Consider the following 110105-nt stretch of genomic DNA (forward strand, 5'->3'; position numbering starts at 1 on the left):
GCGATCGCCTGGGCGCGGCGCTTGACCGGCTCCTCCAGGATCGGGGCGACGCGGTAGTGCATCGCCACGCCATGGCTCTTTTCCTCGATGATCATCTCCGGATGGCCGGCACCATAGGAATGGACGTCGGCGATCGCCCCGTCGAGGCCTTCGGGACGGGGCGGTTCAATCAGGCGGCCGTCGCGGCGCACCTCGGCGCCATGGCTGCCCGCGAGAGCGATCTCGGCGGCGACCGGCCCGACCATCTGGTCGAGCTGGGCGATCGAACGTCCGCTGACCAGCGCGATCCGGCCGGCGAAGCGCCGGTGGAGCGCGGTCAGCAACTCGACCAGTTCGGCATCGGCACGCACCAGCTCGGGGTGATCGACGAGCGGCACCAGCGTCCCGTCGAAATCGACGAAGAGACTATGGCTCGCGAAGTCGATCGCCGGCGGGGGCGCGAGCACCGGCTGTTGGGACCGGGACAGCATTTCATTTCCTCGCCGCAATAATAGCCGTGGAATCAACCGGCCTTGGACAGACCGGTCCGCGACCGGGGTGAACTGCGGGGATGACGCGCGGCGGCGGGGTCAGGTTCCGTTCCGGCTGCGAATTAATGCTGCGAGTGCGTCCGCACGGCCGCGCGATGCGCGCCGCAACGGAAAGCACCCCCGGGCAAGGGAACCCGAGGGTGCGTCCCACGCGGTGGAAATTGCCAGTCCGGCCGCGTGTTGGGGGCCTCCCGGGGCGTTGGCTTGGGGGGATCCCCGGGAGGCTGGCGGGGCCGGGCTGCTGCCGGCCCGGCCAGATCAGTGGGCGGCGACCGTGACCCGGCCGTTCTCGGCCAGTTCGGTGCCCGCCTTGGCAAGCGCCAGCTCGACCTGCGGCATCGCCTTGGCGGCGGCCACCTTGGCGCAGGCCTTGGCCTGGATCGCGCCGTCGAGCGAACGATCGCCGTGGAAGGTGCAGACCTCTCGGGCCGCACGGGCCACGCGCTTCTTCAGCGAGGCCGCGCCCTGGGCGCTGGCGAGGTTGAGGTCGGCATAGCGGACCGAGGAAGTCTTGCCCGTCTCGGCCGCATAGGCGGGGAAGGCGACGGTGCCGGTGGTGGCGACGGCGGCGGCGAGCGCGGCGAGGATCTTGATCGAACGGGTCATGGCTAATCTCCTGTTGTGCGACCGGACGAGGGTGGCGACCTTCGTCCGGTGAAATCCCTGTTCCGGCTTCCCTGGGATGTTGGTGGGCCGCCGTTGAGGACCTATCTATGCCCGGCCCGGTCCGGCTGCATCGACGCTTCGACCGACCGCGCCGCCGACTCCACAAAGGTCGAGTTGCCCCGACGAACGTCCGGTGGCAGTCGACGAACGACAGGAGGGACATTCGTCGATAGTCAGGGAGCGAATCGCCGACAGCGCATTGCAACCAAATTGTCACATTTGTAGGGAGCCTCGGTAAGCCCGGGGGATTCGAACCATTCGCCAGATTGCCGTCCTGCCCTACCGCACCAGTGAGACAGGCCAGACCGAGGTCTTGCTGATCACCTCGCGCGAGACCAAGCGCTGGGTGCTGCCCAAGGGCAATCGGATCAAGGGGCTGAAAAGCCACGAGGCGGCAAGCCACGAAGCCTATGAGGAAGCGGGCCTCGTCGGCATCGCCTGCCCCTATGCGATCGGCACCTATCAATATCGCAAGCAGCGCCGCGACGGCACGTCGCGCCCGGCGACGGTCGACATCTTTCCCTTCTCGGTCACGGCCCAGCTCGACAGCTGGCCCGAGAAGGACGAGCGCGAGCTGCGCTGGTTCGCCCCCGTCGACGCGGCCGCCGCCGTCGACGAACCCGAGCTTCGGGACATTCTCGTCGCCTTCACTCCACCCGTCTGGAATCCCGGCATCGCCGAACGGGTCGTCACGGCCGCCCGCCGCCACACTGCAGAAAGGTTCACCATCGTGCGCTGGTTCCAGGCATTGCTGCCCAAGCAGGGCCGTTTCTTCGAACAGTTTGAGGCGCATGCGGCGCTCAACGTCGCCGCGGCCGACGCGCTCGGCCGGCTGCTGCAGGGCGGCCCCGACATGCCGCTCCACAGCCAGGAAATCTTCGATCGCGAGAATGACGCGGACGACATCATCCGCGACGTCCTCGTCGATGTCCGCAAGACGCTGATCACCCCGTTCGACCGCACCGCGATCACCAGCCTGATCGGATCGATGGACGACGCGATCGACCAGATGAACCAGACCGCCAAGGCGATCACCCTCTACGAGCTCAAGGAATTCGAGCCGCAGATGCGCGACATGGCCGGCATCATCGTCGAAGCCGCGCGGATCACCGCCGACGCGATGCCGCTGCTGCGCGACCTCGGCCGCAACGCCACCCGGCTGCACAGCCTGACCGAACGCATCGTCAAGCTCGAGGGCCATGCCGACGAGATCCACGACCAGGGCCTCAAGGCCCTGTTCAAGGCCCGCGGCGACAAGGCGCCCATGGCCTTCATCATCGGCCGCGAGATCTACAGCCATCTCGAGAAGATCACCGACCGGTTCGAGGATGTCGCCAACGAGATCCAGGGCCTGGTTCTCGATCACGCCTGACGATGGAGCATGCCCTCGCCCTTCCGCTGCTGGTCGGCCTGATCGGGATCGCGCTCGCGTTCGATTTCCTGAACGGACTGCACGACGCCGCCAATTCGATCGCGACCGTGGTGTCGACGCGCGTGCTCAAGCCGCATCACGCCGTCGCCATGGCCGCCTTCTTCAACTTCATTGCCTTCCTGTTCTTCGGGCTGCACGTCGCCGAGACGGTGGGCAAGGGCATCGTCCATGCCGATATCGTCAATGCCCAGGTGATCTTCGGCGCGCTGATGGGCGCGATCAGCTGGAATCTCATCACCTGGATACTCGGCATTCCCTCCTCGTCGAGCCATGCGCTGATCGGCGGCCTGCTCGGCGCGGGCGTCGCCAGGGCGGGCTTGGGCGGGATCGTCTGGTCGGGCGTGCTCAAGACCAGCGTCGCGATCGTGCTCTCGCCGACGATCGGCCTGGTGCTCGCGCTGGTGCTGGTGCTGATCACCAGCTGGGTGTTCGTGCGGACCCTGCCCTCGGTCGCCGATCGGCGCTTCCGGCGGCTGCAGCTCATCTCCGCCTCGCTCTACTCGCTCGGCCATGGCGGCAACGACGCGCAGAAGACGATGGGGATCATCGCGGTGCTGCTCTACTCGCAGGGCCTGCTCGAAGGCGGTTTCCACGTCCCCTTCTGGGTGGTGATCAGCTGCCAGGCGGCGATGGGTCTCGGCACGCTGCTCGGCGGCTGGAAGATCGTCCACACCATGGGATCGAAGATCACCCGCCTGACGCCGGCGCAGGGCTTCTGCGCCGAGACCGGCGGCGCGATCACCCTGTTCGCGGCGACCTGGCTGGGCGTGCCGGTGTCGACCACCCACACGATCACCGGCGCGATCGTCGGGGTCGGTTCGTCGCGGCGGCTGTCGGCGGTACGCTGGAACGTCGCCAGCAGCATCGTCGTCGCCTGGGTCGTCACCCTTCCCGCGGCCGCCGCGATCGGCGCGGGCTTCTACCTGCTGGCGGGTTTGTTCGGCTAGAGGGCGCTACCTCGGCGCCAGGCCCGCCGTCAGCATATCCACCATCCGGCGCGCCAGCTCTTCGGCGCTCAGCGCCCCACCCGGCACGTGCCAGCGCGCGGGCCAGTTGAGCGCCCCCGCCAGGGTGAAGGCCAGCAGCTTGGGATCGGTGGGGGCGATCGATCCGTCGGCCAGGCCTTCCTCGATGAAGGCGCGCATCGCCGCGTCGATCCGGCGCTTGCGCTCGCGCAGGGTCCGCGCCCCTTCCGCCGACAGCGGTTCCGGACCGGTGCGGATCACGCAGCGACCGAAATCCGCCATATTGGCCTGCGCATAGCCGCGCAGGAAATGGCGCAGCCGGTCGAGACCGTTGCCGGGGAGCGCCTTCGCCTCCTCGATCGCCCGGTGATACTCCTCGATGCCGAGCGCGATGCATTCGAGCAGCACCTGCTCCTTGTTGCCGAGATAATGGTAGATGGTCGGCTTCGAGACGCCGAGGCTGGCCGCGACATCCTCGAGCAACGTCGCGTGAAAACCGCGCTCGTTGAACATCCGCACCGCCGCGATCAACAGCGCATGGCGCTTGGCCGAGCGTTCCTCGGCCTTCTGCTCGCGCGTCCGGAACGGCGATGCTGGGGTCTCGATCGGCATCCCCGATCCTTGACAGAAAACCGATCGGCAATCAATATACTGACCAGTAGATAATTCAGAGGCTCCATGATTCTCACCGAGACCCAGTCCGCAATCCAGGACGCCGTGCGCGCCTTCGCGCAGGAACGGATCCGCCCGCGCAGCCAGGCGTTCGAGGCGGCCGGAGGCTATCCCGACGGGCTGTTCGAGGAACTGGCGGGCCTGGGGCTGCTCGGCATGGTCGCCCCCGAGGCGGTGGGCGGCGCCGGCGCCGATTACATATCCTATGCGCTGTCGCTGATAGAGATCGCCGCGGCCGACGGTGCGCTCTCGACGATCGTCTCGATCCAGAACAGCCTGCTGGTCGGCGGCCTGCTGAAGGAAGGCAGCGCGGCGCAGAAGGCGCGCTTCCTGCCGGGCCTGATCGGCGGCCGCACGATCGGCGCGTTCGCGCTGACCGAGGCCGATGCCGGTTCCGACGCCGCCGCGCTGCGCACGCGCGCGACCCGGACCGAGGGTGGCTGGGTCCTCGACGGCGCCAAGCAGTTCATCACCTCGGGCAAGATCGCCGGGGTGGCGATGGTGTTCGCGGTCACCGATCCGGCGGCGGGCAAGAAGGGCATCTCCGCCTTCCTCGTCCCTACCGACAAGCCCGGCTACCGCGTCGACAAGGTCGAGCACAAACTGGGCCAGGCGGCTTCCGACACCTGCGCGATCCGCTTCGACGAGCTGTTCGTCGAGGACGATCTGCTGTTCGGTGCCGAGGGCCGCGGCTACACGATCGCGCTCGCCAATCTCGAGCAGGGCCGCATCGGCATCGCCGCCCAGTGCGTCGGCATGGCGCAGGCCGCGCTTGAGATCGCGACGGGCTATGCCAGGGACCGCCGGAGCTTCGGCAAGCCGATCATCGAGCATCAGGCGGTGGGCTTCCGCCTCGCCGATCTCGCCACCCGGCTGGAGGCGGCCCGCCAGCTCGTCCTCCACGCGGCGAGCGTCAAGGATGCCGGGCTGCCCTGCCTGAAGGAGGCGTCGATGGCCAAGCTGTTCGCCTCCGAGGCCGCCGAAGCGATCGTGTCGGGTGCGATCCAGACGCTGGGCGGCTATGGGTATCTCGAAGAGTTCGGACTCGCGAAGATCTACCGCGATGTCCGCGTCTGCCAGATCTACGAGGGCACCTCCGACATCCAGCGGATGGTCATCGCCCGCGCCCTTTGAATTCGAGTTTGAGGAACAGAGCATGAGCACCGATCCCGTCGTCATCGCCTCCTATGCCCGCACCCCGATGGGCGGCTTCCAGGGCGCGCTTTCGGGCGCCTCCGCGACCGAGCTGGGCGCGACCGCGGTGAAGGCCGCCGTCGAGCGCGCCGGGATCGACGCCGACAAGGTCGAGCAGATCTACATGGGCTGCGTGCTGCCCGCCGGCCTCGGCCAGGCACCGGCGCGCCAGGCGGCGATCGGCGCCGGCCTGCCCACGTCGGTCGAGGCGACCACCGTCAACAAGATGTGCGGGTCGGGCATGCAGGCCGCGATCATGGCGCATGACGCGCTGGCCGCGGGCAGCGCCGACGTCATCGTCGCGGGCGGCATGGAGAGCATGTCCAACGCGCCCTATCTGCTCGCCAAGCACCGTTCGGGCGCCCGGATCGGCCACGACGTCGTCAAGGACTCGATGTATCTCGACGGGCTCGAGGACGCCTATGCGCCGGGCAAGCTGATGGGCGCCTTCGCCGAGGAATCCGCGCGCGACTATCAGCTCACCCGCGAGGCGCAGGACGCCTATGCGATCCGATCGCTGAGCCGCGCCAATGCCGCGATCGAGAGCGGCGCCTTCGACCGCGAGATCACCCCGGTCACGCTGGAAACGCGCGGCGGCACCACGGTGGTCGAGCGTGACGAGCAGCCCGGCAAGGCGCGGCCCGACAAGATCCCGACGCTCAAGCCCGCCTTCGCCAAGGACGGCACGATCACCGCCGCCAACGCATCGTCGATCTCCGACGGCGCCGCCGCGCTGGTGATGACCCGCCAGAGCGTCGCCGAAAAGCTGGGCCTACCGGTCGTCGCCAGGGTGGTGAGCCATGCCGCCCACGCGCATGAGCCCGGCCTGTTCACCACCGCGCCGGTGCCGGCGATCCGCAAGGCGCTCGCGAAGGCGGGCTGGACGGTCGACGACGTCGACCTGTTCGAGGTCAACGAGGCGTTCGCCGTCGTCGCGATGATCGCCGCCCAGGACCTGAACATTCCGGCCGAGAAGCTGAACGTCAACGGCGGCGCCTGCGCGCTCGGCCACCCGATCGGCGCCAGCGGTGCCCGCGTGATCGCGACCCTGCTCGCCGCGCTGCAGAATCGCGGCCTCAAGCGCGGTGTCGCCACGCTGTGCATCGGCGGCGGCGAGGCGACGGCGATGGCGGTGGAACTGGCATGATCGCGAGGGCTCCGGCGACCGCCGGAGCTGCTATCAAGGTCACGACATGGGCCCGGCAAGGCGGTATCGGCCGCCGACCGGGCAAGAACGAAGCGAGGGAGCTGGAATGGATCTGAAGGATATGGCCGCCATCGTCACCGGCGGCGCATCGGGGCTGGGCGGCGCAACCGCCCGGATGCTCGCGGCGAACGGCGCCAGGGTCACGATCTTCGATCTCAACGCCGATGACGGCGTCGAGACCGCCGCCGCGATCGGCGGCCACTTCGTGTCGGTCGACGTCGCCGACGACGCCAGCGTCGCCGCCGGCATCGCCGAGGCCGAGGCGAAGCACGGCGTCGCCCGCATCCTCGTCAACTGCGCCGGCATCGCCCCGCCCGCACGCATCGTCGCCAAGGACGGCAGCCCTCATGCGCTCGATCTCTACCGCAAGGTGATCGAGATCAACCTGATCGGCACCTTCAATACCCTCTCGAAGTTCGCCGCCCGGCTGATCACCGCCGATCCGGTCGGCGAGGAGCGCGGCGTGATCGTCAACACCGCCTCGGTCGCGGCGTTCGACGGCCAGGTCGGCCAGGCCGCCTATGCCTCGTCCAAGGCGGGCGTCGCGGGCCTCACCCTGTGCGCCGCACGCGATCTCTCGCAGCACAAGATCCGGGTGATGACGATCGCCCCGGGCATCTTCATGACCCCGATGATGAAGGGCCTGCCCCAGGCGGCACAGGATTCGCTGGGCCAGCAGGTGCCGCATCCCAGCCGCCTCGGCGATCCGGGCGAATATGCGATGCTGGTCGAGAGCATCCTCAGGAACCCGATGCTCAACGGCGAGACGATCCGTCTCGACGGCGCGATCCGGATGGCGCCGCGATGAGCGCCCCGAACCTGCTCGTCGAGCGTGACGGCGCCATCGCCAGGCTCACGCTCAACCGTCCCGACGCGGCCAATGCGCTCGATATCGACCTCGCCCGCGCCCTGCTCGCCGCAGCGCTGGACTGCGAGAACGACGCGGCGATCCGCTGCGTGACGCTGACCGGCAACGGCCGCCTGTTCTGCGCGGGCGGCGACGTCGCCTATATGGCCGGCGCCGGCGACAAGACGGCCGCCGCCACGTCCGAACTCGCCAGCACCCTGCATCTGGCGATGTCCCACTTCGCCCGCATGAACAAACCGCTCGTGACCATCGTCAACGGCCCGGCCGCTGGTGCCGGCTACGGGATGGCGCTGAGCGGCGACGTGGTGCTGATGGCGCGCTCGGCCAGCTTCACCCCCGCTTATGGCATGCTCGGCGTCTCGCCCGACGGCGGCCTGACCTGGCTGCTGCCGCGCCTCGTCGGCCTGCGCCGCGCGCAGGAGATCATCATCGCCAACCGCAAGGTCGGTGCCGAGGAGGCCGAGGCGATGGGCATGATCACCCGGGCGGTTGACGACGATGCGCTCACGGCCGAAGGCACGGCGATCGCCCGCAAGCTGGCGGCATCGGCGACCGGCGCGATCGGAACGGTCCGGTCGCTCCTGCTCGCCAGCTACGCGAATAGCTGGGAAACCCATCTCGAACTCGAATCGCGCGGTATCGCCGCCGCGATCGCCGGCCCCGAGGGCCGCGAGGGCGTCGCCGCCTTCCTCGCCAAGCGCAAACCCGATTTCGGAGGTGCCGAATGACCCTTCATACCCGTTTCACCGAAATGTTCGGCATCGAGCATCCGATCGTCCAGGGCGGGATGATGTGGGTCGGCTATGCCGAGCTGGCGGCGGCGGTCTCCAACGCGGGCGGCCTCGGCATCCTGACCGCGCTGACCCAGCCGACCCCCGACGACCTTCGCCGCGAGATCGATCGCTGCCGGACGATGACCGACAAGCCCTTCGCGGTGAACCTCACCCTGCTGCCGTCGGTCATCCCCGCACCCTATGCCGAATATCGCAAGGCGATCATCGACAGCGGCATCAAGATCGTCGAGACGGCGGGCCATAAGCCCGACGAGCATATCGATCACTTCAAGGCGCACGGCATCAAGGTCATTCACAAATGCACCGCCGTCCGCCACGCGCTGACGGCGGAGCGGATGGGCGTCGACGCCATCTCGATCGACGGCTTCGAATGCGCGGGCCATCCGGGCGAGGACGACATCCCCGGCCTGATCCTGATCCCGGCGGCGGCCGACAAGGTGAAGATCCCGATGATCGCCAGCGGCGGCTTCGGCGACGGTCGCGGGCTCGTCGCGGCGCTGGCGCTGGGCGCCGAGGGGATCAACATGGGCACGCGCTTCTGTGCCACGGTCGAGGCGCCGATCCACGACAACATCAAGCAGTTCATCGTCGGCAACGACGAGCGCGCGACCAACCTGATCTTCCGCAAGTTCCACAATACCGGCCGCGTCGCGAAGAGCGGCGTGTCGGACAAGGTGGTCGAGATCTCGGCGCGCCCGGATGCCGTGTTCGAGGATATCCGCCCGTATGTCTCGGGCATCAAGGGCCGCGAGGCGCTGCAGACCGGCAATCTCGACGCGGGGCTGGTCTGGGCCGGCCAGGTCCAGGGCCTGATCCACGACGTGCCCACCTGCAAGCAGCTGATCGACCGGATCATGGGCGAGGCCGAGACGATCATCGCCGGACGCCTCGCCGGATTCCTGTCGCGCGACGCCACGTCGCGAGCCTCCTGAACGAGGCGGTCAGGCCGGGGTTTTCTCCCCCGCGATCGAGCGCAGCGCCTGTTCGAAGACCTCGGACGGCTGGCCGCCCGAGATCAGGTAGCGGTCGTCGACGATGATCGCCGGCACCGAATGGACGCCGCGCTGCTGCCACGCATGCTCGGCGTCGCGCACCTCGGCGGCATAGCGGTCCGAAGCGAGCACGGCCGCAGCCTCGTCGCGGTCCAGCCCCGCCTCCTCCGCCGCCGCGACCAGCACGGCGCGGTCCGAAGGATCGCGCTGCTCGGTGAAATAGGCCTCGAACAGCGCATGTTTCAGCGCCCGTTGCCGCTCCCCGCCGAGCGTGCCCGCCCAGTGGAGCAGGCGATGCGCGTCGAACGTGTTGTAGATGCGGCTGTCGGGCCCATAGTTGATCGCGAATCCGACCTGCGCGGCGCGGTCGCGGATCATCTCCCGCGTCGCGGCCGACTGCTCGGGGGTCGAGCCATATTTGCGGGCGATGTGCTCGCCGATATTCTCGCCCTCGCTGGCGATCGCCGGATTCAGCTCGAAGGGCTGGAAGTGGATTTCCGCGGCGATGTCCGCGCCGGTGCGCTCCAGCGCCTGTTCGAGGCCGCGCAGCCCGATGACGCACCAGGGGCAGGATATGTCGGAGACGAAATCGATCTTGATCGGCGTAGCCATGGCCGGCTCCTCTCTTGTCCCCATGATATAGTCACTCGAACGCCAGCGCCAATTGCTCGGGCGTGACCGCCAGCTCGTCATCGCCCTCGCCCAGCCCGGATAGGGTCACGCCGAGCAGCCGGACGCCGAGCGCGACCGGTTCGAGCGGAGCCAGCAACGCCAGCGCCACCGCCTGGATGCGCGCCGCATCGGCGATCGGCACGGGCAGCGTGCGCGCGCGGGTGAGCGTGCGGAAGTCCGAATAGCGCAGCTTGATCGACACGGTTCGACCCGCCTTGCCGGTCCGTTCGGCGTGGCGGGCGACCGCCTCGCTCGAGTCCAGCAGCGCCGCGGCCAGGTCCTCGTGCGTGTAGAGGTCCTGGAAGAAGGTGTTCTCCGACCCGATCGATTTGCGCACGCGGTCGGGCCGCACCGCGCGGTGATCGATAGCGCGGGCGGCGAGGTAGAAATAATCGCCCGACTTGCCGAACTGCTGGCCAAGGAACTCGCGGCTGCAGCGGCGCAGGTCGGCGCCGGTGTGGATGCCCAGCTTCTCCATCCGCGCCGCCGTCACCGGCCCGATGCCGTGGAACCGTCCGACCGAAAGCTTGGCGATGAAGGCCAGGCCCTGGTCCGGCCGAACGACGCACAGCCCGTCGGGCTTGTTGTGGTCCGAGGCGAGCTTGGCGATGAACTTGTTGTAGGATACGCCCGCCGAGGCGGTCAGGCCGGTCTCCTCGCGGATGCGGGCGCGGATCTGCCGGGCGACCTCGGTCGCGGTGGCGATGCCCTGGTGGTTGTTGGTCACGTCGAGATAGGCCTCGTCGAGCGACAGGGGCTCGATCAGGTCGGTATATTCGGCGAAGATGCCGTGAATCTGGCGCGAGACCTCCCGATAGACGTCGAACCGCGGCCGGACGAAGACGAGGTCCGGGCACATGCGCCGCGCGAGCGCCGACGCCATCGCCGACCGCACGCCATAGCGGCGCGCCTCGTAGCTCGCCGCCGCGACGACGCCGCGCTCGCGCGTGCCGCCAACCGCCACGGGCTTGCCCTTCAGCGCCGGATCGTCGCGCTGCTCTACCGATGCGTAAAAGGCATCCATGTCGATATGGATGATCTTGCGGCCGCCTTCGGCGGCGCCGTCCCCGTCGCTGGGCTGATCGGGCCGATCCATGGAACAAAGCGGATACAGCAACCCGCCGGTCGGCGCCAGCGGCGGATTCGTCGCACCGGGGGCGGTCGACCGGGAACCCGCCCGGCGGCACGGCGTTTGTCCACGGCGTTTGTCCCACGAATTCAACGGAGAGAGACCATGGCCACGAAAAGCACGACCACCCGCTCGCGGTCGGCCGGCACGCGTTCGACGTCGCGCCGCCGGACCGGCGGCACGAAGGCCGCCGGCACCGCCGCCGCCACACGTACGCCCCGCGCCCAGGCGCTCGCCGACGACGCGAAGACCGCGATCCGTTCGGTCCGCACCCGCGCGACCCGCGCGGCCAAGAAGGTACCGACCGATAGCACCAGCCTGTCGATCGCGGCCGGGGTCGTTGCAGGCCTCGTCGCCGCCGGCGTCGCGATCTTCATGAATCGCGACCGCCTGCGGGCCGCCGCCAGCACGAGCGGCGAACGCCTGCGCAAGGCCGCCGACGACCTGTCGACGATGGCGCACGAGCGCATCGACCAGGCCCGCGACAACATCACGCGCATCCGGGCGCGCAACGAGGGCGGTTCGGCCACCGAGCCGCACAGCGACACCGTCGCGGTGAACGGATAAGGACTTGCCGTCCGTCCCTTCGCGGGACGGGACGGACGGGAGCGGATGGCGGCGTGGCTTCTCAGCCGCGCCGCCATCCTTCATTCTGGAGGGACGATGCGATTCGATCCCACGAGCGAACGGTGGCGCTACGACCTGCGCCTCTTCATCCTCGCCTATGTGCTGGGGATCATCGCCTTCAGCGCGCTGCTGCCCTGACCGATCGGGTTCGACACATCGGGCGTTCCGCCCTCAGTCGCACGCCTTGTGGAGCTTCCAGGCCAGGTAGCACGCGCCCAGGCTCGCCGCCGCGACGATGAGCAGGGTTTCGGCGACCGACACGCCCATATGCACCATCGAGGCGAGGATCAGCGTCGCGCCGACCATCGCCCCCGAATTGACGATGTTGTTGGCGGCCACGGTCCGCGCGGTCTGCGCCTTGGCGACGGTGGTCGTGAGGAAGGCGTAGAGCGGCACGACGAACATGCCCCCCGCGATGGCGATGCCGAGCAGGTCGATCATCACCCGTTCGGCGCCGGGCATCGCCATGAACGCCTTGAGGTGGAGCAGCGTGGCGCCCGGCGCGGGCCAGTTGTGCGCCATCCACCACATGTCGCAGACGAAGGCGCCCATCACCAGTGCCGCGACCGGCGAGCAGCGGGCCGAGACGGTACCGCCGAGGATGCGGTTGATCGCGACCGAGCCGATCGCCACACCGACCGAGAAGATCGCGAGGAACAGCGTCGCGACGTCCTGCTTGGCGCCGAGCACGTTCTTGACGAGCGGCGGGAACTGCGCCGCGAGGATCGTGCCCTGCGCCCAGAAGAAACTGATCGCGAGGATGGCGAGGAACAGCCGGCGGACATGCATCGTGTCCGACACCAGCTTGATCGACGACCGGATGATGTGGAAGTCGACCCCGGCATCCTGCACCATCGGCGGTGCCGGCGGCACCTGCCGCCCGGTCAGCCAGCCGATCCCGGCGACCAGCAACACGCCGGCGGCGGCATATTCGGCGGGAACGATCCCGCCGACGATCGTGCCCGCCAGGATCGCGATATAGGTCCCCGCCTCGACCAGGCCGGTGCCGGGCAGGACCTGGTCGTCCTCCAGATGCTGGGGAAGGATCGCATATTTGATCGGGCCGAAGAAGGTCGAGTGCGCACCCATCGAGAGAAGCGCCAGCAGCATCAGCGGAATGTTCTGGAGCAGCAGCCCGGATGCACCCGCGATCATGATCAGGATCTCCGCGGTTTTCACCATGCGGATGATCCTGGCCTTGTCGTGACAGTCGGCCAGCTGGCCGGACAGCGCCGAGAAGAGGAAGAAGGGCAGAATGAACAGGCCGCCCGCCACCGCCGAAAAGGCCGCTTCCTGCGCGGGATCGTTGTAGATCCGGTAGATCACCAGCATGATCATCGCGGTGCGGAACAGATTGTCGTTGAAGGCGCCCAGGAACTGGGTGGCGAACAACGGCAGGAACCGGCGTTTGGCGAGAAGCCGGAAAGATGGAGTCATGTGGGGATTCTGCGCCTTATCGGATGGTTCTAGGCATCGCTTGGGCTCCCCATAGCCGATAGCCGTTGCGAGGTCCAAGTCGATAACGTCGCGGCATGTCGGTTCCGTGACGCGGCATATTCCACGGAATGCATCGGGGGGCTTATCTCTTCCGGCCTTCCGCGCTAGAGCAGGGCCAGAATGCTGACCTTGCCGAACATTCTCACCCTCTCGCGCATCCTGGCGGTGCCGATCCTCGTCTTCCTGCTGTGGCCCCAGCCCGGCAGGATCGACTATGCCTTTGCCTTCGGCCTCTATGCGCTGATGGCGATCACCGACTATTTCGACGGCTATCTCGCCCGCGCGCAGGGGACGGTCTCCAAGCTCGGCGTTTTCCTCGACCCGATCGCCGACAAGATCATGGTCGCGGCGGTGATCCTGATGCTGGTGCTCACCAACGACGTGGCGGGTTTCGCGACGATCGCCGCGCTGATCATCCTGCTGCGCGAGATCGCGGTGTCCGGACTGCGCGAGTTCCTGGCGGGCGCGCAGGTATCGGTGCCTGTCAGCCAGCTCGCCAAGTGGAAGACGACTTTCCAGCTCGTCTCGCTCGGCGCGATCATCCTGGGCGGCGCGTTGCCCGAATGGTGGTGGATCGCGCAGGTCGGGCTGTTCAGCCTGTGGGCCGCGGCGGGGCTGACCCTGATCACCGGCTGGGACTATCTGCGCGTCGGCATCAAGCACATGGATTGAGGGAGCCGGGACGGACCCTGACGATGGCCATCGAACTGCTCTATTTCGCCCGGATCCGCGAGACGATCGGCCGCAGCGCCGAAACGGTGTCGCCGCCCGCCGAAGTCGCGACCATCGCGGCGCTGATCGACTGGCTGGCGGCACGCGACGGCGGCTATGCCGAGGCCTTCGCCGACCGCGCCCGGGTGCGCGCCGCGATTGGCGACGACTTCGTCACGCCCGACAGCCCGATCGCCGGTGCGCGCGAGATCGCGCTGTTCCCGCCGGTGACGGGCGGATGAGCGCGGCGATTCTCGTCCGCGTCCAGGCCGCGGATATCGATGTCGCCGCCGAACTGGCGCGGCTCGAGGCGCTGGGCGGCGGCGGGATCGCAAGCTTCACCGGCGTGGTGCGCGGCGGAGGCGGGCTGCAAGCGCTCGAACTGGAGCATCATCCCGGCATCACCGGGGCGATGATGCACCGGATCGCCGCGCAAGCCGCCGCGCGCTGGCCGCTGCTGGGCGTCACCGCCATCCACCGCCATGGCCTGCTGCCGCCCGGCGAGCGCATCGTGCTGGTGGCGGCGGCCTCCCCGCACCGCGCCGCCGCACTGGAGGCGACCGGCTTCCTGATCGACTGGCTGAAGACGCGTGCGCCCTTCTGGAAGAAGGAGCATTTCGCCGACGGCACGAGCCGCTGGGTCGAGGCCCGCGCGGAGGACGATGCCGCCGCGGCGCGCTGGGAGACCGTGCAGGTTACGACGGGGGAGACGGTCGAATGACGAGCGCCGAGGAACTGCCCGACCTGCTGCTGGCGGTGGCCGACGGCGACCGCGCCGCTTTCGCCCGCTTCTATGGGCGGACCTCGGCAAAACTTTTCGGCGTGGTCCTGCGTATCTTGCCAGAGAGATCGATGGCGGAAGACGCGATGCAGGAAGCCTATGCCAAGATCTGGCGCAATGCCGCAGGGTTCGATGCCCGGCGCGGCAGCCCGATCACATGGGCGGCGACGATCGCCCGCAACGTCGCGATCGACCTGCGCCGGCGCGAGCACCCCGCCGGCCGCACCCGTGACGACGCTTTCGATTTCGACGCGCTGAGCGATCCTCACGGCGCCTCGGCCGAGCAGCTCGCGGCGCTGCGCATCTGCCTGGACCGGCTCGACGCCGACCAACGCGCCCTGATCCTCGCCGCCTATCTGAACGGCGAGAGCCGGGAGGAGCTCGCCGCGCGGCTGGGCCATCCGACCGGAACGATCAAGAGCTGGCTGCACCGTGGCCTCGCCCGGCTGAAGGGCTGCCTCGATGGCTGACGACATCGACATGCTCGCCGGCGAATATGTGCTCGGCACGCTCGACGGGGTCGAACGCCGCGCCTTTCAACGCCGGCTGCTGACCGATCCGGCTGCCGTCGCTGCGGTGGCGACCTGGCAGGAAAGGCTGTCGCCGCTGCTGCTGACCGTGCCCGAGGCGGCGGCGCCGCCCGGACTGTGGGCGCGGATCGAGAGGGGCGGCGCCCCGGCCAACGACAATCGACGCCTGCGCCGCTGGCAGCTCGCGACGGCCGCGGCGGCGATGGCCGCACTGGTCAGCACCGGCGTGGCGCTGCGACCGGGCTCCACGCCCGCGCCGCCGCCGCCTCAGCTCGCGCAACGCGCCCCCTCGCCGCTGTTCCGGTCGGTCGCCGCGCTCAGCGAACAGGGCGGCTCCCCGGCGCTGCTCGTCACCTATGATCCGGACAGCAGGATGATGCGGGTGATGCCGGTGAACGTCGCGCCGCGACCGGGCCACAGCCTCGAACTCTGGGTGATCGCGGGCAAGGCGGCGCCCAGGTCGATCGGCCTGATGCCCGAGGACGGCGCGACCGCGCTCGACCGCATGGCGCTCGACCTGCAGCAGCAGATGACGATCGCGGTGTCGGTGGAACCCAAGGGGGGATCGCCGACCGGCCTGCCGACCGGACCGGTGATCTATTCGGGACAGATGGTCTCGCTCCCCAGCTCTTGAAAAGAGCCTGATACGCCAAGCAACTCACGCGGACCGCCTTCGGCCCGCCGCGATGAACCTGCGATGACGGCGGCGGGCTTTCCTCGGCGCATGCGCTTCGCGGGGAGCGGCGATGCTGGTAAGGCGGGCCGATGCGGATCGCGGCAATATCGGACATCCACGGCAACCTCGCCGCGCTCGACGCGGTGCTGGCCGATATCGGCCGGCGCGGCGTCGACCTGACGGTCAACCTCGGCGACATGCTATCGGGCCCGCTCGATCCCGTCGGCACCGCCGACCGTCTGATCGCGCTGGACCTGCCGACGATCCGTGGCAATCACGAGCGACAGCTGCTGACGCTGGAGCGGGTGGCGATGGGCGCTTCGGACGCCTGCACCGCCCCGCAGCTGTCCGATTGCCACCGGGCCTGGCTGGCATCGGTGCCCGTCGGCATGCGGATCGCGCCGGATATACTGCTCTGCCACGGTACGCCCCGCAGCGATCTCGAATATTATCTCGACCATGTCGGCCCGTCCGGCGCCCGCGCTGCGACCGCGAGCGAGATCGGCGAACGGACGGGGGCCGAGGCCGCCGCCCTGATCCTGTGCGGCCATACCCATGTGCCGCGCAGCCATCGCCGCCCGAACGGCCAGTTGATCGTCAATCCCGGCTCGGTCGGTCTGCCCGCCTATGACGACGATCACCCCTTCCCGCATGTGATGGAGAGCGGCACGCCGCAGGCGCGCTACGCGATCGCCGAGCGCGCCGGCGACGGCCGCTGGACCGCCGAGCCGATCGCGGTCGATTATGACTGGGACATGGCCGCCCGCACCGCCGAAGGACGCGGCCGGCCCGACTGGGCGATCGCGCTCAGGACGGGACGGATGCAATAAGCGACCCCCGTCATCCGGCGAAAGCCGGGGCGACGCTCGGCTCACTCGGCGTCGCGCAGCGCGTCGGCGAGCAGCTTGAACTCCTTCTCGCGCGGCGAGCCCCGACGCCAGGCGAGCGCGATGCGCCGCGCGGGATGGTCGGCGGTCAGCGGCCTGGCGACGACATGGGTGTTCTCGAGGATGCCGGCATCGATCGCCATTTTCGGCAGCAGGGTGACGCCCAGGCCGTTGTCGACCATCTGCACCAGCGTGTGGAGCGAGGTGCCGAGCATCGCCGCCTCGGCGCGCAGTTCCGGCCGGTTGCAGGCCGCCAGCGCATGATCCTTCAGGCAGTGGCCGTCCTCGAGCAGCAGCAGCCGGCTCTCGTCGATGTCGTCGGCGAGGATGCCCGCCGCCGGCCCTTCCATCTCGCCTTCGGGGAAGGCGACGAACAGCCGGTCGAGGAACAGGTCGACCGATTCGATGTCGCCGCAATGATAGGGCAGCGCCAGCAGGACGCAGTCGAGATGGCCGCGATGGAGCGAGTCGCAGGCCGCCCCGGTCGTCTCCTCGCGCAGGTAGAGCTTGAGATCGGGCCAGGCGGCGCGGAGCTTCGGCAGGATGCGCGGCAGCAGGAAGGGTGCGATCGTCGGGATCACGCCCATGCGCAGGTCGCCCGACAGCGGCTTGCCCGCCGCGCGCGCCAGGTCGCCCAGCTCCTCGGCCTCGCGCAGCACCCGCTGCGCCTTTTCGGCGATGCGCAGGCCGAGCGGGGTGAAGCGCACGACGCGGCGGGTCCGCTCCACCAGGGTGATGCCGATCAGCGATTCGAGCTCGCGCAGCCCCGCCGACAAGGTCGACTGGGTGACGAAGCACGCATCGGCGGCGCGACCGAAATGACCGTGATCCTTCAGCGCGACGAGATATTGCAATTGCTTCAGAGTCGGCAGGTAGGTGGCCATTCATCGCCTCATTCGATCATTGGTGGCGAAATAATCAATTTGAACACTCAGGTCCAGCCTGCGAAGAGGGAGGCTCCGGATCATTGATAACCCAAAAAAGGAGATCTCCTGTGGCACTTACCGTTGGTGACAAATTCCCGTCCTTCGTCCTGCCCGTCCAGCAGGGCGTTGCCGCGCTTCCCGCCGGCGAGACCATCGACACCGGCGATACCGGTGGCAAGTGGAAGGTCGTCTTCTTCTGGCCGAAGGACTTCACCTTCATCTGCCCGACCGAGATCATCGGCTATGGCGAGCTGCAGAAGGACTTCGCCGATCGCGACGCCGAGCTGATCGGCGCGTCGACCGACACCGATTTCGTCCACTTCGCCTGGCGCAAGTCGGACGAGCGCCTCGCGAACTGCGACTTCCCCTGGATCGCGGACAACCAGAAGAAGCTGGCCGATGCGCTGGGCATCGTCGACCGGGATGCGGGCGTCGCCTATCGCGCGACCTACATCGTCGATCCGCACAACGTGATCCAGCACGTCACGGTCAACGGCCTCAACCAGGGCCGCAACCCGCAGGAAGCGATTCGGGTTCTCGACGCGCTTCAGACCGACGAACTCTGCCCGTGCAACTGGAAGGCCGGCGACGAGGTTCTCAAGCCCGCTGCCTGATCCCTTTTTCAGCTAGCCCGCCGCGCAGCGTCCCCCCACGTTGCGCGGCAAATGGGGCGCGGAGGACGATGACCGGCCTCCGCGCCCTTTTTTTCCGGCTTCCGCCCCTATCCGTTGATTTCGAGAGGAAGATTCGATGTCGCTCAAGGAATTCGCCGACGCGCTGCCCGATTATGCCAAGGATATCCGGCTCAACGTCGGCTCGCTGCTCAGCGACCAGACGCTGACCGAACAGCGCAAATATGGCCTGTTGCTCGCCTGCGCCCATGGATCGGGCTACAAGCCGATCGTCGACGCGGCCGAGGCCGAGGTCGCCGGCAAGCTGAGCCCCGAGGCGGTCAATGCGGCCCGCGCGGCGGCGGCGGTGATGGCGATGAACAACGTCTATTACCGCTTCGTCCACCTCGCCTCGAACAAGGAATATGGGCAGATGCCGGCCAGGCTGCGGATGAACGTGATCGGTTCGCCGGGCATCGAGAAGGACGATTTCGAGCTGTTCAGCCTCGCCGTCTCGGCGATGAACGGCTGCGGCCTGTGCATAGACAGCCATGAGAAGGTGCTGCGCCAGCACGGCGTCGCCACCGACGTGATCCAGACCGCCGCCCGGGTCGGCGCGGTCATCAAGGCCGCCGCCACCGTCCACGCGACCGCGGTCTGAAACGGGATTTCCTCCCCCTTCCGGGGAGGAAATCGTCCGCCTGACAAGTTCAGCTTATCACGTACCGTTCAGGAACATCTTTGCAGGGAGGAACGGCCGGACTATATTGGCCGTTCCCGATGGAGTGGGCCCTGAAGGATTTCGGATGTTCGACGGACTGATTTCCTACCTCGACTCGATCAAGGCGCGCGATCCCGCCCCGCGATCCCGATGGGAGGTTCTGCTCTATCCGGGCGTGCTCGCCCTGGGGCTCCACCGGGTCGCGCACTGGCTGTTCCAGGCCGAACTCTATTTCCTCGCGCGCTTCGTGAACCACTTCTCGCGGATGATCACCGCGATCGATATCCATCCCGGCGCGCAGATCGGTCGCAACTTCTTCATCGACCATGGCTTCGTCGTGATCGGCGAAACGGCGGTGATCGGCAACGACGTGACGATCTATCAGGGCGCGACCCTGGGGGGCACCAACCCGACCAACGGCGAGGGCGGCAAGCGTCACCCGACGATCGGCGACGGCGCGATCGTCAGCCTGGGCGCGGCGATCCTGGGGCCGATCACGATCGGCGCCCGCGCGCGCGTCGGCGCCAACGCCGTGGTCACGCGCGACGTCGCCGAGGGCCAGGTGGTCGTCGGCATCCCGGCCAAGCCGATGCTGGTCGACGCCAGGGAATATCAGAAGGGCTTCGTGCCCTATGGCACGCCGTGCAGCGAGCGCTTCGATCCGCAGACCCAGCAGCTCGAGATACTGCGCTGCGAGCTCGAGGTGCTGCGCGGCCGCATCGCCAAGCTGATCGACGAACGCGACGCGGCCCGCGCCAAGATCGACGAGGACCGCGAACGCGCCTGATGGGGACGGTCGCTCCCTTCCCGGGCAAGCCGCTGCAGATCGGCTTCGACCGGATCGAACTCAGCCGCATCCTCGATCTCTACGGACGTATGGTCGCCGCCGGGCTCTGGCGCGACTATGCGATCGACCTGGGCCGCGACGCCGCCTGCTTCGCCGCCTTCCGCCGCGCCGCCGAGCGGCCCGAATACCGGATCGAGAAGCGCCCCGCGCTCCGCAACCGCCAGGGCATGTGGGCCCTGATCGGCGAGGGCGGCTCGGTCCTCAAGCGCGGCCAGGAGCTCGGGCCGGTGCTGGCCCCGGTCGAGCGCCGGCTGATGAAGCTGGTGGAGTGAGGCGGCGCCGATCGCGGCCCGATCTCCTCAGGCCGGCTGCAGCCGGTCGGTGACGGGGAGTTTCGCCGCCAGGTCGCCCGGCAGAAGCCCGACGATCCGCCGGCGCGCCGCCGTCCAGAAGGCCGAAAGCAGCAGCAGTGCCGATCCGATGATCAGCGCGGTCAGCCCGAAGGACAGGTCGACGACGCCGCTCTGCTTGATCAGGCTCGACAGCGCGAAGAGGACATAGGCCAGCGCCGACACCATCAGCGCGCGGCGATCTATCGCGAGCGCGATCAGCGCCAGCGCGACATAGGCGAGGATGACCAGTGCCGCCTGGGCGGCCGCCGCCTCGCCGTCCAGGATGCCGAGCCCCGCGAAGATCGGATGGACCAGCATCGGCGCCGCCAGCAGATGAAGCCAGAAGGCGACATCGGACCGGCGCGTGGTGCGGGTCCGGTCGCTCATGTCCCACCACATGGCGAGGGCGAAGACGCCGAGACCCGCGAGCAGGACCAGCTTGAGCATATGATCGGCGAGGCTCGGCACCGCGGCGACGGCCAGCGCCAGCATCAGGCCGGCCAGCGCCGCCGCGCCGGCCGCGACCGTGATCGGCACATGGAAGCGGCGCCAGTGCAGCCAGACCCCGCCCGCCGACAGGGCGGCGCCGGCGGCGATGACCAGCGCGAAGGCGCGTTCGTCGCCCGGCGCCGTCTCCGACAGCCCCAGCGCCATCAGCAGCAGCGTCGAGAAGCCGGCGAACAGCCCGCCGGCGAAGGCGAGCAGCAGGATGATGCTGGGCAGCGCCATGCGGCGTTCGCGCGTGAAATATTCGGCCAGCCCCCAGGCGGCGGCGGCGACCGCGAAACCGATGAAGGGCGAAGGCCCATGGTCTGGCGCGAACGGCCGGACGAGATTGCCGACCCAGCCCATCGCCACCAGCATCAGCACCGCCGCGATCGACACGAAGATGTCGTTGAAGCCGGTGAGCAGGCGGAAGCTCTCCTCGTCGACCGCCGGCACCGTCCGCTGGGCGGCGACATGGGCGCGAAGGGCCATGGCCGCGTCGGGGCTGAGCGCCCCGGCCTGCACGGCCGAATCGATGTCGCTCTCGCTATACATGGGTCTTTCTCCCGACCATCCGCCGGCAGATTAGCAGAACTGTATTATAAGAACAATACAGCCTCGATCGCAGCCGGTCAGGCGCAACCGGTCAGGCGATGCCTTCGCTGTCGAGCGCATAGCCGGCCGAGCGGACGGTGCGGATCAGGTCGGGCGAATCGTCGAGGTTGATCGCCTTGCGCAGGCGCCGGATATGGACGTCGACGGTGCGCGGCTCGATGTCGCTGTCACGACCCCAGACCGAGTCGAGCAGCCGCTCGCGCGAGAAGACGCGGCCGGGATGCTCCAGGAAATGCTTGAGCAGGCGGAACTCGGTCGGCCCCAGGCTGATCGGCGAACCGCCGCGGCGCACCCGGTGGCTCGCGGTGTCCATCTCGATATCGGCATAGGCCAGCCGCTCGCCGGCAAGCGCCGGGCGCACGCGGCGCAGCACCGCGCCGACGCGCGCGACCAGCTCGCGCGGGCTGAACGGCTTGGTGACATAGTCGTCGGCGCCGGTTTCGAGCCCGCGCACCCGATCCTCTTCCTCGCCGCGCGCGGTGAGCATGATGATCGGCACGTTGGCGGTGTCGGGCAGGCGGCGCAGGCGCCGGCAGACCTCGATCCCAGAAACGCCTTCGATCATCCAGTCGAGCAGCACCAGATCGGGCGGGGTTTCGCGCGCCAGCAGGATCGCCTCCTCGCCGTCGGCGGTACGCTCGACCTCGAAATCCTCACGCTCGAGATGCCAACTGACCAGTTCGGCGAGCGCCGCATCGTCCTCGACAAGCAGTACCCGGGCACGTGCCATCAAATATCTCCGCTGAGCGGGTCCTCGCCCTTGGCGCGCTCCGCCATCTGGTGGCCAGTCGCCGCGAAATAGACCATTTCCGCCACGTTGGTCGCATGATCGCCGATCCGCTCGATGTTCTTGGCGATGAACAGCAGGTGCGTCGACGCCGTGATATTGTGCGGATTTTCCATCATGTAGGTGAGCAGGGTGCGGAACAGGCTGTTGTAGAAATCGTCGACCGCCTTGTCCCGGGCCGCCACCGCCACGGCCGCCTCGGCATCGCGCAGCACGAAGGCGTCGAGCACGTTGCGCACCATTTCCGCCGCGATCTTGCCCATCGCGGGCAGCACCGCCATCGCCTCCATGCCGCGCGCTTCCTGGAGCAGCGCGATACGCTTGGCGATGTTCTTGGCATAGTCGCCCATACGCTCGACCACGCCGGCGATCTTGAGCGCGGCGAGCACTTCGCGAAGATCGTCGGCCATCGGCGCGCGCAACGCGATCAGGCGAACGACCTGGCGTTCGACCTCGGCCTCGAGCTCGTCGATCTTGCGGTCGCCCTCGACGATGCGCGCGGCGGACTCGAGGTCCCGATTGACCAGCGCTTCGAGCGCCCCGATGATGGCGGCCTCCGCGCGGCCGCCCATCTCCGAGATCAGCGCCCTGAGCTGGCCGAGGTCCTCGTCGAATGCCTTGACGGTATGTCCCGATGCCATCGCTTCACTTCCCTTCGGCTCCGGAGGCCGGTGCCGCCTTGGCGCGGCCTATGTGAGCTAGTTGTTGCACTATGATGACAATGTATCGGGCGACATGGCCGGAAATGTGACAGTCACCGTCGTGCCTTTTCCGACCCGCGAGGCGATATCGAGCACGGCGCGATGCCGTTCGGCGATGTGCTTGACGATCGCGAGGCCGAGGCCGGTGCCGCCGATCGAGCGGCTGCGGCCCGCATCGACCCGGTAGAAGCGCTCGGTCAGGCGCGGCAGATGCTCGGCCGGAATGCCCTCGCCCTCGTCGGCCACCCGCAGGCGAACCTTGCCCTGCTCCGAATCCAGCAGCACCCGGATCGGTGTCCCGGTCCTGCCATATTTGATCGAGTTGCCGATCAGGTTGTGGAGCAGCTGCGCGATCTGCACCCGATCCGCGCGAACGTCGGGGACGCGGGCGATGGTCAGCTCGATCCGGTCGCCGTCGTCCCGCAGGCCCGACCGGATCACCCCCACCACCTCCTCGACCACCGGCCCCAGCGACAGCGGGGTCTGCGGCGTCGAGAAGCGGTCGGCCTCGATCCGCGACAGCGAGATGAGGTCGTCGACGAGCTGCTGCATGCGCTTCGCCTCGCCCATCATGATGCCCAGGAAACGCTGACGGATGGCGGCATCCTCGGCCCCGCCGCCCTCGCCCAGCGTCTCGATGAAGCCGATGATGGTCGCCAGCGGGGTGCGCAGCTCATGGCTGGCATTGGCGACGAAATCGACGCGCATCCGCTCGGCGACCCAGCTGTCGGTGCGGTCGCGCAGGGTGACGAGCTTGGCGCCGCCGGCGATGTGGCGGACGCTCATCACCCAGCGCCGGTCGGCCTCGCCGATCCCGGCGATCTCGAGCGGCGTCTCGGTGTCGCGGTCGGAGGTGATGAGATCGGCGGCGGCGGGATGGCGCAGCGCCAGCCGGAAGTCGCCCTGGACGCGTTCCGCCCCGAACAGGCGCCGGGCGGCGTCGTTGGCGGTGACGATCCGCTGCCGTTCGATGATCAGCAGTGCATCGTCGACCGCGTCGATCACCTCCTGGGTACGATCGGGCAGGTCTACCACCGGGGCGGGCACCAGCGCGGGCTGCTCGCGCATCGGCGCCGACGAGACCCAGGTGAAGAAGCCGGCGATCACCCCGACCACGGCCGCCGCCACCGCCGGCGCGGACAGCAGCCAGGCCGTCGCCGCCACCAGGACGAACGCCAGCGCTGCGCGAACGGCCCTGCCGCGCTCGTTCACTGCACCGTCCTGGCCGATATCCGGCAGCGGTTCATGCTTCATCCATCCCCATTATAACCGAATTGTGAAATCTATCGGACATAAAAGCCAGCCCGTCATTCGGTCTCGCCTCGATACCCGATTGGCGGTAAGACGATCCGGTAGTGGGGGATGATTATGCGTACCGAGGATCAACAGCCCGACGCCGCTCCGGCCGAAGTCGACGCGCTGCAGATGCGCCGCGCGATGCTGCGGATCGGCGCGCTGGGCGCTGCCGCCGTGGTGACGGTTCGTCCCGGCATCGCCCAGGCGGCAACATCCGCGCTGACCTGCCAGATCCCGGTGCCGCAGACCAGCCAGTCGGGCAAGTGGATCAAGAACAACGGCAATGTGGTGAATGCCAACACGGCCAACAGCTACCCTCCCCCGACGCAGCCGCTGAAGGGCGAGGACGTCAAGAATTCGCTCAAATACGGCACCAGCTATCCGGGCTATAATTCCCAGAAGACCGATGCCTACAACAAGTACATCAAGAAGCTGACCATGGGGCAACAGGGCTATACCTGCTATGCGTCGCTGCAGAGCCCGGGCCGCCAATAGGTGGCCGGCCAAGGCTGACCGGTGACGACACCGACCTATAGCACCGACTTTCCCCAGAGCTGCCGGACGCATCCGATCGACGGGATGACCCTGGTGTTCCACCGGCCGTCGGGGACGACGCACTTCCTCGACAGCCCGGTTCCCGAGATGCTGGCGCTGCTCGCCGACCGGCCGATGGATGCCGCGCGGCTGACCGCCGCGCTCTGCGCCCGGCTCGCGCTGCGCGAGGACGAGGAGGCCCGGGCCGTGGTCGAGGCGCGGCTCGCCGAGCTCGTCGGCGTCGGTCTGGTGCAGGCGCGCTGATGCACGGCTTCCGCGTCAGGATCGGCCCCGTCTCCTATCGGATCGGATCGCCCTGGGCCGCGCCGGTCGCGACGCTGCGCGCGCTCTATGCCGGCTATCCCGAGCCGCCCGATGGCATCGCGACCGTGACCGCGCGGATCGGCCCGCCACGCCCCTGGCGGCGCTGGATCCGCCCGCAGGTCGCCATAGAGGGCGACCACAGCCTGCCCGATACCGTGCCGATGGCGTTCCACCACGCCCTGCTCGCGATCGAGATGGCGATGAACATGCAGGTCGCGCTCGGCGAGCGCCGCCACCTGCTGATCCATGCGTCGGCGGTAGAACGCGGCGGCAAGGCGCTGATCATGCCGGGCGAGTCGGGCTCCGGCAAATCGACCCTGGCCGCGCTGCTGGCCGAGCGGGGCTGGCGGCTGATGGCCGACGAGTTCGTCATGATCGATATGGCGACCGGCCTGGCGATGCCCTTTCCCCGTGCGATCAGCCTCAAGAACGGCGCGATCGCGGAAGCCGTGGCGCGGATCGCCGACCCCGCGCGCTTCGGCCCGCATCTCGGCGGAACGCCCAAGGGCGAGCTGCGTCACCTGCGCCCCAATGCCGAGGCGATCGCGCGGATGGACGAGCCCGCCCGCCCCGCGCTGATCCTCTTTCCCTCCTACGGGTTCGAGCCTGCCAGCGACGGCGTCAGCCGCTCCGAGCTGTTCATGCGGCTGACCGAGGGATCGACCAACTATATCGCGCTCGGCCAGCCGGCCTTCGAACGGGTGCTGGGGATGGTCGAGACGATCCCGGCCGCGCGCTTCGCCTATCCGGACACCGACAGCGGCATCGCCATCGTCGAGCAGTTCTGCGTCGAGGCCGGCCTGTGAGCGCGTCGCGATGAAGGACGCGCGCCCACTGGCGAACGCCCTCGCCGACCCGATCTCGGTCCTGGGCCTCGGTCCCGACGACTGGACCAGCCTGCTTGCCATCGCCCGCGCCGAGCGGCTCGACGGCAGCCTCGCCTATCGGCTCGCCGATCTGCCGCTGCCGGCGCCCGTCGCCGATGCGCTGGAGGACGCCCGCGCCCAGGCCGCGTTCGGACGCACCCAGGCGCTGTGGGAGGTCGAGATGGCGCGGCGCGCGCTCGCCCCGCTCGGCATCGCCCCGATCCTGCTGAAGGGCAGCGCCTTCGCCTTTGCCGGCCTGCCCGCCGGGGTCGGCCGGCTGGTCGGCGACCTCGACATCCTCGTCCCCCGCGACCGGCTCGACGCGGCCGAGGCGGCGATGCTCGCCGCGGGCTTCGAATGGGTCAAGGACGACGCGTACAGCCAGGCCTATTACCGCCGCTGGATGCACGAACTGCCGCCGCTGGTGCACGGCGAGCGCGGCAGCATGATCGACATCCACCATACCATCCTGCCGCCGACGGCGCGGCGCACGCCCGACGCGGCCGCGCTGATCGAGGACAGCATCGAGATCGCGCCGGGCCTCCGCATCCTCAGCCCCGCCGACATGATCGTCCACGCCGCGACCCATTTGCTCGCCGACGGCGATCTCGCCGGGGGGCTGCGCAACCTGTGGGATATCGACCGGCTGTTGCGCCTGTTCGCCGCGTCGCCCGATTTCTGGACGCAGCTCGGCGCCCGCGCCCGTCGGCACCAGATGCTCGGGCCGGTGGCGCTGGCGCTGCGCCTGGCCGACCGGATCTTCGCGACGCCGGTCGAGCCGCGCCTCGCCGGGCACGACCGGATCCGCGACTCGCTGTTCATCCGCCGGATGCTGGCACGCGACGGCTGGGGCCGTCCCACCCGCCCGGTCAGCCGGCTCGGCTTCTATGTCAGGTCGCACTGGATGCGGATGCCGCCGCTGATGCTGGCCCGGCATTTGTGGATCAAGGCGCGCGCGGCATGAGCGCCCCGCTGCCCGCCGGCGAACTGGCGATCCGCGAACTGCCCTGGTCCGACCCGGCCGACTGGTTCGACCGGCTGGCCGACCGCCCGGGGATCGCCTTCCTCGACAGCGCCGCCGAGGGCGATCCGCGCTCGACCGCCTCCTATATCGCGGTCGACGCCGCCGAGGAGATCCGGCTGGCGGACGGGTCGACGGACGACGCCCTCGCCGCATTGCGCGAACTGCATCGTCCCGATGCGGCGCGCGGACCGCTGCCCTTCACCGGCGGACTGATCGGCCTGCTCGCCTATGATCTCGGTCTGGGCCCGCTGCACGTGGCCGGCCGCCACCGTCGCGATCCCGAACTGCCGGCGCTGGTCGTGCGCCGCTATGATCTCGTGCTCGGCTTCGACCATCGGGCACGGCGTTGCTGGGCCTTTGCACGCCCGCGCACGGGCGTGACCGCCGAGGCGCGAATCGACGCCCTGCTCGCCGCTGCGCCGTCCGGGGCCGAGGCCCTCTCCCCGCCCCTCCACTGGATCGAGGAGGGCGGTCCCGATCGCCATGCCGCGATGATCGCGAAGACGCTCGACTATATCGCGGCGGGCGACATCTATCAGGCGAACATCAGCATCCGTTTCGTCGCGGACCGACCGCCGGGCCTCGCCGCCGCCGGCGCCTATCTCGCCCTGCGCCGGCGCAGCCCGGCCCCCTTCGCCGCCTATCTCGACCTCGGCGGAGGCTGCGCGCTGCTCAGCGCGTCGCCCGAGCGCTTCGTGCAATGCACCGCTGACGGCGCGGTCGAGACCCGGCCGATCAAGGGCACCGCTCCGCGCGCCGCCGATCCCGAGCAGGACCGGTCGAACGGCGCGCGACTCGCCCGCTCGTCGAAGGACCGGGCCGAGAATCTGATGATCTGCGACCTGCTGCGCAACGACCTGTCGATCGTCGCGGAGGAGGGCAGCGTCACCGTCCCGCAGCTCGCCCGGCTCGAGGGCTTCGCCTCGGTCTGGCACCTGGTGTCGGCGGTGCGCGCACGGCTGCGGCCGGGCCGCGACGCGATCGACCTGATCGCGGCGACCTTCCCGGGCGGGTCGATCACCGGCGCGCCCAAGCGCCGCGCGATGGAGATCATCGACGAGATCGAGGATTCGGCGCGCGGCCCCTTCTTCGGCATGGTCTTCGCGCTCGGAACCGACGGGGCGATGGACAGCTCGATCGTCATCCGGTCGATCGCCGCCACGCCGACCCGCCTGGTCGCGCGCGCGGGCGGCGGCATCGTCGCCGACAGCGACCCGGCGGCCGAATATGCCGAACTCCGCGCCAAGGTCGATCCGGTAATCGCCCCGGATGGGGCGCAAGCTTGACGCGACGTGCCGGGTGCACCGATCCCCTGCTCCACCGTCATGCTGGCTCGCGAGGCGGGCGGCCACTTTCCGGCCCGACCGCCCGATCAACCCTATTGACACAGTATTGCAGGCATATTGAAACAAGCGTACCGAGCTGTTACATAGGTGACATTGACAAGGATCGGACTGCCAGTGCCTGCATCCAAGAAAGCCGCCTGTTGTGACGGCGACGCGACGGGTTTGAAGAAGACTGCGGCGACTCGCGTGTTCGAGGCGGCGCGCGATCTTTTCTATCATCGCGGGATTCGCGCCGTCGGCGTCGACGAGATCGTCTGCAAGGCGGGCGTGACCAAGCCGAGCCTCTACCGTGCGTTCGCCTCAAAGGACGACCTGATCGCCGCCTGCCTGGAAGAAAGCGGCCGCGAAAGCCGCGTCGCGCTCGAAGCAGTCCGCGACGAGGCGGGCGACTGTCCGCGCGAGCAGCTGCGCGCCATGGTGCGCCACTTCGCCCGCAAGATCGCCGCTCCCGATTTCCGCGGCTGCCCGATGAGCAACACCGCGGTGGAGATTCCCGAACCGGGCCATCCGGGTCGGACGGTCCTCGAAAACTGCAAGGCCGACATGCGCGCGATGATCGCGAACGTGACGCGGCAGCTCGACATCGAGGAACCCGAGGAACTGGCCGACAGCCTGATGCTCGTGATCGAAGGCGGCATGGCGACCCACCATATCTTCGGCAGCCAGGGCCCCTGCGCCACCATGGTCGCGGCGAGCGACGCGCTGATCGACTCCTATATGCGCAAGCGCAACGCCTGAGGCCCCGACCCGGACGAACCCGGGTCTTACGTAGAGATGCCGGCCGCTACGCCCGGTCCTGCCGAAAGGATCGGCCGTCCACGTCGCCGCGGCAAACCTTCGCAATCCCGATCCTTTCCTTTCATTTCGCTGACGACTCCGTTCCCGCCGGGTTCAGCCCCGTCGTGCGAATCAGGAACCTGTGCCGACGCCGAGCATTGACGCCGCCACGACCGAGTTTCGAGTGAAGTGAGAAGGAGTGATCCGATGCGTACACCGATCCTACTGGCGCTGATGGCAGCCGTTGCGGCCCCGTCGATCGCGCAGGCCCAGTCGCTGGGCGAAGCGCGCCAGAGCCAGCGCGAGGTCCGCGAGGAACGCCGCGACCTGCGCCAGGCCCAGCGCTATGGCGACCGCCGCGACATCCGCGACGCGCGCCACGATCTGCGCGATGCCCGCAAGGATGCGCGCGAGGACTGGCGCGATTATCGCCAGTCGCACCGCGAGGTCTATCGCCGTTCGGCCTATGTCGGCCCGCGCGGCTATGCCTATCGTCCGGTGGCCCCGGGCCATCGCTTCCAGCCGGCCTATTATGGCTCGCGCTACGTGATCAGCGATCCGTGGCGGTATCGCCTGCCCGCCGCCAGCGGCTACAACCGCTGGGTTCGCTACGGCAACGACGTGGTGCTCGTGAATCGCCGCACCGGTCGCGTCGTCGAGGTTCATCGCTCCTTCTTCTGGTAAGCGATGACGCAGGCCGGCCCCGGCATCCCAGCGATGCCGGGGCCGCTTGCATGTACTGTATTAGGGGAATAGCACGGGGCATGACCCTATCAGGATGCCTCTCCATGCCCCTCCGTCCGATCCTGCTCGCCGCCACGATGCTCGCGGCAATGAGCCCGATGATGACCGCCTCCGTCCATGCCGCCGAGGCCGCCGCCCCCGCCGCGTCGCCGGCCGATGCCGCGCTGGCCCGGCTGTTCCACGACAGCGACGAGGCCTCGCTGAAGCGCAACCCTATCAACGGAATGTTCCGCGGCGACATGCGCTACGCCGACCGTCTCGGCGACTATGTGACCGACGATTATTATGCCGCCGAGAAGGCGGCGGCCGAAGCCGACCTGGCGGCGCTGCACAGGATCGACCGGTCGAAGCTGACCCCGACCGACCGGATCGCCTATGACGTGTTCCAATGGCAGACCAAGGTCAGCCTGAAGGGTTTTGCGCCCGACCTGCTGGCGGTCACGGCGGTCCAGCCAGTCGACCATTTTTCCGGCTTCCACACCTTCTATCCTGGCTTCGCCTCGGGCGGCGGCGCGGCGCCGTTCCGCACCGTCCAGGACTATGAGAACAACCTGAAGCGCCACGCCGAATATGTGACGATGGTCGACCGGTGGATCGCGCGCTTCCGCCAGGGCATGAAGGCGGGGGTCGTCGAGCCCAAGCTGGTCGTCGCCAACATGATCGACCAGCTCGACATGCAGATCGCGCAAGGGGTCGAGGGCTCCACCTTCTACGGACCGGTCAAGGAGTTCCCGGCGGACATATCGCCCGCCGACCAGGCCCGGCTGCGCGCCGCGACCGCCGCCGCGATCCGCGACGGCATCCTTCCCGCCTATCGGCGCTTCCGCACCTTCCTGAAGGACGACTATCTGCCGGTCGCGCGCGACAGCGTCGGTCTGGTCGGCGTCAAGGGCGGCGACCGGCTCTACGCGCATCTGATCGAGGTCAACACCACCCTGCCGCTCAAGGCCGAGGAGGTCCACCAGCTCGGCCTCAGCGAGGTGGCACGGATCACCGCCGAGATGGAGAAGATCAGGACGCAGGTCGGCTACAAGGGCAGCCTCGCCGAGTTCTTCGTCTATCTGCGCGATGATCCCAAGTTCCAGCCGGCCAGCGCCGAATGGCTCCGCGACGAATATTTCCGCATCGGCAAGCGGGTCGACCAGCGCATCGGCGAGCAATTCTCGCTCGTCCCCAAGAGCCCGCTCGAGATCAGGGCGGTCGAGCCCTACCGCGAGAAGACCGAGGCCGGCGGCAGCTATCAGCAGGGCACGCCCGACGGCTCGCGCCCGGGCGTCTTCTACTACAACACCTACGACCTGAAGTCGCGCACCACCCCGGGCATGGAGACGCTCTACCTGCACGAAGCCGTGCCGGGCCATCATTTCCAGATCAGCCTCGCGCAGGAGAATGCGACCCTGCCCGCCTTCATGCGGTTCGGCGGCAACACCGCCTTCATCGAGGGTTGGGCGCTCTATGCCGAGACGCTGTGGAAGGATCTCGGCATGGAGACCGACCCCTATCAGCGCTTCGGCGGCCTGTCGGACGAGATGCTGCGCGCGGTGCGCCTCGTGGTCGACACCGGGATCCACGCCAAGGGTTGGACGCGCGACCAGGCGCTCGACTACATGCTCGGCCATTCGAACATCGGCAAGGCCGACGCCACCGCCGAGGTCGAACGCTACATCGCGATTCCGGGCCAGGCGCTCGCCTACAAGATCGGCGCGCTCACCATCCTCAAGCTCAAGGCCAAGGCGCAGAGGGAGCTTGGCGCGAAGTTCGATCCGCGCGCCTTCCACGCACAGGTGCTCGATACCGGCGCCCTGCCGATGTCGGTGCTGGAGGCGAAGATCGACGCCTGGATCAAGGCGTCGAAATAACCCTCAGCTACAATAACCGTCGGCTAGAGGACCTATCCGGAAGCATCGCCGGGCGGGGCTCGCAAGAGCCTCGCGCCTCGCCCCAGCGTGGCCGCGCCGCATGATACGCAACGGCGCGGCCGACAGGTGCGGTTGCGCACCGTGCCAGTCCGAAAGGGGAGTGGACCGGCACCGTAACGCCGGTTCGCGGCAAGGGTTTCCCCTGCCCGAAATAATTGGCCGTCAGGCGAGCGCTTCGGCGATCAGCCGGCGGCTGTTGGCAATGCCGTAAAGCGCGATGAAGCTGCCCATGCGCGGCCCCTGCTCGGCGCCGAGCAGGGTCTCGTACAGCGCCTTGAACCAGTCGCGCAGCGAGGCGAAGCCGAACGCCTCCTCCTTGCCGATCGCGTAGACCTCGTTCTGGATGTCCTCGGCCGAGGCGTCCGCCGGCATTTCCGCCAGCCTGGCGTCGAGCGCACGCAGCGCCGCCGCCTCGTTGTCGATCGGCTTGCGGCGCTTGAGGGTCGGCGCGACGAAATCGCGATGATAGGCCAGCGCATGGCCGATCAGCCGGTCGAGCTCCGGATATTTCGCCGGCGAGGCATCGGGCACATAGTTGGACAGATAGCCCCAGACCTGTTCCTTCGACGCGTCGCCCATCACCCCGACGAGGTTGAGCAGAAGCCCGAAGGTCACCGGCAGTTCGCCCTCCGGCAGGACGCCGCCATGGATGTGGTGGACCGGGTTGCCGAGCTTCTGCTCGATCGACTGGTTCGGGTAATTGCCGCGAAACTGCCAATATTCGTCGACCGCACGCGGGATCACGCCCATGTGGAGCTGCTTCGCCTTCTTCGGTTCGCGATAGGCGTAGAAGGCCAGGCTTTCGTCGGGCCCATAGGTCAGCCATTGCTCGAGGGTGAGGCCGTTGCCCTTCGACTTGGAGATCTTCTCGCCCTTCTCGTCGAGGAACATCTCGTAATTGAAGCCCTCGGGCGGGCGGGCGCCCAGTTCGCGGGCGATCTTCGACGACTGCACGACCGAGTCGATCAGGTCCTTGCCCGACATCTCGTAATCGACGCCGAGCGCGACCCAGCGCATCGCCCAGTCGACCTTCCACTGCAGCTTCGCCTTGCCGCCGAGGATCGACTGGGTGATCGTCTCCACCCCGGGAACACTGGTGTCGGCGAAGCGGATCAGGCCGGCCTCGGCGTCGACCACCTCGACCGGCACCTGCAGCACGATCCCGCTCGTCGGGCTGATCGGCAGCACCGGCGAGTAGGTCGCCTGCCGCTCCTTGCGGAGGGTCGGCAGCATGATCCCCATGATGCCGTCATAATGGCGCAGGATGTCCTTGAGCGCCTCGTCGAACTGGCCGCCCTCATAGGCTTCGGTCGACGACCGGAAGTCGTAGTCGAAGCCGAAGCGATCGAGGAATTCGCGCAGCATCGCGTTATTGTGATGCGCGAAGCTCTCGAACTTGCCGAACGGATCGGGGATCTTGGTCAGCGGCTTGCCGAGATGCTCGCGCAGCATGTCCTGGTTCGGGACGTTGTCGGGCACCTTGCGCAGCCCGTCCATGTCGTCGCTGAACGCGATCAGCCGGGTCGGGATGTCCGACAGCTCCTGATAGGCCTGGCGCACCATCGTCGTGCGCAGCACTTCGTTGAAGGTGCCGATATGCGGCAGGCCCGACGGGCCGTAGCCGGTCTCGAACAGGACATGCCCCTTGGCCGGCGCGCCCTTCTCGTAGCGCTTGAGCAGCTTGCGCGCCTCCTCATAGGGCCAGGCCTTGGAGACGAGCGCGGCTTCACGCAGCGCGGCGGATGGGGTGCTGTCGGTCATGGTCCGGCTCCTGTAGCGCGAGCGGCCGCCGAATCAATGATCGTCGGCCATTCCCGCCCCGATCGCGCGGATCGGGAGAACTATGCGACGGATGACTGTTCCCCGATCGTTCCCGAGCCCCTACATGTCGGAATCGAATGCCGCTCGACCTCCCCTATCCCGCGCTGCACGCGACCCATGGCGGCATATGGATCGCCTCGCCCGACGGCGAGGTGCGGGGCATCGGGCGCGGCGAGGCGGGCGCGCGGGCGGCCGAGACGCCGATGATCGTGCTGAACGCGGCGGTCGCCGCCAGCCGGCTCGGCATCGCCGACTTCTCCGGGCTCGACCTGCTGGAACTGTTCGCCTTCGTCCATCCGGCACGATTCGCGGTGCCGACCCCGGCGGGCCTCGCCCGAGCGCTCGGCCTGTCCCCGCCGGTCGACGATGCCCGCGCCCCCGCCTTCCTGATCGAGGCCGCACAGGCCCTGCTCGGCCGCATGGCCAAACCCGAGGACTGGGCGGAAGCCTATGGCGCGTGGAACAGCGCCCAGTCGCTCGCCCGGTTGCGCTGGCCCTGGACGCCGGCGATCCGGCAGGTGCTGCGCGAACCATCCACCAGCCAGCGCGGCCTGTTCGCGCGGCTGCCCGAATGGGACGAGGCCGGCGGCCGGCCGCAGCCGCGCAACGTCGAGCTGGACGAGGCCGAGACGCTCGATCGTCTCGCGCGGCTGGTCGGCGACGGCGCCGAGCGGCGCGAGGGGCAGCGGCGCTACGCGGCAGCCAATGCCCGCACCTTCGACCCGCGCGTCGCCGAGGGACGCCCGAACATCGTCCTTGCCGAGGCCGGGACCGGCATCGGCAAGACGCTCGGCTATCTCGCCCCCGCCTCGCTCTGGGCCGAGCGGGCGAACGGGGCGGTGTGGATATCGACCTATACCAAGGCGCTGCAGCGCCAGCTCGACAAGGAGACGCGACGGATCTTCCCCGATCCGTCCGAGCGGCGCGAGAAGGTGGTCGTCCGCAAGGGCCGCGAGAATTATCTCTGCCTGCTCAACCTGGAGGATGCGCTGCAAGGCGGCTTCCAGAACCGCGCCGCGATCCTGGCCCAGCTCGTCTCGCGCTGGGCCATGTACAGCCGCGACGGGGACATGGTGGGCGGCGACCTGCCCGGCTGGCTGCCGACGCTGTTCCGCCGGGCGGGGTCGACCGCGCTGACCGACCGGCGCGGCGAATGCGTCTATGCCGGCTGCCCGCATTACCGGAAATGCTTCATCGAGCGCGCCGCCCGTGCTTCGGAAGGCGCCGACATCGTCATCGCCAATCATGCGCTGGTGATGATCCTCGCCCAGCGCCGCGCCGACGAGGGCCATCCGCTCGGCCGGATCATCTTCGACGAGGGGCATCACCTGTTCGATGCCGCCGATTCGACCTTCGCCGCCGCGCTGACCGGACAGGAGGCGATCGAGCTGCGGCGCTGGATCATCGGCCCCGAGGCCAAGGCGCGCGGCCGGCGGCGCGGTCTGTCCGCGCGCCTCTCCGATGTCGCCAGCTATGACGAGGAAGGCGCGCTGGCGATCGAGGCGGCGTCGGCAGCGGCGACTCTGCTGCCCGCCGACGGCTGGCTCGGGCGGCTCGGGGAGAATCTGCCGCTCGGGCCGATCGAGCGGCTGCTCGCCGCGGCGCGTGCCACCGTCTATGCGCGGGCGAGCGCGCAGGATGCCGGCTATGGGCTGGAGACCGATGTCGGCGAACCCGATCCCGCGCTGATCGACGCCGCCCAGCCGGCGACCGAGGCGCTGGAGAGCCTGATGCGACCGATGGCGCGGCTGCGCCAGCGGCTGGCGGCGGTGATGGACGATGCGCCCGACTGGCTCGACGGACAGGCGCGCGCGCGGATCGAGGGCGCGATCGCCGGCCTCACCCAGCGCGGCCAGCTCGTCGCCGCCTGGATCGCGATGCTGGCGCGGCTCGGCGGGCCGCTCGATCCCGATTTCGTCGACTGGCTCGCGGTCGACCGGATCGAGGGGCGCGAGCTCGACATCGGGCTCCACCGCCACTGGCTCGATCCGTCCCGACCGCTCGCCGAAACCGTGCTCAAACCCGCGCATGGCGTGCTCGTCACCTCGGCCACCCTGCGCGACGGCGAGGACTGGACGATCGCCGAAGCGCGCAGCGGCGCCGCGCATCTCGACCAGATCCCCCGCCATATCGCGGTACCGAGCCCGTTCGACTATGCCGCCCATGCCAAGGTGCTGGTCGTCACCGACCTGAAGCGCGGCGACGTCGCGCAGCTCGGCCAGGCCTATCACCGGCTGATCGCGGCGGCGGGCGGCGGGACGCTCGGCCTGTTCACGGCGATCTCGCGGCTGCGCGCGGTCCATGCCCGGATCGCCGACCGGCTCGCGCGCGACGGGTTGCCGCTCTACGCCCAGCATGTCGATCCGATCGACACGGGCACGCTGGTCGACATCTTCCGCGACGAGCCGCACGCCTCGCTGCTCGGCACCGACGCGCTGCGCGACGGGGTCGACGTGCCCGGCGATTCGCTCCGGCTGGTGGTGATGGAGGGCGTGCCCTGGCCGCGCCCGACCGTGCTCCACGCCGCGCGCAAGGCGGCGGGCGGCGGCAGCGTCTATGACGACCGCATCGTCCGCGCCCGGATGCGGCAGGCGTTCGGCCGCCTGATCCGCAGCGCCGACGACCGGGGCCATTTCGTGCTGCTCGGCGCGGCGACGCCGTCGCGGCTGCTCGACGCCTTTCCCGGCGGGGTGCCGGTGCTGCGCGTCACGCTCGACGAGGCGGTGGCGCGGGTGGCGGCCGCCAGCGGTGCGCGCCACGACGCGGCGATGCCGTCGTCCCCGTCGCCGCCCCCGTCGTCAGGCGTCCTGCCGGGCCTGGGCGAATCCTAGCGTGACGAACCAGCCGGCGACCCCGCAGCCGCCGAGCCAGATCATGAAGGCCGCCGCGTCGCCGGTCAGCGCGCAATAGAGGCCGGGCAGGCAGGCGAGCGCGGCCAGCAGGCGGCGCGTCCGCACGCTCTGCCCTTCGCCGCGCAGGCGGGCGGTGCGGCGCCGCTTCGGATCTCCCCGGCCCAGCCACAGGATGACGGCCGACGAGAAGGCGATGGCGAGGAGGGCGACCGGCATGGCGCTCACTCCGCCGGCTGCAGCGCGGGGGCGGGGGCGGGGGGCGGGGCCACGGCCCGCCGCAGTCGCGTGCCGTGCAGCCGCCACAGCATCCAGCCGCCCGCCATCACGAAGGCGATGTCGAGCGCGACGATGATCGGCTGGCCGGCGCCGAGCGCGTGACCCCAGCCCGGCCCGCCCGTCGCGAGGCGGAGGATCGGGAGCAGGATCATCAGTCCTGCGGTCGCGCCTTGCAGCATGGCGTCGAGCATTGCGTTGTCGCGCAGGGCGCCGCCGCCGAGGATGGCGAGCAGCGCGGCGCCGACGAAGGCGGCGGGCGTCCAGAAGACGGCAGTGCCGAGCGGCATCGCGATCAGGAAGCCAGCCGCCGAGGCGACCAGCGCGAAGGGCAGGCCGAAACCGACCACCGTCACCGCCCGTTCGAGCCAGCCGAGCGAACGGGCACCCTCGCGCCGCCGCGCCAGCCAGAGCCGCAGCCCGGTCAGGGTGACGTAGCACATCGCGAAGCCCAGCCCGAACCAGATCGCCTTCGAGACGATCCCGCCGAAATTGCCGAAATGGATCGGCGCCATGATCGCGGCAAGGGTGCCGCCGGCCGAGGGCCGCGTACCGATCGACGGCTTGACCCGCTCGAACGCGCCGGTGGCACCGTCGTAGAGCAGGGTCTGCGGCTCGAGCCCGCGCTCTCGCGGCGGGTGGAAGCTTGTGATCTGCGCATCGGCCCGGCCGAAATTCTCGATCGCCACGAAGGTCGGCGCCTCGCCGGTCCTTCGGATCGCGTCCGCCGCGACCCGGTCGAGGTTGCCGATGCCCACGATGCGGGTGTCGGGCTTGGCCGGATTGCCGAACACCGCGTCGTTGAGCGCCTGCACGTCTCCGCCGAACGCGGCCATCGCGACGATCGGCACCCCGATCGTGCCGAAGAAGGAAAAGAAGCTGCCGGTGAAGGCGAGCAGGAAAGCGAAGGGCAGGCTCCAGCTGCCCGCGATGCTGTGCCGGTCGCGATCGACGAGCACGGGATTGGCCTTCCGCCGCAGGGTGAAGATGTCCTTGAACAAATGCCGGTGGATCAGCAGGCCGGAGACGGCGGCGACCAGCATGGCGAGACCGAGGATGCCGGTAAGCAGCAATCCCCAGGGATCGGGGACATGCAGACGGACATGGGTGTCGACCAGGAAGCTGCTCAGCGCATCGTCGTTGCGCGGACCGAACACCTCTTCGCCGGTCCCGCGCTGCTCGGCGACGCGCTTGCCGTCGCGATCGAGCCGATAATAGACGCCGCGCGAGACGAGCGCTCCGTCGGGCTCGGTTTCGTGCCGGTGGAAGAAGACGCCGAGGCCATGGTCGCCGGTCTCGAACATGTCGACGCCCTCATGATATCTGGCGGGCGTGCGCCGGGCGAGATCGCGGACGGCAGCGTCGATCGGGCGCTCGAAGGCCGAGCCGGTCCCGACATGGCCGGCCGACCAGATGCCGATCTCCTCCGCGAACACCGCCACCATGCCGGTGATGACCACAGCGTAGAGCAGCAGGCCGAGCAGGATGCCCGACCAGCCGTGGACGGCCACCATCAGCTTGGTGTCCTCCTTCTGCAGATGGATCATTTGCGCGCCTCCGCGGCCGGCTGGGGCCGATCGAGAAATTTATCGGCCACCAATCCCCCGTGAACCGCGAACAGCCCGAACGCGACCAGCGCCACCCGGCCCAGCCGGCGGTCGAGACAGGCATGGAAGAACAGCGCGGCCCAGATCAGCGGCACCAGCACCAACGGCAGGACGAGATTGTCGATCCCGGCCGCCCCGCCCGGCAGCCACAGCGCCATCCCGGCCATCACCACAAGGGCGACGATCGCCGCGCCCGGCCCCGCCAGGCCGATCCTTATCCATTTGCGCCGTCTGGGCGACATGACCGTCCTTGCTCCCTGATGAGCGGTTCGCCGCTATCTCCATAACATGCCGTTGCGAGTCGTTATTATTAATACCGACACCACGCAAGCTCCTTGCTATTGATTTTAATTCTCATTAGCTACACTTTTCCATGCCAAAAGGCAGCGCTCAATCGGGGAAGGCCATGTCATTGAAGAAACTGCTCCACCGCGACACCGGTGGGCAGCGCACGCCGACGCGAAGCCGCCGGCCGTTACCGCGACGCCGCCGTCCGCTTCTCGGCGAGAGCCGCATCCACCTTGCCCTGTGCTGATCTGGAAGCCGGGCCGGGACACCGCCCCACCCAAGCTCGCCCAGCGCACCATCCTCTCACCCGCAGCTTCTGATCCGGAGTCCGTAATGACCAGACACAGCCTCGCCCTGCGCCTCGCGCTGACCGCCGCAACCGCCCTGCTGCCGATCGCCGCGCATGCGGCCGACGCCGCCGACGCCGATGCCGACGCAGCGGAAGCGAACAGCCAGCAGATCATCGTCACCGGCCTGCTCGAACGCACCAGCAGCGCCACCAAGACCGACACGCCGCTGACCCAGACGCCGCAGGCGCTGACCGTCGTCACCGACGATGTCTATCTGGCCCAGGGCTCGCTCTCGATCTCCGACACGCTGCGCTATGTCGCGGGCGTCGTCGCCAATCCCTATGGCCCGGACAGCCGGGTCGACGGCAGCTTCATCCGCGGCATCAACGCGCTCCAGTTCCGCGACGGGATGCGCGACATCTTCAGCTATTATGCCAGCATCCGTGCCGACCCCTATAATTTCTCGCGCGTCGACGTGGTGCGCGGACCGGCGTCGGTGCTGTTCGGCCAGGGATCGATCGGCGGCCTGATCAACCTCGCGTCGAAGGTGCCCGAGTTCGAGACGGCGGGCGAGGTCTCGCTGCGCTACGGTTCGTTCGACCGCAAGGAAGCGCTGGCCGACCTCACCGGCCCGCTCGCCCACGGCCTGGCCGGCCGCATCGTCGCGCGCGTCCGCGACGCCGGCACCCAGGTCGACCACGTCCCCGACGACCGGGTCATGATCGCCCCCTCGCTGCGCTGGCAGCCGGGCGCCGATACCGACATCACCCTGCTCGGCCTCTACCAGGAGGACGACGGCGGCTCGACCTCGCAGTTCCTTCCGCTCGTCGGCACCATCTATCCGAATCCGAACGGCAAGCTGCCCAATAGCCTGTTCATCGGCAAGCCGGGCTGGGACCGCTACGACGGCCGCCTGCTGCAGGGTACCGGCATCGTCGAGCATCGCTTCAACGACGCGGTGAAGATCAGCCTGAAGGCCCGCTACATCGATAGCGACGTCACCTACCTGACCCATTATCCGGACAGCTACTCCAACGCGGCGAACCCCTATGTCGATCCGGCGCAGCGGATCATAGGCCTCTATGCCGAGGGCAGCCGGGCGCGGCTGAACATCTTCTCGACCGACAACAATATCCAGTTCCGCTTCGCCACCGGCGCCGGGATCGAGCATCTGGTGCTGGCGGGGATCGACTATAGCTGGAACCGCGTCCGCAAGAATGGCGGCTATGGCTATGAATTCATCGATATCTACGACATCGACTATGCCGCCCTGTCCGACTATGGCGGCGGCCTTCCGACCGGATCGCCCTTTGGCGAGGACGTCTCCCAGAAGCAGCTCGGCGTCTATGTCCAGGACCAGATCCGGCTGTGGGATCGCGTCTCGGTGGTGGTCGGCGGCCGCCGCGACCATGTCCGCACCAGGACGGCGGGCTCCGCGACGATAACCGACCATGCCACCACCCTGCGCGCCGGAATCATCGCGGAGATCGTCAAGGGTGTGTCGCCCTTTCTGAGCTATACCGAATCCTTCGAGCCGGTAGCGGCCCTCGACGCCGCCGGCGTCCCGTTCAAGCCGAAGACCGGCCGCCAATATGAAGCCGGCATCAAGCTCCATCCCGACGACAGGACGCTGGTCACCCTAAGCGCCTATCATATCCGCGAGCGCAACCGGGTCGTCGACGATCCGAGCACGGGGGTGTTCGACCAGCGGCAGATCGGCAAGCTCACGTCCAAGGGTTACGAGGTCGAGGCGAGCCGGATGCTGCCGGGCAATTTCGAGCTGATCGCGAGCTACAGCTACAACAAGATCGAAGAGGCCGGCACCGGCACCCAGCTCGACAACGTCCCCAAGCGCAGCGCCTCGCTGTGGGGCACCAGGAGCTTCGCGATCGCGCCCGACACCGGGCTGCGGCTGGGCGGCGGCGTCCGCCACGTCGCCGTCAACCATTCCGGACCGGTGCGGACCCCGGCCTACACGCTGTTCGACGCCCTGGTCGAAGTGAACTGGCAGGACTGGTCGTTCGCGGTCAACGCGACCAACCTGTTCGACAAGAAGCACTATGCCGCCTGCCTGTCGCGCGGCGACTGCTTCATCGGCGCGGAGCGCAACATCTTTGCCACCGTGACGAGGCGCTTCTGAGCGGGCCTGGCATCCCGCCGCGCCCGCGCCGCGGGATGCCAGAGCGGTCTTTCTTCCGTCGCATCTTTCGGGCATCACCCGATCATGCCGAAGGAGAGCGTGGGGATCGTGAAGAAGCTGACGCTGTTGCGCCATGCCAAGTCGGGCTGGGACGATCCGGTCGCTCGGGATTTCGATCGCCCGCTGAACGAACGCGGCCAGCGCGCCGCGCACCGTATCGGCCGATATCTGCGCGATCATGACATGCATTTCGACCATGTCGTCGCCTCGCCGGCCGTGCGCTGCGTCGAGACGATCGAGCATCTGGCCGAGGGCACCGGCGAGACGATCGCCCCCGCCTGGGACAAGCGCATCTACCTCGCGTCCGCCGTCTCGCTGCTCGACGTGGTGCAGGAAGCCGACGACCGGTACGAAAGCCTGTTGCTCGTCGGCCATAATCCCGGGCTCGAGGATCTGGTGCTGATGCTGGTGCCCGACAGCCCCGACGACGAGGCCCGCGATCAGGTCGAGGAGAAATTCCCGACCGCCAGCATCGCCGAAATCAGCTTTCCGGTCGAGCATTGGGACGACATCCGCGCCAATGGCGGCCTGCTGTCGCGGTTCGTGCGGCCGAGGGACCTGGATCCGGCGCTGGGCCCGGACAGGGAATGACCTTCTTCTCCTTCTCCCCGGTGGGGAGAAGCGTCGCCTAATCCATGTCCGCCGCGAGCGCCTGGACCAGCGATTCGCGAATCGCCTGGAGCTCGGTGCGGGCCGGCGACGGGATAGTGTCCTGGTTCACCACCAGCACCGGCTGCGGGGCGATCGGCGCGGACACCGGCGCTTCGGGCCGATCGCTTCCGGCCGAACCCTTTTGCGACAGCAGCTTCTGGACGCCGCGGATCGTATAGCCCTGCTCGTTGAGCAGACTGTGAATCCGTCGCACCAGCGCCGCGTCGGCGGGCCGGTAATAGCGGCGATTCCCGGCCCGTTGCAGCGGGCGAAGCTGGGGAAACCGTGTCTCCCAATAGCGCAGGATGTGCTGCTGGATGCCGAGTTCGGCCGATAGCTCCCCGATGGTACGGAACGCGTCCTCGGCCTTCTCTCCACCAGAAGTCATTGAAAATGCGCCTTAATTACCCGAAACGATCCGGTCGCGAAGCATCTGGCTGGCCCGGAAGGTCAACACGCGGCGCGGCGCGATCGGCACCTCGACCCCGGTCTTGGGGTTGCGGCCGACCCGCTGCCCCTTTTCCCGCAGGATGAAGCTCCCGAAACCCGAGATCTTCACATTCTCACCCTTCGCGAGCGCCTGGCATACATGCTCCAGCACCTGCTCGACGACCGCCGCGGAGTCTGCACGCGACAGGCCGATCTCGCGATGCACTTCCTCCGACAGATCCGCTCGCGTCAAAGTCCCCCGATCCAACGCCATACTGCCCCCCAATCACATTGAGTATCGGCCACCTTACGGCCACCGGAAGGCAAATCAAAGCCGATTCCAAAGGGTTCAATAGCGAATCGCCGCCGCCCCCCAGGTGAAGCCGCCGCCCATCGCTTCGAGCACCAGCAGATCGCCCGGTTTGATCCGCCCGTCGCGGACCGCCGTATCGAGCGCCAGGGGCACGGAGGCGGCCGAGGTGTTGGCGTGCTGGTCGACGGTGATGATGACGCGCTCGGCGGCAAGGCCCAGCTTGCGTGCCGTAGCGTCAAGGATGCGGCGATTGGCCTGATGCGGCACGACCCAGTCGATGTCGTCGACGGTCAGCCCGGCATCCTCCATCACTTCGCGCAGCACCTGGGCGAGGTTGGTGACGGCGTGGCGGAACACCTCCTGCCCCTTCATGCGGAGCTTGCCGACGGTCTGCGTCGTCGAAGGACCGCCATCGACATAGAGGAGCTGATTGTGGCGGCCATCGGCATGGAGGCGAGTCGACAGCACGCCGCGGACGCCTTCTTCCGCCTTCAGCACGACCGCGCCGGCCCCGTCGCCGAACAGCACGCAGGTCGTGCGATCCTCCCAGTCGAGGATGCGGCTGAAGGTTTCAGCGCCGATCACGAGCGCATGTTTGGTGGTGCCGCCGCGCAGCATGCTGTCGGCCACCGACAGCGCGTAGAGGAAACCCGAGCAGACCGCCTGCAGGTCGAAGGACACGCAATCGTCGATGCCGAGCGCGGTCTGGACGATCGTCGCCGACGCGGGAAAGGTCTGATCCGGGGTCGCGGTCGCGAGGATGATCAGCCCGATGTCGGACGGCGCGATCCCTGCCGCCTCGATCGCCTTGCGCGCGGCTTCGGTGGCCAGGGTGGCGGTGGTTTCGCCCTCGCCGGCGATGTAGCGGGCGCGGATGCCGGTCCGTTCGACGATCCACTCGTCGGAGGTGTCGACGGTCTTGGAGAGCTCGGCATTGGTGACCCGTCGGCGCGGAAGCGCCGATCCGGTGCCGATGATCACGGCCCGCCGCATCGCCTGTCCGCTCACGCTACCCCTTCCGTCTGCACCGCATGGCTGCGGAAATCCTCGAGATCGTCGGCGATCCGCCGGGTCAGGTCCTCGCGCGCGATCTTCGCCGCGACCGCGATCGCGTTGGCGATGCCCTTCTCGTCGGCACCGCCATGGCTCTTCACCACCAGGCCGTTGAGGCCGAGGAAGACGGCACCGTTGTGATTGTTCGGATCGAGATGGTGGCGCAGCAGCTGGAACGCCGGACGCGACAGGAGGAAGCCCGCCTTCGACCGCAGCGAGCTGGAGAAGGCCTTGCGCAGCAGATCGGTGATGAACCGCGCGGTCCCCTCGATCGACTTGAGCGCGATATTGCCCGAGAAGCCGTCGCTGACGATGACGTCGGCCTCGCCGCGGCCGATGCGATCGGCCTCGATGAAGCCGTCGAAGCTCCAGGAGCCGCCGGTCTGCTGTCGCAATACCGCCGCCGCTTCCTTGAGTTCGCCGGTGCCCTTCAGTTCCTCGGTACCGATGTTCAGCAAGCGGACGCGCGGCGCCTGGACGCCCAGCGCGAGCCGCGAATAGGCGGCGCCCATCACCGCGAATTCGACGAGGTTGCGGGCGTCGCAATCGGTGTTGGCGCCGAGGTCGAGCATGACCAGGTCATTGTCGCCCAGGGTCGGCAGCAGCGCGGCCAGCGCGGGGCGATCGATGCCATGCATCGTCCGCAGCGACAGCTTGGCGATCGCCATCAGCGCGCCGGTATTGCCGGCCGACAGCGCGGCGGCGGCCTCGCCGGCCTTCACCGCGAGGATGGCAGCCCCCATCGAGCTGGTCCTGGTGCGGCGGATCGCCTGGCTGGGCTTGTCGTCGCCGGTGATCACGTCCTCGCAATGGACGACGATCGATTCGGTAAGCTGCGGGAAACGCGCCATCTCGGCGCGAATGACCGCTTCGTCGCCGGTGAAGGTGAAGCGCAGGGACGAATCGCTGTCACGCGCCCGCGCAGCACCGGCGATCATCGTCGCCGGCCCGCCATCACCGCCCATCGCATCAACGGCGATTCGCGGTGCCTCGTCCATGCTCATACCCCCGTTCGGCCTGCCGATCAGGCCTCGACGGAGACGATTTCGCGACCGTTATAGTGGCCGCAGGCGTTGCACAGATTGTGCGGACGCTTCAGTTCGCCACAATTCGGGCATTCCTGGAATGCCTCGACCGTCAGCGCGTCGTGGCTGCGGCGCATGTTGCGCTTTGAGGGCGAAGTCTTTCTCTTGGGGACGGCCATGTCGGCACCTGTTCCTAGTAGCTAAACAAATAAAGCGACGAACGCCCATGACCCAAAAGGGCGGGCTCGCCGCGAGCGCGCGACCTATAGCGATTTCGCTCCGCGTTGCAAGTATCGCCGCGACCTGCCAATCCGACCCAAGACATTGCACAGGAGGGGGAACATGATCCTGCCCATCACGCTGACGATTGCCGGGGCCGCCGCGATCGTGAATCTCTGGCTGGCCATCCGTATCGTCGTGGTCCGCACCAGGCACAAGGTCCTGATCGGCGACGGCGGCAACATGCTGCTGTCGGCCCGGATGCGCGCCCAGCTCAACTTCATCGAATATACGCCGCTGGTGCTGATCCTGATGGGCCTGATCGAATTCGCCCGCGGCACCAACAACTGGCTGTGGGGCGCCGGCATCCTCTATATCATCGGCCGCGTCCTGCACCCGTTCGGGCTCGACCGGCAAACCCCCAACGCGCTGCGCGCCGTGGGCATCCTGACGACCTGGGCGGTGCTGCTGGGCCTCGCCATCTACGCGCTCACCATTCCCTACACGGCGCGGAACGGGGTGATCACCACGGTCACGAGCGACAGCCTCGGCACCGCGCACTGATAGGACAAGGCGTCCTGGAGGATGGGGTCTCCCCCTCCTCCGGGCGCCGACCTCAGGCGCCCACCACCCGGTCCCCGACGAACGGGTTGCTCGCGCGCTCATGGGCGAAGGTCGACATCGGGCCGTGCCCCGGCACGAACGCGGTGTCGCCGCCCAGCGGCCACAGCTTGCCCGTGATCGAGGCGATCAGGTCCGCATGGTTGCCGCGCGGGAAGTCGGTGCGGCCGATCGATCCCTGGAACAGCACGTCGCCGACCAGCGCCAGGTTCGACGGTGCGTGGTGGAAGACGACATGCCCGGGGGTATGGCCAGGACAGTGGAGCACGTCGAACACGAGGTCGCCCACCGTCACCTGGTCGCCGTCGTCGAGCCAGCGGTCGGGCTCGAACGGCCGCCCCTCGATCCCGTAGCTCCGTCCGTCGTCCCCCAGTCGCGCGATCCAGAAGCGGTCCTCGGGATGCGGGCCTTCGATCGGTACGCCGAGCTGTTCGGCCAGGATGCCGGTGCCGCCGCAATGATCGATATGGCCGTGGGTGACGAGCAGCTTCTCGATCGTCACGCCGTGCTGCGCCGCGGCGGCCTTGAGCTGATCCAGGTCGCCGCCGGCATCGACGAAGGCGCCCTTCATCGTCTTGGTGCACCAGAGCAGCGTACAGTTCTGCTGGAAGGCGGTGACGGGAATGATCGCGGCCTTGAGCGGCGGCATGTCGGGGCTGGTCATGCGGCCCGAGATGATCGCTGGAGCGCGGCATTGCAAGGCGCCTCCGGCACCAGCCCTGCCGGCCGTTAACCATCGCCGAAAATTTCCGAGGCGAATCGGTAACTTGCGATTAGACTGTCGGCGTTGCCGAATCGAACCAATCGAAACCATTGGTGCGGGTGCAACGTATCTGGGGCGTGGCATTGTAGGTAGGCAGGGGCGTGCGGTCGCGATGACGACGAGGTCGTTCGATCTGATCGAGACGATGCGGTTCGAAGCCCTTGACGGTTTCGTCGAGCTGGATCGTCATCTCGACCGGATGAAGGCGAGCGCCGACGCGCTGGGCTTCGTCTTCAACCGCCATGACTGCCGCAACGATCTCCAGGCTTCGACCTTCCGCCTGACCGCCGATGCCAGGATCCGGCTGATGCTGGCGTCGAGCGGCGCGCTGGCGATCGAGGTTCGCGCGCTTCCCGAAAGACCGGCGGAGCCTGTCGATGTCGCGATCGTCCCGCTCCCCGTTCCGGTCGGCGATCCGCGCCTGCGCCACAAGACCAGCGATCGCGCCTTCCTCGACGATGCCCGGCGCCGGGCCGGGACCTTCGAGGTGATCTTCGCGGCGCCGGACGGTCTCCTCACCGAGGGCAGCTTCACCAATATCTTCGTGCCGGATCCGGCGGGAGGCGGGCTGGTGACGCCGCGCTCGGGATCGCTGATGCCCGGGGTCCTGCGCCGGCGGCTGCTCGACGAAGGCGCGGCGATCGAGGGCGACTTGCGCGCCGCCGACCTTGCGGGCGGCTTCTTCATCGGCAATTCGCTGCGCGGCCTGATCGCGGCCCGGCTGGTTTCGGCGCACGACTGAAGGCCTGATCCGGCTTTTCCGCCCTTGAGGATCAAGGTCGTGGTTGAGGCTTCGGCCCCGCTCCCCTATAGCGCGCGCGTTTCCCAACCGTTCTCATCAGGAAAGCGCCGCGCCATGAGCCTCATCGCCCCTGCCCTCAACCGCATCTCGCCCTCGCCCACGCTCGCCATGTCGAGCCGGGTGCTCGAGCTGAAGGCGAAGGGGATCAACGTGATCGGCCTTTCGGCGGGCGAGCCCGACTTCGACACGCCCGACTTCGTAAAGGACGCCGCGATCGAGGCGATCCGCAAGGGCCAGACCAAGTACACCAATGTCGACGGCACCGCCGAGCTGAAGGCCGCGATCGCCGCCAAGTTCAAGCGCGACAACGGCCTGACCTACGAAGCGTCGCAGATCACCGTCAACGTCGGCGGCAAGCACACGCTGTTCAACGCGCTGGTCGCGACCGTTTCGGCCGGCGACGAGGTGATCATCCCTGCCCCCTACTGGGTCAGCTATCCCGACATCGTCCAGTTCGCGGGCGGCACCCCGGTCTTCATCAAGGCGGGCGCCGACCAGGCCTATAAGGTGACGCCCGGTCAGATCGAGGACGCGATCACCCCGCAGACCAAGTGGGTGCTGCTCAACTCGCCGTCCAACCCGAGCGGGGCGGCCTATTCGGCCGACGAGCTGAAGGCGATCGCCGAGGTGCTCCGCCGCCATCCGCATGTCTGGATCATGACCGACGACATGTATGAGCACATCCTCTACGACGGCTTCGAATTCGCGACGATCGCGCAGGTCGCCCCCGACCTGTACGAGCGCACGCTGACGATCAACGGCTGCTCCAAGGCCTATTCGATGACCGGCTGGCGCATCGGCTTCGCCGGCGGCCCGGTCCCGCTGATCAAGGCGATGGCCAAGCTGCAGTCGCAGTCGACCTCCAACCCCTGCTCGATCGCGCAGGCGGCGGCGACCGCGGCGCTGAACGGCGACCAGAGCTTCCTCAAGGAGCGCGCCATCGCCTTCCAGAAGCGGCGCGACCTCGTCGTCTCGATGCTCAACCAGGCGAAGGGCATCAACTGCCCGCGTCCCGAGGGCGCCTTCTACGTCTATCCCGACGTGTCGGGCCTGATGGGTCTGAAGACCCCGTCGGGCAAGGTCATCGCCAACGACGCCGACCTGATCGACTATTTCCTCGACGAGCACCAGGTCGCCGCGGTCCATGGCGCCGCCTTCGGGGTCGAACCGGCATTCCGGGTGAGCTATGCGACGTCGGAGGCGATCCTGACCGAGGCGTGCGAACGCATCCAGGCCGCCTGCGCGGCCTTGAAGTAGGAGCCCTGGGGCGCCGGCGGCGGGCTCCCGCCGGCGCTTGAGGCCCACCGGCATTTCCAGCGTCCGAGGGCGCAAATGTTGATAAATATTTGCCTAGCTCCATATGTGTGGCATTATGGTCACAGGATGGAAAAAAGGATGCCCTTTTGACGGACAGTCCTAACCGGCCGCTGATCGCCGGGATTTCCGCCGGTTTGCTGCTTCTCGTGGCTGCCGGCACGATGGCGACGCGCAGCCCGGCCGTCGCCCCGACCCCCCGGGTCGATCCCGGCCCCATCGTCCGCGTCCCCGCGCCTGCCGTCGATCCGGCCGAGCAGGGCAAGACCGCGACGGCGGTGCTCGCCGGCGGCTGCTTCTGGGGCGTGCAGGGCGTGTTCCAGCATGTCGAGGGCGTACGGTCGGCCGTGTCGGGCTATTCGGGCGGCGCGGCCCAGACCGCCGATTATGAATCGGTCGGCACCGGCAGCACCGGTCACGCCGAGGCGGTGAAGATCGTCTACGATCCCAGCCAGATCAGCTACGGCACGCTGCTGCGCATCTATTTCGCCGTGGTCGCCGATCCCACAACGCTCAACCGTCAAGGGCCCGACCGGGGCACCCAGTATCGCACCGCGATCTTCCCGACGACGCCGCAGCAGAAGGCGGTGGCGCAGGCCTATGTCGCGCAACTCGCCGCCGCGAAGCTCTGGAAGGCGCCGATCGTCACCAAGGTGGAACGCTATGCAGGCTTCTTCCCGGCGGAAAAATATCATCAGGACTTCCTGACCCGGAAGCCCGACTATCCCTATATCGTCTACAACGACCTGCCCAAGGTCGAGGCGCTGCGCATCGCCTTCCCCGCCCATTTCCGCAAACAGGCCCTGACGGTCTATCCGGTCGGCTGAGCCGCCGCCGGTCCCGACCTTCGGCGCTCACTCCGCGTCCGGGACGATGTCCTCCAGGACGATGTTCCGCCCGCTGCGCTTGCCCTGGTAGAGCGCCGCGTCGGCGCGCTTGAGGGCGGGCTCGAGCCCCGATTCGAGCGGGCGGACCTCGGCAAGGCCGACCGTCACCGTCGCGCGCATCTCGGCCAGTGCCCCGTCGAGCCGCAGGCCGGCGATCGCCGCGCGCAGTCGCTCGGCGATCCGGCGGGCCTCGTCCATGTCGGCGCCGGGAAGGGCCGCGACGAACTCCTCCCCGCCGAAGCGGCCGACGGCATCCCCTTCGCGAAACACCCGGAGGCAGATCGCGGCGACCTCGCGCAGCACCCGGTCGCCACAGGCATGGCCCCAGCGGTCGTTGATCGCCTTGAAATTGTCGAGGTCGATCATGCAGAGGCTGAACGGACGTTCTCCGCTCCGCTCCGTGTCGAACGCCGTCCGCGCCCGTTGCAGGAAGCTCCGCCGGTTGGCGAGCCCGGTCAGCTCGTCGGTGTCGGCCATGATCCGCAGCCGCTTCTCCAGCGCCTCGCGGCGCCCGACCTCTTCCAGCAGCCGCTGCTTGGAACGCCGCTCCTCGTTCAGCAGCTCGAACTGTTGCCGCTGCAGGCGGGCGAGCCGCCGCGCGACCACATAGCCCACGACGTTCGCCATGATCAGCAGCAGGCCGTAGGAGCGCAGGGTTTCCCACGGCAGGCCGCCCCAATGCCATGCGCCGAGAAGGAAGCCGATCCCCAGATAGAGGCTCGTACCGATCATGCCCCACAGCAGGATCGGGGAGAAAAGGTAGAAGGCCATGACGACCACCACCACGGCGATCAATTGCGTCGACAGGGTTTCCGGCCGGATCGCGATGAGGGCCAGCGAACCCGTGGCGATCAGAGCCGGCGCGACGCTGAGCAGCCAGGGGCGCGTCAGCAGCGCGTCCGACGAGCGCAGCACTATCGCGAGGGCCAGGCACGTCGCGATCAGCGTCGCCCTGATCCCGAGGAGCAGGTAGAATTCCCGCGCCAGGCCCAGGAAGCCATAATCGGAAATGCCGAACATCGCCATGCCGGCCGCGGCGACGATCAGCGTCAGCCAGCTATCCTCCTGCACCTTGCGGAGAATGGAGACGCGGAAGGCCTGTTCGGTTCCCGCATCACGAAACTGTGCGGTCACGGGGGTAAGCTGGTAACGCATCGATGGGCCGCAAATCCTACAGCTTCGAAGATAGGCAGTCGGGACCGTGGGCGGCAACCTCTATCTAGGCGGCGAGCGGAAACCCCAGCAGCTTCTCCTGCACGGCCAGCAGTGCGCGGGCGTCGCGGCCGACGGTGCGCAGGATCACCGGATCGGCGGCGTCCATGCCCCCGGTCAGCACCCCGAAGGAGGGCAGGATCAGCTTGGTACGCCCCACGACGAAACAGGGCCGCGACACGCGCCGCCCTCGCAGGGTGATCTTGAGCTTGGGATGATAATGGCCCGAAACCTCCGGCCGCGGATCGGCCGGGTCGGCTTCGTGGCGCAGCCACAGCCCCGCCAGCTCGGCCTCCGAAACGACATGGCCGCCGAGCGGATCGCTGAAGGCCGCGTCATGGTTGCCGACGATCCACGTCCAGCGCGTCCGCGCGGTGAGATAGCTGAGCAGCCCGCGCGCCTCGTCCCCCAGCCGGGCGATGCCGGCACGATCGTGGAAGCTGTCGCCCAGGCAATAGAGCGCCCGCGCGCCGGTCCGGTCGACCAGCGCCGCGACCCGGCGCAGCGTCTCGATCGAATCATAGGGCGGCAGCATCTGCCCCCGCGCCGCATAGCTGCTCGCCTTCTCGAGATGCAGGTCGGCCAGCAGCAGGCTGGCCGAGGGGGCGTGGAACAGCCCGCCCTCCGGCAATGCGCACATGTCGACCGAACAGAACGAAAAGGGAACCATGGCGTGGATATATCGCCTCTGCGCCACGCTGCAAGCCTTCTCCGCCCCAGCCGGCCCGGTCGGGGGCCGGGCTGACGAAATTAGCGATAATTCGACCCGCACCCTTCCCCCCGCCCACCAAAATGCTCTAGCCCATGACCATGGATCTTTACCTGCCCATTGCCGGCCTCTCGGTGAACATCCTCGTGATCATCGGCCTGGGCGGGCTGGTCGGCCTGCTGTCGGGGATGTTCGGCGTGGGTGGCGGCTTCCTGACGACGCCGCTGATGATCTTCTACGGCATTCCTCCCGCCGTCGCGGTCGCCTCCTCGGCGCCGCAGATCACCGGGGCCAGCGTCTCGGGCGTCCTCGCGCACGGCACCCGGGACGGGGTCGACTATCACATGGGCGCGGTGCTGGTCGTCGGAGGCGCGATCGGGTCGCTGATCGGCGGCTTCCTGTTCCGCCTGCTCCAGGATGCCGGCCAGATCGATACCGTCGTCAACGTCATGTATGTCGTGATGCTCGGCGGGATCGGCATCGTCATGGCGCGCGATGCGATCGGCGCGATCCTGGCCGAATGGCGCGGCCAGCGCCCGGCGGGCAGCGGCCGTCGCCATCATCCGCTGATCGCGATGCTGCCCTTCCGCTGGCGCTTCTACCGCTCCGGCCTCTACATCTCCCCGATCGCGCCGCTGATGCTTGGCTTCCTGACCGGCGTGATGACGGTGCTGATGGGCGTCGGCGGCGGCTTCATCCTGGTGCCGGCGATGATCTATATCCTCGGCATGTCGGCACGGGTCGTGGTCGGCACCTCGCTGTTCCAGATTCTGTTCGTCACCGCCGCGACGACGATGGTCCACGCGATGACGACCCGCGCGGTCGACCTCGTCCTGACGGGGCTGCTGCTGATCGGCAGCGTCACCGGAGCGCAGCTCGGCGCCCGGCTCGCGCTGAAGATAAAGCCCGAATATCTGCGGCTGGCGCTGGCCTTCATCGTGCTGGTGGTGGCGATCCGCATGCTGCTCGGCCTCACCTGGCGCCCGCCCGAGATCTTCACGGTGCAGGCGCTGTGAGAAAGCGCCTCCTCCTGCTCCTCGCGCCGCTGCTGGTCTCCGCCGAGAGTCCCCGGCTGGTCCCCGACGTATCGCAGCGCAAGATCGAGATCATCTACAGCTTCACCGGGGCCGAACTGCTGCTGTTCGGTGCGATCCTCTATCCCGGCGGCCGCACGCCCAGCGACGACGCGCAGATCGCCGTGGTGGTGAAGGGGCCGGCCGAACCGGTGCTGGTGCGCGAGAAGCGCAAGATCGCGGGCATGTGGATCAACGCCGACAGCGCCGATTTCCGATCGGTGCCGTCCTTCTACGCGCTCGCCTCGTCCAAGCCGATCGCCAGCATCGTCGATGGACGGACCTCGGTCATCTACGAACTCGGGATCGACAATCTCCAGCTCTCGCCCACCAGCGGCGGCGATCCTGCCGCCGACCGGCATTTCGAGGAGGGCCTGATCGAGCTCAAGCGGCGCGGCGGCTATTATTCGCAGACCGACACGGGCGTCGAGATCAGCGAGGGCGTGCTCTACCGCGCGCGCATCGCCATTCCCGCGCGCGTCCCCGTCGGCCGCTACACGGCCGAGACCTTCCTGATCGAGAAGGGCCGCGTCATCGCCGCCGCCACCCGCGACATCGAAATCCACAAATCGGGCATGGAGGCGTTCGTCGCCCGCGCCGCCGAGCGCCACAGCTTCGTCTACGGCCTCACCGCCGTGCTGCTCTCGCTGATCCTCGGTTGGGCCGCGAGCACCGCCTTCCGCCGCCTGCGCGAATAAGCCGCCGCCCCTCGCCGCCGGGGGCCTTTTGTTAACCCCGCGCCGCTAGGCGGTTTCCGTCGCGAACGGGAGCGGTGGACGGAATGAACGATAGGGTCGGCGGCGGCATTTTCCAGACGGCAACGGACCTCGGCGCGACGGCGGTCGGCCGGATCACCTCGGTGGCGGGCAGCGGCGCCGCCCTCCGGCTCGATCGCCGGCTGCTCGCATTGCTGGCGCACGACGACGACCCCTCGGTGGCGATGGCGGGGGAGATCGGCTCGATGCTCAGGATGGAGGTCGCGGGCCGCTGCGTGATCGGATCGGTCCACGATCTCGGCGACGGCGACGGCGACGGCGAGATCGGCGCGCGCATCTCCTTTCTCGGCGAAGGCGCGATCGACGATGCCGGGACGATCACCGGCTTTCGGCGCGGCGTGACCCGCTATCCATTGCCCGGCACCCCCGTCGCCGCGGTCACCGGCGCCGACATGGACGCGATCTTCAGTGCCGGCGACCTCGCCCATATCGAGATCGGCACGGTCCACCCGACCTGTTCGACCCGCGCCGCGCTGCTGGTCGACGCGATGCTCGGCAAGCATTTTGCGCTGCTCGGGTCGACCGGCACCGGCAAGTCGACCGCGACCGCGCTGATCCTCCACCGCATCTGCCGGATGGCGCCCGCGGGCCACATCGTCATGATCGACCCCCACGGCGAATATGAGGCCGCCTTCGCGGAGGTCGGCGCCTCCTACGGGGTGTCGAACCTCGCCATGCCCTATTGGCTGATGAACTTCGAGGAGCATTGCGAGGTGCTGCTGACCACCAGCGGCGCCGAGCGGCAGACCGATGCCGACATCCTCGCCAAATGCCTGCTCGCCGCGCGCCAGAAGAACCGCGCCGCCGAAACCGTCGCGCGCATCACCGTCGACAGCCCGATTCCCTATGTGCTGTCCGACCTGACCACGATCATCCAGACCGAGATGGGCAAGCTCGACAAGGCGTCGAACAGCGCGCCCTTTCTGCGCATCAAGCAGAAGATCGACGAGATACGGTCCGATCCGCGCTATCATTTCATGTTCTCGGGCATGCTGGTCGGCGACAGCATGAAGAGCTTCGTCAAGCGCATCTTCCGCCTGCCCGGCGACGGCAAGCCGATCTCGGTGATCGACGTGTCGGGCGTGCCGTCGGAGATCACCTCGGTCGTCGTCTCGGTGCTGGCGCGCTGCGTGTTCGACTATGCGATCTGGGCGCGCGGCCAGGCGCAGCACCCGGTCCTCCTCGTCTGCGAGGAGGCGCACCGCTACGTCCCTTCCGACCGCTCGGCCAACAACGGCCCGGTTCGCAGGATTCTCGAACGGATCGCCAAGGAGGGCCGCAAATACGGCGTCTCGCTGGGGCTGATCACCCAGCGCCCCTCGGACCTCGCCGAAGGGGTGCTGTCCCAGTGCGGCACGATCATCGCGATGCGCCTCAACAACGAGCGCGACCAGGCCTTCGTCAAGGCGGCCATGCCCGAAGGCGCGCGCGGCTTCCTCGACACGATCCCGGCGCTGCGCAACCGCGAGGCGATCATCTGCGGCGAGGGCGTGCCGATCCCGATCCGGGTCGCCTTCGACGATCTCGAGGCGGGGCTGCGCCCGGCCTCGAACGATCCCGTCTTCTCGGAGCTGTGGAGCCGCGTCGGCGACGAGGACGCGCTCGTCGAACATGTCATCGGCCGCTGGCGCAACCAGGGACGGTGACTACTCGGCCATGAGGATCTACTTGAACAGCCCGCCCAATATGCCGCGCACCAGTTGGCCGGCGATCCCGCCCGAACGCTTGCGGCTGCTCCCGCCGAACACCGCCCGACCGACTTCGTTGGCAACCTGACGGCCGACCGAGGAGGCCGCCGCCCGCGTGGCCGACTGGATGGCGCGGTCGAGGCCGGTGGGCCTCGCCGCCTCGCGCGCCGCGATCGCGTCGCGCCGCGCCTGCTCCTTGAGCGCCTGTTCCTGCGCCTTCGCCTCCACCTTGGCCTGCACCGCGGCGGCCTTGTCGGCCTCGGCCTGCGCCTTGGCGGCCTGCGCGGCGGCGGCCGACGCCTGGCCCCGCACGGCCAGTATCTCCTCGGCCGATTCGCGGTCGACCGCGTCGTCATATTTGCCCGCGACCGGCGAGATCGACTGGATGATCGCCCGTTCCTTCGCATCGACCGAGCCCAGCCGCGAACGCGGCGGCGCGATCAGCGTGCGCTGGACGATGCTCGGCGATCCGTCCTCCTGCAGCACCGAGACGAGCGCCTCGCCCACCTTCAGCTCGATGATCGCGCGGGCGACGTCGAGATCGGGGTTGATGCGGAAGGTGTCCGCCGCCGCCTCGATCGCCTTCTGGTCGCGCGGGGTGAAGGCGCGCAGCGCATGCTGGATCCGGTTGCCGAGCTGGGCTGCGACGTCCTCGGGCACGTCGATCGGGTTCTGGGTGACGAAATAGACGCCGACCCCCTTCGACCGGATCAGGCGGACGACCTGCTCGATCTTGTCGGTCAGCGCCTTGGGGGCATCGTCGAACAGCAGGTGCGCCTCGTCGAAGAAGAACACGAGCCTGGGCTTGTCGGGATCGCCGACCTCGGGAAGATTCTCGAACAGTTCGCTGAGCAGCCACAGCAGGAAGGTGGCGTAGAGCTTGGGGCTCTGCATCAGCTTGTCGGCGGCCAGCACGTTGACATAGCCCCGCCCCTGGTCGTCGAGCCCCAGGAAATCGTGGATGTCGAGCGCGGGCTCGCCGAAGAAATGGGCGCCGCCCTGGCTGTCGAGCTGGAGCAGCTGGCGCTGGATCGATCCGACGCTCGCCCTGGTGACGTTGCCGTAGCGGCTCGACAGATCGTCGGCATTCTCCGCGCAAAAGGCGAGCATCGCCTGGAGGTCGCCGAGATCGAGCAGCAGCAATCCCTCTTCGTCGGCATAGCGGAAGGCGATGTTGAGCACGCCTTCCTGCACCTCGTTGAGGTTCATCAGTCGCGCGAGCAGCAACGGTCCCACTTCGGAAACGGTCGTGCGGATCGGGTGGCCCTGCTCGCCGTAGAGATCCCAGAAGATCGTCGGATTGTCGCCCCAGACGAAGTTCTCGAGGCCGATCTCGGCGGCGCGGGCGACCAGCTTGTCGGCGTTCTTCGCCGTCGGCGATCCGGCCATCGCGATCCCCGACAGGTCGCCCTTCACGTCGGCGAGGAACACCGGCACCCCGGCGGCCGAGAAATTCTCGGCGATACCCTGCAGCGTCACCGTCTTGCCGGTGCCGGTCGCGCCCGCGATCAGGCCGTGGCGGTTGGCGCGGCGGAGATTGAGATGCTGCGCCAGCAAACCCGACGGGCTCGGGCTCGCGCCCAGAAAAATTCCCTGCTCGTCGATCATGCCGCTCTCCACCACGCCACCTGCCGCCGAAGATTAGCGCCGCGCGAAGGCGGGTGGAAGTAAACTATCGGTCGATGCGGTGGGGCGGGCCCGAAGGCGGGCATCGGCACTCGCCGTCATGCCAGCGCAGGCGGGACCTTTGCGTAAGAGCCCATCTCCATTCGCTTCATCGTCATCCCGGCGAAAGCCGGGATCTCTCTGCCTTTCTGCCGTTAGGGAAGAAAGACGAAGATGAAGGGAGATCCCGGCTTTCGCCGGGATGACGGCAAGGTGACAGCGTTTACGCAAAGGTCCCCCTACGCCGCCGTCCGAAATCCGGCGACGCCGCGCTCAGCCCTTCTTGGGCTTGCCCTTGTCTTTGGGCTCGGCCTCGGCGCTATTGTCCTGCGTCGCCGCGCCGCCGCCATTGGCGACCCGCACCGACAGGAGATTGTTGAGCTTCGCCTTGAAATTGGCGAGATCGCGGCCGGCGAGCTGCTGCACCGTCGTGAATTTCATCGACGTCGGATTGATCGCCTTGCCGTTGCGATACATCTCGTAATGAAGGTGCGGACCGGTCGACAGGCCGGTCGAGCCGACATAGCCGATCAGCTCGCCCTGGCGGATCCGCTGGCCGAACTTGGCGATGATCCGGCTCATATGGGCGTAGCCGGTGGCGATGCCGCCCGAATGGTTGATCCGGACGTAATTGCCATGACCGCCATGGCGCCCGGCGAAGCTGATGACGCCATCGCTCGCCGCGACGATCGGGGCGCCCATCGGCGCGCCGAAATCGACGCCCTGATGCATGCGCGAGAAGCCGAGGATCGGGTGGAAGCGCATGCCGAAGCTGGAGGTGAGGTGGCCGAGCACCGGCTGGCGCATCACGCCCTTGGTCTCGCCGACGCCGTTCGCCTCATACCATTGCTCGCGGCTGCCATTGGTCCATTTGAGCATCTGGACCTTCTTGCGGCCCTCGGTGATGCCGGCGAACAGCAGGCTGCCCATCTTGACCTCGCCGGTTTCGGCGCGGGCATGTTCGATGATCGCGTCGAACCGCGCGTCGGAGCCGATGCCCCGCATCGCCAGCTTCTGGGATATCGCCTTGATGAACGCCTCGATCGCACCGCTGGGGATGCCCGCGGCCCGCGCTGAGCGGTAGAGGCTGGAGCCGACCCGGCCCTGGATCCGCAGCGGCGTATTGTCGACCGCGATCGGAATCCGCTTGAGGCGAAGCTGGCCGTCGATCCGCTCGACCGCGAGCTTGAGATCGAAGCGCGCCCGGAAATCGAGCGTCTCGAGCGGACGCGGATCGCTCTTCACCGCGCGGCGGCCGAGAACCAGGTCCATCCGCGTGCCGGCGCGAAGATCGTCGAGCGGCACGGTATCGCCGACCATCGATGCGATCTTGCCCGCTTCCTCGCGCGAGACGCCGGCGCGTTCGAGCACGCGGGCGAAGCCGTCGCCCTGGCCGATCGTCGCCGCCAGCTCGACGCGGGGCCGTTCGGGCGTGTCGGTCAGCGGCTCGACCATCCCCGTCGCCGCGATGCGCTGTCCGGTGTCGCCGCCCAGGCCGAGCGGCGCGATGCCGAGCGCCCGCACCTGTTCGCGGTGCGCCGCGCTCATCGGCGGTTCGGCGGTGAAGTTGATCGGCTTGAGATCGGGGGCCATCATCCCCGCCGCGGTGCACAGGCCGAGGCAGGTGAACAGGCCGCGGAACCATTCGCGCGAACCGATCCGCGCGCCGAGGTCGACGACCAGGTCGGCACCGGCGAGACGGTCGACCGCATCGCCGATCGGACTGTCGATCAGCCGGCCGATCGCCGGGAAACGGTTCGCCCGGGCGACGACGAGCGCGCCCCGGCTACCGCCGCCGGCATAGCCCTCTGCTGGAAATCCCTGACCGTCGTTGCGGAACAACGTCCCCCGCCCCTTTTGAAAAATCGCCTATCTGCTTGCCCTGACGACATAATTTCGGGTCAGGCAAGATCAGTCTGCCCGACGATGGTTAATGTCAAACTAATCCCGGCGCCACGGGCGGGCGAATGCGACGAGCCGAGTCATTTCGTCCGTGAGCGGAGTCGGCCCGCTGTTTCGCGCTTGCGTTCGTCACAGGGACTGCCAATCTTGGGGGCATGGCCACTTTCAGTGCCCAGCCGGTGGTCGCCGTGCTGGGCCCGACCAACACCGGCAAGACGCATCTCGCGATTGAGCGGATGTGCGGTCATTCGAGCGGGATGATAGGCTTCCCGCTGCGGCTTCTGGCCCGCGAGGTCTATGACCGGGTCGTCGCGATCAAGGGCAAGGACCGCGTCGCGCTGATCACCGGCGAGGAGAAGCTGCTCCCGCCCAACGCGCAATATTATCTGACCACGGCGGAATCGATGCCGCTGGGCGGCGGCCCGTCGGCCGACGGCATCGAGAAGAACGCGCGCGACTTCGCCTTCGTCGCGCTCGACGAGGCCCAGCTCGGCAGCGACCCCGCGCGCGGCCATGTCTTCACCGACCGGCTGCTCCGCGCCCGCGGTCGCGAGGAGACGATGATCCTCGGGTCGGAAACGCTGCGGCCGATGATCCGCGCCCTGGTGCCCGACGCCGAGATCATCGGCCGCCCCCGCTTCTCGACCCTGACCTATGCGGGCGCCACGAAGCTGTCGCGCTTGCCCCCGCGCTCGGCGATCGTCGCCTTCTCGGCCGAGGAGGTCTATGCGGTCGCCGAGATGCTGCGCCGGCTGCGCGGCGGCGCGGCGGTGGTGATGGGCGCGCTGTCGCCCCGCACGCGCAACGCGCAGGTGGCGATGTTCCAGGCCGGCGAGGTCGACTATCTGGTGGCCACCGACGCGATCGGCATGGGCCTGAACATGGACGTCGCCCATGTCGCCTTCGCGTCGCTGCGGAAGTTCGACGGACGCCGCGCGCGCCGGCTGACCATCTCGGAAATGGCCCAGATCGCGGGACGCGCCGGCCGCCACCAGCGCGACGGTACCTTCGGCACGCTCGCGCTTGAAGGCACCAGCGGCGCACGCTTCGAGGACGAGGAGGTCGATGCGATCGAGGCGCATCATTTTCCGTCGATCGACCATCTCTACTGGCGCGAGGGCGCGCCGTCGCTCGACACGCTCGACATGCTGATCGCCGATCTCGAACGGCGGCCCGACCGGCAGGTGCTGCGCGCCGCGCCGCAGGCGATCGACCTGGCGGTGCTCAAGCGCCTCGCCGAGGAGGACTGGGTGCGCGAGCGGGCGCGCGGCAGGCGGATGATCGGCCGGCTATGGGCTGCCTGCGGCCTCCCCGACTTCCGCAAGACCGGCCCCGAACCGCATGGCCGCCTCGTCTCCCGCATCTTCCGCCACCTCAGCGAGGGCGACGGGCATCTGCCGGTCAGCTGGTTCGCCGACGAGCTGGCCCGGCTCGACAGCGTCCAGGGCGACGTCGAGACCCTCGCCGACCGCATCGCCGGGGTCCGCACCTGGGCCTATATCGCCCATCGCGCCGACTGGCTGGCCGACGCCGGGAGCTGGGCCGAACGGACCCGCATGCTCGAGGAAAAGCTGTCGGACGCGCTCCACCAGCGGCTGACCCAGCGTTTCGTCGACCGGCGGACCTCGGTGCTGATGCGCGACCTGGGCGCCAAGGGCGGCGACCTGCTGCTGCCGGTGAAGGTCGACGAGGACGGCATCGTCACCGTCGACGGCGAGGCGATCGGCCGGCTGATCGGCTTCCGCTTCAAGGCGGACCATCTCGCCCGCCATGGCGACATGAAGCGGCTGATGGCGGCGGCCGAGCGTCGGCTCGGCGTCGAGCTCGCCGCCCGCGCGCGGCAGCTCGCGGCCGACGAGGACGGGCATTTCTCGCTGGCGACCGATGCCGGCCGGCCGGTCGCGATCTTCTGGCGCGGCGACGTGGTGGCGCGGCTCGAGAAGGGCCGTACCCTGCTGACGCCGCGCATCAGCCTCCACCGCGCGCTCGATCCGCTGAGCCCGGCCGACCGGGCCGGGGTCGAGCAGCGGCTGGCAAGCTGGCTGGAAGGCCGCATCCAGCGGGAGCTGAAGCCCCTCGCCCGCTATTTCGAGGCGGCGCGCGATCCCGCCTGCTCCCCGTCGCTGCGCGCGCTGCTGTCGCCGCTGGCCGAGGCGGGCGGGATCATCGCCCGGCCCAGCGTCGGGTCGGCGATCGAGCATCTCGATCGCGAGGGCCGTTCGCGCGCCGAGCGGCTCGACGTCAAGCTCGGCACCATCGACGTCTATTCGCCGACGCTGCTGAAGCCCGAGCCGACCCGCTGGCGGATCGCGCTGTTCGCTGCGGCGGAGGGGCAGGCGATGCCCGAGCTGCCGGTGCCGGGCGCGGTATCGATGGCCACGCCGCCCGATGCGGCGGCCTGCGAGGCGATGGTGCGCGCCGGCTATCGCGCGCTCGGTGCCCAGATGCTGCGCGTCGACCTGGTCGAGCGGCTGGCGCGGATCGCCCATGATTCGCGCACCGGCCGGACGCCCTTCACCCCCGACCCCGGCCTCGCGACCTCGCTAGGCCTGCGCCACCCCAGCTTCGCGCAGTTGATGCTCGCGCTGGGCTTCCGCGCCGCTTCGCCGGGCGGGGCGGACGCCTGGATATGGAAGGGCAAGCGCGAACCGCGCAAGGAACGCCTGACCCGGCCCGGCAACGCCTTCGGTGCACTGGCCGATCTCTATCCGGGAACGCTTTCGCGCAATGCGGCTCGATAAATTCCTGTGGTTCGCGCGGCTTACCAAGACAAGGCCGCTCGCCCAGGACGTCGCCGAGGCGGGCCATATGCGGATCGACGGCAGGGTGATCGACCGCGCCCACATCCATGTCCGGGTCGGCAATGTGCTGAGCTTCCCCTTGCACGGACAGGTGCGCGTGATCCGGATCGAGGCGCTGCCCGAGCGGCGCGGCCCGGCACGCGAGGCCCAGGCCTGCTATACCGATCTGTCACCTCCCCCTGTTGACGAGGAGCGAGCCGCGACCTAACGGGGGCGCGTTCGCCGGACCTCGATCCCGTCAGACTGGCCTGACGGGCGATCGCGGTCGCATATTGGGCGGGCCCGATTTCCGTCACCGGGAAAGCGCGAGCGCTTCTTCCGTGGACGGTCGGGCTCGAGGGAGTTGCAATGACCTACGTCGTCACCGATGCCTGCATTCGCTGCAAGTATATGGATTGTGTCGAAGTGTGCCCGGTCGACTGCTTCTACGAGGGCGACAACATGCTCGTCATCAATCCGAGCGAGTGCATCGATTGCGGCGTGTGCGAACCCGAATGCCCCGCCGAGGCGATCCTGCCCGATACCGAGTCGGGACTCGAGCAGTGGCTGGAGCTGAACAACACGTTCGCGGCCCAATGGCCCAACATCACCCGCAAGCGCGACGCGCCCGCCGATGCCGACGAGTTCAAGAATGTCGACGGCAAGTACGACAAATATTTCTCGCCGGAGCCCGGCCAGGGCGACTGACCCCCCTTCGCACCCGCGAAAACCATCGCGAATCGGGACCAGCCCCGGCGAAAAGCCGGAGATGCTGGTTTTTCGCTTACCAATGTGTTACAAGATTCGGGTCCGGGCGCGATCTATAGCGCCTGCAACAAGGAATCTGTGACTCGCCGTATGGAATCGCCGTCGGCCGCTTGGGGGGGCGGATCAGACGGGACCTATGCGGCATCCCAAAGAAAGGTCTGCTAAATGGCTGCCAAGGCGCTGAGCTTCGTCGTCGGCGATTATGTCGTGTATCCCAAGCATGGTGTCGGCCGCGTGGTCGAACTGCAAAGCCAGGAAATCGCGGGAGCCAAACTCGAACTCTATGTTCTCCGCTTCGAGAAGGAGCGGATGACGCTGCGCGTTCCCACCAACAAGGCTGAAGCCGTCGGCATGCGCAAGCTGTCGTCGAGCGTGACGATGGGCGAAGCCCTCACCACGCTGAAGGGCAAGCCGAAGGTCAAGCGCACCATGTGGTCGCGCCGCGCCCAGGAATATGAAGCGAAGATCAACTCGGGCGACCTCGTCTCGATCTCGGAAGTCGTCCGCGACCTGTTCCGGGCCGACGACCAGCCCGAGCAGAGCTATTCGGAGCGCCAGATCTTCGAAGCGGCGACCAGCCGCCTCGCCCGCGAACTCGCGGCGATGGAAGCGGTCGACGAGCCGACGGCGCAGGAAAAGATCCTCGACATCCTCCGCAAGGCGGCTGCGATCCACAACAAATAAGCGTTCTTCCTCCGGAAGAGGCGGAAAGGGGCGGTCCTTCGGGGCCGCCCCTTTTTCTTTGCCGACCCATCCTGCCAGGCCGAGGCGGGTTGCGGCGCGCGGCGCAAAGCCGTATTATATTACTAATACAGATCATGGAGAGCCCGATGCGTCTATCGATCCCGGCCCTGCTCGGCCTTTCGCTCGTCGCGGCCGCCTTGCCGGCGCAGGCGGCGACCCGCTCCTTCCCGGTCCCCGGCTTCGTCAAGCTCAGGGTCGAAGGCCCCTATACGGTCCGGGTCCGCACCGGCGGCCGGGTCTCTGTCAACGCCAGCGGCCCGCAGAACGGGATCGACCGGCTGGTCGTCGAGCCGCGCGGGACAATGCTGGTCGTCACCGCCGAAAAGGGTTCGAACTGGAACCCGCTGCGCTGGACCGGCGGCAAGGTGATCGTCGACATCACCGTGCCGATGCTGGAGGCCGCCGAGCTGGCGGGCCCCGGCGACCTGACGATCGACCGCATCCGGACCACCGCCTTCACCGCGGCCCTTTCCGGTCCCGGAGACCTGACGGTGGGACGGCTCGACACCAGCCGGCTGACCGCCAGGCTGTCCGGGCCCGGCGACCTGACGATCGCCGGCAAGACCGGCCGCGCCGATGCCTCGCTCACCGGCCCGGGCGATATCCGCGCCGCCGGCCTGGCGGTCGACCTGCTCAGCGCCAATCTCATGGGTCCCGGCACGATCACCGTCGGCCCCACCCGCGTCGCACGGGCCAACCTGACCGGGCCCGGCGACATCCGCATCGCCGGCAAGCCGAGCTGCACCGTGCGGAAGACCGGCCCCGGCAGTATCAAATGCGGGGACTGATCGCGCGCCGCTGGAGCGATTCGACGCGGAAATCGCGGTGAGACGATAAGCTTGAGCGGCCGATCCGATGGCATCGGGTCGTGGACCGCTATGGCCGGAATGGACTTCGAGCGAATAGCCCCCTTCCTCTTCGCTCCGCAATGGCGCAAAGCCGCGGCGGGGGGACATGGGGGTCATGCGAGCAACGATATTGGCGGTGGCGCTGTGGGTGGCGCCCGCGGCCCATGGGGCGGCCCTGCCGCCACATGATCCGATCGCCGCCGCCCGGGCGATCGACATAGAAGCCGATCCCGCCGGTGCCGTGACGGCCTGGCAAGCCGCCCTGCCCGCCGCGCGCACCCGCTTTCGCACGAAGCCCGCGGAGCTGGGCCAGGTGCTCGTGCGCTATGGCTCGGCGCTGATCGGCGTCGGCCGCGACAAGGAAGCGCTCCCACTGCTGGAGGAGGCCGCCCCGCTCCTGACGGTACGGCCGCCGGACGATCCGGCGCGGCTCGCAGGCGCCATCGCGCTGGCGCTGGCCCGCGCCTCCGCCGGCCGGACCGCCGAGGCGGCTTCGATGCTGGAGCAAGTGGCGGCGGTCCAGCGCTTGGCGGTGCCGGGCGGAAGCGTGGCCCTGGCCGAGACATTGTTCAACATCGGATCGGTCGAACAGCAGGCGGGGCACCTCTCCACGGCGGCCAAATGGGTGGAGGAAGCCCTGGCGCTGCACCGCCGCCTGTCTCCGCCCGATGCGGAGGTCACGGTCGGCACGGCCACCAGCCTGGGCTCGATCTACACCCAGGCGGGCCTGCTCGCCAAGGCGGAGGACGTCGCGCGCGACGCGCTGGCGATGGCCGCGCGCGGCCTGCCGCAGGGCCATCCGCTGACGATGATCACCCTGTCCAACTATGCCGCCGTGCTCGACACTCAGGGTCGCTGGCGCGAATCCGAGCCGCTCTACCGACGACTGCTGCCGCTGCGCGTCGCCAAGCTCGGCAAGGAGGCGATCAGCGTCGCGATCACCGAGTCCAACTTCGGCCGGGCGCTGCGCCTGTCCGGGCGGCCCGAGGAAGCGCTACCCCTGCTCGAGGAATCGGTGCGCGTCGCCGAACGTAAGCTCGGCGCCAGCGATCCCCGCCTCAACCAGCTCCGCGAAAATCTCGCCGACGACTATCGCGACCTCGGGCGGCTGGCCGACGCCGTCGCGCTGCGCCGGATGGCGATCGCCGCGTTCAAGCTCGACTTCCCGCAGCATTTCCGCCTCGCGTCGCTGCACGAAGGCCTTGCCGCCGATCTCGCCGCGCTCGGCGACCTGACTGCAGCCCGCCCCGAACTCGAACGGGCGCAGGCGATCCGCCACGCGACGCTGGCACCCGACAGTCCCCCGCTGCTGGGCGGGGAGATCGCGGCGGGCCACCTGATGGCGCGTGCCGGCGATGTCCGCGGCGGCCTCGCCCGCGCGACGCCGGCCTATCGGCGGCTCACCGCGATCGCCAACGCCAACCAGACCGAGATCAGCCGCGACCTCGTCTTCCGGGACGGCTTCGAGACGATGGCGCGACTGGCCTGGCTGGCGCAGGACCGGGCATTGGCGCTCGACGTCGCCCAGCGGCTCGTGATCGGCGACAGCGGCCGCGCGATTACCGCCGCGCTCGCCCGTGGCCAGAGCGAACAGGCCCTGCGCATCCGTGCCCGCCAGGACGCCACCGCGCGCCGCGCGGCGCTGAGCCGTACCGCGCTCGATCGCTATGGCCGCGATCCCGCCGGATATCAGCAGGCGCTGGCCGAGATCGCGACGATCGATGCGGCCCTGACCGGCCAGGAAGTGGCGCTGCAGGAGAGGATCGTCGACCTCGACGCCCTGCAAGCCGGGCTCGCCCGCCGACAGGCGCAGCTCTATTTCGTGCAGCTCGACGACAGGCTGCTGGCGCTCGTCGTCGATCGCAGCCGGGTGGCGTTCGCCGACAGCGCGATCGATGCACCCGGCCTCCACGGCCTCGTCGCCCGGCTGCGCGGTTCGATCGACGCCGATCGCCGGTCGCGAGGCGCCATCGCCGATGGTGGCGCGCCGCAGGCCTATGACGCCGATGCCGCCGCCAGGCTCTATGCGCTGTTGCTGCACGGATCGGCGCGCCAGCTCGCCGAGAAAAGTCCGCGCTGGCGCATCGCCGCCACCGGATCGCTGCTCGCCATACCCTTCGCCGCGCTGGTCACCAGCCCGCCACGCGCCGGACGGCCGCCACGCTGGCTGATCGACGATCATGCGATCCTGCTGACCGCCGGCGGAAGCCCGCTGGATGGCGGCTCCGTCGCCCACGGCCGCTTCGTCGGCATCGGTGCGCCCCTGCTGGCCGGCACCGTCGCGAGCGGCTCTCGCAGCTACCGCGATGCCGGGGGCACGATCCAGGATATCACCGCTCTCGCCCCGCTTCCCGGCGCGGCGCGCGAACTGGCCGAGATGCGCGCCAAGATCGGCGGGCCGGACAGTATCGTCCTGCTCGGCGCCGACGCCACCGAAGCGGCGGTGCGGAATGCGCGCCTGACGGGCGTCGACGTCCTCGCCTTCGCCACGCATGGACTGGTTGCCGGCGGTGCCGCGGACCTGATGGAACCGGCGCTGGTGCTGACACCGGCGGCGACCGGCGATCCGGCCGATGACGGCCTGCTTACCACCTCGGAAATCGCAAGGCTCACCACCGACGCCGCTCTGGTCGTGCTCTCCGCCTGCGACACGGCCGCCGGGGACGCCAAGGATGCGCCCGCGCTGTCCGGCCTGGCGCGGGCGTTCTTCTACGCCGGGGCACGCTCCCTGCTCGTCAGCCATTGGCCGGTGCGGGACGATATCGCCGCGCGGATCACGGTCGAGGTCGCGCGCGACAGCCGCGTGCCGCCGGAGGAACGCCTGCGCCGCGCCATATTGCGCATTCGCCATGGGGGCCATGCGTCCGGCGCGGATCGGCCGGAAAGCTGGGCGCCCTTCACCCTTGTCAGCCGGTAACGGCCGTCAGATCAGCCCGATCGCCGCCAGTTCGGCGTGGAGCGCGACCGGAATCTTGTCGCCCTCCGCCCCGCCTTCGGGCAGGTCCTTCGGCGCGTCCTCGGCGCTCAGATAGCGCCAGCCCTGGTGCGCGCGGCGGGGGCGCGGCTCGACCTCGATCAGGGTCGGCGCCAACAGGATGCCGCAGCGACCGCCTTCGATCTCGCTGAAGCCGATCAGCGGCTGGCGCAGGCCGAAGCGGTGCTGCGATATCCAGTAGAGCGATCCGCCGACCATCTCGTCGGCGCGCTTGGGCATGTAGCGGGTGGTGAGGACGATCTGCTCGCCGCGGTCGATGCGCCCGGCCAGCCGCGCGCGCAGCTCGTCGAAGCCGTCGCAGCCGAAGGCGATCTTGGTCATGTTGAGCGCGCTCATGCCGTCCATATCAGCACGATCCGCCCCGCAATCAACCGTGCCCCGTCAACCGCGCGCCATCAACGGTGGAGCCCCCACAGCGCGGCGAGGCCCAGGAAGGAGAAGAACCCCATCACGTCGGTCGCGGTGGTGACGAACACCGCCGACGACACCGCCGGATCGGCCCCCGCCTTGTCTAGACAGACCGGGACGAGGATGCCGGCGAGCCCGGCGGTGATGTTGTTGATGATCATCGCCAGACAGATGACGATGCCGAGATCGGGGTTGCCGTAGATCAGGTAGACCGCCGTCCCGAGCAGCCCGCCGATGCACAGCCCGTTGATGATGGCGATGCGGAATTCGCGCATGATCATGCGCGCGGTGTTGGACGAGGTCAGCTGGTTGAGCGCGAGCGCGCGGACCGCCACCGCCATGGTCTGGGTACCGGCATTGCCGCCCATGCCCGACACGATCGGCATCAGCACCGCGAGAACCACCAGCCGGGCGATCGTGGTCTGGAACAGCCCGACCACCGAGGCGGCGATGACCGCCGTGCCGAGATTGACGACCAGCCAGGTCAGGCGGACCTTCACCGTCTCGAGGATCGGCTCGTTGATGTCGCCGTCGCCCGCGCCCGACAGCTTCAGGATATCCTCGCCGGCCTCCTCCTGGATGATGTGGACGATGTCGTCGACCGTGATCATGCCGACCAGCCGGCCCGCATGGTCGACGACCGCCGCCGAGATCAGCGCATATTTCTGGAAGCGGAGGGCAACCTCCTCCTGGTCCATGTCGACCGGGATCAGCGTCTGCTCGCGCTGCATCACGTCGCCGATCGCGATGCCGCGCGGGGTGCGCATCAGCCAGCTCAGCTTGCAGGTGCCGATCGGGTGATGGCCGGCGTCGACGACGAAGACCTCCCAGAAATCGGTGGTCAGGTCCTCGTTCTTGCGCAGATAGTCGAGCACGTCGCCGACCGTCCAATGCTCGGGCACCGCGATCAGGTCGCGCTGCATCAGGCGGCCGGCGGATTCCTCCGGGTAGGACAGCGCCTCCTCGATCGCCGCGCGATCGTCGGGCTCCATCGCGCGCAGCACGGCGCGCTGGTCCTCTTCCTCGAGTTCCTCGATGATCGCGACCGCGTCGTCGGTGTCGAGCTGGGTGGCGATCTCGGCCACCTCGTGCGGGGCGAGCGCCTCGATCAGCTCCTCGCGCACCCATTCGTTCATCTCGGCCAGCACGTCGCCGTCGAGCATCTCGGCGATCGCGGTGGCGATCGGACGGCGCATGTCCTGCGGCGCCAGCTCGAACAGGTCGGCGATGTCGGCGGGATGGAGCGGGTGGACGAGCGCGCGGGCGCCCTCGATGTCGCCATCCTCGACGCAGGCGATGACGGCGTCGACGAAGGTCGACTTCAGCCGGTCGTCTTCGTCATGCAGGCTCTGGGCGGGGGCCGGGGCGTCGACGGTATCGGGTTCGGTTTCGCTCATGCCGTCCTCCGCCTTGCGAGCCGCGAAGCGGCCCGTCTAGGCCGGACGGGCGGAAACGGCAATGCAATAGCGGCCGAAATCGTGGGCGAAATCGCCGCCGCGCAGCCGGCTAGTCGGCCATCGCCGCCAGGCCCTCGCCCCCCTTCGGCGCGCGCTTGGGCCGCAGCAGCAGCACCAGCGGCAGCAGCGCCACCACGGTCCACATCATCACCCAGAAATCGTTGATATAGGCGATCATCATCGCCTGCCGGTTGACCTCGGCCTCGGCCAGCGCGGCGATCGGCGCGTCGAGGCCGCCGCCGGCCCATAGCCTCGAAAGGTGCAGCGGCAGCCCCCCCGACGACAGTCGCGCGCCGAGCTCGGCATGGTTGATCTGGAGATCGCGCGCCAGCATTGCGGAGAAGATCGCGAGCATGATCGAAGCGCCGGTGTTGCGCGACAGCGCATAGAGCGCCGCGGCCTCGGTCCGGTGGGTGAGCGGCGCGCTCGACATCGCGGTGAAGTTGAGCACCGTCATCGCCATCCCGGTGCCGAAGCCCTGCAGCACGCCCGCCCAGATGATCAGGTGCTGGTCCATCTCCATGGAGAACCGGGTCTGGAGGTAGAGCGACCAGATGACGATGCAGACGCCGATCGCGACCTGCAGGCGGCCTTCCATCCAGCGGGTGAACTGTCCGCCCAGGAAGATGCCCAGCGTCATCGCGATGCCGCGCGGCAACATCATCTCCCCGGCGGTCGAGACCGGATAGCCGAGCAGCTGGACGAACAGCTGCGGCAGCAGGGCGTTGCTGGCGATGATCGTCGGCATCAGGACGAAGGCCAGGATCATCGCCCCGCTGAAGCTGCGGTTGGCGAACAGGCCGGGCGAGATGATCGGATGGGGCGAGCGGCGGAGATGGAAGATCAGCATCCAGAAGGCCGAGATGCTGATGCCGAACTCGATGATGATCTCGGGCGCGTCGAACCAGTCCTGCTGGGTGCCGCGGTCCAGCGCGAGCTGGAGCGAGCAGAGCGCGACGGCGATCATGATGAAGCCGACATGGTCGAAGGTGCGGCGGACCGACGGGAATTCGGGCAGGCCGAAATAGATGCCGGCCAGGGCGGCGATGCCGACCGGCACGTTGACGAAGAACACCCAGCGCCAGTCGAACGTATCGGTCAGGTAGCCGCCCAGCAACGGGCCGACGATGGGCCCGACCATCGCGCCGACCCCCCACATGGTGATCGCCCGGACCTGCAGCGAGGGCGGGTTCATGTCGTAGAGGAAGGCCTGCGACATCGGCATCAGGAAGGCGCCGAAAAGGCCCTGGGCCAGCCGGCACGCCACCATCATCGGCAGCGAGGTCGCGACGCCGCAGAGCATCGAGCTGACCGTGAAGCCGAACACGCAGACCAGGAACACCTGCCGTCGCCCGAACCGCCCGGTCAGCCAGGCGGTGAGCGGCGTCCCGACCGCGGTCGCCATGATGTAGGAGGTCAGCACCCAGGTGATCGTGTCGGGGGTCGCGCCCAGCGCCGCCTGCATGTGCGGCAGCGCGACGGTGGCGATCGTCTGGTCCAGCACGACGAGGATCGTCGACGCCATGATCGCGAGGGTTACGATCATCTTCGGGATCGGTGCGATCGGGACGGTCGCCCTGTCGTGGTGCTGGTTGGTTTCCGACTCCGTCACCGGCCTCGTTTATAGCCGGACGCCGCGTGGCGGAAGCCGGATCGATCGAGAAGGCAGATCCGCGCCGCCGCCGGGACGGCGACACGGCCCTCCGCCCTGCCGCCCGGTCCGCGGCTCGTCGGCGGAACCGCTCCGGCGACCGCCCGGCCGGCCAATCATCGCTCGCCTTGGCGCGAACTTCCCGATAGGGACGGCCGCAGATTCGCTTGCCGACAGGAGATGATATGGCCGCAGATCCCGAAAACACGCTGATCATGACGCTCGAAGGCGGCGATGTCGTCATCGCTCTGCGTCCCGATCTGGCGCCCGACCATGTCGAGCAGATCAAGAGCCTCGCCCGCGACGGCTTCTACGACGACGTCGTCTTCCACCGCGTGATCCCCGGCTTCATGGCGCAGGGCGGCGACCCGACCGGCACCGGCATGGGCGGCTCGCCCAAGCCGAACCTCAAGGCCGAGTTCAGCCGCGAGCCGCATGTCCGCGGCGTCTGCTCGATGGCGCGCAGCTCCAGCCCGAACAGCGCCAACAGCCAGTTCTTCATCTGCTTCGACGACGCGCGCTTCCTCGACGGCCAGTACACCGTCTGGGGCGTGGTCGAATCGGGCATGGAGCATGTCGACGCGCTGCCGAAGGGCGAGCCGCCCCGCACGCCGGGCAAGATCGTGAAGATGCGGGTCGCGGCGGACGCCTGACCCGCTTCCGCGAAGGCTACCGACAAGGCGGGGGCGCTGCTCCCGCCTTTTCTTTTGGCGCGGTCAGGACGCGCCGAACAGCCAGTCGTGGAACAGCCGCACCGCGCGGGTCGACAGCGCCGGCCGGCGACAGGCGAACCAATAGCCATAGGGGCTCTCGATGCTGTCGTCGAACAGGCTGGTCAGCCGGTCGTCATGCGCGTCGTCGAGATGGCTCTTGAGCATGAACGCCACCCCCAGCCCCTGCGCCGCGGCGTCGAGCATCAGCTGCCCCGAGTCGAACAGGTCGACCGCGGCCGGTTCGATATCGGGCCGGCCGAGCGCCTCGCGCCACATGTTGAACAGTTCGGCCATGTCGCGGTGGAGGAAGATGGTCAGCCGGGCGATGTCGTCGAGCTTGTTCACTGGATAGCGGCCGGTCAGCAGCGAGCGGTTGACGATCGCGACCGCCTTGTCGCGGTCGATCCGCCGCGAATAGAGGCTGGAGTCGATGTCGCGCGCCAGCACGATCGCCGCGTCGACCCCCTCGCCGAGCCGGGCGAGCGCATGGCTGGCGGTGTCGATGTCGATGTGCAGTTCGGGATGCCGCTCGCGCAGCTCGGGCAGCCGCCCCATCAGCCGCTGCGACGCGAACAACGGCATGACGCCCAGCCGCAGCCGGACCAGCTCGCTTTCGCCCGAGGTCGCGTCGATCGCGAGGGTGAGCTGGTCGAGCGCGGGTGCGATCCGCGACAGCAGCTTTTCGCCTTCGGTCGACAGGGTCATCGCCTGGTGGCGGCGCTCGAACAGGTTGCGGCCCATGAAACGTTCGAGCGCCTGCACGCGGCGGCTGAGCGCCGGCGACGACAGCGCCAGTTCCTCGGCGGCGGCCTTGACCGATCCGAGCCTGGCGACCTGTACGAAGGCCTCGATCGCGGTCAGCGGCGGCAATCTACGCATGCGTGCCTCCATAGCCGGCGGTTCACGTTGCACTGCAAAATATCGCAACGGCCTCCGAGAGCCGGTAAGCCTTAGCTTATAAACAGCGGTTTATTGGGATTTCAAGGTTGCAAATGTTGCAATCGCTCGATCGAACTCTGCATTTGCGAAAATTGATGCCGCAGCGCAAAAAGATCGGGCCTTTCAGGCATCCTCTCCTAAAACTTTCACGGCCGGTCCTTCGGGATCGGCCTTTTTTTTGCCCGCTACGCAACCGCGCGACGGTTCGGGCGGTTGGGATATCGTCCCGTCGTATCCGTAACGGCCGACGCTTGCGTTTAGCGGCGGCATTTGCGAACGGAGGGTTTAGAGGATCCCAAGCCCGTTCGGGCCAGCATTAGGTGAGTTTAATGGCCGATCAGGCGCTTGGCAGCAGCGTTGACGCCAGCAACAGGTCATCCGCCTCCATCAGCCCTTTCGCCCTGTTCTTCCGGGAATTCCTTCGCCATCCGGTGATGATCGGCTCGATCATTCCTTCGTCGCGGCGGACGATCGATGCGATGCTGGCGCCGGTCGACTGGGCGCGGACGAAGCTTTTCGTCGAATATGGCCCCGGGGTAGGCACCTTCTGCGCCACGATCCTCGAACGGCTCCCGGTCGACGCGACCCTGCTCGTGATCGACACCAATCCGGTCTTCGTCGACTATCTGCGCCGCAAGTTCACCGACAGCCGCTTCGTCGCGGTCCACGGGTCGGCGGCCGACGTCAACGACATCGTCGCCGCGCACGGCTTCGAGAAGGCCGACTATGTCCTGTCGGGGCTGCCCTTCTCCACCCTGCCGACCGGGGTGGGTCCGGCGATCGCCGAGGCGACCCATCGGGTGCTGGCGCCGGGCGGCTCCTTCCTGATCTACCAATATTCGGCCTATGTGCTGACCCTGATCGAGCCCCTGTTCGAATCGATCGATCGCGACCTCGAATGGTGGAACATCCCCCCCTGCGGCCTGTTCTGGGCCCACAAGGCGGCTGCGGAATAGGCGCTTTCCGGGCGCCGGCATCCATTTTCCTTTACATTCGGGGCCCGGCCTGATAGCCGCCCGTCTTTCCGATTTCCCCAGTTATAGCGGAGCGTTTCATGGCGCGCGTCACCGTCGAGGATTGCGTCGACAAGATTTCCAACCGGTTCGACCTCGTGCTGATGGCCGCCCAGCGCGCGCGCCAGATCTCGGGCGGCGCCGAACTGACCATCGATCGCGACCGCGACAAGAACCCGGTCGTCGCGCTGCGCGAGATCGCCGAGCAGACGGTCACGCCGGACGATCTGCATGAAGCGGTCGTGTCCAGCCTGCAGCGCGTCCGCGTCGACGATGACGATGCGCCGGACGAGAACGGCTCGCTGGCCGCCTCGGCCGAGGCGCTCCGCCTCACCGCCGCCGCTCCGCCGCGCAACCAGAATATCGGCGGCGATTACGAATAAGCTATCCCGGCTCCCCACGGCCGGAGTTTTCAGCGACCCGCCTGGTCCCCGACCGGCGGGTCGTTTCGCATCTGAAGCATTTGGGGCGCGCTTTGTGGCTGATCCGCCACAAATTTCCGCTTTTGCCAGTTGCAAGTGCGCAGGCCGAAACCCCATCATGATATCGTGCTGAGACAATATGAACTCGTCGATCGGGTATTGAGCTACGATCCGGACGCGGACGAAGCGTTGCTGAATCGCGCCTATGTCTTTTCGATGCAGGCGCATGGCAGCCAGAAGCGGGCCAGCGGCGATCCCTATTTCAGCCACCCGATCGAGGTGGCCGGCATCCTGACCGATCTGCGGCTCGACGACGAGACGATCGCCACCGCGATCCTCCACGACACGATCGAGGACACGGTCGCCACGCCCGAGCAGATCGAGAAGAGCTTCGGCCCCTCGGTCGCGCGGCTCGTCGACGGCGTCACCAAGCTGTCGAAGATCGAGGCGCAGACCGAGAATGAGCGCGCCGCCGAGAATCTGCGCAAATTCCTGCTCGCCATGTCGAGCGACATCCGCGTGCTGCTGGTCAAGCTGGCCGACCGTCTGCACAACATGCGGACCTTGCATCACATTCCGTCCGAGGCGAAGCGCCGCCGCATCGCCCGCGAGACGATGGACATCTATGCCCCGCTCGCCGAGCGGATCGGCATGTACGAGTTCATGCGCGAGATGCAGACGCTCGCCTTCCAGCAGCTCGAACCCGACGCCTATGATTCGATCACCAAGCGGCTCAAGCAGCTCAACGACGGCGGCGGCGACCTGATCTCGCGGATCAGCTCGGGGCTGCGCCTCCAGCTTGGTCGCGCCGGCGTCAAGGCCGATATCCAGGGGCGCGAGAAGCACCCCTATTCGATCTGGAAGAAGATGGCCGAACGGCACATCAGCTTCGAGCAGCTCTCCGACGTGATGGCCTTCCGCGTCGTCGTCGACGACATCGACGAATGCTACAAGGCGCTGGGCGTGCTCCATCGCCGCTGGCCGATGGTGCCGGGCCGGTTCAAGGACTATATCTCGACCCCGAAGCGCAACGGCTACCGGTCGCTCCACACCTCGATCATCCATTCGGAGAAGATGCGGATCGAAGTGCAGATCCGCACCGAGGAAATGCACGCCGAGGCCGAATATGGCCTGGCCGCACATTGGGCCTACAAGCAGGGCAAGCCCGCCGGCGAAGCGGGCAACCACAGCTGGATCCGCGACCTGGTCGACATCCTCGAGCATGCCGACAATCCGGAGGAGCTGCTCGAACATACCCGCATGGCGATGTACCAGGACCGGATCTTCGCGTTCAGCCCGACCGGGGAGCTGATCCAGCTTCCCAAGGGATCGACCGCGATCGACTTCGCCTATGCCGTCCATACCGATGTCGGCGACACCACGGTCGGCGCCAAGATCAACGGCCGGGTGGTGCCGCTGCGCACCCTGATCGAGAATGGCGACCAGGTGCAGATCCTGCGCTCCAAGGCACAGGAACCGCAGGTCGAATGGCTGACCTTCGCCTTCACCGGCAAGGCGCGCGCCGCGATCCGCCGCTTCGTCCGCCACAAGGAGCGCGAGGAAACGATCGCGCTCGGCCGCAAATTCTATGACGAGATCGTCCGCCGCATCCCCGCCGCGCTCGGCCCCGAGGCGCTACCCGAGGCGCTGAAGCGGCTCAAGCTTCCCGACGAGGAGGCGTTGATGGAGGCGGTCGCCCGCAAGCTGATCGACGACGCGACGGTGATGGACGCGCTGATGCCTGGCAGCGCCGAGAAGGCCGGCGTCAAGCGCCGCGAGAGCGGCCAGCGCGAGGCGATCTCGATGAAGGGGCTGACCCCCGGCGTCGCCTTCCAGCTCGCCGATTGCTGCAACCCGGTGCCGGGCGACCGCATCATCGGCGTGCGCCGGCCCGACAAGCCGGTCGAGGTCCACACGATCGACTGCAGCAAGCTCGCCGAGCAACAGGACTCGGAGTGGGTCGACCTGGCCTGGGGCGACGGATCGGACGGCGGCACCGCGCGGCTGGTCGTGATCGTCAAGAACGAGCCGGGCGCGCTGGGCATCATGTCGGGCATTCTGGGCGCGCACCATGCGAACATCGTCAACCTGTCGCTGTCCCATCGCGACGCGGCCTTCCACACCTACGACGTGACGATCGAGGTGCATGACGTCCAGCATCTGATGAAGATCATCGCCGCCCTGCGCGCGGCCGACGCGGTGTCGCAGGCGGAGCGCAGCCCCGCCGGGTGACCGACCGGCATTCCCCGGTCGCGCCGCACGGATGCCCTAGGCGGCGAGAGACGCCCAGGCCGCCGCGCTGAGCGCGAGGCAGCCGCCGGTCGCCGATGCCGCCATCAGGCCGTGGCCGATCAGGCTCAATACCGGCGTGTCGGGCCGCGCCTCGCGCCGGTTGCGCGAGAGGCTGGTCAGAATGAACGTCGTCAGGAAGCCATAAGCGAGCGCGAAGATCGGAAACGCCATCCAAACCCCCAATATGTGCTGCGATGCAGCAATCATGCGCGCCCGAGTCGGTCAACAGCCTCGTCGCCCTCGCCGGCTCAGCGCATGCGCGGTCGGCGACGGACCGTGTTCGAAGTCGGTTATTTCGCCGCCAGAAGGACCATGCTGACGCCTTGCGCCGACGGTTCCTGCTCGAGCTTCGCCCTCAGCGTCTGCGCCATCGCGCTGATCAGCTTGGTGCCGAGACCCGTCCCCTTGGTCGAGCCGAGCTCGATCCCGCAGCCGTCATCCTCGACCCTGAGCAGGAAGCGCCCGTCGCCCGCATCGGTCAGGCTCACGCGTACCTCTCCCGCGCAATCGGCGGCATAGGCATATTTGCAGGCGTTGGTGACAAGCTCGGTGACGATGATGCCGAGCGCGACCGCCTTGTCGGTGGCCAGCTTGAGCGGCTCGGCCGTCAGCCGGATCGCGCGCGGCGCCATCGGCGTCGACCAGGTCTCGCCCAGTTCGTCGACCAGCGAGCCCAGATAGTCGCCCATGTCGACCCTCTCGACCGAATCCGACGTGTAGAGCCGCTTGTGCACCTGCGCGATCGCGGCGATCCGGCGCTGGGTATCGTCCAGCGCGGCCTTGGCGACGCCTTCGGCATCGTCGAGCGCCCGCGACTGCATATGGACGAAGGCCGAGACGAGCTGGAGGCTGTTGGCGACGCGGTGGTTCACCTCCTGCAGCAGCATCTGCAACCGTTCGTTGCTTTCGCGCAGGCCGGTTTCGGCCGCCTCCTTCTCGCGCCGCAGCCGCACGGTCGCCAGCGCCTGTGCCACCGCCTGGCCGAGCAGGTCGAAATAGTCGGCGTTGACCGTCTTCACGACATAGTCGATCGCGCCGGATTTCAGCGCCGTCACCGCGAGCCGGCTGTCGTCCGAGCCGGTCACGAAGATCACCGGCGGCGGTTCGGGCAGGACCTGCAGGGCGGCCAGCGTCTGCAGCCCGTCCTGTCCCGGCATATGATGGTCGACCGCGACCAGGTCGAAGCGCTCGGCCGCCGCCTTGGCGACGCCCTGCACTCCGCTGCCGGCGGTTTCGACGCGATAGCCCGCCCGGCCCAGGGCGCGTGCCGTCAGCCGACACAGCCCCTCGTCGTCGTCGATGTAGAGGATCGCGGGCGACGTGTCGCTCATCAGCCCTCTTCGATGTCCGGCACCTGTATCACCGACAGGAACAGGCCGAGCTGGCGGATCGCCGCGGCGAAATTCTCATAGTTGACCGGCTTGGTGATGTAGACGTTGCAGCCCAGGTCGTAGCAGCGCTGGATCTCCATCTTGTCGTCGGTCGTGGTCAGCACCACGACCGGCGCGCGCTTGAGCTGGCTGCCCTCGCCCTTGATCCTGGCGAGGATGTCGGTGCCGCTCATGTCGGGCAGATTGAGGTCGAGCAGGATCAGCGCCGGACCGGCGTGGACCGGCCCATCGGGCGAATCGTAGAGGAATTTCATCGCCGAGGTGCCGTCGATGAAATGATGGATCGGGTTGGAGATTCCCGCCCTGCGGATATTCTTCTCGATCAGGCGGGCATGGCCCTCATCGTCCTCGATCATGACGATGTTCACGGCTTGCTCGGCATTCATGATGCGGTCCCCTTCAAGACAAGACTGCTTTCTCACCGGTGAAGACCGCCGGCAGGTTGACGGTGAAGGTCGCCCCCTGGCCCAGTTCGGACTCGACCGAGATTGTTCCGCCCAGGCGATAAGCCAGCGCCCGGACATGCGCGAGCCCTATTCCCTCGCCGGGCTGATCCTGTTCGCCCGATCGGCGGAACAGGTCGAAGATGCGCTCATGGTCGCGCCGTTCGACGCCGCGGCCGTTGTCGCGGACGGAGATCAGCACCCGCCCCGGCACCGTCGTAGCGCCGATCGCGACCTCGCCGGGCCGGCCGGGCTTGAGATATTTGATCGCGTTTTCGACCAGGTTGGACAGAATCTGCTCGACCGCCAGCCGATCGCTGACGATCGTCGGCAGGTCCCGCTCGACCGTAATGGCTATGCCCAGTTCGTCGATCCGGTGACGCAACCCGTCGACCACCCCGCCGACCACCGCATCGAGCGCGAGCCGCTCGGACGTGATCGTGCGCCGCCCTTCGCGCGACAGGCGCAGGATGGCGTTGATCAGCCGGTCCATCTTCTGGGTCGACGTGCGGATGAAGCCGACGGCCTCGGGCAGGTCCTCCTGCACCGCCAGCCGGACCTCCTCGCTGACCTGACCGGGATCATGCTCGCCGACGCTGTCGACGAAGGCCTTGAGCGGGTCGATCGCGGCCTCCAGCTCGGCGGTGAAGCCCATCACGTTGACGAGCGGCGAACGCAGGTCGTGGCTCACGATATAGGCGAAGCGCTGGATTTCGTCATTGGCGCGCTGGAGGTCGGTGGTCCGTTCGGCGACCGCATCCTCCAGATTCTCGTTGAGCTCGCGAAGCTCGTCGCGCGACCGCTGCAGGTCGGTGGTATAGCGGCGGATCACCCAGATCGATCCCCCACCGACGAGGGCCAGCAACAACGCGGTCGCGAACAGGACCGCGTAGAAAAGCCTGATCCCCTCGTCGCGCGTCTCCGAGCGGCGGCCGAGCAGCGCGCGCTCGGTCGCCAATATCCGCAGCGTCGAGGCCTCCACGCGCTGGGCGATCTCCTGCCGCTCGCGCTCGACGTCCGCCAGGCGCTGGAGTCTCGGCGCCATCGACTCGCGAAAGACGCTGTCGAGCCTCTCGGACAGCCGGCGGAGTTCCTCGACATGCCGCTGCTGCACCGGATTGTCGCCGGTGAGCCCGGCGACGTGATCGATGCCCGCGAAGAGACGCTTCGCGGCCTCGTCATAGGCGGCACCGCTGTCGAACTGCAGCCTCAGCGCATGGGCGCGCCGCGCGCTGCGCATCTCCTCCAGCGCCAGCCGGATCGCCGAAGCTTCGCGTTCGACCTGGAAGGTGTGATCGACCCAGCGGGTCTGTTCCTCGCCACGCACCAGCACCGCCACCGCGGTCAGGCCGGCCAGTGTCACCAGCCCGAAACCGAGGATGATCAGGAGGAGGACGATCCGGGCGAAGCGACGCTCCGCCTGCCGTTCCGGAATGTGAGCCGCCGCGATCATTGCGGCGTGCGTAATGGTCGGGCGGGCGGCTGCCAAATGATTTCGAGGAAACCGATCGCAAAATGCCCGATGGTCCATGATGGGTGTGCACTATGCGACATTTCCGGCGGCCGGGGAGCCACAGCAAAGCTTTGTCGCGAACCCGCCGCGCGGCGGAAAGGCGGCCGAGCCATCCTCTCCAGGACCTTATCGGGAGAGCGACATGGGCTGGACGGCGATCATGGGAGGAATGGCGATCCTGGCCGCGCCACTGGCCGCCGCCGCCGCCTCCACCACCGGCGCGATGCCCGCGCGGCTCCGCGCGATGACCCCCGACGATTTCCATGCCGCCGTGTCGGTCAGCGAGGATGCCGCCGCCGACCGGGTCCTGCTTTCGACGCAGCCCGGGTTCGTGCCCCAGCCGCTGTCGCCGATCCGGACCCTGCTGAGCGACAATCACCTGCGCGCGGTCATCGACCGGACAAGCGGCGCGGTCCGCTACGAGGTGCATCAGTCGATCTTCCATTGGGGTCCGCGCCGGAGCTTCACCGTCGCGCGCCTTTCCGGCGCGGCCGGCACGCGCGCGGCGGAGCTGATCCTGTCGGAAGACGGCGAGCGCTTCTGCCCGAACGAGGACGGCTGGGGCCATTGCGCCTCGACCCGGCGGATCGCCTTCGAGATCGGCGAGGAAGAGCTGCGCGCGATCGCCGGGCGCTATCGTCCCGGCGACTCCCGGATGTGGACCTTTCGCATCGAGGAGCGCGGCGGACGCCATTGGGATGGCGGCATCGGCCCGGCCGAGGCAGCCGGCCTGCTGCTGGCCGCCGCGAAGCTCCGCCCGGACGGATAGGGGCCCGGCAAATGGATGGCCCTTTCATGTCCTTTCATGACAAAGGTTTGCCGGCTCTCCGCTTGTAACAAAAAAGACATGGAAGCGTCACATCGGCCATCCCACGCGGCCACGTCGCCGCCGGGAGACGTTCCATGTTCAGATACGCTCGCGTGGCGCTGACCACCGCTGCCGCCTCGCTCGCCATGCCGCTGGCCGCGGCCCCCCTGTCGGCGGAGGAGAGCGAGGTGTTGCGGGAGGAGGTGCGCGCGTTGCGGGCCCGGCTGGCCGCGATCGAGGCGCGGCTGGGCGGCGATCCCCCGGTCGCGGCGCTACCAGCGGCCCCGGCCGGCCCCGCGCCTGCGACGGCGCCGGCGGTGACGGCGACGGCGATCGGCTGGAAGGGCTCGCCCCAGTTCACCAGCGACGACCGCAGCTTCAAGGTGAAGGGCCGCATCCAGGCCGACGCCGGCCATGTCTCCACCCCGCGCGGCATCGCCGATCGCGGGCTAGGCTTTTCGAACGAGGTCCGGCGCATCCGGCTGGGCGGCGAGGGCAAGCTCGGCAGCGGCTTCGGCTACAAGCTGGAGCTCGAGCTGTCGGACAACAGCGTCGACCTCGTCGACACCTTCGTCACCTATGAGAAGGGCCCCTGGCAGATCGCGATCGGCAACCAGAACCAGTTCCAGTCGCTCGACGAGCTGACCGGCGACACCACCGGGTCGCTGATGGAGCGCGCCGCCTTCACCGACGCCTTCAACTTCGAACGTCGGATGGGCGTCGCCGTCCAGTATCGCCGGAAGGACATCCTGCTCCAGGCGGGCATCTTCACCGACGATGTCGATGCGCTGGCCGACGCCAGCGACGGGCCCGCCGGCGGCGACGAGAATGACAGCTTCAGCCTCGACGGACGCGCGGTCTACGCGCCCAGGCTCGGCGCGACGCAGGTCCATCTCGGCGGGTCGGCGCATCTGCGCATGCTCGGCCGGCTGTCGGACACCCCGGTGCGCTATCGCCAGCGTCCCTACCTCCACAGCAGCAACAGCCGTATCCTCGCCACGCCGGGCCTCCTGGTCGACCGCGAGCTCCACTACGGGCTGGAGCTGGCGGCGATCCACGGTCGCTGGCACGCCGCGGCGGAGACCCACTGGCTCGATGCGATCGGGCCGGGACCCAATTCGCGCTTCTTCGGCGGCTATGCCGAGATCGGCTATTTCCTGACCGACGACAGCCGCTCCTATCGCAACGGCATCTTCGGCGGGACGAAGCCGTCCACCCCGTTCGGCAAGGGCGGCACCGGCGCGATCCAGCTCAACCTTCGCTACGACTATCTGAACCTCAACGACGGCACGATCCGCGCCGGCACCCAGAATGGCTGGTTCGCCGGCATCGTCTGGACGCCGGTCGAATATCTGCGGTTCAACCTCAACTACGGCTATCTGGCCTATACCGACGCCGCGATCGCCGCGGGCGGGCGGCGCGACTATGGCCTGCACGTGACCGGCGCCCGCTTCGAACTGGATTTCTGACGGGCAAGCAAAGGGCGCGCGGTCCGGAAACCGCGCGCCCCCTGTCGTCGTCGGACCGATGCTTAGAAAGCGGCGGTCAGCGAGAACACCACCTTGCCGCTCGCGATCGACGAACCGTTCTTCGTCGACGAGAAGTTCGGCAGCAGATAGGCCGACTCGCTCTTGCTGATGTTGGTGTCGACATAGGCGACGCCCGCGGTCAGCGGCGTGCCCGGGACGGCGACGTCGAGCCCGACCAGCCAGTCGAGATATTTGCCGGTCGGCGCGACGCTGGTGCCGTTCGGGCCGAGCCCCGAATTGCCGTTCGAATAGCCGAGATGGGCCTTCAGCGTAGCCGGCGTGTTCGGAATCGCGCCCGAGATGTCGCCCCAGATGTAGAGATTGTCCTCCTTGTCGCCGGGCGCGTCATAGATGCCGGTCGAGGCCGAGGCGCCCGAGAAATACCAGCGGCCGAGCGCTTCCTGCTTCGGCGCATAGGCGACGCCGCCGAGCAGCGAGACCGGGCCGAGCGTGGTGCTGAGCTTGGCGAACAGCTCGGCGAAGTCGGTCTTGTCGGCGCCGCCCGGATACATGAACCAGGTCAGGCCCGCGTCGAGCGCGACGCCCTCGGTCAGCTCGATCTTGTAGCCGCCGAAAATGTCGAGCTCGGTGTTCGAGCCGCCGAACGTCCCCCAGCCGGCGAGGTTCGAACCCCAGGTGCCGACATAGAAGCCGCTTTCATGGCCGACGGTGATGCCGCCCTGGATGGCCATTTCCTTGTCGGTCTGGGAAACGCCGCGGAACCGGTAGTCGCTGGCGAGGCCGATGCTGCCGGAGACGGTGAACGGCGAGCTTTCCTCCTGGGCCAGGGCCGGGGTCGCGACGAGCAGCGCAAGGACGGAGGCGGTGATGTTCGGAAAACGCATAAGACAATCCCCTTTTTGGATTTCGGATCGTCCCTCCTTTCGCCGGCCTGCGCTTCCTCTGATCGGGTCGCGTCATGATCGACGCGGCCATTATGATGATGGGAGTTTCAGCCCACCGTTTCCCTACGGTTACAAATCATTGCTGCGATCCGGCGTCACGCCCTAAGGGGTAGAAGCGTGACGCCGGTGCAACACCTGACCATTGGGGGTCGGTCAGGCTGCAATCTTCCGAAGCTGGTCGGCCTCGCCGTCGAGATTGACCTGATTGCCTCCGGAACGGCGGCGCTGGATCCATTCGCCCAGCATCTCCGCCGAACTGTGATCGATCGCCGGTACCTGACGCATATCCAGACGGACCTTGCGGCCGCCCGGGATCGCCTCGAGCGCCTTGAGCAGCTTGGGCAGCGTCAGGAAGGTCGCCGCGCCCTCGAGGCGGATCTCGCTCTGCTCGTCGCCATGGGTCTCGTCGACGCGCAGGCGCAGGCGGCGGACATGGGGCACCAGTTCGAGCAGCGAGAGACCGAGGCCGACGAGCACGCCGGTCAGCAGGTCGGTCGCCACGACCATCACGAAGGTCGCCACCCAGATCACCACCGGCAGCACCCCGTGATGGTGGAACAGATGGCGGACGTGCGCCACCGACACCAGCCGCCAGCCGGTGACGACGAGGATGCCCGCGAGCGACGCCATCGGGATCTCGCGCAGCAGCCAGGGCAGCAGCGCGACGAAGGCGAGCAGCCAGGCGCCATGCATGATCGCCGAGAGACGGGTCATCGCGCCGGCCTGGACGTTGGCCGAGCTGCGGACGATGACGCCCGTCATCGGCAGCGCGCCGGCGAAGCCGCACAGCATGTTGCCGACGCCCTGCGCGCGCAGCTCCTTGTCATAGTCGGTGCGGACGCCGTCATGCATCCGATCGACCGCCGCCGCGGAGAGCAGCGTCTCGGCGCTGGCGATGAAAGCGATCGCGACCGCGGTGACGAGCAGCGCCGGCTCGAACATCTGGCCCAGGAAGTTTTGGCCCGGCGGCACGATGGCCGCCACGATCGAAGACGGAACCTCGACCCGCGTGATCGCGAGGCCGAAGCCCCAGGCGACCATCGTGCCGACGAGCACGCCGATCAGCGCGCCCGGCACCAGCTTCATCGAAGCGGGCCGCAGCTTCTCCCACGCCAGCATCGCGCCGATCGTGACCAGGCCGATCGCGAAGGCCAGTTCGGCCGCCGCGACGTTGGTCGTCGACAGGCCGAGCAGCCGCGCCGGCATCGCCGCGAGGTTGGAGAGCCCGTTGGGCAGCGGCTTGGCGTCGAACAGCACGTGGAACTGGCCGACGACGATCAGTGCGCCGATGCCGGCGAGCATGCCGTGGACCACCGCGGGCGAGATCGCGCGGAACCAGCCGCCGAGCTTGAACACCCCGGCGACGATCTGGATCAGTCCGGCGAGCGCCAGGATCGGGCCGAGCGCCGCCATGCCATGGTCGCGGACCAGTTCGAACACGATCACCGCGAGGCCCGCCGCCGGGCCGCTGACCTGCAGCGGGGAGCCGGCGAGCGCCCCGACGACGAGACCGCCGATGATACCGGTGATCAGGCCTTTTTCCGGGGGGACGCCCGACGCGATCGCGATGCCCATGCAGAGCGGCAATGCGACGAGGAATACGACGATCGACGCCGTGAAATCCCGGGAGAAACTCCCGGGAAGCAGGCTGGCCAGGCGCCCGGAAATCATTCGGCGGCCTCATGAAGCACGTCGGCGGCCAGGCGCGAAGCGGCGGGCAGCGCGACCGGCAGCGGACGATCCGCGTCGAGCGCGAGGAAGCGGCCGGTCTCGCCGTCGAGGGCGAGCACCTCGCCGGCATGGATGTCGAAATACCAGCCGTGGAGCGCGAGGTCGCCGCGCGCGATCGCGGCGGCGACCGACGGGTGGGTGCGCAGATGCGCGAGCTGGCCGACGACGTTCTCGAGCGCGAGGACGCGCACGCGATCATTGTCGGAAACGCCCGCATAGGCCTCTTCCGCGACCTTCTGGGCGGCATGCGAATGGCGCAGCCAGGCGGCGACGTTGGGCATGCCGTCGAGCGAACCGGGGCTGCAGAGCGCCTTCATCGCGCCGCAGTCGGAATGGCCGCAGACGATGATGTCGCGCACGCCGAGCACCATCACCGCATATTCGACGGTCGACGAGACGCCGCCATTGGCCTGCGAATAGGGCGGGACGATGTTGCCGGCGTTGCGGCAGACGAACAGGTCGCCGGGGGCGGCCTGGACCAGATATTCGGGGACGACACGCGAATCCGCGCAGGAGATCATCAGCGCCTTGGGACTCTGCCCGTCCCGGGCAAGCTTCCCGTAGAGGTCGCTGTTGCTGGTGAAGACATGCTCCTGGAAGCTGAATACGCGACCGATCAGCTCGTTCATCTTGGACTCCTGAGATTATGGCCATTGGGCCAGCATCATGGACTCCGGAAATAGGCGGGCGATTTTTCCGCGGCGCAGCGCCACTGTAAAAAATCATTGCTGCACTTGCACTTCGCCGTTCGAGGGCGTCGGCCGGCCGTTACCGGGGCGGCGCGGCGGGGCCCGCGATGGGCAGCTCGATCTCGGCGCACAGGCCGCCGGTCGGCCGGTTGGCCAGGTGCAGCTTGCCGGCATGGGCCTGGACGATCCGCTCGACGATGGCGAGGCCGAGCCCGAGCCCTTCGGTGTTGCGCCCGCGCGCGCTGTCGAGCCGGACGAAGGGTTGCCGCGCGTCGTCGAGCCGGGACTCGGGGATGCCGGGCCCGTCGTCGAGCACGCGCAGGATCGCGCGGTCGCCGCGCTGCTCGACCTGGACCACGACGGTCTTGCCATGCCGCAACGCGTTGGTGACGAGATTGTCGAGCGCGCGCTTCATGTCGTAGAGGCGGAGATAGGCGTCGAGATGCTCGGGGCCTTCGTAGCGGATACCATGCCCCTCGTCGGCGGCATCGTCGACCCGGGTCGCGGCCATCACGGCCAGGTCGGACCGCACGACCGGCTCGTCGCTGTCGCCCCCGCCGAGGAAGGCGAGCAGCGAGGCGATCATCGTCTCCATCTCGACCGCGTCGCGCCGCATGGCATCGCGCGCGGGGGCGTCGCCGATCATGTCGATGCGCAGCCGCAGCCGGGCGATCGGGGTCCGAAGATCGTGGCCGACCGCGGCGAGCGCCTGGGTCCGGTCGGCGATCAGCCGCTGGATGCGGTCCTGCATGGCGTTGAAGGCCCGGATGACGCGCAGCACTTCGCCGGTTCCGATCTCGGGCAGGATCACCCGGTCGCCATAGCCATAGCGTTCGGCGGCCTGGGCGAGCATGCGCACCGGCTTGAGGGTGTTGCGGATCAGCAGGCTGCCGATCACCAGCAACGCCATCGCCGGCACCAGCGCCAGCACCACGCGGCCGAGCGCTAGGTCCCAGTCGCCGCCGACATCGCGGGTGCCGAAATGGATCCAGGTGCCGTCGGGCAGGGTCATCCCGCCGACGACCATCGAATTGAGCCCCGGCGACTTGAGCCGCAGCCGCATGTTCGAATCGTTGAGCGACGGTTCCCAGGAGACGATCTGTTCGCGCATCTCGCGCAGCTGGGCCCCCGTGGGCGGCGGCGGCGGGGCCGTCGGGCTCCAGCGGACGTCGTAGCGGTCGGTGGTCAGCAGCGAGGCCATCATCGCCCGCTCGCGCAGCGGACGCTCGGCGATCAGCTTGCGGGTGATGACCAGATGCTCGGCCAGCCGGTGCGCCTCGTCCTCGCGCAGCGAGAACTGGCTCGCGCGCTCGTAGAGCAGGGTGCTGGTGCAGAACTCGACCGTCACGGTGAGCAGCAGGATGACGAGGATTCGTCCGACCAGCCCCAGGGACGGACGCACCAGATGGATCAAGCGCGCGTGACCTCGGCGTTGAACATGTAGCCGACGCCGCGGACGGTGGTAATCGGCGCGTCGCCGCCCTCGCCCTGGAGCTTGCGGCGCAGCCGGCTGACCAGCACGTCGATGCTGCGATCGGAGGAATCGCCGAGGCGCGTGCGCGACAGTTCGATCAGCCGCTCGCGGGCGATCACCCGCTGGGCATTGTGGAGGAAGCTCGACAGCAGGTCGAACTCGGCGCCGGTCAGGTCGACAACCGCACCAGTCGGCGAGGTGAGCTCGCGGCGGGGGAAATTGACCTGCCAGCCGTCGAAGCGCGCCTCGTTGCGGCGGCTCTGCTCGCTCTGGCGGTCCATCCCGCCGCGGCGCAGCACGGCCCGGACCCGCGCCATCAGCTCGCGCGTGCCGAACGGCTTGGCGAGATAGTCGTCGGCGCCGATCTCCAGCCCGATGACGCGGTCGGTCTCGCTGCCCTTGGCGCTGATGAAGATGATCGGGACGTCGCTCTTCTGCCGGACCTGGCGGCACAGCTCGATGCCGTTCGTGCCCGGGAGCATGATGTCCAATATGATCAGGTCGATCGGCTCGGCGTTGAAGGCGATCCACATTTCGGGACCGGTCGCCGCCGGCCGCACGATATAGCCGTTCTCCTGCAGCGCGCGGGCCGTGAGGACGCGGAGCGACGGATCATCTTCGACCAACAATATGGTACTCGACGTCACGATGGCAGCCTCGATACGGGGTATTACGCTCCGCAACTATGTACCCGCATGGGGTGCGTCAACTGCTGCGGTGCGCAAAAAATGTCGCGCGATTAACGCAGCAATCCTTTGAAATGTTCAGGCAACCGCCAGGATAGATTGGCCTTCGGCGCCAGACATGATTTCTTACAGGATCGCGACCCGGGAGCAATGCCGGACACCTAGCTCCATCAACCATCCGTTTTTGGAGATTGATGATGCGTCTTGCCCTGTCCGCCGTTTCGCTGGCCATCCTGGCCGCCGCGCCGCTCTCGGCCGCCGACCTTCGCACGACCCACCAGGAGATCGCGGTCCCGCCGGGCAAGCTGCACGCCAAGGCCTTCCGCCCGATCACGCCGCAGCCCTGCGCCACGGCCCGCGCCAACCCGTCGGCCAACCCGTCCGGCAGCCGCGTGGCCGCGACATTGCCGGCGCGCGGCACCGCCGGCTGCCTGACCGAAGCGGCCGAAAAGGTCGCCCTGGCGGACTGACGCCGTTCCCCCCGCCGCCCGCGGGTCCCCGTGCGGCGGCCGAAGCGAGCCCGTCTCCGCCCCGAGCGGGCTCGCTTCCTTTGTCCTTCGGTCGCCGGCGCGTCACGACGCCCGCAGACGGCCGCGATAGGCCGTCCGCAGCGCGCGCTTGTCGATCTTGCCCGTCGGGCCGAGCGGCATGGCATCGACCCGGACGATCGCGTCGGGCACCCACCAGCGCGGAACCGCGCCGTCGAACGGCTCCAGCAGCGCGGCATCGCCGCAATCCATTCCCGCGCGGAGCTGGACGACCAGCAACGGCCTTTCGCCCCAGCGGTCGCAATCGGCGGCGATCACCGCGCAATGCGCGACCGCCGGGTGCTCGGCAGCGATCGCCTCGAGCCCCTGCGAGCTGATCCATTCGCCCCCCGACTTGACGACGTCCTTGTCGCGATCGGTGATGTGAAGGAAGCCGTGGCGGTCGATCACCGCGACGTCGCCGGTCTCGAACCAGCCTTCCGCGTCGGTGGCCGGACCCTCGCGCCCGAAATAGCGGCCGACCGTGGCCGCGCCGCGCGCGAGCAGCCGGCCCGGCACCTCCGGCCCGGCGGCGGGATCGTCGGTCACGATCTTGAGATCGACCCCGAGCGGCGGACGCCCCTGCGACATCAGCACGCGCCGGCGCTCCTCCGGATCCAGCCCGGCGACGGCGGCGTTCGGCGTGGAGACGCTGCCGAGCGGGGACAATTCGGTCATCCCCCAGGCGTGGCGCACCTCGACCCCATATTGGTCGACGAGGCGCCGCTGCATCGACGGCGGACAGGCCGCCCCGCCGATCACCACCCGCCGCAGCGGCTCGAGGTCGCCGCCATCACGATCGAGATGGTCGAGCAGCCCCTGCCAGACGGTCGGCACCGCCGCCGACGTCGTCACCCCCTCCTCGCGGATCAGCCGGTGGATGCTGGCGCCGTCCAGCCGGGGGCCCGGCATCACCAGCTTCGCGCCGACCGCCGGGGCGGCGAAGGCGATGCCCCATGCGTTGGCGTGGAACATCGGCACGATCGGCAGCACGCTGTCGACCCCGGCGAGGCCGAATATGTCGGGCTGGATGATCGTCAGCGTGTGGAGGAAGTTCGAGCGGTGGGTGTAGAGCACGCCCTTGGGATCGCCCGTGGTCCCCGATGTATAGCATAGCCCGGCGGGCTGGTCCTCGCCGAAGCCGCCCCATGTCGCAGGGCGGTGTGCCTCGACCAGCTCGTCGGTCCCGCCCTCGCCGAGCACGACGATCCCCTCGATCGTCGGACACAGCGCCTGCACCGCCTGCGCCAGCGGCAGCAGCGCGGCGTCGACCAGCAGCAGCCGGTCACCGGCATCGCGCGCGACCCAGGCGAGCTGCTCGGCGTTCATCCGCAGGTTGAGCGTGTGGCAGACCGCGCCGATCCCCATGATCGCATACCAGGCCTCGAAATGCGGCACCGTGTTCCAGCCGAGCGTGCCGACCCGGTCGCCGCGACCGATGCCGCGCGCGATCAATGCCGCCGACAGCCGCCGCGCACGATCGCCGCATTCGGCATAGGTCCGCCGGACCATCGTCCCGTCGGCCGCCGCGCCGACCACCATCTGGTCGGGATGCCACCGCTCGGCATGGACCATTATCCGGTCCAGGGTCAGCGGCCAGTCGAGCATCGATCCGTTCATGCCATCCTCTCCGCTCCCGTCGCGCTACGCGCGCGATCGGGGTTCGACGGACAGGCTGCATCAATCATGGCATCCGGGCAACAGGCCAGGGCGGCCGGGCAGGTCGCCGGCACCGCAACCGGCGGTCGCGATGCCGCTTCAGGCGCCTATGGCGGCCCGGACATTGTCGAAATATTTCCCGATGTTTCCGCGCGACAGGCCGCACAGTTCCTCGGCCCTGGTCGGGTCGAGCGGGAAGAAGCGGGTGCGGACGACCAGGATGCAGGCATCGGGCCCGGCCGGGGTCACCGTGATCCGCCCGCCATAGTCGGCCCAGGGCAGCGGGCCGTAGTCGACCATGTCATAGGCGATCGCGCGCTCGGTGTTGTCGAGCTCCACCAGCCGCTCGACCACCGCGCCGCCGCCGATCGACGGATCGAGGTGATAGGTGCGGCGCGCGCCGATCCCCGAGCCCGATGCCTCGACCCGCGCGACATAGCCCCTGGTCAGGACATTGCCGCCGAAATCCCCGACCAGGGCCCAGACCGCGTCGGCCGGCGCCTCGATCCGCTGTGCGACTGCCACCGATTCCATGGGTCCGTTCCTTATCGGATGTAATCCGCGCCGGGATGCGCGCGCGGATAGGTTTTCAGATAGTCGACGAAGCGCCCCAGCGACTTGTCGTTGCGGGTGAACATGCCGCGCGTGAAGCGGATCGTGTTGAGGATCTCGACGTCCTGGTCGACCACCGCGATCTCCAACGCCTGGGCGAAGTCGAGCGTCTCCTGCACCCGCGCATCGTCCTCGGGCGTGCCGTCCGACTTCTGCGTGGCGATCACGAAATAGCTGCGCAGCGTGCCCGGCCGGTGGATTCCGCACGGATAGAGGAAGGCGAACCAGCGCCCGTTCACGCTGCCCATCTGGTAGAAGATGTTCGATCCGCGAATGCCGACCTTATATTCGATCGCCGCGCCATTCTCCTTGAAATGGCCGCGCAGGTCGTAGTCGTAGCCATAGTCGTGCCAGGTGATGTCGCTGGTCGCGTCGCCATGGATTTCGATGCCGTGGACGACGTTGATATGGTTGAAGTCCGACGTGTTGCACATGAACACCCACGGATCGGCCAGCAGGTCGAGGTGCGGGATGTCGCTGTGAAAGGCCAGTTCCTCGTCGGGGAAGCCCAGTTCGGGCAGGTCGAACAGCGGCTCGGTGCCGTTGAACGCCCAGATCAGGCCGAAGCGTTCCTGTACCGGATAGCGGAAGACCTTCATCCCCTCGACGATCTTGTCGCCGGTCGGGGTGCGGCTGCACTTGCCGCCCATGTCGAACGACCAGTGGTGGAAGGCGCAGACGAGCTGGTCCCCCGCCACCTTGCCGATCGACAGGTCGGCGCCATTGTGCGGGCAATAGGCGCTGACCACGTTCGGCGTGCCGTCCTCGGCCCGGTAGACCGCGACCCGCCCGTCGAGGAAGTTGCGGCCCAGCACCGCGCCGGGCGCCACCTCGGTCGACCGGCACAGCGGGAACCAGCTCTGCGTGAACAGGTCGTTGTCGCCCTCATAGGTGACGCCCCGGCCATGGCGGCGACGGTCGACGAGCTGGGTCGCCGCCGTCTGGCCATGCAGGAAATCCTCGAGATCGCGCACGTGGGTGGTCATGGACGGTCCCGTCAGAAGTTGAGCGTCGCGGAGACGCCGTAGCGTCGCGGCTGGCCGGGGTAGCGGATGTCGGATGCGCCGGCCGAGAACTCCTTGGCGAAGAACTCCTCGGTGTAGCGTTCCTTGAACAGGTTGGTCGCGTAGACTCCGATCGAATAGGCGCCCGCGTCCCAGGTCAGCCGGGCGTTGACCAGGTGGACGGCATCCTGCTTGTCGGCATTGTCGATATGCCAGTAATTGCCCGTCCGGCCCGAATAATCGACCCGCGCGACGATGCCCTGATCGTCGCCCACCGGGATCCGATACTGGCCGAAGGCGGTGGTGGACCAGCGATAGGTCAGCGGCACCTTGTTGCCGCGAAAGCGGGCGGTGCCGTCGAAATCCTTGATCTTGGTATCGATGAAGCCCAGCGACGCGCCGACCTGCAGGTTGCGCACCGGCCGCGCCTGCGCCTCCAGCTCGAAGCCGTAGATGTCGGTCTTGTCGACGTTGACGATGCCCTGGTCGGCGACGTTCAGGATGAAGACCTGCTGGTCCTTGTACTTCATGTAGAAGGCGGCGGCGTTCAGCGTCAGCTTGCGGTCGAGCAGGCTGTTCTTGGTGCCCACCTCCAGCGTGTCGGCGACTTCCGGATTGTAGATCGCCGGGAACACCGCGTTGGGCGGGTTGAAGCCGCCGCTGCGGAAGCCGCGCGCCGCCGTCGCATACACCATGTTGTCGCGCGAGAAGCTGAATTTGATCGAGACCTTCGGCTGCCATTCGTCGAAGGTCGCCTTGCGCTTCGGCCCCGGCACCAGCCGGTTCGTCTGTTCGCGCCTGTCATGGTCGTAGCGCAGCGCGCCGGTCAGTTCGAGCGCGTCGGTGACGCTGTAGTTGAGCTGGCCGTAGACCGCCTTGGTCAGGATGTCCTCGGTCGCGCGGGCGGCGGGGAGCTGGAAATAGGCCGACAGCGGCAGGCCCGACGCGGTCGGATCGGGCGAGATCAGGACGACCGTGTCGACGCTGCGCTTCGCGTCGAGCAGATAGGCGCCCGCGGTCCAGCGCAGCTTCTGGTCGGACGGCGACGCCAGGCGGAACTCCTGGGTGAAGCTTTCGTAGCGGCGCAGCTGGGTCGCGCCGAGGATCGACTGCGGGAACCATTCGAGGTCCTCGCTCAGGTCGATCTTGGTCTTGTTGAACGCACTGATCGAGCTGAAGGTGAAGGGATCGAAGGCATAATCGACCTTCAGCGATCCGTCCTTCACCGTGCGCGGGCTCCGGCCCAGCACGTCGGCCTGGATCGGCACGCTGGTGTTGTTCGGCTGGCCGTCCGGCAGCGGGATATAATAGGACGCGCCCGCCTTCAGGTCGCCATAGGCGCCGCGCAGGTCGATCGTCAGCCGGTCTGTCGGCGTGATCAGCAGGCGGCCGCGCAGGTTGAGGTCCTCGACGAAGTCGACCTTGCGGTCGAGCGTGACGTTCCGGAACACGCCGTCGAACTTGCGATAGTCGCCGGCGATACGGAACAGCACCAGGTCGGGGACCAGCGCGCCGCTCAGCGTGCCCGACAGGCGGCGGTCGTCGCCATTGGCATAGTCGAGCGAGACGCGGCCCTGCAATGCGTTGGTCGGGCGCTTCGTGGTGATGTTGATCGCACCGCCGATCGCGTTGCGGCCATAGAGCGCGCCCTGTGGGCCCTTGAGCACCTCGATCTGGTCGAGGTCGAGCAGCGCCTGCTTGATCATGTCGGTCGAGGTCATCTGCACCCCGTCGATCACCAGCGCGACCGGCGCCTCGCCGTTGCGGACCTGGCCGATGCCGCGGATGTTGATCGCGACCGTGCCCGCATCCTGCGAGTCGACCAGCGAGATGTTCGGCATCAGGTTGGTTACGTCGTCGATGCTGCGAATGCCGGCTTCCTGGATCGTCTTCGCCGAGAAGGCGGTGATCGAGTCAGGCACCTGCTGCAGGCTCTCCGCGCGCTGGCGCGCGGTGACGACGATGTCGTTGCCGTCGGCGGCGGCGTCCGTGGTGGCGGCGGCATCCTGCGCCAGGGCGGCTGTCCCGGCGAACAGACAGGCGGTGCCAAGCAGGCTCGTCGCCAGCATGCGGGTCTTCAAAGTCATCTCCACGTCCCCCTCGATATGCGGTCGTCGGTCGCGCCGGGCTCTCGCTGGTCCGTACGCTTCGGGTAGAAGGCTAGGGGGGAGGAGCCGTCCTCGTATATCGGTAGAAAAGGTGGAGCGGGAAGGTGGAGGCGCGGGTCAGGCGGCGATCGCCCGCCGGCCCAGCGCGATCGTGACGCCGCCCAGCAGCAGCGCACCGGCGATGTGCATCGGGAAATCGACCGCCTGAAGCTCGACCGGATGGCACAGCGCCAGCAAGGCTAAGGCCAGGAACGCCGCGCCGCCGCCCGCCTTCGCCAGCGAGAAGGCGAAGGGCCTGCCCCTCCAGCGCCGCATTCGATTGGATCGCCGGCGCCTTCACCCTGTGGCAACGCCGCCACGGAAGGTGCGTCCACCTCCACCATCATTCCCGCCGCCGGAAACGCGGCCATGGTCCGGGTGAATTTCATCGATCGTTGCTCCTGCCGTGGGCCGGAGGACACGGGCGATCTCGCATCCTCCAGCCCGGGGTTCGCCGGAGCTCAGGGAAAACTTGTGGTGGCGATGAGTGCAGGCGTGTTTATGTCTGCCCCCACCCGAGCGGCATGATCGTCGAGCGTGGCTGGGAGCCCGACAGATTCCTCAAGGGCCGACATCGCCGCCGCCGCCGCGCAGGCGGTGCATCGTCGCGGCGGAGAAGCCCAGCGCCTTGGCCACCCGATCGTCCCAGCCATAGGGATCGGATCGCACGACGGCATTGCCGCCCTCGTCGATCAGGACGGTCTGGTACATCAGCCGCACGGGAATCTGGCGCGGCAGCTTCACGAAAGTCTCGTCGCCGGTCGCGCGCGCCTTGCGCCATGCATCGAGAACGCCTTCGTCCCGCGCGATCATCTCGGCGAAGCCCAGCGCATCCTCCACCCGCACGCAGCCATGGCTGCGCTGGCGCTGCGCCTCGCTGAACAGGGCCTTCGCCGGCGTATCGTGCAGATAGATGCTATGCTCGTTCTGCATGTCGAACTTGACCAGGCCGAGCGAGTTCTTCGGCCCTGATTTCTGGACGACCCAGCCGTCCTTCCACGTCATGTTGTTGCGGCGCAGATAGTCGCCGCCCTTGCCCTCGATCTCCTTGCGCTGGATCGATCGCGGCACCGTCCACGTCGGATTGGCGACCAGGCGGAAGATCGGCGACTGGAGCTGCGGGGTTTCGGTGTCGGGCTCCCCCACCACCACCCTGCGGCTGTCGACGATCCGGCCGTCCCGCCAATAGGTCAGGCGCGCCGCCGCGATGTTGACGTCGATGCGGGTCTCCGGTGGCTGACGATCCAGCCAGCGCAGCCGCTCCATCGCTACCGCGATCATCCGGGCGCGGTCGCCGTCGGACAGGTTCAATATCTCCAGAGCGTCGCCGCCGATGATTCCGTCGGGCTTGATCCCGTAATCCGCCTGCATCCGGCGCACCGCCTTCACCAGGGTCGGATCATAGACCTGCCCCGAAGATCCACCGCGATCCGCGCCACCATCCAGATAGCCGAGCGCACCGAGTTGCCGCGCGATCGCGGGGATGCGGGGATCGGACGATCCCGGCTCCAGCGGCTTCGCGCGCTCGGGAATGACGGGAACGGCAGGAGCGGTGGGCGCGGCAGCACCCTGCCCGGCCCCGCCCTTGACGATCGCCAGATAGGCCTTCGAAAGCTGCCGATACCCTTCGTCCTGCGGCGCCAGGCTGTCGAGCCACTGGCCGACCGCATTCTTCGCCAGCGCCGCCGCCAGCCCCTTGCGCAGATCGGGCGCAGGACGCTTCAGCGTATAGACCTCATGCAGCGCCGCCGGATCGCTGACGCCCGACGACAGCGCGCCCGCGAGGCGCAACGCCTGTGCGGTCAGCGCCGCCGCATCGTCCCCCGGCGCCGGAAAGGCGATATGATCGAGGCCATGCGCGGCCCGCCCCGCGACCCGTTCGGCCAGTTCGCGCCGTGCGGACGAAGCCCACTCCGCCGTATCGAGCGACGCGGCGGAAATGTCGGTCTGCGATGATGATTTGCTGCAGGCGGAAAGGGACAGGGACAGGACGGCAAGGGATACGGCGATCGCCACTTTACGCACACGGGACTCCTCAAGGCTTCAAGCAGTTAACGCCGCCGAGCGTGATCGGGTCCCATGGCTGCGCGTCGAGGCTTCGAGCGGTTAGGCGTTCGCCCGAACAGATGACCTTCGGCTATATTGCCGGCCATCCTCTCGGAAAGCATATTCCCGATCGTCGAGATCGGGGCCGGTCATCAGGCGGGCGGCAGCGGAGACGGGGGCTTGCAATGTAGGATGCCGCTTGCTGCTGTCGCGCCATGCGCGCAGCGACCCCGACAGCGACGGATGATCCCGGCCGGATGGCCCCGCCCAGACCCTCGCAAAAAACCGCACCCGCGCAAAAAACCGGACCCGCGCAAAAAGAAAAAAATAAAAAAACGCGCACACAACCCCATGCACCCGGAAAAGCATTCGCAATAAGCCGATTGCGGCCGCCCGTCCGGGCCGCCTCCTGCCTAGATCAGGCGCAGGGTCCGCGCGGCCGAAATGGCGCGGGAGCGCGTCGCGACGTTCAGCTTGCGATAGATGTTGATGCGGTGCGTCTTGATCGTGCTTTCGGCGATGCCCAGGCTGCGGGCCATCTCCTTGCTCGACAGGCCGTCGGCCAGCCCGCGCAGCACGTCAACCTCGCGTGGGGTGACGATGATGTCGCTGGCAGCCGGCGGGATCGCGGTGCCGTTGCGACGCGCGGCGGGCGTGTTCTGGCGCAGCCGCGCGACGACGCTGCGCTGGCTCGGCTCGAACAGGTGCAACGCCTCCTCGCACGCCTCCAGCACCATCGGCAGCAGCGCGCCGAATTGCGAGACGATGCCGATCAGCCCCTCGCTCTCGGCCGCCTCCAGCGCCAGGCGGAAGGCGTGGGCAGCCTCGGTCCGGCGCCGGTCCGACGCGGCCGCGGCGGCGCGCAGGATATTCATCTCGATGTCGAGCGCGACCGATCCCGCCTCCGCCACATCGGCGTCGAGCGCGGCCATCAGCGCATCGTCGCGGCGCCCGCCCTGCAGCGCGCAGGCGAGCAGCGCGACCCGGTAGTCGCAGAACAGCCGCCGGTCGCGCTCGCGGAACATCGCGGTCGGCTCGCCCAGTTCGGCCAGCAGCGGCGCGGCCAGTTCGGTCCGGTCCATCCCCAGCAACATGCGCGCGCGCAGCAGGTCGAGCTGGTAGCGCAGGCGCGGCAGCCCGCGCCTCTCGGCGGTCTCCCGGCCACGGTGGATCACCTGCTCGGCCTCGGTCAGGTTGCCCGTCCGCACCGCCAGCCAGGCCTGGGTCGCATAGGCCGCGACGAACACCTCGTGCCAGCCCTCGCTCACCTCGATCACCGGCACCGCCGATTCGAGCAGTTCGGTCGCGGTCGACAGATTGCCCGACAGGTAGAGCGTGTAGGCGAGCAGCGAGATCGCGACCGCGACCTGCGCGCTGCCCTCGCCGAAATGGCGGTTGGCCAGTTCGAAGCTGCGCCGGAAACACAGCTCGGCCTCGCGCCGCCGCCCGGTCCGCATCTGCGACAGACCCAGATATTGATAGGCATAGACTTCGAGCAGCGGCAGCTGGTGCGACCGCGCCAGCTTCAGCGCCTTCTCGCCATGCACGCGGCACCAGATGTCGTCGCCCCGGTCGAAGCTGGCCAGGCAGGACAGGTGGTGGAGCAGCACCCGCAGGGTCGGGTCGTGCCCCTCGTTCGCCAGCTGCCGTTCGAGGAAGCGGCCATAGGCGTCCGGGATCGGCCGATCCTCGTAGATATGCGCGACGACGTCGTTGCACAGCATCTCGCTGGCGAGGCCGGGGTCGGTCGCCTCGACCCGGTCGAGCGGCAGCACCGCCAGCAGATGGTCGAGCACCGCGCGCGCCTCGGGCAGCCGCCCGCTCTGCGCCGCATAATAGGCCCGGCCGAGGGTCACGCGGGGGAAGTCGGCGGCCGAGACCTGGTCGATCTCGTCGACATGGCGCAGCAGCGCGAGGCCGCCTCGGATCGCCATCCGCCAGCCGCCCGCGGCCTCCATGATCGCGGTCGCCGCCGTCCGGTCGGCAACCCGCGCGGCATGGCCCAGCGCCTCGGGCAACAGGTTCTCGCCCGCCAGCCACGCGGCGGCGCGCAGGTGGAGGTCGTCGAGCCGCGAAGGGGCGCCGCGGGCCAGCGTGTCGTAGAGGAACTCGCGCAGCAGCGGGTGGAAGCGGTACCAGACGCCGTCGTCGTCGAGCGGAGTCACCAGCAGGTTGCGGCGGCGCATCTGGTCGAGCATCTCGGCGCTGTCGCCGCGCCCGGAAATGGCGTCGCCCAGCCCGGTGCAGATCCGCTCGGCGATCGAGGTTTCCAGCAGGAATTGCTGCGCATCGCTCGACAGGCCGGAAAAGACCTGTTCGGCCAGATAGTCGGCCAGGTCGGTCGAGCGGCGGGTGAGGTGCTCCAGCGTGTCGACCTGGTCGCGCCCGGCCAGCCACAGCCGAAGCAATTGCAGCGCGGCGGGCCAGCCCTGGGTCCGCTCGATCAGTTCGCCCCAGTCGACTTTGCCCGACTCGCCGCCGAGGAAGCTGAGCGCCTCGCTGTCGGAAAAGCGGATGTCGTTCTGTTCGAGCAGCAGCAATTGCCCGCGCACCCGCAGGCTCGCCATCGCGATCTCGGGCAGGCCGCGCATCGCCATGATGATCGCGGCGTGGTTCGGCATCCGCTCGATCACATAGTCGAGGAAGCGGTTCGTCGCGGGGGAGGCGATGCGGTGATAATCGTCGATGATCAGCCGGACCGGCTCCTCGCTCGCCTCCAGCGCGACGACGATCGCGCGGGCGGCGGCTTCGGCGGCGAGGCCGGGCAGGCCGGCGTCGATCGCCTCCTGCGAATAGGGCAGCGGCAGCCCGGCGCGGTGGAGCGCCGCCATCAGATAGGCGAAGAACTGGTCGCTCTCGAACTTCGAATCGTCGACGCTGTACCAGGCGACCGCGACGTCCTCGCCGCGCCAGCCGGCATAGCATTGGCTCAACAGGGTCGTCTTGCCGTAGCCGGCGGGCGCCGACAGCACGGTCAGCCGCTCGCTCGCGCCGGTGATCCGCCCGACCAGCGCGACGCGCCACAGCAAATCGATCGTCCTGTTCGGCGGAGCCAATTTGGTGCGGATCAGCATCGACCGATAATGCCACAAGCACCGCGCGCTCCTATCCACCTAATTGGTGGATTGTCGCGAAGGCCACCGCCCGCCACCCCGGACGCTCCATTTTTTGAGGGCGTATCGCGATGACCAAGACCATCCTGTTCGTGCTGACCGGCCAGGCCGAGTTCGGCGACACCGGGGCGAAGACGGGCGTCTGGCTGGAGGAGCTCGCGACGCCGTACCGGCTGCTCGACAAGGCCGGTTACGAAATCCTGTTCGGCACCCCCGGCGGCGCCCCCGCCCCGCTCGATCCGGCCAGCCTGGAGGAGCCCTGGCTGCTGCCCGCCGGCCACTGGTTCCTCGGCCAGCCCACCGCGATGGCCAAGCTGGAAAAGCCCGTCGACCTCGCCGAGGTGGACGCCGGCCGGCTTGCCGCGATCTTCCTGGTCGGCGGCACCGGCACGCTGTGGGATTTTCCCGGCAGCCGCGCGCTCGGCCAGCTCGCGACCGACCTGCATGCGGCGGGCAAGCCGGTCGCGGCGATCTGCCACGGCGTCGTCGGCCTGATGACCGCGACCGCCGCCGACGGCGCGCCGCTGGTCAAGGGCAAGGCGATCACCTGTTTCAGCAACGAGGAGGAGGCGATGCTAGAATATGACAAGCTCGTCCCGCTGCTCGCCGAAACCGCGCTGGTCGAGCAGGGCGCCAATTACCGCCGCGCCGCGCCGTTCGAGCCGATGGTGGTCGAGGACGGCAACCTGATCACCGGCCAGAACCCCGCGAGCGCGGAGCCGCTGGCGGCGGCCCTGCTCGAGCGGCTGGGATAAGGCATGGGCGTCGAGGCAGCGATCAGGCCTTCAGCCGGATCAACCCCTCCTGCGCGACCGAGGCGACCACCCGGCCGTCCTGCGCGAAGATGGTGCCCCGGCCCAGCGTCCGGGCCCCGCCGGCAAAGGGGCTGTCCATCGTGTAGAGCAGCCATTCGTCGGCGCGGAAGGGCTGGTGGAACCACAGGGCGTGGTCGAGGCTGACGTCCTGCAGGCCGTGATCGGACCAGCTGATACCGAGCGGCAACAGGCCGGTGTGCATGATGTAGAGATCGGACGCATAGGCCAGCATCCGCTGGTGCTCGTCCGGCGCGTCGCCCAGCCGGTCGCGGATGCGGAACCAGAAGGAGCGCCGCGGCGGCGCCTTGGGCGGGCTGACCGTGTGGAAGGGCTCGACCGCGCGAAAGTCGATGCCGATGTCGCGATCCCAGAAGACCACGCGGTGCGGCGGCATGTCGGGCAGCGCGGCGGCGATCGTCTCGTCCTGCGCCGGCAGATCGAGCGGGCCGGGGACGTCGGGCATCGCGGCCTGCTGCACCGGCCCCTCCTCGGGGTCGTGGAAGGACGCGGACAGCGTCAGGATCAGGTCGTCCCCCTGGCGCGCCTCGACCCGGCGGGCGGAGAAGCTGCGGCCGTCGGTGTCGCGGGTCACGCGGAAGTCGATCGGCGCGTCGGTCCGGCCGGCGCGGACGAAATAGGCGTGGCAGCTGTGCGCGGACCGCCCTTCCCGCACGGTCCGCTGCGCCGCCGCCAGCGCCTGGGCGAGCACCTGCCCGCCGAACAGCCGGAACAGCGGTCCGCCGCTCGCAGGCACGCGCAGCACGCCGGCATCGCGCTCCTCGAAGCGGAAGAGATCGGCGAAGCGATCGAGGGGTGCGTCCACATAGGCCTCCTGTTTGCCGTTCCCCCTTGGCAAAGATGGGGCGTCCGGGGAAACTGCATTTCGAGCAGGAGACGATCGATGACCGACAGCAGCGCCCCCTTCCTCGCCGTCCGGCCCACCCGATGCTTCGAGGACCTCGCGGTCGGCGAGGCGCGCCGTTCGGCCCCGCGGCTCGTCACCGAGGCGGAGATCCTGGCCTTTGCCCGCCAATGGGACCCGCAATGGTTCCACAGCGACGCCGACCTCGCCCGCGAATCGGTGTTCGGCGAGGTCGTCGCCAGCGGCATCCACACCCTCGCGCTGTGGCGGCAGATGGATCATGAGATCAATTCCGACATCGATTTCGTCTGCGGCGTGGGCTGGGACGAGGTGCGGATGAAGAAGGCGGTGCGCGCGGGCGACAGCATCCACGTCACCTCGGAGATCGTCGAGCTCCGCCCGTCCGCCTCGCGCACCGATCGCGGCACCGCCATCACCCGCTATGCCGTCGTCAACCAGCGCGGCGAGGAGGCGGTGAGCTTCCTGAGCATCAACCTGGTCTACACCCGCGACGGCAGGGACAGGCGGGCCAGCAGCGCGTCGGCATCGGCATAGGCGCGCGCCATCGCCGCCTCGACGCCGGCCGCGTCGCCATAGGTCGGCCGGACATGGAGCGTGTCGATATCGGTCACGCCGATGAAGCCGAGCCAGGCCTCGAGATAGGCGATCTGGAAATCATAAGCGGCCATCGGCCCGTCCGGCCGTATGTCGAGCGCGCCCGAGGCGACCAGGATCGCCTTGCGCCCCGCCGCCAGCCCTTCGCCCTGCCCGTCGACGACCCGGAAGGCCATGCCGGGCTGGGTGATCAGGTCGATATAGTGCTTGAGGCGGTAGGGGATGCCGAAGTTCCACATCGGCACGGTCAGGATCCAGCCGTCGAACGACAGGAAATGCGCGATCCGCCGTTCGATGTCCGCCCAGTCGGCACGCACGGCGCCATCGACGGGTTCGCCCGCGACCAGCGCATAGCGGCCCTCGATGGCGGCGCCGTCGAACGCCGGCAGGTCGGCGTCGAACAGGGCGAGCCGCTCGATATCATGCCCCGTCAGCCCGGCGATCAGGCGGTCGGCGACCATATTCGACCGCGAGCGGGGACCGCGCGGGCTAGCGTCGATATGGAGCAGCCGGGCCATCAGTCGGGCAGGTCGACGATCACCTCGTCCCCCTCGACGCTGACCGGGTAGACGGCGATCGGCTTCTTCGTCAGGGTTCCGTTGGGCGCGCCCGTCCGCAGGTCGAAGCGGACGCCGTGGAGCGGGCAGAAGATATGCGGCCCCTTGACCTTGCCGCCCTCGAGGCCGGCGAGTTGGTGGCTGCACCGATTCTCGACCGCGAAAATCCCGGCGGCGCTGCGGCACAACAGCACCGACGCGCCGCCCGCGTCGAACGCCTTGTTGCCGTTCTCGGGAAGCTCGGCGAGGGCGGCGACCCTGTGCCGGGCCATCAGCGCCTCTGGTCGAAGCGGCGGCCGAGCATGGCGGAGGCGATATTGACCTTCTGGATGTCGATCGCGCCGCCGGCGATGCCCCAGCCCCAGCTGTCGCGCAGCCGCCGTTCCATCGGGAAGTCCTTCGAATAGCCATAGGCGCCCATCAGCTGGACGGCGTCGCCCGCTACCTCGCGCGCGATCGAGTTGGCGAAGCATTTCGCGGTCGAGCTGTCGAGGATCGACGGCAGCCCGTCCTCGGCATTGGCCGCCGCGCGCCAGATCAGCAGGCGGGCGGCATCGACCTTCATGTGCATCTCCGCGAGCTTGAGCTGCACCGCCTGGAACTCGACGATCGGCTTGCCGAACTGCCGACGCTCCTGGACATAGTCGGTGACGTCCTCGAGCGCGCCCGACGCCTGGCCAAGCGCCATGGTGGCGTTACCGCAGCGTTCGAGGTCGAAGGTCTCCATCAGCTTCTTGAAGCCGCCGGCGGGCACGACGATATTGTCGAGCGGTATCTCGACATCGTCGAAATTGAGGTCGGCCGACGGCACGCCGCGAAAGCCCATCAGCTGCTCGTTGGGGCCGAAGCTGAAGCCCGGCCTGTCCTTCTCGACCAGCACGGCGCCGATCGCCTTGGGGCCGGGATCGTCCGACAGGCGGCAATAGACGAGATAGGCGTCGGCATGGCCGCCGCCCGAGCACCAGCGCTTGGTGCCGTTGACGACGAGCGTGTCGCCCTTGACGACGCCTTTCGTCTTGAGGTCGGTCAGCGCCGAACCGGCATCGGGTTCCGACATGCCGATCGCGACCACCATCTCGCCCGCGCAGACGGCGGGGACGATGCGCTGCTTTAGGCTGTCCGAGGCGAAATGCTCGATCGCCCGCACCGGGCCGACCGAGGATTCGAAGATCGGGAAGGCGACCGCCGAGGAGATCTTGGCGAACTCCTCCAGCACGATCAGCGCCTCGAGATTGCCGAGGCCGAGGCCGCCCAGCGCCTCCGGCACGTTGATGCCGAGGAAGCCCATCTCCGCATAGCGGCGCACCAGCGCATGGCTGGGCGGCGTGTTGTCGCGCTCGCACTCCGCGGCAATCGCCGGCAATTCGGCGCGCGCGAAGCTGCGGGCCGCCTCACGCAATTCCTCCTGCTCGGACGTGAGCCTGAAATCCATGCCTCTCCCCTGAACGATCGATCGATTAACGCGTCACCCAGTCGTGCAGCACCTGCTCGACCCGGGCCTCGGGCGGCACCTGGTTGAGCCCGATGCGGCGATCGAGCTCCTCGTGCCAATGATAGATGCGCCGCTCCTGATAGTTGAGCGGCATGCCGCGAAACCCGTCGCTTTCGAGCGACTCCTGGATCTGCGGAGCATATTGGAGATCCTCGTAGAGGATGCGCTCCCAGTTGCCGATCCGCTTCTCCCACATCGGATTCGGGTTTTCCGGGTCATGGTCGGGCCCGATCCAGCTCGACACGACGCGGGACGAGCGCGGCCCGGTCGGCCAGAACTGGAGCAGCGGGATGCCGCTGTCCGAGGGCGGCATCACGAAGTTCGGATAGATGTGGTAGCTGACATTATTGTTCGCCGGCAGGTCGGTGACGGTGTCGATCTTCGGCATGCCGATCGTCCCCGGATCCTTCCAGTCGGGACGGCTGTTCGGAGTCACCATCCGGCTGTGTCCGTTGGGCCACAGGGTCACGATCATGCCGCGATGGTCGAGGAAACGGTCGACCGTGTGCTGGTGGATCGACTTGATGTGATAGACCTCGAGAAAGGCGTCGAGCAGCACCTTCACATTGCAGCCGACCTCATAGCTGCGGCTGTCGACGAGGCGGAGCCTGTCGAGCTGATACTGGTCGAGTTCCTTCGCCATCGGCCCGATATGGTCGATCAGCGGCTGGGCCTCCGGATCCTCATTGAGGAAGATCAGGTTGCCGAGCGTCTCGCAGCGGACCGAAACGAGCGAGCGGCACGCAAAATCGAGATCGACGAAGTCGCGCCGGTCGCGCACCGCGGTCAGCTTGCCGTCGAGCGTATAGCTCCAGCCATGATAGCCGCAGACGAAGCCGCGCGCCTCGCCGGCCTCCTCGGCCACCAGCGGCGCACCGCGATGCTGGCAGGTGTTGAAGAAGGCCCGGATGCCGCCCTGCAGGTCGCGGACGACGATGACCGGCGCGCCGGTGTTGCGAGTCAGGAACCAGGACCCGGGCGAGGGCAGCTGGTCGGCATGGCCCGCATAGAGCCAGGCCCGCTTCCACATACGATCCTTTTCGAGCGCGAGGAAGTCCGGGTCGACATAGCGGCGGCCGGGAATGTCGGGCAGCTTCGGGAAGCCCTCGGGCGCGGCCTTGCGGCCCCGCTCATAATCCATCCGAGCATATTCCTTCTCGGCGCTGTCGTGGCTGATGGCGTCCATCGATCCCGTCCCGTCGGTCCTTCGTCCCTCGCGATTGACTCGCCCTATCACAGCTGCGCATAAAAACAATCATGAATGATTTTTTATTGAACCCGCCCCGGCTGTCGCTTCACCACCTGACGGCGCTCGACGCCTCGCCGGCCGAACTGATCGCGATCGCGGGGCAACTGGGCTGTGACCATGTCTGCCTGTTCACCCATGTTCCCGACGCGATAGCACAGCTTTTCCCCTGCGTGACCGAAGGGGACGTGCCCGCCGTGTCGGCGGCGCTCGACGCGGCCGGCGTGTCGCTGTGCAACCTGGAAGTCTTCCCGCTCGATCGCGATCCCGACTGGGCGGGCTTCGAACGCTCGCTCGCGGTCGGCCAGGCGCTCGGCGCGACCCGGGCGACGGTGCACATCCACGATGTCGACGACCATACGGGTGCGGCGATGCTGGCGCGTTTCTGCGATCTCGCCGGCGGCTTCGGCATCATTGCGGGCCTCGAGTTCAACGGCTTCTCGGCGGTGCGCACGCTGCCCCAGGCGGCGGCGATCCTGCGCGCGGCCGACAGGCCCAATGCTGCAATGGTGTGCGATATGCTGCACCTCGTACGCAACGGCTGCGGCCCCGGCGACGTGGCGACCGAACGGGACCTGATCGGCTATCTGCAAATCTGCGACGGACCGCTGGAGCGTGACGAAAGCGAGGTCTGGCACGAGGCGATCCGCGAGCGCGGCGTGCCGGGCACCGGCGAATTCCCGATCGCCGCCGCGCTCGCCGCGCTGCGGCCGGACACGATCGTCGACGTCGAGGTACCGCAGCATGCCGCGCGCAAGGCGGGGGAGACGCCGCTCGACCGCGCTCGCCGCGCGGTCGAGGCATCGCGCGCGCTGGTCGCCGCCCATATGCCACATGAGGCCGCGCGATGAGTTTCCAGCCGCAGATCATCCAATATGCCTGGGTAGTGCCCGACCTGGCCGAAGCCGCGCGCCGCTGGCATGCAGCCACGGGCATCGGGCCCTTCCTGGTCAACCGCGACCTCAAGCTCGACGAACCGCGCTATCGCGGCCGGCCGAGCAGCACCCGGTTCTCGACTGCGGTCGCGCAGCATGGCGACGTCCAGATCGAACTGGTCGAACAGCTCGACGACAGCGCCTCGGCCTATCGCGACACGGTGGCGGCCGGCACGACCGGCTTCCACCATATCGCCTTCATCGCCGCCGACTTCGCCGCCGACCTCGCGCATTACACCGACCAGGGTTTCGCGGTGGCCGCGGACGGGCTGTTCGGGCCGATGCGCTACGCCTATGTCGACACCTCGGCGACACTCGGCCACATGATCGAGATCGTCGAGGACAAGCCCGGCATCCGCGCCTTCTTCGCCGCGGTGCGCAAGGCCGCCGAGCGGTGGGATCGCGATCCGGCGACGCTGCTGCGCGAACTGGGGTAGCAACTTCCCCCTTTCCCGTCATTCCAGCGAGAGCCGGAATCGCCTTGCCGTTGGCATTGCGATCGCCGGCAGACCGAAGAAGAGAAGGGAGATCCCGACGTTCGCCGGGATGACGAGCAAAGCGGAGCGGGGCCCCTCAAGCCGGCAGCGAGACCGCCCGCTCGAACCCGAAGCCGCAGCCCTCGTCGACGATCTGGAGCAGTTCCACGACATTGCCGTCGCAATCGCGGCCATAGGTGGCGCGGGTCGCCGCCGTTCCGCCGGGCGGGCCGTTGAACACCATGCCGAGCGTCTTGAGCCGTTCATATTCGGCGAAGACGTCGTCGCAATAGAGACAGAGATGGATCAGGCCATGGTCGCACATGCGCGGACGAACGGCCTGCCCCGCCGGCGACGCATATTCGAACGCCTCGACATAGAGATTGCCCAGCCGCAGCATCTGGTAGCGGGCGGCGCTGTCCTTCAGGCCGACCATCGTGTCGACCCGATCGTTTCCCCGCTCCCATGCGCCGCCGCCGCAGCGTTCGAAACCGTACCAGCGCTCGTAATGATCGACGAAGCGGTCGAGATCGGGTGTCGAGATCGCGAGATGATGGACGCCGCGGATCATGTCCGGGGTGCCGCGGCGCGCGCGGCCTGCACCGCCGCGACGATCTCGGCGTTGCGCGGGTTGCGGCGCAGGGTCAGCCCACCGTTCACCTGCAGGGTCTGGCCGGTCATGAAGCAGGCGTCCGACGCCAGCCAGGCGACCGCCTCGGCGATATCCTCGCTCGTCCCGACCCGTCCGAGCGGATATTCCTTCGCGAAGGTCTCGATGATCGCCGGGTTGCGGCCGGCCCTGGCGGTCATCGGCGTGACCGTGAAACCCGGCGCCACCGAATTGGCGCGGATGCCGCGATGGCCGAACTCGTTGGCGATGCAGCGGACGACATGATCGGCACCGGCCTTGGTGCCCATATAGGCGGCATGGTCCTCGAGCATGATCGTCGCGGTGGCCGAGGAGATCTGGATCAGCGATCCGCCGTCGCGCATTGCCCGCAGCATCGCCTGGTAGAACAGGATGGCGCCGGTGAACTGCAGCGCGGCGAGCTTCTCGATCTCCTCCTTGGTGGTGTCGAGGAACGGCTTGAGCAGGCCCCAGCCGGTCGCGTTGACGGCGATGTCGATGCCGCCGAAGCGGTCGACAGCCGCCTGGGCCAGTCGCGCCAGGTCATCCTCGCTGGTCAGGTCGCACCGCGCGACCGCGAGGCCGCCCAGTTCGTCGGCGAGTTGCTGAAGCGAGCCGGGGTCGCGCCCGGCCACGACGAGTCGCGCGCCGTCCGCCGCGAGACGTCGGGCGATCGACTGCGCCATATTATCCTTGCCCGCCGCCCCGATCACTACCGCGACCTTGCCTTCTAGACTCGCCATCCGATCGTCTCCTCTCCGCCCTCAATAAAAACAGGCATGAATGCCTTTTTCAAGGCCGATCAACGGCCTATCTTTTTCCAGCCGAATGCGCGCCACCTCGGCGCGTTTCGGGAAAAGATGGTGCGCAACAAAAAAGACATTTGTGATTGTTTTCTGGATTGGCGATGCTAAGCCATGGGTCGAGGAGCCTGAACGATCAATGGATGCAAGCAGCACCCCGCCCGGCGGACATACCCGCCCCGACCCCAACGACCCCACCCGGCCCAAACGTGGGCTGACGTCCGACGATCTGGCGACGCATGACACCGTGTTCCGGCCCGACCTGCTGGCCGGGCACCGCATCCTGATCACCGGCGGCGGAAGCGGCATGGGCAAGGCAGCCGCCTTCCTTGCCGCGCGGCTGGGGGCAGAGGTCGCGATCTGCGGGCGCAACCCCGAGAAGCTGGCGACCACCCGGGACCAGATCCATGCGGCCACCGGCCGAGAGATCCTGATCGAGCAGATGACGATCCGCGACCCCGACGCCTGTGAGGCGTTGATCGGCCGGATCCACGACCGCTTCGGCGGCCTCGACACCGTCGTCAACAATGCCGGCGGCCAGTTCCCGCAGGACGCGATCGACTTCAGCCGCAAGGGCTGGCTGGCGGTCATCGACACCAATCTCAACGGCACCTGGTGGGTGATGCAGGAGGCCGCCAAGCGCTGGCGCGAGACCGGCACGCCGGGCCACGTCATCAACATCGTCGCCAATGTCGAACGCGGCATGCCGCAGGCAGCACATACCTGCGCCGCGCGCGCGGGGGTGATCTACCTGTCCAAGACCGTCGCCACCGAATGGGCGCCGTTCAACATCCGGGTAAACTGCATCGGGCCGGGCGTGATCGAGACCGAGGGTTTCGGCGTCTACCCCGAGGAGGCGCTGGTCCGTTTCCACAAGGCCAATCCGATGAAGACGCGCGGCAATGCCTGGGACGTGGCCGAGGCGATCGCCTACCTCGCCTCCCCGGCCGGGCGCTTCGTCAACGGCGATCTCATGATCATCGACGGCGGCCAGGCCCAGTGGGGCGTGATCTGGCCCGGCGGCATGCCCGACTATTTCGACGAGAGCGGCGCGGCCTGACCGCCATCGGCAACGGAGAGGGATATGACACAGGATCGCGGCAGCGGAGCGGCTGGGCGGGTAGCCGGTAAGGTCGCGCTCGTCACCGGCGGCGGATCGGGGCTCGGCAAGGCCGACTGCGAGGCGCTGGCCCGCGAGGGTGCGACGGTCGTCGTCACCGACGTGCGGATCGAGCCGGCGCTGACGGTGGCCGACGCGATCGGCAACGGCGCGCTCGCGCTGGCGCTGGACGTCGCTTCCGAGGATCAGTGGATCGCGACGATCAGGGCGATCGAAGAGCGATTCGGCCGGCTCGACATCCTCGTCAACAATGCCGGCGTGGTGCTGTCGGCCGATGTCGAGGACACGACGCTCGAACAATTCCGCTTCGTCAACGCGGTGATGAGCGAGGGCGTCTTCCTCGGCTGCAAATATGCCATTCCGCTGATGAACCGCAACGACGGCGGCTCGATCATCAACATGTCGTCGACCGGCGCGCTGCTCGGCTATCCGATCTACCTCGCCTATTCGGCCGCCAAGGGCGCGGTGCGGTCGATGACCAAGTCGATCGCGGTGATGTGCCAGGAGAAGGGCTACAGGATCCGTTGCAACTCGGTGCATCCCGGCGCGATCGAGACGCCGATGGTGCAGGAGGCCGAGGGACGGCCAGGCCAGGAACAGGCGGTGCCAAAGGGCGTGCTGCCGCCCGGCGCCAAGGGCGCGCCCGAGGATGTGGCCGCGATGGTGGTCTTCCTCGCCTCGGACGAATCGCGCTTCGTGAACGGGGCCGAGCTGGTGGTCGACAATGGGGTGACGATCCGGCCGTTCTGAGACGGCTGGCTCGGTATAACCGTCATCGAGCGTTTGCGATGACGATGGTTTCGCATGGCGGGAACGAGTGGCGCATGAAGGCCACGCCCTCCATGAAAACGTTCGGATTCTAGTCCCGGGCGGGCTCGCGCATCTCCGCCGCCTTTACCGTATTGGCGAGCAGGCAGGCGATCGTCATCGGGCCGACGCCACCAGGAACGGGGGTGACCGCGCGCGCGTGGCGGACTTCGTCATAGGCGACGTCGCCGACCAGCCGCGTCTTGCCGTCCTCGCCGACCATGCGGGTGATGCCGACGTCGATGATCACCGCGCCCTCCTTCACCCAGAATCCCTTGACCAGCCGGGGCGCCCCGGCCGCGGCGATGATGATGTCGGCCTTGCGGACGATGTCGGGCAGGCCGCGCGTCTCGATATGGGTGACGGTGACGGTCGCCTCGCGCTCGAGCATCAGCATCGCGATCGGCTTGCCGACGATGTTCGACTTGCCGATCACCACCGCGTCGAGCCCCTTCAGGTCGTCGATCACGCTGTCGAGCAGCATCATCACGCCGAGCGGGGTACAGGGCACGAGGCCGTCGGCACCGGTCGACAGGCGGCCGACATTGACCGGATGGAAGCCGTCGACATCCTTCGCCGGATCGATCGCGCTCAGCACCATCGCATCGTCGATGTGCGCGGGCAGCGGCACCTGGACGAGGATTCCGTGGATCGTCGGATCGGCGTTGAGTCGCGCGATCAAGGTGAGCAGCGCGTCCTGGCTCGTCTGCACGGGAAGACGATGCTCGGTCGAGACGATGCCGACCCGCGCGCATGCCTCGATCTTGCGGCCGACATAGACCTCGCTCGCCGGATCATTGCCGACCAGCACGACCGCAAGGCCTGGCGCCGCGCCGTCGCGCGCGACGATGGCGCGCACGGCGGCGGCGGTTTTGTCATCGAGCGAGCGGGCGATCGCCCGCCCGTCGATACGTTCTGCCTGGGCCGCGCTGTGCAGCGCGGCGTGCTTCACGGCCATGGTCTTCTCCGGCTTCGGTCCGGTCAGACGAGTTCGCCGAGGGAGACGCTGACAATCTGTCCCTGCGTATATTCCTCGAATCCCGCCTCACCCATCTCGGTGCCGATACCGGACTGTTTCGCGCCACGGAAGGGGACTCGCGGGTCGACGCCCTGCGGGCGGTTCACCCACACGGTACCCGAACGGACCCGCAGCGCGAGGGTGCTGGCGCGATCGATGTCGGTCGCCCAGATCGTGCCGCCCAGGCCATATTCGGTGTCGTTGACCCGTTCCAGCAGTTCGTCGATGTCGCTGTACTTGAGCACCGGCAGCACCGGTCCGAACTGCTCCTCGCGGACCAGCGGTGCGTCGTCGGCGATGTCGCGGACGATGGTCGGGCGGATGAAATAGCCGGGGCCGTCCATCGGTTCGCCGCCAGCGACGATCGTGCCGCTGCTCGCCGCATCCTCGATCAGCGCGGTGAGCTTCTCATATTGCTGACGGTTCTGGACGGGGCCGATCTGGGCGCCCTGGCGCGTGCCGTCGTCGACAACGGTTTCGCGCGCGATGCGGCCGAGTTCCTCGCAAAACTCGTCATAGATCGCCTCGGGCACATAGGCGCGCTTGGTGGCGATGCAGACCTGGCCCGCATTGCGCATCGCGCCATCGAACACCTTGCGGGCGATTTTCTTGGTGTCGACATCGTCGAGCACGATCGCGGCGTCGTTGCCGCCCAGCTCCAGCGTCACGCGCTTCAGCGTCTCGGCGGTCGACGCCAGCACCTTCTTGCCGGTCGCGGTCGATCCGGTGAAGGATATCTTGGCGATGCCGGGGTGGCTCGACAGCGCCGCGCCCAACTCATTCTCGTCGCAGACGACGTTGAACACGCCGGCCGGCAGCACGTCGCGGCACAGCTCGCCGAACATCAGCGTGGTCAGCGGCGTCGTCGGCGCGGGCTTGGCGACCATCGTGTTGCCCGCCATGAGCGCCGGTCCGACCTTGTTGACCAGCAGCACCAGCGGGAAGTTCCACGGGGTGATCGCGCCGACCACGCCCAGCGGCACGCGATGCTCGACGATCCGCTGCCGGCCGTCGTCGCGCAGCAGCTTCGGTTCGAGCCGCATCGTGGCGAATGTGCGCAGGATGTTGACCGCGCCCTTGACCTCCCCCGCCGCCTGGTCGAGCGGCTTGCCCTGCTCGGCGGTCAGCACCGCGGCGAAGTCGTCGATCTTCTCGTTCAGAGCGTCGGCGATGCTCGCCAGCAGCCGGGCGCGTTCGTCGATCGGGGTCGCCGCCCAGCCCGGGAAGGCCCGCTTCGCCGCGGCCACCGCCTGGTCGAGGATCGCGAGGTCCGCCTTGGGGCACTTTGCGAAAGGCTTGCCCAGC

At 68.3% G+C, this 110105-nt stretch carries 110 protein-coding genes (2 of these 110 running past the window's edge); 55 read left to right on the forward strand and 55 right to left on the reverse strand.

Annotated features, from left to right (window positions below; all coding sequences use genetic code 11):
• Positions 1-470, reverse strand: the 5' portion of a protein-coding gene (gene otsB / locus ASE22_RS10000; RefSeq protein WP_056358217.1) for a trehalose-phosphatase. The gene continues 286 nt to the left of window position 1, outside the view; only the first 470 of its 756 coding nucleotides appear in the window; its start codon is at positions 468-470; the stop codon falls past the left edge of the window.
• A 318-nt stretch (positions 471-788) separates the two neighbouring features.
• Positions 789-1136, reverse strand: coding sequence for a UrcA family protein (locus ASE22_RS10005; RefSeq protein WP_056358220.1), 348 nt, complete (start codon positions 1134-1136; stop codon positions 789-791).
• Positions 1137-1452: 316 nt separating this feature from the next.
• Between ASE22_RS10005 and ASE22_RS10010 the strand changes: the two genes are divergently transcribed.
• Entirely contained in the window at positions 1453-2568 is a 1116-nt protein-coding gene (locus tag ASE22_RS10010) for a DUF47 family protein (RefSeq protein ID WP_056358223.1), read from the forward strand.
• 2 nt (positions 2569-2570) lie between these two features.
• Positions 2571-3575: an inorganic phosphate transporter gene (locus ASE22_RS10015; RefSeq protein ID WP_056358225.1), complete on the forward strand. Its 1005-nt coding sequence runs from the start codon at positions 2571-2573 to the stop codon at positions 3573-3575.
• Between the two features lie 6 nt (positions 3576-3581).
• Here ASE22_RS10015 and ASE22_RS10020 read toward each other — a convergent pair whose 3' ends face one another.
• Complete coding sequence (locus ASE22_RS10020) at positions 3582-4205, reverse strand: TetR/AcrR family transcriptional regulator (protein ID WP_056358229.1); 624 nt, start codon at positions 4203-4205, stop codon at positions 3582-3584.
• 66 nt (positions 4206-4271) lie between these two features.
• Here ASE22_RS10020 and ASE22_RS10025 point away from each other — a divergent pair, with 66 nt between their 5' ends.
• The 5 genes from ASE22_RS10025 (at position 4272) to ASE22_RS10045 (ending at position 9260) form a co-directional block, all read left to right on the forward strand.
• On the forward strand, positions 4272-5399 hold the full coding sequence (locus ASE22_RS10025) for an acyl-CoA dehydrogenase family protein (protein WP_056358231.1): 1128 nt from the start codon (positions 4272-4274) through the stop codon (positions 5397-5399).
• Between the two features lie 22 nt (positions 5400-5421).
• On the forward strand, positions 5422-6606 hold the full coding sequence (locus ASE22_RS10030) for an acetyl-CoA C-acyltransferase (protein ID WP_056358234.1): 1185 nt from the start codon (positions 5422-5424) through the stop codon (positions 6604-6606).
• 106 nt (positions 6607-6712) lie between these two features.
• A complete protein-coding gene (locus tag ASE22_RS10035; protein ID WP_056358237.1) occupies positions 6713-7474 on the forward strand; it encodes an SDR family NAD(P)-dependent oxidoreductase in 762 nt (253 codons plus the stop codon).
• A complete protein-coding gene (locus ASE22_RS10040) occupies positions 7471-8262 on the forward strand; it encodes an enoyl-CoA hydratase/isomerase family protein (RefSeq protein WP_056358239.1) in 792 nt (263 codons plus the stop codon). The genes ASE22_RS10035 and ASE22_RS10040 overlap by 4 nt, the downstream gene beginning before the upstream one ends.
• Positions 8259-9260, forward strand: coding sequence for an NAD(P)H-dependent flavin oxidoreductase (locus ASE22_RS10045; protein WP_056358242.1), 1002 nt, complete (start codon positions 8259-8261; stop codon positions 9258-9260). Before ASE22_RS10040 ends, ASE22_RS10045 begins: the two co-directional genes overlap by 4 nt.
• Positions 9261-9269: 9 nt before the next feature.
• Here ASE22_RS10045 and ASE22_RS10050 read toward each other — a convergent pair whose 3' ends face one another.
• Positions 9270-9932, reverse strand: a complete 663-nt coding sequence (locus tag ASE22_RS10050) for a DsbA family oxidoreductase (RefSeq protein ID WP_056358246.1) — start codon at positions 9930-9932, stop codon at positions 9270-9272.
• A gap of 31 nt (positions 9933-9963) precedes the next feature.
• Complete coding sequence (dinB, locus tag ASE22_RS10055; RefSeq protein ID WP_200933274.1) at positions 9964-11088, reverse strand: DNA polymerase IV; 1125 nt, start codon at positions 11086-11088, stop codon at positions 9964-9966.
• Positions 11089-11226: 138 nt separating this feature from the next.
• Between dinB and ASE22_RS26760 the strand changes: the two genes are divergently transcribed.
• Positions 11227-11688 carry a hypothetical protein gene (locus ASE22_RS26760; RefSeq protein WP_056358249.1) on the forward strand — a complete coding sequence of 154 codons (462 nt, stop codon included), beginning with the start codon at positions 11227-11229 and terminating at the stop codon, positions 11686-11688.
• A gap of 231 nt (positions 11689-11919) precedes the next feature.
• On the opposite strand, the gene ASE22_RS10065 is transcribed toward ASE22_RS26760, so the two are convergent.
• Positions 11920-13185, reverse strand: a complete 1266-nt coding sequence (locus ASE22_RS10065) for an MFS transporter (protein WP_056358252.1) — start codon at positions 13183-13185, stop codon at positions 11920-11922.
• Positions 13186-13365: 180 nt separating this feature from the next.
• Between ASE22_RS10065 and pgsA the strand changes: the two genes are divergently transcribed.
• The 6 genes from pgsA to ASE22_RS10095 all read left to right on the forward strand — a co-directional run bounded on the left by pgsA (position 13366) and on the right by ASE22_RS10095 (position 16773).
• A complete protein-coding gene (gene pgsA / locus ASE22_RS10070) occupies positions 13366-13917 on the forward strand; it encodes a CDP-diacylglycerol--glycerol-3-phosphate 3-phosphatidyltransferase (RefSeq protein WP_056358255.1) in 552 nt (183 codons plus the stop codon).
• A gap of 23 nt (positions 13918-13940) precedes the next feature.
• Positions 13941-14198 (forward strand): molybdopterin converting factor subunit 1, encoded by a 258-nt coding sequence (gene moaD / locus ASE22_RS10075; RefSeq protein ID WP_056358258.1) that lies wholly within the window; start codon positions 13941-13943, stop codon positions 14196-14198.
• Entirely contained in the window at positions 14195-14677 is a 483-nt protein-coding gene (locus tag ASE22_RS10080; RefSeq protein WP_056358261.1) for a molybdenum cofactor biosynthesis protein MoaE, read from the forward strand. Before moaD ends, ASE22_RS10080 begins: the two co-directional genes overlap by 4 nt.
• Positions 14674-15207, forward strand: a complete 534-nt coding sequence (locus ASE22_RS10085) for a sigma-70 family RNA polymerase sigma factor (protein ID WP_056358264.1) — start codon at positions 14674-14676, stop codon at positions 15205-15207. The genes ASE22_RS10080 and ASE22_RS10085 overlap by 4 nt, the downstream gene beginning before the upstream one ends.
• The gene (locus ASE22_RS10090; RefSeq protein ID WP_056358268.1) at positions 15200-15901 is read left to right on the forward strand and encodes an anti-sigma factor; all 702 of its coding nucleotides are present in this window, start codon (positions 15200-15202) and stop codon (positions 15899-15901) included. Before ASE22_RS10085 ends, ASE22_RS10090 begins: the two co-directional genes overlap by 8 nt.
• A gap of 131 nt (positions 15902-16032) precedes the next feature.
• Entirely contained in the window at positions 16033-16773 is a 741-nt protein-coding gene (locus ASE22_RS10095; RefSeq protein ID WP_056358271.1) for a metallophosphoesterase family protein, read from the forward strand.
• Between the two features lie 41 nt (positions 16774-16814).
• Here the strand turns inward: ASE22_RS10095 and ASE22_RS10100 are convergent, their stop codons facing one another.
• Positions 16815-17714 (reverse strand): hydrogen peroxide-inducible genes activator, encoded by a 900-nt coding sequence (locus tag ASE22_RS10100; RefSeq protein ID WP_056358273.1) that lies wholly within the window; start codon positions 17712-17714, stop codon positions 16815-16817.
• 110 nt (positions 17715-17824) lie between these two features.
• Between ASE22_RS10100 and ASE22_RS10105 the strand changes: the two genes are divergently transcribed.
• From ASE22_RS10105 to ASE22_RS10120, 4 genes are all read left to right on the forward strand, one after another.
• Positions 17825-18370: a peroxiredoxin gene (locus ASE22_RS10105; protein ID WP_056358276.1), complete on the forward strand. Its 546-nt coding sequence runs from the start codon at positions 17825-17827 to the stop codon at positions 18368-18370.
• A gap of 136 nt (positions 18371-18506) precedes the next feature.
• The gene (locus ASE22_RS10110) at positions 18507-19028 is read left to right on the forward strand and encodes a carboxymuconolactone decarboxylase family protein (protein WP_056358279.1); all 522 of its coding nucleotides are present in this window, start codon (positions 18507-18509) and stop codon (positions 19026-19028) included.
• A gap of 145 nt (positions 19029-19173) precedes the next feature.
• Positions 19174-19875 carry a serine O-acetyltransferase EpsC gene (gene epsC, locus ASE22_RS10115; RefSeq protein WP_056358281.1) on the forward strand — a complete coding sequence of 234 codons (702 nt, stop codon included), beginning with the start codon at positions 19174-19176 and terminating at the stop codon, positions 19873-19875.
• Positions 19875-20207 carry a DUF2794 domain-containing protein gene (locus ASE22_RS10120; protein WP_056358284.1) on the forward strand — a complete coding sequence of 111 codons (333 nt, stop codon included), beginning with the start codon at positions 19875-19877 and terminating at the stop codon, positions 20205-20207. Before epsC ends, ASE22_RS10120 begins: the two co-directional genes overlap by 1 nt.
• A 27-nt stretch (positions 20208-20234) precedes the next feature.
• Here ASE22_RS10120 and ASE22_RS10125 read toward each other — a convergent pair whose 3' ends face one another.
• The 4 genes from ASE22_RS10125 to ASE22_RS10140 form a co-directional block, all read right to left on the reverse strand.
• Positions 20235-21308, reverse strand: a complete 1074-nt coding sequence (locus ASE22_RS10125) for a hypothetical protein (protein WP_056358286.1) — start codon at positions 21306-21308, stop codon at positions 20235-20237.
• Between the two features lie 91 nt (positions 21309-21399).
• Positions 21400-22098, reverse strand: a complete 699-nt coding sequence (phoB, locus tag ASE22_RS10130; RefSeq protein WP_056358289.1) for a phosphate regulon transcriptional regulator PhoB — start codon at positions 22096-22098, stop codon at positions 21400-21402.
• Complete coding sequence (phoU, locus tag ASE22_RS10135; RefSeq protein ID WP_056358292.1) at positions 22098-22796, reverse strand: phosphate signaling complex protein PhoU; 699 nt, start codon at positions 22794-22796, stop codon at positions 22098-22100. The genes phoB and phoU overlap by 1 nt, the downstream gene beginning before the upstream one ends.
• A gap of 69 nt (positions 22797-22865) precedes the next feature.
• Positions 22866-24110 carry an ATP-binding protein gene (locus ASE22_RS10140; RefSeq protein ID WP_056358295.1) on the reverse strand — a complete coding sequence of 415 codons (1245 nt, stop codon included), beginning with the start codon at positions 24108-24110 and terminating at the stop codon, positions 22866-22868.
• A 114-nt stretch (positions 24111-24224) separates the two neighbouring features.
• Here ASE22_RS10140 and ASE22_RS10145 point away from each other — a divergent pair, with 114 nt between their 5' ends.
• The 8 genes from ASE22_RS10145 to ASE22_RS10180 all read left to right on the forward strand — a co-directional run bounded on the left by ASE22_RS10145 (position 24225) and on the right by ASE22_RS10180 (position 31626).
• Positions 24225-24647 (forward strand): hypothetical protein, encoded by a 423-nt coding sequence (locus ASE22_RS10145; RefSeq protein ID WP_235536219.1) that lies wholly within the window; start codon positions 24225-24227, stop codon positions 24645-24647.
• 21 nt (positions 24648-24668) lie between these two features.
• A complete protein-coding gene (locus ASE22_RS10150) occupies positions 24669-24950 on the forward strand; it encodes an HPr-rel-A system PqqD family peptide chaperone (protein WP_056358301.1) in 282 nt (93 codons plus the stop codon).
• Complete coding sequence (locus ASE22_RS10155) at positions 24950-25816, forward strand: HprK-related kinase A (protein ID WP_056358303.1); 867 nt, start codon at positions 24950-24952, stop codon at positions 25814-25816. Before ASE22_RS10150 ends, ASE22_RS10155 begins: the two co-directional genes overlap by 1 nt.
• Positions 25817-25826: 10 nt before the next feature.
• On the forward strand, positions 25827-26840 hold the full coding sequence (locus ASE22_RS10160) for a nucleotidyltransferase domain-containing protein (RefSeq protein WP_056358305.1): 1014 nt from the start codon (positions 25827-25829) through the stop codon (positions 26838-26840).
• Complete coding sequence (locus ASE22_RS10165) at positions 26837-28186, forward strand: anthranilate synthase component I family protein (RefSeq protein WP_056358310.1); 1350 nt, start codon at positions 26837-26839, stop codon at positions 28184-28186. Before ASE22_RS10160 ends, ASE22_RS10165 begins: the two co-directional genes overlap by 4 nt.
• A gap of 222 nt (positions 28187-28408) precedes the next feature.
• Positions 28409-28984, forward strand: a complete 576-nt coding sequence (locus ASE22_RS10170; RefSeq protein ID WP_235536218.1) for a TetR/AcrR family transcriptional regulator — start codon at positions 28409-28411, stop codon at positions 28982-28984.
• A gap of 246 nt (positions 28985-29230) precedes the next feature.
• Complete coding sequence (locus ASE22_RS10175; RefSeq protein WP_056358315.1) at positions 29231-29707, forward strand: RcnB family protein; 477 nt, start codon at positions 29231-29233, stop codon at positions 29705-29707.
• Between the two features lie 104 nt (positions 29708-29811).
• Positions 29812-31626 (forward strand): DUF885 domain-containing protein, encoded by a 1815-nt coding sequence (locus ASE22_RS10180; protein ID WP_056358318.1) that lies wholly within the window; start codon positions 29812-29814, stop codon positions 31624-31626.
• 222 nt (positions 31627-31848) lie between these two features.
• On the opposite strand, the gene ASE22_RS10185 is transcribed toward ASE22_RS10180, so the two are convergent.
• The gene (locus tag ASE22_RS10185) at positions 31849-33447 is read right to left on the reverse strand and encodes a lysine--tRNA ligase (RefSeq protein WP_056358320.1); all 1599 of its coding nucleotides are present in this window, start codon (positions 33445-33447) and stop codon (positions 31849-31851) included.
• A gap of 137 nt (positions 33448-33584) precedes the next feature.
• On the opposite strand from ASE22_RS10185, the gene ASE22_RS10190 reads away from it, so the two are divergent.
• Complete coding sequence (locus ASE22_RS10190) at positions 33585-36338, forward strand: ATP-dependent DNA helicase (RefSeq protein ID WP_056358323.1); 2754 nt, start codon at positions 33585-33587, stop codon at positions 36336-36338.
• Here the strand turns inward: ASE22_RS10190 and ASE22_RS10195 are convergent.
• From ASE22_RS10195 to ASE22_RS10205, 3 genes are read right to left on the reverse strand one after another with little or no spacing between them, the layout of a single operon-like run.
• Positions 36306-36575: a hypothetical protein gene (locus ASE22_RS10195; protein WP_056358326.1), complete on the reverse strand. Its 270-nt coding sequence runs from the start codon at positions 36573-36575 to the stop codon at positions 36306-36308. The genes ASE22_RS10190 and ASE22_RS10195 overlap by 33 nt on opposite strands.
• Positions 36576-36580: 5 nt before the next feature.
• Entirely contained in the window at positions 36581-38179 is a 1599-nt protein-coding gene (locus ASE22_RS10200) for a PepSY-associated TM helix domain-containing protein (protein WP_056358329.1), read from the reverse strand.
• Positions 38176-38481 (reverse strand): hypothetical protein, encoded by a 306-nt coding sequence (locus tag ASE22_RS10205; RefSeq protein WP_056358332.1) that lies wholly within the window; start codon positions 38479-38481, stop codon positions 38176-38178. The genes ASE22_RS10200 and ASE22_RS10205 overlap by 4 nt, the downstream gene beginning before the upstream one ends.
• Before the next feature lie 379 nt (positions 38482-38860).
• Here ASE22_RS10205 and ASE22_RS10210 point away from each other — a divergent pair, with 379 nt between their 5' ends.
• Positions 38861-40957 (forward strand): TonB-dependent siderophore receptor, encoded by a 2097-nt coding sequence (locus ASE22_RS10210; RefSeq protein WP_056358334.1) that lies wholly within the window; start codon positions 38861-38863, stop codon positions 40955-40957.
• A gap of 84 nt (positions 40958-41041) precedes the next feature.
• The gene (locus ASE22_RS10215; protein WP_056358337.1) at positions 41042-41608 is read left to right on the forward strand and encodes a SixA phosphatase family protein; all 567 of its coding nucleotides are present in this window, start codon (positions 41042-41044) and stop codon (positions 41606-41608) included.
• A 37-nt stretch (positions 41609-41645) separates the two neighbouring features.
• Here ASE22_RS10215 and ASE22_RS10220 read toward each other — a convergent pair whose 3' ends face one another.
• The 5 genes from ASE22_RS10220 to rpmF all read right to left on the reverse strand — a co-directional run bounded on the left by ASE22_RS10220 (position 41646) and on the right by rpmF (position 44667).
• Positions 41646-42056, reverse strand: coding sequence for a MerR family transcriptional regulator (locus tag ASE22_RS10220; protein ID WP_056358340.1), 411 nt, complete (start codon positions 42054-42056; stop codon positions 41646-41648).
• A gap of 12 nt (positions 42057-42068) precedes the next feature.
• Positions 42069-42371: an integration host factor subunit alpha gene (locus tag ASE22_RS10225; RefSeq protein WP_056358343.1), complete on the reverse strand. Its 303-nt coding sequence runs from the start codon at positions 42369-42371 to the stop codon at positions 42069-42071.
• Between the two features lie 75 nt (positions 42372-42446).
• The gene (locus ASE22_RS10230) at positions 42447-43403 is read right to left on the reverse strand and encodes a beta-ketoacyl-ACP synthase III (RefSeq protein WP_056358810.1); all 957 of its coding nucleotides are present in this window, start codon (positions 43401-43403) and stop codon (positions 42447-42449) included.
• Positions 43404-43414: 11 nt separating this feature from the next.
• Complete coding sequence (gene plsX, locus ASE22_RS10235) at positions 43415-44461, reverse strand: phosphate acyltransferase PlsX (protein ID WP_056358346.1); 1047 nt, start codon at positions 44459-44461, stop codon at positions 43415-43417.
• A gap of 26 nt (positions 44462-44487) precedes the next feature.
• Complete coding sequence (gene rpmF / locus ASE22_RS10240; protein ID WP_056358350.1) at positions 44488-44667, reverse strand: 50S ribosomal protein L32; 180 nt, start codon at positions 44665-44667, stop codon at positions 44488-44490.
• Positions 44668-44830: 163 nt separating this feature from the next.
• Between rpmF and ASE22_RS10245 the strand changes: the two genes are divergently transcribed.
• Entirely contained in the window at positions 44831-45271 is a 441-nt protein-coding gene (locus ASE22_RS10245; protein WP_056358353.1) for an MAPEG family protein, read from the forward strand.
• 52 nt (positions 45272-45323) lie between these two features.
• Here the strand turns inward: ASE22_RS10245 and ASE22_RS10250 are convergent, their stop codons facing one another.
• A complete protein-coding gene (locus tag ASE22_RS10250) occupies positions 45324-45992 on the reverse strand; it encodes an MBL fold metallo-hydrolase (RefSeq protein ID WP_056358354.1) in 669 nt (222 codons plus the stop codon).
• 211 nt (positions 45993-46203) lie between these two features.
• On the opposite strand from ASE22_RS10250, the gene ASE22_RS10255 reads away from it, so the two are divergent.
• The 3 genes from ASE22_RS10255 (at position 46204) to msrA (ending at position 49034) form a co-directional block, all read left to right on the forward strand.
• Positions 46204-46833: an aminotransferase class IV gene (locus tag ASE22_RS10255; RefSeq protein ID WP_056358357.1), complete on the forward strand. Its 630-nt coding sequence runs from the start codon at positions 46204-46206 to the stop codon at positions 46831-46833.
• Positions 46834-46947: 114 nt separating this feature from the next.
• The gene (locus ASE22_RS10260; protein WP_056358360.1) at positions 46948-48150 is read left to right on the forward strand and encodes a pyridoxal phosphate-dependent aminotransferase; all 1203 of its coding nucleotides are present in this window, start codon (positions 46948-46950) and stop codon (positions 48148-48150) included.
• Between the two features lie 146 nt (positions 48151-48296).
• A complete protein-coding gene (msrA, locus tag ASE22_RS10265) occupies positions 48297-49034 on the forward strand; it encodes a peptide-methionine (S)-S-oxide reductase MsrA (RefSeq protein ID WP_056358362.1) in 738 nt (245 codons plus the stop codon).
• A gap of 27 nt (positions 49035-49061) precedes the next feature.
• Here the strand turns inward: msrA and ASE22_RS10270 are convergent, their stop codons facing one another.
• Both ASE22_RS10270 and pdeM read right to left on the reverse strand, forming a co-directional pair.
• A complete protein-coding gene (locus ASE22_RS10270; RefSeq protein WP_156397487.1) occupies positions 49062-50228 on the reverse strand; it encodes a GGDEF domain-containing protein in 1167 nt (388 codons plus the stop codon).
• Positions 50229-50313: 85 nt separating this feature from the next.
• Positions 50314-50976 carry a ligase-associated DNA damage response endonuclease PdeM gene (gene pdeM, locus ASE22_RS10275; RefSeq protein ID WP_056358365.1) on the reverse strand — a complete coding sequence of 221 codons (663 nt, stop codon included), beginning with the start codon at positions 50974-50976 and terminating at the stop codon, positions 50314-50316.
• Between the two features lie 140 nt (positions 50977-51116).
• Between pdeM and ASE22_RS10280 the strand changes: the two genes are divergently transcribed.
• The 3 genes from ASE22_RS10280 (at position 51117) to ASE22_RS10290 (ending at position 54510) form a co-directional block, all read left to right on the forward strand.
• Positions 51117-52031, forward strand: a complete 915-nt coding sequence (locus ASE22_RS10280) for a sulfite exporter TauE/SafE family protein (RefSeq protein ID WP_056358813.1) — start codon at positions 51117-51119, stop codon at positions 52029-52031.
• On the forward strand, positions 52028-52786 hold the full coding sequence (locus tag ASE22_RS10285) for a TIGR02186 family protein (RefSeq protein ID WP_056358368.1): 759 nt from the start codon (positions 52028-52030) through the stop codon (positions 52784-52786). Before ASE22_RS10280 ends, ASE22_RS10285 begins: the two co-directional genes overlap by 4 nt.
• Positions 52787-52869: 83 nt before the next feature.
• Entirely contained in the window at positions 52870-54510 is a 1641-nt protein-coding gene (locus ASE22_RS10290; RefSeq protein WP_056358371.1) for an ATP-binding protein, read from the forward strand.
• Positions 54511-54528: 18 nt separating this feature from the next.
• Here the strand turns inward: ASE22_RS10290 and ASE22_RS10295 are convergent, their stop codons facing one another.
• Both ASE22_RS10295 and ASE22_RS10300 read right to left on the reverse strand, forming a co-directional pair.
• Complete coding sequence (locus ASE22_RS10295; protein ID WP_056358815.1) at positions 54529-56160, reverse strand: helicase HerA-like domain-containing protein; 1632 nt, start codon at positions 56158-56160, stop codon at positions 54529-54531.
• A gap of 330 nt (positions 56161-56490) precedes the next feature.
• On the reverse strand, positions 56491-58059 hold the full coding sequence (locus ASE22_RS10300) for a M23 family metallopeptidase (RefSeq protein WP_056358373.1): 1569 nt from the start codon (positions 58057-58059) through the stop codon (positions 56491-56493).
• A gap of 215 nt (positions 58060-58274) precedes the next feature.
• Here ASE22_RS10300 and ASE22_RS10305 point away from each other — a divergent pair, with 215 nt between their 5' ends.
• The 6 genes from ASE22_RS10305 (at position 58275) to ASE22_RS10330 (ending at position 66176) form a co-directional block, all read left to right on the forward strand.
• Positions 58275-60860, forward strand: a complete 2586-nt coding sequence (locus ASE22_RS10305; protein WP_056358376.1) for a helicase-related protein — start codon at positions 58275-58277, stop codon at positions 60858-60860.
• A complete protein-coding gene (locus ASE22_RS10310; RefSeq protein WP_056358378.1) occupies positions 60847-61128 on the forward strand; it encodes an RNA-binding S4 domain-containing protein in 282 nt (93 codons plus the stop codon). Before ASE22_RS10305 ends, ASE22_RS10310 begins: the two co-directional genes overlap by 14 nt.
• Positions 61129-61268: 140 nt before the next feature.
• Positions 61269-61607: a ferredoxin FdxA gene (fdxA, locus tag ASE22_RS10315; protein WP_056358381.1), complete on the forward strand. Its 339-nt coding sequence runs from the start codon at positions 61269-61271 to the stop codon at positions 61605-61607.
• Positions 61608-61832: 225 nt separating this feature from the next.
• A complete protein-coding gene (locus ASE22_RS10320) occupies positions 61833-62351 on the forward strand; it encodes a CarD family transcriptional regulator (RefSeq protein ID WP_046192972.1) in 519 nt (172 codons plus the stop codon).
• 146 nt (positions 62352-62497) lie between these two features.
• Complete coding sequence (locus ASE22_RS10325; protein ID WP_235536216.1) at positions 62498-63199, forward strand: head GIN domain-containing protein; 702 nt, start codon at positions 62498-62500, stop codon at positions 63197-63199.
• 166 nt (positions 63200-63365) lie between these two features.
• Positions 63366-66176 carry a CHAT domain-containing tetratricopeptide repeat protein gene (locus ASE22_RS10330; protein WP_082545803.1) on the forward strand — a complete coding sequence of 937 codons (2811 nt, stop codon included), beginning with the start codon at positions 63366-63368 and terminating at the stop codon, positions 66174-66176.
• Positions 66177-66182: 6 nt separating this feature from the next.
• On the opposite strand, the gene ASE22_RS10335 is transcribed toward ASE22_RS10330, so the two are convergent.
• The 3 genes from ASE22_RS10335 to ASE22_RS10345 form a co-directional block, all read right to left on the reverse strand.
• Positions 66183-66599, reverse strand: a complete 417-nt coding sequence (locus ASE22_RS10335) for a DUF1489 family protein (protein WP_056358391.1) — start codon at positions 66597-66599, stop codon at positions 66183-66185.
• 50 nt (positions 66600-66649) lie between these two features.
• Entirely contained in the window at positions 66650-68059 is a 1410-nt protein-coding gene (gene mgtE, locus ASE22_RS10340) for a magnesium transporter (RefSeq protein ID WP_056358394.1), read from the reverse strand.
• 109 nt (positions 68060-68168) lie between these two features.
• Positions 68169-69731 carry a DHA2 family efflux MFS transporter permease subunit gene (locus ASE22_RS10345; protein WP_235536215.1) on the reverse strand — a complete coding sequence of 521 codons (1563 nt, stop codon included), beginning with the start codon at positions 69729-69731 and terminating at the stop codon, positions 68169-68171.
• Positions 69732-69955: 224 nt separating this feature from the next.
• On the opposite strand from ASE22_RS10345, the gene ASE22_RS10350 reads away from it, so the two are divergent.
• Positions 69956-70423, forward strand: a complete 468-nt coding sequence (locus tag ASE22_RS10350) for a peptidylprolyl isomerase (RefSeq protein ID WP_056358397.1) — start codon at positions 69956-69958, stop codon at positions 70421-70423.
• Positions 70424-70486: 63 nt separating this feature from the next.
• Here ASE22_RS10350 and ASE22_RS10355 read toward each other — a convergent pair whose 3' ends face one another.
• Positions 70487-71362 carry a LysR substrate-binding domain-containing protein gene (locus ASE22_RS10355; RefSeq protein WP_056358820.1) on the reverse strand — a complete coding sequence of 292 codons (876 nt, stop codon included), beginning with the start codon at positions 71360-71362 and terminating at the stop codon, positions 70487-70489.
• 461 nt (positions 71363-71823) lie between these two features.
• Between ASE22_RS10355 and ASE22_RS10360 the strand changes: the two genes are divergently transcribed.
• From ASE22_RS10360 to ASE22_RS10370, 3 genes are all read left to right on the forward strand, one after another.
• Positions 71824-72378: a class I SAM-dependent methyltransferase gene (locus ASE22_RS10360; RefSeq protein ID WP_443028907.1), complete on the forward strand. Its 555-nt coding sequence runs from the start codon at positions 71824-71826 to the stop codon at positions 72376-72378.
• A 98-nt stretch (positions 72379-72476) separates the two neighbouring features.
• Entirely contained in the window at positions 72477-72818 is a 342-nt protein-coding gene (gene rpoZ, locus ASE22_RS10365; protein ID WP_056358403.1) for a DNA-directed RNA polymerase subunit omega, read from the forward strand.
• 165 nt (positions 72819-72983) lie between these two features.
• A complete protein-coding gene (locus tag ASE22_RS10370; protein WP_056358823.1) occupies positions 72984-75089 on the forward strand; it encodes a RelA/SpoT family protein in 2106 nt (701 codons plus the stop codon).
• A gap of 36 nt (positions 75090-75125) precedes the next feature.
• Here the strand turns inward: ASE22_RS10370 and ASE22_RS10375 are convergent, their stop codons facing one another.
• From ASE22_RS10375 to ASE22_RS10390, 4 genes are all read right to left on the reverse strand, one after another.
• Positions 75126-75320 (reverse strand): hypothetical protein, encoded by a 195-nt coding sequence (locus tag ASE22_RS10375; RefSeq protein WP_056358406.1) that lies wholly within the window; start codon positions 75318-75320, stop codon positions 75126-75128.
• 119 nt (positions 75321-75439) lie between these two features.
• The gene (locus ASE22_RS10380; RefSeq protein WP_056358409.1) at positions 75440-76480 is read right to left on the reverse strand and encodes a sensor histidine kinase; all 1041 of its coding nucleotides are present in this window, start codon (positions 76478-76480) and stop codon (positions 75440-75442) included.
• Positions 76480-76926 (reverse strand): response regulator, encoded by a 447-nt coding sequence (locus tag ASE22_RS10385; protein ID WP_056358411.1) that lies wholly within the window; start codon positions 76924-76926, stop codon positions 76480-76482. Before ASE22_RS10385 ends, ASE22_RS10380 begins: the two co-directional genes overlap by 1 nt.
• Before the next feature lie 13 nt (positions 76927-76939).
• Positions 76940-78436, reverse strand: a complete 1497-nt coding sequence (locus ASE22_RS10390) for a sensor histidine kinase (RefSeq protein WP_056358412.1) — start codon at positions 78434-78436, stop codon at positions 76940-76942.
• Between the two features lie 202 nt (positions 78437-78638).
• Between ASE22_RS10390 and ASE22_RS10395 the strand changes: the two genes are divergently transcribed.
• Both ASE22_RS10395 and ASE22_RS10400 read left to right on the forward strand, forming a co-directional pair.
• Entirely contained in the window at positions 78639-79265 is a 627-nt protein-coding gene (locus tag ASE22_RS10395) for a hypothetical protein (protein WP_056358414.1), read from the forward strand.
• 134 nt (positions 79266-79399) lie between these two features.
• Positions 79400-80773 (forward strand): OprO/OprP family phosphate-selective porin, encoded by a 1374-nt coding sequence (locus ASE22_RS10400; protein ID WP_056358416.1) that lies wholly within the window; start codon positions 79400-79402, stop codon positions 80771-80773.
• Between the two features lie 62 nt (positions 80774-80835).
• Here ASE22_RS10400 and ASE22_RS10405 read toward each other — a convergent pair whose 3' ends face one another.
• The 5 genes from ASE22_RS10405 to ASE22_RS10425 form a co-directional block, all read right to left on the reverse strand.
• Positions 80836-81678, reverse strand: a complete 843-nt coding sequence (locus ASE22_RS10405) for a TorF family putative porin (RefSeq protein WP_056358418.1) — start codon at positions 81676-81678, stop codon at positions 80836-80838.
• Between the two features lie 213 nt (positions 81679-81891).
• Positions 81892-83409: a SulP family inorganic anion transporter gene (locus ASE22_RS10410; RefSeq protein WP_056358421.1), complete on the reverse strand. Its 1518-nt coding sequence runs from the start codon at positions 83407-83409 to the stop codon at positions 81892-81894.
• Positions 83406-84098 carry a carbonic anhydrase gene (locus ASE22_RS10415; RefSeq protein ID WP_056358422.1) on the reverse strand — a complete coding sequence of 231 codons (693 nt, stop codon included), beginning with the start codon at positions 84096-84098 and terminating at the stop codon, positions 83406-83408. Before ASE22_RS10415 ends, ASE22_RS10410 begins: the two co-directional genes overlap by 4 nt.
• 139 nt (positions 84099-84237) lie before the next feature.
• Positions 84238-85560: an ATP-binding protein gene (locus ASE22_RS10420; protein WP_056358825.1), complete on the reverse strand. Its 1323-nt coding sequence runs from the start codon at positions 85558-85560 to the stop codon at positions 84238-84240.
• A gap of 8 nt (positions 85561-85568) precedes the next feature.
• A complete protein-coding gene (locus ASE22_RS10425; RefSeq protein ID WP_056358424.1) occupies positions 85569-86279 on the reverse strand; it encodes a response regulator transcription factor in 711 nt (236 codons plus the stop codon).
• Between the two features lie 233 nt (positions 86280-86512).
• Here ASE22_RS10425 and ASE22_RS10430 point away from each other — a divergent pair, with 233 nt between their 5' ends.
• Positions 86513-86788 carry a hypothetical protein gene (locus tag ASE22_RS10430; RefSeq protein ID WP_235536214.1) on the forward strand — a complete coding sequence of 92 codons (276 nt, stop codon included), beginning with the start codon at positions 86513-86515 and terminating at the stop codon, positions 86786-86788.
• A 102-nt stretch (positions 86789-86890) separates the two neighbouring features.
• Here the strand turns inward: ASE22_RS10430 and ASE22_RS10435 are convergent, their stop codons facing one another.
• The 7 genes from ASE22_RS10435 to ASE22_RS10465 all read right to left on the reverse strand — a co-directional run bounded on the left by ASE22_RS10435 (position 86891) and on the right by ASE22_RS10465 (position 97387).
• Positions 86891-88465 (reverse strand): long-chain fatty acid--CoA ligase, encoded by a 1575-nt coding sequence (locus ASE22_RS10435; protein WP_056358425.1) that lies wholly within the window; start codon positions 88463-88465, stop codon positions 86891-86893.
• A gap of 138 nt (positions 88466-88603) precedes the next feature.
• Positions 88604-89038 (reverse strand): SRPBCC family protein, encoded by a 435-nt coding sequence (locus tag ASE22_RS10440; protein WP_056358427.1) that lies wholly within the window; start codon positions 89036-89038, stop codon positions 88604-88606.
• A gap of 11 nt (positions 89039-89049) precedes the next feature.
• On the reverse strand, positions 89050-90102 hold the full coding sequence (locus ASE22_RS10445; protein WP_056358430.1) for a Rieske 2Fe-2S domain-containing protein: 1053 nt from the start codon (positions 90100-90102) through the stop codon (positions 89050-89052).
• Between the two features lie 11 nt (positions 90103-90113).
• On the reverse strand, positions 90114-92207 hold the full coding sequence (locus tag ASE22_RS10450) for a TonB-dependent receptor (protein ID WP_056358433.1): 2094 nt from the start codon (positions 92205-92207) through the stop codon (positions 90114-90116).
• Between the two features lie 138 nt (positions 92208-92345).
• Positions 92346-92543 (reverse strand): hypothetical protein, encoded by a 198-nt coding sequence (locus tag ASE22_RS10455; protein WP_056358436.1) that lies wholly within the window; start codon positions 92541-92543, stop codon positions 92346-92348.
• A gap of 285 nt (positions 92544-92828) precedes the next feature.
• The gene (locus ASE22_RS10460) at positions 92829-94292 is read right to left on the reverse strand and encodes a L,D-transpeptidase family protein (RefSeq protein ID WP_056358439.1); all 1464 of its coding nucleotides are present in this window, start codon (positions 94290-94292) and stop codon (positions 92829-92831) included.
• Between the two features lie 434 nt (positions 94293-94726).
• Positions 94727-97387, reverse strand: coding sequence for a LuxR C-terminal-related transcriptional regulator (locus ASE22_RS10465; protein ID WP_056358831.1), 2661 nt, complete (start codon positions 97385-97387; stop codon positions 94727-94729).
• Positions 97388-97497: 110 nt separating this feature from the next.
• Here ASE22_RS10465 and ASE22_RS10470 point away from each other — a divergent pair, with 110 nt between their 5' ends.
• Positions 97498-98181, forward strand: coding sequence for a type 1 glutamine amidotransferase domain-containing protein (locus tag ASE22_RS10470; RefSeq protein WP_056358451.1), 684 nt, complete (start codon positions 97498-97500; stop codon positions 98179-98181).
• A gap of 22 nt (positions 98182-98203) precedes the next feature.
• On the opposite strand, the gene ASE22_RS10475 is transcribed toward ASE22_RS10470, so the two are convergent.
• Positions 98204-99064 (reverse strand): acyl-CoA thioesterase, encoded by an 861-nt coding sequence (locus ASE22_RS10475; RefSeq protein ID WP_235536212.1) that lies wholly within the window; start codon positions 99062-99064, stop codon positions 98204-98206.
• 78 nt (positions 99065-99142) lie between these two features.
• Here ASE22_RS10475 and ASE22_RS10480 point away from each other — a divergent pair, with 78 nt between their 5' ends.
• Entirely contained in the window at positions 99143-99658 is a 516-nt protein-coding gene (locus ASE22_RS10480; RefSeq protein WP_056358463.1) for a MaoC family dehydratase, read from the forward strand.
• Here the strand turns inward: ASE22_RS10480 and ASE22_RS10485 are convergent.
• From ASE22_RS10485 to ASE22_RS10500, 4 genes are read right to left on the reverse strand one after another with little or no spacing between them, the layout of a single operon-like run.
• A complete protein-coding gene (locus tag ASE22_RS10485) occupies positions 99604-100236 on the reverse strand; it encodes an FMN-dependent NADH-azoreductase (RefSeq protein WP_056358466.1) in 633 nt (210 codons plus the stop codon). The two genes, ASE22_RS10480 and ASE22_RS10485, sit on opposite strands and share 55 nt — an antisense overlap.
• The gene (locus tag ASE22_RS10490) at positions 100236-100547 is read right to left on the reverse strand and encodes a Rieske (2Fe-2S) protein (protein WP_056358469.1); all 312 of its coding nucleotides are present in this window, start codon (positions 100545-100547) and stop codon (positions 100236-100238) included. The genes ASE22_RS10485 and ASE22_RS10490 overlap by 1 nt, the downstream gene beginning before the upstream one ends.
• Positions 100547-101707: an acyl-CoA dehydrogenase family protein gene (locus tag ASE22_RS10495; RefSeq protein WP_056358471.1), complete on the reverse strand. Its 1161-nt coding sequence runs from the start codon at positions 101705-101707 to the stop codon at positions 100547-100549. Before ASE22_RS10495 ends, ASE22_RS10490 begins: the two co-directional genes overlap by 1 nt.
• Before the next feature lie 25 nt (positions 101708-101732).
• Positions 101733-102953 carry an aromatic ring-hydroxylating oxygenase subunit alpha gene (locus ASE22_RS10500; RefSeq protein ID WP_056358474.1) on the reverse strand — a complete coding sequence of 407 codons (1221 nt, stop codon included), beginning with the start codon at positions 102951-102953 and terminating at the stop codon, positions 101733-101735.
• 71 nt (positions 102954-103024) lie between these two features.
• Between ASE22_RS10500 and ASE22_RS10505 the strand changes: the two genes are divergently transcribed.
• Positions 103025-103864, forward strand: a complete 840-nt coding sequence (locus ASE22_RS10505; RefSeq protein ID WP_056358477.1) for a sugar phosphate isomerase/epimerase family protein — start codon at positions 103025-103027, stop codon at positions 103862-103864.
• A complete protein-coding gene (locus ASE22_RS10510) occupies positions 103861-104385 on the forward strand; it encodes a VOC family protein (RefSeq protein WP_056358480.1) in 525 nt (174 codons plus the stop codon). Before ASE22_RS10505 ends, ASE22_RS10510 begins: the two co-directional genes overlap by 4 nt.
• 136 nt (positions 104386-104521) lie before the next feature.
• Here ASE22_RS10510 and ASE22_RS10515 read toward each other — a convergent pair whose 3' ends face one another.
• From ASE22_RS10515 to ASE22_RS26765, 3 genes are read right to left on the reverse strand one after another with little or no spacing between them, the layout of a single operon-like run.
• Positions 104522-104995, reverse strand: coding sequence for a VOC family protein (locus ASE22_RS10515; protein ID WP_056358483.1), 474 nt, complete (start codon positions 104993-104995; stop codon positions 104522-104524).
• Entirely contained in the window at positions 104992-105795 is an 804-nt protein-coding gene (locus ASE22_RS10520) for an SDR family oxidoreductase (protein WP_056358484.1), read from the reverse strand. Before ASE22_RS10520 ends, ASE22_RS10515 begins: the two co-directional genes overlap by 4 nt.
• Positions 105796-105816: 21 nt before the next feature.
• Positions 105817-106011: a hypothetical protein gene (locus tag ASE22_RS26765; protein ID WP_156397484.1), complete on the reverse strand. Its 195-nt coding sequence runs from the start codon at positions 106009-106011 to the stop codon at positions 105817-105819.
• On the opposite strand from ASE22_RS26765, the gene ASE22_RS10525 reads away from it, so the two are divergent.
• Both ASE22_RS10525 and ASE22_RS10530 read left to right on the forward strand, forming a co-directional pair.
• Positions 105995-106915 (forward strand): SDR family oxidoreductase, encoded by a 921-nt coding sequence (locus ASE22_RS10525; protein ID WP_056358488.1) that lies wholly within the window; start codon positions 105995-105997, stop codon positions 106913-106915. The two genes, ASE22_RS26765 and ASE22_RS10525, sit on opposite strands and share 17 nt — an antisense overlap.
• A gap of 24 nt (positions 106916-106939) precedes the next feature.
• A complete protein-coding gene (locus tag ASE22_RS10530; protein WP_056358491.1) occupies positions 106940-107725 on the forward strand; it encodes an SDR family oxidoreductase in 786 nt (261 codons plus the stop codon).
• 109 nt (positions 107726-107834) lie between these two features.
• Here the strand turns inward: ASE22_RS10530 and folD are convergent, their stop codons facing one another.
• Together folD and ASE22_RS10540 are read right to left on the reverse strand one after the other, a co-directional pair.
• Complete coding sequence (gene folD, locus ASE22_RS10535; protein WP_056358494.1) at positions 107835-108740, reverse strand: bifunctional methylenetetrahydrofolate dehydrogenase/methenyltetrahydrofolate cyclohydrolase FolD; 906 nt, start codon at positions 108738-108740, stop codon at positions 107835-107837.
• Positions 108741-108763: 23 nt separating this feature from the next.
• On the reverse strand, positions 108764-110105 hold the 3' portion of the coding sequence (locus tag ASE22_RS10540; RefSeq protein ID WP_056358496.1) for an aldehyde dehydrogenase family protein. It continues 77 nt past the right edge of the window; 1342 of the gene's 1419 nt are visible here — the last part of the coding sequence; the start codon falls outside the window, past its right edge; its stop codon occupies positions 108764-108766.

It is taken from the genome of Sphingomonas sp. Root720 (assembly GCF_001428605.1).
Taxonomy (GTDB): Bacteria; Pseudomonadota; Alphaproteobacteria; order Sphingomonadales; family Sphingomonadaceae; genus Rhizorhabdus.

What these genes read in the sequence shown, in the direction of transcription:
- ASE22_RS10430 (WP_235536214.1), top strand. Translation starts at nt 86,513, where the DNA reads ATGATGCGTCTTGCCCTGTCCGCCGTTTCGCTGGCCATCCTGGCCGCC.
- ASE22_RS10125 (WP_056358286.1), bottom strand. Translation starts at nt 21,308, where the DNA reads ATGTATAGCGAGAGCGACATCGATTCGGCCGTGCAGGCCGGGGCGCTC.
- ASE22_RS10415 (WP_056358422.1), bottom strand. Translation starts at nt 84,098, where the DNA reads ATGAACGAGCTGATCGGTCGCGTATTCAGCTTCCAGGAGCATGTCTTC.
- ASE22_RS10325 (WP_235536216.1), top strand. Translation starts at nt 62,498, where the DNA reads ATGCGTCTATCGATCCCGGCCCTGCTCGGCCTTTCGCTCGTCGCGGCC.
- ASE22_RS10355 (WP_056358820.1), bottom strand. Translation starts at nt 71,362, where the DNA reads ATGCGTAGATTGCCGCCGCTGACCGCGATCGAGGCCTTCGTACAGGTC.
- ASE22_RS10195 (WP_056358326.1), bottom strand. Translation starts at nt 36,575, where the DNA reads ATGCCGGTCGCCCTCCTCGCCATCGCCTTCTCGTCGGCCGTCATCCTG.
- ASE22_RS10495 (WP_056358471.1), bottom strand. Translation starts at nt 101,707, where the DNA reads ATGGATTTCAGGCTCACGTCCGAGCAGGAGGAATTGCGTGAGGCGGCC.
- ASE22_RS10335 (WP_056358391.1), bottom strand. Translation starts at nt 66,599, where the DNA reads ATGGACGGCATGAGCGCGCTCAACATGACCAAGATCGCCTTCGGCTGC.
- ASE22_RS10350 (WP_056358397.1), top strand. Translation starts at nt 69,956, where the DNA reads ATGGCCGCAGATCCCGAAAACACGCTGATCATGACGCTCGAAGGCGGC.
- ASE22_RS10250 (WP_056358354.1), bottom strand. Translation starts at nt 45,992, where the DNA reads ATGACCAGCCCCGACATGCCGCCGCTCAAGGCCGCGATCATTCCCGTC.
- ASE22_RS10245 (WP_056358353.1), top strand. Translation starts at nt 44,831, where the DNA reads ATGATCCTGCCCATCACGCTGACGATTGCCGGGGCCGCCGCGATCGTG.
- folD (WP_056358494.1), bottom strand. Translation starts at nt 108,740, where the DNA reads ATGGCCGTGAAGCACGCCGCGCTGCACAGCGCGGCCCAGGCAGAACGT.
- ASE22_RS10435 (WP_056358425.1), bottom strand. Translation starts at nt 88,465, where the DNA reads ATGAACGGATCGATGCTCGACTGGCCGCTGACCCTGGACCGGATAATG.
- phoB (WP_056358289.1), bottom strand. Translation starts at nt 22,098, where the DNA reads ATGGCACGTGCCCGGGTACTGCTTGTCGAGGACGATGCGGCGCTCGCC.
- ASE22_RS10015 (WP_056358225.1), top strand. Translation starts at nt 2,571, where the DNA reads ATGGAGCATGCCCTCGCCCTTCCGCTGCTGGTCGGCCTGATCGGGATC.
- ASE22_RS10410 (WP_056358421.1), bottom strand. Translation starts at nt 83,409, where the DNA reads ATGATTTCCGGGCGCCTGGCCAGCCTGCTTCCCGGGAGTTTCTCCCGG.
- ASE22_RS10320 (WP_046192972.1), top strand. Translation starts at nt 61,833, where the DNA reads ATGGCTGCCAAGGCGCTGAGCTTCGTCGTCGGCGATTATGTCGTGTAT.
- ASE22_RS10185 (WP_056358320.1), bottom strand. Translation starts at nt 33,447, where the DNA reads ATGACCGACAGCACCCCATCCGCCGCGCTGCGTGAAGCCGCGCTCGTC.
- rpmF (WP_056358350.1), bottom strand. Translation starts at nt 44,667, where the DNA reads ATGGCCGTCCCCAAGAGAAAGACTTCGCCCTCAAAGCGCAACATGCGC.
- moaD (WP_056358258.1), top strand. Translation starts at nt 13,941, where the DNA reads ATGGCCATCGAACTGCTCTATTTCGCCCGGATCCGCGAGACGATCGGC.
- ASE22_RS10440 (WP_056358427.1), bottom strand. Translation starts at nt 89,038, where the DNA reads ATGGAATCGGTGGCAGTCGCACAGCGGATCGAGGCGCCGGCCGACGCG.
- ASE22_RS10290 (WP_056358371.1), top strand. Translation starts at nt 52,870, where the DNA reads ATGAACGATAGGGTCGGCGGCGGCATTTTCCAGACGGCAACGGACCTC.
- ASE22_RS10330 (WP_082545803.1), top strand. Translation starts at nt 63,366, where the DNA reads ATGGGGGTCATGCGAGCAACGATATTGGCGGTGGCGCTGTGGGTGGCG.
- dinB (WP_200933274.1), bottom strand. Translation starts at nt 11,088, where the DNA reads ATGGATCGGCCCGATCAGCCCAGCGACGGGGACGGCGCCGCCGAAGGC.
- ASE22_RS10020 (WP_056358229.1), bottom strand. Translation starts at nt 4,205, where the DNA reads ATGCCGATCGAGACCCCAGCATCGCCGTTCCGGACGCGCGAGCAGAAG.
- epsC (WP_056358281.1), top strand. Translation starts at nt 19,174, where the DNA reads ATGTTCGACGGACTGATTTCCTACCTCGACTCGATCAAGGCGCGCGAT.
- ASE22_RS10205 (WP_056358332.1), bottom strand. Translation starts at nt 38,481, where the DNA reads ATGTCGCCCAGACGGCGCAAATGGATAAGGATCGGCCTGGCGGGGCCG.
- ASE22_RS10085 (WP_056358264.1), top strand. Translation starts at nt 14,674, where the DNA reads ATGACGAGCGCCGAGGAACTGCCCGACCTGCTGCTGGCGGTGGCCGAC.
- ASE22_RS10485 (WP_056358466.1), bottom strand. Translation starts at nt 100,236, where the DNA reads ATGGCCCGGCTGCTCCATATCGACGCTAGCCCGCGCGGTCCCCGCTCG.
- ASE22_RS10120 (WP_056358284.1), top strand. Translation starts at nt 19,875, where the DNA reads ATGGGGACGGTCGCTCCCTTCCCGGGCAAGCCGCTGCAGATCGGCTTC.
- ASE22_RS10310 (WP_056358378.1), top strand. Translation starts at nt 60,847, where the DNA reads ATGCGGCTCGATAAATTCCTGTGGTTCGCGCGGCTTACCAAGACAAGG.
- ASE22_RS10160 (WP_056358305.1), top strand. Translation starts at nt 25,827, where the DNA reads ATGAAGGACGCGCGCCCACTGGCGAACGCCCTCGCCGACCCGATCTCG.
- ASE22_RS10165 (WP_056358310.1), top strand. Translation starts at nt 26,837, where the DNA reads ATGAGCGCCCCGCTGCCCGCCGGCGAACTGGCGATCCGCGAACTGCCC.
- ASE22_RS10180 (WP_056358318.1), top strand. Translation starts at nt 29,812, where the DNA reads ATGCCCCTCCGTCCGATCCTGCTCGCCGCCACGATGCTCGCGGCAATG.
- ASE22_RS10155 (WP_056358303.1), top strand. Translation starts at nt 24,950, where the DNA reads ATGCACGGCTTCCGCGTCAGGATCGGCCCCGTCTCCTATCGGATCGGA.
- ASE22_RS10145 (WP_235536219.1), top strand. Translation starts at nt 24,225, where the DNA reads ATGCGTACCGAGGATCAACAGCCCGACGCCGCTCCGGCCGAAGTCGAC.
- ASE22_RS10220 (WP_056358340.1), bottom strand. Translation starts at nt 42,056, where the DNA reads ATGACTTCTGGTGGAGAGAAGGCCGAGGACGCGTTCCGTACCATCGGG.
- ASE22_RS10190 (WP_056358323.1), top strand. Translation starts at nt 33,585, where the DNA reads ATGCCGCTCGACCTCCCCTATCCCGCGCTGCACGCGACCCATGGCGGC.
- ASE22_RS10505 (WP_056358477.1), top strand. Translation starts at nt 103,025, where the DNA reads ATGAATGATTTTTTATTGAACCCGCCCCGGCTGTCGCTTCACCACCTG.
- ASE22_RS10375 (WP_056358406.1), bottom strand. Translation starts at nt 75,320, where the DNA reads ATGGCGTTTCCGATCTTCGCGCTCGCTTATGGCTTCCTGACGACGTTC.
- ASE22_RS10095 (WP_056358271.1), top strand. Translation starts at nt 16,033, where the DNA reads ATGCGGATCGCGGCAATATCGGACATCCACGGCAACCTCGCCGCGCTC.
- ASE22_RS10400 (WP_056358416.1), top strand. Translation starts at nt 79,400, where the DNA reads ATGTTCAGATACGCTCGCGTGGCGCTGACCACCGCTGCCGCCTCGCTC.
- mgtE (WP_056358394.1), bottom strand. Translation starts at nt 68,059, where the DNA reads ATGAGCGAAACCGAACCCGATACCGTCGACGCCCCGGCCCCCGCCCAG.
- ASE22_RS10090 (WP_056358268.1), top strand. Translation starts at nt 15,200, where the DNA reads ATGGCTGACGACATCGACATGCTCGCCGGCGAATATGTGCTCGGCACG.
- ASE22_RS10045 (WP_056358242.1), top strand. Translation starts at nt 8,259, where the DNA reads ATGACCCTTCATACCCGTTTCACCGAAATGTTCGGCATCGAGCATCCG.
- ASE22_RS10110 (WP_056358279.1), top strand. Translation starts at nt 18,507, where the DNA reads ATGTCGCTCAAGGAATTCGCCGACGCGCTGCCCGATTATGCCAAGGAT.
- ASE22_RS10025 (WP_056358231.1), top strand. Translation starts at nt 4,272, where the DNA reads ATGATTCTCACCGAGACCCAGTCCGCAATCCAGGACGCCGTGCGCGCC.
- ASE22_RS10385 (WP_056358411.1), bottom strand. Translation starts at nt 76,926, where the DNA reads ATGAATGCCGAGCAAGCCGTGAACATCGTCATGATCGAGGACGATGAG.
- ASE22_RS10100 (WP_056358273.1), bottom strand. Translation starts at nt 17,714, where the DNA reads ATGGCCACCTACCTGCCGACTCTGAAGCAATTGCAATATCTCGTCGCG.
- ASE22_RS10520 (WP_056358484.1), bottom strand. Translation starts at nt 105,795, where the DNA reads ATGGCGAGTCTAGAAGGCAAGGTCGCGGTAGTGATCGGGGCGGCGGGC.
- ASE22_RS10490 (WP_056358469.1), bottom strand. Translation starts at nt 100,547, where the DNA reads ATGGCCCGGCACAGGGTCGCCGCCCTCGCCGAGCTTCCCGAGAACGGC.
- pdeM (WP_056358365.1), bottom strand. Translation starts at nt 50,976, where the DNA reads ATGGTTCCCTTTTCGTTCTGTTCGGTCGACATGTGCGCATTGCCGGAG.
- ASE22_RS10500 (WP_056358474.1), bottom strand. Translation starts at nt 102,953, where the DNA reads ATGGACGCCATCAGCCACGACAGCGCCGAGAAGGAATATGCTCGGATG.
- ASE22_RS10210 (WP_056358334.1), top strand. Translation starts at nt 38,861, where the DNA reads ATGACCAGACACAGCCTCGCCCTGCGCCTCGCGCTGACCGCCGCAACC.
- ASE22_RS10455 (WP_056358436.1), bottom strand. Translation starts at nt 92,543, where the DNA reads ATGCGGCGCTGGAGGGGCAGGCCCTTCGCCTTCTCGCTGGCGAAGGCG.
- ASE22_RS10465 (WP_056358831.1), bottom strand. Translation starts at nt 97,387, where the DNA reads ATGCTGATCCGCACCAAATTGGCTCCGCCGAACAGGACGATCGATTTG.
- ASE22_RS10225 (WP_056358343.1), bottom strand. Translation starts at nt 42,371, where the DNA reads ATGGCGTTGGATCGGGGGACTTTGACGCGAGCGGATCTGTCGGAGGAA.
- ASE22_RS10405 (WP_056358418.1), bottom strand. Translation starts at nt 81,678, where the DNA reads ATGCGTTTTCCGAACATCACCGCCTCCGTCCTTGCGCTGCTCGTCGCG.
- ASE22_RS10480 (WP_056358463.1), top strand. Translation starts at nt 99,143, where the DNA reads ATGACCGACAGCAGCGCCCCCTTCCTCGCCGTCCGGCCCACCCGATGC.
- ASE22_RS10380 (WP_056358409.1), bottom strand. Translation starts at nt 76,480, where the DNA reads ATGAGCGACACGTCGCCCGCGATCCTCTACATCGACGACGACGAGGGG.
- fdxA (WP_056358381.1), top strand. Translation starts at nt 61,269, where the DNA reads ATGACCTACGTCGTCACCGATGCCTGCATTCGCTGCAAGTATATGGAT.
- ASE22_RS10065 (WP_056358252.1), bottom strand. Translation starts at nt 13,185, where the DNA reads ATGACTCCATCTTTCCGGCTTCTCGCCAAACGCCGGTTCCTGCCGTTG.
- ASE22_RS10260 (WP_056358360.1), top strand. Translation starts at nt 46,948, where the DNA reads ATGAGCCTCATCGCCCCTGCCCTCAACCGCATCTCGCCCTCGCCCACG.
- ASE22_RS10255 (WP_056358357.1), top strand. Translation starts at nt 46,204, where the DNA reads ATGACGACGAGGTCGTTCGATCTGATCGAGACGATGCGGTTCGAAGCC.
- ASE22_RS10390 (WP_056358412.1), bottom strand. Translation starts at nt 78,436, where the DNA reads ATGATCGCGGCGGCTCACATTCCGGAACGGCAGGCGGAGCGTCGCTTC.
- ASE22_RS26760 (WP_056358249.1), top strand. Translation starts at nt 11,227, where the DNA reads ATGGCCACGAAAAGCACGACCACCCGCTCGCGGTCGGCCGGCACGCGT.
- phoU (WP_056358292.1), bottom strand. Translation starts at nt 22,796, where the DNA reads ATGGCATCGGGACATACCGTCAAGGCATTCGACGAGGACCTCGGCCAG.
- ASE22_RS10035 (WP_056358237.1), top strand. Translation starts at nt 6,713, where the DNA reads ATGGATCTGAAGGATATGGCCGCCATCGTCACCGGCGGCGCATCGGGG.
- ASE22_RS10445 (WP_056358430.1), bottom strand. Translation starts at nt 90,102, where the DNA reads ATGACCACCCACGTGCGCGATCTCGAGGATTTCCTGCATGGCCAGACG.
- ASE22_RS10515 (WP_056358483.1), bottom strand. Translation starts at nt 104,995, where the DNA reads ATGATCCGCGGCGTCCATCATCTCGCGATCTCGACACCCGATCTCGAC.
- ASE22_RS10450 (WP_056358433.1), bottom strand. Translation starts at nt 92,207, where the DNA reads ATGACTTTGAAGACCCGCATGCTGGCGACGAGCCTGCTTGGCACCGCC.
- ASE22_RS10040 (WP_056358239.1), top strand. Translation starts at nt 7,471, where the DNA reads ATGAGCGCCCCGAACCTGCTCGTCGAGCGTGACGGCGCCATCGCCAGG.
- ASE22_RS10050 (WP_056358246.1), bottom strand. Translation starts at nt 9,932, where the DNA reads ATGGCTACGCCGATCAAGATCGATTTCGTCTCCGACATATCCTGCCCC.
- plsX (WP_056358346.1), bottom strand. Translation starts at nt 44,461, where the DNA reads ATGGACGAGGCACCGCGAATCGCCGTTGATGCGATGGGCGGTGATGGC.
- ASE22_RS10230 (WP_056358810.1), bottom strand. Translation starts at nt 43,403, where the DNA reads ATGCGGCGGGCCGTGATCATCGGCACCGGATCGGCGCTTCCGCGCCGA.
- ASE22_RS10295 (WP_056358815.1), bottom strand. Translation starts at nt 56,160, where the DNA reads ATGATCGACGAGCAGGGAATTTTTCTGGGCGCGAGCCCGAGCCCGTCG.
- ASE22_RS10215 (WP_056358337.1), top strand. Translation starts at nt 41,042, where the DNA reads ATGCCGAAGGAGAGCGTGGGGATCGTGAAGAAGCTGACGCTGTTGCGC.
- ASE22_RS10200 (WP_056358329.1), bottom strand. Translation starts at nt 38,179, where the DNA reads ATGATCCATCTGCAGAAGGAGGACACCAAGCTGATGGTGGCCGTCCAC.
- ASE22_RS10280 (WP_056358813.1), top strand. Translation starts at nt 51,117, where the DNA reads ATGGATCTTTACCTGCCCATTGCCGGCCTCTCGGTGAACATCCTCGTG.
- rpoZ (WP_056358403.1), top strand. Translation starts at nt 72,477, where the DNA reads ATGGCGCGCGTCACCGTCGAGGATTGCGTCGACAAGATTTCCAACCGG.
- ASE22_RS10140 (WP_056358295.1), bottom strand. Translation starts at nt 24,110, where the DNA reads ATGAAGCATGAACCGCTGCCGGATATCGGCCAGGACGGTGCAGTGAAC.
- pgsA (WP_056358255.1), top strand. Translation starts at nt 13,366, where the DNA reads ATGCTGACCTTGCCGAACATTCTCACCCTCTCGCGCATCCTGGCGGTG.
- ASE22_RS10080 (WP_056358261.1), top strand. Translation starts at nt 14,195, where the DNA reads ATGAGCGCGGCGATTCTCGTCCGCGTCCAGGCCGCGGATATCGATGTC.
- ASE22_RS10005 (WP_056358220.1), bottom strand. Translation starts at nt 1,136, where the DNA reads ATGACCCGTTCGATCAAGATCCTCGCCGCGCTCGCCGCCGCCGTCGCC.
- ASE22_RS10175 (WP_056358315.1), top strand. Translation starts at nt 29,231, where the DNA reads ATGCGTACACCGATCCTACTGGCGCTGATGGCAGCCGTTGCGGCCCCG.
- ASE22_RS10305 (WP_056358376.1), top strand. Translation starts at nt 58,275, where the DNA reads ATGGCCACTTTCAGTGCCCAGCCGGTGGTCGCCGTGCTGGGCCCGACC.
- ASE22_RS10510 (WP_056358480.1), top strand. Translation starts at nt 103,861, where the DNA reads ATGAGTTTCCAGCCGCAGATCATCCAATATGCCTGGGTAGTGCCCGAC.
- ASE22_RS10030 (WP_056358234.1), top strand. Translation starts at nt 5,422, where the DNA reads ATGAGCACCGATCCCGTCGTCATCGCCTCCTATGCCCGCACCCCGATG.
- ASE22_RS10525 (WP_056358488.1), top strand. Translation starts at nt 105,995, where the DNA reads ATGGATGCAAGCAGCACCCCGCCCGGCGGACATACCCGCCCCGACCCC.
- ASE22_RS10530 (WP_056358491.1), top strand. Translation starts at nt 106,940, where the DNA reads ATGACACAGGATCGCGGCAGCGGAGCGGCTGGGCGGGTAGCCGGTAAG.
- ASE22_RS10395 (WP_056358414.1), top strand. Translation starts at nt 78,639, where the DNA reads ATGGGCTGGACGGCGATCATGGGAGGAATGGCGATCCTGGCCGCGCCA.
- ASE22_RS10470 (WP_056358451.1), top strand. Translation starts at nt 97,498, where the DNA reads ATGACCAAGACCATCCTGTTCGTGCTGACCGGCCAGGCCGAGTTCGGC.